Source organism: Vibrio sp. SCSIO 43132 (genome assembly GCF_019904195.1).
GTDB classification, from domain to species: domain Bacteria; phylum Pseudomonadota; class Gammaproteobacteria; order Enterobacterales; family Vibrionaceae; genus Vibrio; species Vibrio nigripulchritudo.
The window spans coordinates 1,153,429-1,268,771 of the sequence record NZ_CP063200.1; the positions used below are offsets into that span (position 1 = coordinate 1,153,429).

Here is a 115,343-nt window from a genome sequence, read left to right on the forward strand (position 1 = left end):
AGCCATTGAAGCAGAATGGCACACAGAGCCAGCACCAGCGGCATTCACCCTTGTCGGTATTCCTGATCAGGAAGCCATGCACAACGACTATGCGATCAAAATTCCTTACGTGATGGGAATCATTACAACCCGTTCTCTGACAGAGCAAGTCACGGGTCTGATAGATCTCAGGGAAGAGCATATCGATCGTATTCGAAACGGCATGAAAGCCTATGAAATTCTCGAACGCTTAAGAGAAGGCGAGAAGTCAGCAACAACGATAGAAGCGTTCGATGACGTGAAACATGACCTTGGCTATGGGTTGTTGCTTAAGCGCTACACAGACAACGTTACAGATGCCACCGAAGAGCAGATCCAGCTAGCGGCAGATGATTCGATTCCTACGGTATGGCCGTTGTTCTGGTCATTCAGGATCATGGTGGGTTGTGGCTTTATCATGCTGTTTGTTTTCGGCATGGCATTTTTGCAGACTTGTCGACACAAAATTACTCAAAAGACCTGGGTTCTTAAAGCGGCATTTTACAGCATTCCTCTGCCTTGGATTGCCATCGAAGCAGGGTGGTTTGTCGCGGAATATGGCAGGCAGCCTTGGGCGGTCGGTGAGATTTTACCTGTTGATATCGCCGCTTCCGCTTTACCAGTGCAAGAGCTCTGGTTATCTCTCGGCATAATTCTGGCTCTCTATACCGTGTTTATGGTGGTGGAAGCGTATCTGATGATCAAAGTTGCGCGTAAAGGTCCAAGCAGCCTGAAAACAGGGCGTTACCACTTTGAAAACCAACCTGCTGGCGTTGAAGCAACGCTAGGCAAACAAGTCATGGTGTAGGAGGCATCGGATGTTTGAATATGAGACTTTACGTTTGATCTGGTGGGTTCTGATTGGTGTTTTACTTATCGGCTTTATGGTCACCGACGGATTTGATATGGGGGTCGGTGCTCTGGTGCCATTTGTCGGAAAAGACGAGTACCAACGACGCCTGATGATAAACTCCATTGCTCCGCACTGGGATGGGAACCAAGTCTGGCTGATTACGGCTGGAGGGGCGCTGTTTGCGGCGTGGCCACTGGTTTATGCCACTTCTTTTTCGAGCTTTTATCTCGCTATGTACCTAACGCTGGCAGCGCTGTGGTTTCGACCGCTAGCACTGGAATATCGGGCGAAGATTGAATCGGCTAAATGGAAACAGTATTGCGACATTGCGATTTCGTTTTCAGGAGGCATACCACCCATCATGTTTGGTGTCGCCTTCGGAAACCTGATCCAAGGCATTCCTTTTGAGCTAAACAGCCTGCTCATGCCGAGCTATCACGGCAGCTTTATCGAGCTTCTTAATCCGTTTGCGTTGTTGTGCGGCGTTGTCGGTTTGTGTATGGCTCTGTTGCAGGGATCTACCTGGCTACTGATGAAATCGAGTGAAGAGGTATACCTCCGAGCGAGGAAAATTGCACAAGTTATTGCTTTGGTTTTGGTCGCTCTGTTTATGTTAGGTGGTTGGATGCTGTTTGATGTGAACGGCTATCAGATTACCAGCCCTATGGATCTGAACGCTGATTCAAACCCTGTGGTAAAAGAAGTGCTGTTGCAAAAAGGATTGTGGTTTGAAAACTATCGCCAGTACCCGCTAATGGCAATAGCTCCGATTGTTGGCTTTATTGCACTATTTAGCGCTTCTCTTGCGGCGCGGCTAAGCAAAAACGGTCTCGCTTTTGTTTCTAGCAGCTTAGCGAATGCATCTATTGTTGCGACCGCCGGATTCACCATGTTTCCTTTTATCATTCCATCCAGCCATTCACCTGATCATAGCCTGACGCTATGGGATGCAACCTCTAGCGAACTGACGCTCAACGCCATGACTTTAGTTGCCTTTGTTATGGTTCCCGTCATTCTGGGCTACACCTCATGGACTTACTACAAAATGTTCGGGCGACTGGACACTAAGTTTGTCAAAGAAAACTCGAACTCATTGTATTAAACGGAGGTTAGTGATGTGGTATTTCGTATGGATTTTGGGGTTACTGCTGGCAGCAGCATTTGGAATCATCAACGCGTTGTGGTTGGAATACAGCGATGCAATGGATGAGTAACCGACCTTAGTTAAAACAGAATCAAAGGGTTCGGGTCGTCTCGAGCCCTTTGTCTTATTTGCTGCACTGAAAGGGGGGATTTAATTAGATTGAGTTCAGACTACTTGTTTGAATTCAGCGTCATGAACATAGTCTTATCGCATTTTCATTTATTAAGTATGGTGCCTTCATATTTGTCTCCCGTTTAAAACAAAACTAAAAAGCGATCAGAAAATGCCACCTTTTGCATAGATGGGAAAGAACTGAAAAGCGTACGGTTATCAGTACTGGGTATAAGGTCTTTTATAAAATTGAAACGGAAAGGCAAGTCCCAAAAATGAGAGCTTTTAAGGTTCGCGGTACGTTAAATAGTGATGTGAATACAAGATTACGTACTGCATTGAGTCTGTCTTAGCTCTTTGGCTGCGTAAATCAGTTCACCTTCACTGTTGCAGCAAACATTGCCTTCTATGGATTTGGCACTGTACATAGCAACATCAGCAAGCTGAGTCAGCCTGTCCGCACTTTTTGTCTGATTTGGAAAATAGCTGACGCCAATACTGCAACCAACGAAAAGATCCTGACCGCAGTATGAGATGGGCTCAGTTACCGACTGAATGATTTGTTCGGCTTTGGTTTTCACCACGTCAAAGTTTTCCAGTAGGTCAAGGCAAACGACAAACTCGTCTCCCCCTTGTCGACCAGCAAAATCAGACTTACGAATACATTGTTGAAGCCTTCGTGATACCTCAACCAGAATGGCGTCTCCGGCATCATGCCCCTGTGAATCGTTCACAGCTTTAAAGTCGTCTAGGTCGATAAACAGCAGGGCAATCTTATAACCTGTGCGGTTTGCTTTGTTAATGGCATCAGAAAGAGAACGTTCTATGGCACGACGGTTCATTAAATCCGTCAGAGGGTCATGTTCAGACAGGAACTGAAGTTGCGCTTTCTGCTGTTGCAGTTTCATTGTCTGCCTTGCTATTTCTGCCTGAAGTTCGTCTTTGGTTACTGTCGATTCACGTAACGACATTGCCATCTTGTTGAAGAAATTCGCCATTACGAGGAATTCGCGATCAAATTTTTCGGGTTTGATTTGATAGTCAAGATTTCCGCGCTTTAACTGAGTGAGCGCTTTTTTCATGGAACGTTCACCCAAACGGAAGCGAACCAGAATCCTGTAGGCAAAACCACAAATCGAAATGGAGAAAATCACCAGCCCACAAGACAGGTAAAAAATGGCATTTGATAGGGTTTCTGCGTCTTTCGACAGTATTCTCTGTTGGGTGAGTGCCAGCTCTTCTGTCATGTTCTGAATGATCATGTTGTAGCGGGACTGGAGCAACACATCACTATTAAGCAGCCGTGTTGAAGCTGGCTCATTTTGGCTCGGTTTGAGTTGTTGTTCCTTCTGAATTAAAGAAGCTAGGCTTTGGTTCATCTTTTGAAGATTAGTGGTGTGACCGTATCGGAATTCAAAATCCGTTAAACGCTCATCCAGCTCTTTTTGTGCAAGCTCAACCTGATTAAGGCTTAGCGAGTCTTTGTATTGCATAAATAGCCAAAGCTGGCTTCGCAACAGATCCACACCTAACTGAATTCTAACCAGCTGATTGAGTTCATGCTCCGTACGAGTTTGCTCCTGAAATATACGATACATAGAAGCCGCAATAGTGACGGTAAGAAACAGCGTCGTGAAGAATAAAAGACACAGCTTTTTAAACAATGAACCTGTCATTGCAGCTCCTTTTGTCTTTTCAGTGCTTCTAACGGACGTCTGTCGATAATCTGCCGAAAGTCTGGGGTACGGTCATGAGTCAACCCACGCTCTATTGCCCACCTGGATTGCAGTTGAAGGTTGGTTAACAGTGAGTTTCCAATACTCAATCTGAATACGTAATCTTCCCAGGACCATCGTATTTGATGAACCTCTACGTTCAGAACCTCCGCCAGCAGACTCATGGCGTGTTCAGGGTTTTGATGAATCCAGTGATTGGCTTCATTTAAAACTTCGAGGATCTTTTTCGCTTCCATGTCTTGTTCTTCACTTGGGTTAGTGTGAGAAATCAGATTAAACGTTAACTGGTAGATGCCCTTAAAACCTAAGTTGACCACTTCCTGAGTCGATCTTAGGTTAGTCAGGTAACCATATGGCTCCCAGGTTGATATCGCATCGACCTGAAAAGACAACAGGGCAGGGACCAGTTCTGATGGATTTAAGTAAATACGCTCCACAGGCATATCGAGCAGATTCTCCGCAATCAGCAGAGAATCAAAATAGAACTCGCTGGCGCTGGCTTTTACTATGCCGACCCGGCGACCTTCTAAGTCTGAAATACGATTAATCTTTAGCGGTCTCAGGCTTAGGAGTTTTACGTCGTTATCCGATTCAACAAAACTGGCGAGCAGTCTGGTTCCCAGCTTTTCAAAGCTTTGAAACATCACCACGGTTTCTGATGCGGTTGCGTAATCGGTTTTGCTTTCTAGTAAATCTTCAGCACACGCAACGCCACTTGTACACGGGACAATCTCGACATTCAGCCCCTTCGTCTCAAACAAGTTGAGCTTGTCTGCCACGATAAAAGGGGCACTCAAAGGCGTCTGAGATACGCCAATCATGATGGGTGCCGTTTTGTCATCTTCAGGGAAAAGCAAAAGACCGAAGTACTTTGAGAACAAAAGTACTATCAGGAAAAGACCAGCCAACCCAAGCAGACGTTTATGCGTGTTTTTCATATGTCTAACAATATGAAATATAGTGATTATGCGGGTAAGCATAGACCTAAATTTGGTGCTGTGCTGAAGAACGGGATATTTTCGCTCCAATTTAGCTCAAAAACTTGCTATTAAGCACCGTTTGAAATTAAAAGCCTTACAATCGTTGCAAAGCGAAAAATTGTTAAATCAGTCAGTTGGCAGCCAATTGTTGTCTTTAATGTTAGTAAGTTGAAAGATTGGTATAGGGAGCATTTTAAACCTTGAAATGTGACGGTGGTCTCGTTAGAAACAAGAGTTTTTAGGCTCTTCTTTGAACCAAAACCAGCGCACTTGATTCGAGTTCGGCAGGGGGTGAATAGGCACAAATAGACAGATTAAATGCCTACTGACATCTGCTTTTTGAATACTCAGATAAACAAGAAAGACTTGGTGTTCATCACTTGCTCCAAATTGTTAATCTTTAGGATGAAATTGATTTACACTCGCATTCAATAAGACCACAAATCAAGCTTAATGAAATGGACAATCAACGTCAGGGATCGACAAAAAACGTATTCTATCTTGGCTTAGTCAGCTTTTTTACCGACGCCGCGAGCGCGATGGTTAACCCGGTTCTACCGCTGTTTTTAGTGATTGTGCTAAGCACAGACATGCAGCAGGTCGGCGTAGTGCTGGCAGTGACCACCGTGGTGTCTTATTTACTTCGATTTGTATCTGGTTCCCTAAGCGACAGATTTGATCGCAATAAGCCCATGCTCATACTCGGCTACAGCATCTCTGCTTTGGCAAAACCTTTGTTTTCAACAGTTGGAGCCTGGCAGGAAGTTGCGACACTTAAATCGGTTGAAAGGTTTGGTAAGGCGCTAAGAGCGGCTCCCAAGGACAAATTGATTGGTCTTTCCAGCAAAAAAGGGAAAGAGGGAAAAGGCTTTGGTTTGCACAAAGCCATGGATGTAGCCGGCGAATTCAGTGGTCTGGCTGTTCTGCTGCTTGTTATGGTTTACTTCGGAACCAGCGAGGAAACTTTCCGAACTCTCTTTCTGTTTACCATTATTCCGGGTTTGCTGGCCGTGTTGGTTTTAGCCTTTTGGGTACGTGATATTAAAGGTGGGGTAAGTAAAAAGAAATCAACGGCCATAAAGCTGGAACCAAGCCTCAGAACGCCTGTGATTACTTTCTGTTTTATGGCGATGTGCTCTTTTGGGGAAGCATTCTTCTTACTGCTTGGTAACGAACAGGGGATGTCTTTACCCACTCTGCTAACAATTCTTGTAGTGATTCGCGCAAGTCAGTTCGGTTTGAGTTTCCTCATCATAAACATCAACGACCGCTTAAAGCCTGTTCAAATGCTCTCTATAGGGTACACCGTAGGGTTAGCTTCCATGACGATCCTTTACCTGTCACCTCAATACCTCTTCATTCTGGCGTTTGCCGTCTCTGGCATCCACGACCTGATAATCATCAATGCGATCAGGACGCACATCAGTAAATTCGCTTCTAATAAAGGTGCAGCATTTGGCATGTTTTACTTGTTGTACGCGATCTTCTCCGCGGTCGGTCTGGCACTGATTGGCTGGTTATGGGAAAGCCACGGCAGTCAGTTTGCAATACTTGCGTGTCTGCTTGGTTCTGCCTGTGTATTTATCATCCATTTGATCAGCACAAAGCCTCTGCCGCTTAAAACGACGACATGATTAGGGATATAGAAAACAACCTGAGTCTGATAGGCTTAGGCATATCTTTAAAGCGAAACACAATGCGATGTTAGAAAAAGAAAACCTCCTCAAACTTGCGCGTATGCAAATGCCTTATGGAAAGTACGCGGGAAGAGTATTGATAGACTTACCCGAAGAGTATTTGCTCTGGTTTGATAAGAAAGGCTGGCCAAAAGGAGAGCTAGGTGACTTACTCAAACTATGCCTAGCGCTAAAAATTGAAGGGCTTGATAGCGTGGTTAAGCCTTTAAAGCGAATGTAACCCACCACAGCACGCCTCATTACAACTAAAAGACATACTATGAATTTTGATATCAATGCACTGAGACACCACCAACTGGTCGAAGATGGTCAACTAGAAGGGTGTTACATTCATCAGCCAGCCCAAGGCAGCCAGCAAGACGACAAAGCCGTTTTGGCAGAACGCCAAGCGCTAGAAAAAATGGGATACAAGGTAGTACAGGTTAAAGCCAAAGGCGGAACAACAACGTTTGCCGAGGCGATGCAAAAGTTTGCGAAGAAGACGGGTCATCAGCCTAAGTAATAAGTGGTTTTGAACTGCGACATTCTTCTTAAACTCTCTCAAAAGAAAAGCCCTACAAGCTTGGGGTATCTGTTGAATTTGCACAAGGTTCGAAATCGAAGAAAACATCACGAAGCTGGATAATATTCGCTATTTTGGCGTTGAAATAGAGGATGCGCTGAATATCTTGAAAGGAGGGCAGAACATAGCAAGGTCAGGGAGTAATATAGAATAAGGTCGTTGTCATTGTTTCTAATTAAATGTTTATAAATACAATATTTTATGTAGTTAATTGTCAGTTATCAAGACGTATTTATACTTCTGTGTATGCCGTATTTATTCCTATAATTACAACCTTGCGTTATACTTCGAAAACGTACGAAAGTTAGGGGGTTCAAATGACAGCAGTTGATCGTGTTTATCAAAAGATAAAGCGTTCCAGACGCTATGTTTTTGAGCGCAAAGACTTTGATGGTTTTGCCAGCTACGACCAAATTGGTCGAGCGCTAAGGCAGTTGGTCAAACAAGGTGAGTTAATAAAGCTTGGCTATGGTCTCTACACCAAGGCAAGGATTAACAGTTTAACAGGCAAGCCTATGCCCACTAACCCAGGTGGAAGCGATGCTCTGATGCGTGAGATATTAAAGATGAAAGGCATCGATTTTGAGATAGACAGCCTATCTTTGCAAAGCCTGTCCGGTGAAAGCACCCAAATTCCATCATCCGTTCAATACTCATGGAATCCCAAACAGTTTAATCGCAAATTGGTTGTCGGTAACCGAGTGTTAAATTCGCCAAGTTAATATGGAAAAACTAAAACAACAATTCCTTGAGGTTTCCGATGCGCTTGAGCTCGGAAACCCAGCCATCATTGAAAAAGATTATTGGGTTGTTGCGCTATTGTCTGAGCTAGCTAAAGTGAAGGCAGACTCTCATCAAATGGTCTTTTCTGGCGGTACAGCCCTTGCAAAATCAAACGTTAAAATTCTTAGAATGTCTGAAGATGTAGACATTAAATTAATCCCCAAACCAGCGTTTAATGAGCTAAGCCGCGCTAAAAAGAAAGCGGCTCGTAAAATATGCATTAACGAGATCGAACAGATCATCACTCAATCAAAGCTATTTACGATTGAAGAGCGTACTGTAAATGATGAATTTCGTTATGTTGAATTCGAATTCAGATACCCACAGCAATTTAGCCAGTCACCATGCCTTCGTCCCATCATTAAACTGGAGTTGATGGAAACAATCCCGTTACTCGATGTAGAACCCCGCAACATTCAATCACTGGTTGCAGAGCTGTATAAACAACCACAAGAAGTGAGCGCTTTCGATTGCATTTCTATCCACGCTACTTTAGTTGAAAAAGTGATTTCAATGTTACGCCGTACCATGTCGGTGAAGCGCGATGCACAGCGTAAGGATGATGCCACACTAGTACGCCATATCTATGATGTTTACTGCATTTTAAAGACAGAAGAGCAGACAGAAAGCCTAGACCTTGAGGCGCTAACACCGTTATTTAAAACAGTGTTAGAAGAGGATATTGAGCGTTTTGGCAGTCAACATGCAGAGTTTGTTGCCAACCCAAAACAAGAGCTACAACTCGGATTGCAAGAAATTGAAGAAAACCCAGCCTTCCACCAACGCTTCCAAGACTTTGTTACGCCAATGGTGTTTAGCGCCGAGCCTCATGATTTTGATACCTGTTTTGCGTCTTTTAAGCGCATTGCAGAGTCGTTAATTGAAGCAATTTAATCGTAAGCGTTCACCGGTAGGTACTTGACTCGGTAAGTTAGAGACTAAAGATATTTGGGTAAGGTTGGCGAAGGGTAACTGCCCGCACGATTTCTGTTAGCGCAGACAAGGTTGACATGCCTTGCTTATGGCAGGTTTCGACAGGTGAATGCACTCTACCCCTGAACTTGTCACCAGCATCAGATGTCGTGCCAAAGCTAATCTTACGCTGAATGACGCACCCACGTATTCGTCGCTCCGCTTCGTTGTTGGTCAGTGGTATCGAGGTATCGGTCAGGAACTGCCATAAGCTTTGTCGATGGGAGTGTAGTTTTTCACATCGACCTTTGTAACGCTGTACGATTATCCCACTGCCTTTTTGAAGCCAGTGGTTAAACGATTTCCGAAGCCTGTTCATACGCCGGATATATTGCTTGTACTGGATTTCTTCCCTATCAAGGCGGTGGCGAGTTCTAAAAACCATATTGGAGATAAGAGTTAGGCGTTGACCAACATGAGCGGTGTAACCCCCGCCACTATAATCAGCTAGTTGCTGTAGATTTCGCTTCACATGCGACCAGCACAGTTGGTGTTTTTCTGGCTTCAGCCAGTTATAGCTTGGGCATTGGTCGGTGACCACTAGACCCGTATAGTTCGGACCTAACATGGCCTTGGCAGAATGTGCTGAACGAGAGAACAAAATCTTTTCATAGACAAGGTTTTCATTGGCTACCAACCAGCACCAACGCTCTCTTCACCATTGCGAGGATGAGAAGTTTCGTCAACATGAACCAGCGGTGCAGTTTGAATACTGTCGCGGATTGCGTGATGTAAAGGGGTCAGCATGGAAGCAACTTTGGTCTGTGCTTCACTGATTGCACCAATAGAGAATGTTGTACCTAGTTGCTCTTTTAGCAGAGAACGGATCTTGCGGATACTTAAATGATATTGCCCTGCCAACACTGCGATATAGCTGAGTAGGTTAGGTCCCATAATGCCTTGTGGGACATTGTCGGGTTTCTTTGCTCTAACGACCTCACTACAGTGTCGGCACTGACCTGAAAATAGTCGGTACTCAGTAATATCAACCGTTGGCTTTGGTATTTCGTGTACTTGATGGCGATAAAACGGGTTATGGTGAACTGAGATTTGCGATTCATCACAGCACGGACAAGTTGAGTCAGGCAAGCAGTCAATGACAGTGTCAGTGTCCTTTAGTTTGGAGAGTTGTCGTTGACTCCCTGAGTGACCTTGTTTAGCTCCTCTCGAATTGCGGTCACCAGAGCTTTGAGCTTTTTTCGTTCAGCCCGCTCTTTTGGGTCATCAGAAGAAGGTGGTTTTGAAGAATTAGAGCAGCTAGTTTTCAGTTTATCTTCATAGTGGTGCAGTTGCTCCCACAGCTCTTCGATAAGCGCGTTTGCTTCATTGATATCAGAAGCAATAGGTGGTGCTTCTGCAAATTTGGACTTTTTCTTTTTCATATCTCCAGCATGAAGGCTGGAAATGATCACTCAAGAAGAAAAAGTAGATCAAGTGCGGTGGGTCACACTTGAATGTCAATAAGGGACTGGTGAACGCTTACATTTAATCTATTTCGAAAAAAGATGAGGACAGACAGTTGGAGAACAATTACTCATAATGGCTTGGGCGCATACATCGATACAAAGCACGTGTGCCAGTTTCAGCAATCGCTCTTCAATCAAGCCTCGACGATGTTCAACGCATTGGTTTTGCTGCGAATCGTAACCGCACAAGAATGAGCACCGAACACAGCGTGAAACACAGTGATAATAGGGTGTTGTTTCTAGATCAATTAAACGAGCAAGAGCTTTGGTCATGGTTAATGAAGCTCTCTTTAGACAGAAGAGGGTTCACAATACGCAAGACTTTAGAGTGGAAATGGGCGAGTGCAGCCTTAGTGGATTTAAGCGCAACTCAATGTAATAGATTGGTTTCGTATTTTCTTAGAGTGAGTGTCCCCGTTATTCCTTGCTTCTAGGCTCTATACATTTCGGATTTTGGAAAGTATTGATTAAGAACTGTAGTAAAAGTGCTACTGATAAACTGATACTAGAAGTTAAATAATTGAAATTTACTTGACGCCGACTCAAGTTCTAATGTTGACCTGAGTCGGTTAGGGTCTTACGCACACTTATATAAATTTGAGCCTATATAAGTAGTATTTCTGGTGCGAATACATCTTTCTCCGGCAATACATCGTTATCAAGCACAGGCATCTTAAAAGATGAACACACAGTATATGTATCCTTGAACTCATTGAGGTAGTTTAATCTATTTTGGTTTGGATCAAAAAGTACTACGAAACTATACACGTTTTTTCCATGAGTAATCCCCAGTTTTCTCTTTAAACTAACCAAAGTTTCCCCAGTCGCTACGACATCTGAGACAAAAATTATATGTTTTTTTCGACATATTATACTTTTCAACCGTTCGTTAATTGCTTCAACCTCATCATAAGAATCTCTATAACCTACACAGCAACTTCTGATATTAGTCCCTGCACCTAGCCTTGTTGCCAAAGCTCCCCCTAAGTTATTGAGACCAACAAATAAGTAGTCACAATTATTATTATGGGGGTTTTCTTTTTCAATCTCCTTAAACTTAAGTCTAAAACTTTCAATTACGTCAGAAAAAATAGTGGTGTGAGTTAAAATTCGACCTACAGAAACCCATACTAAGCTAGATGAATCCTTGTGAGTAGAAAATCTTCCAAATTTGTAGAGATTATTATCTTTAATAAAGTCGATAATATCTGAATCTAGCTCGGGCACAAAGTTAAGTTGAACAGAATTTTTATCGTATTTATTAACAGGTACATTGGCTGTCTCTTTGACGTCGTTAAGAACCTTGGTGCTGTCATTATTAATGATCAGTGTTTCAGTCTTTTCTACAGTTGGCATTGTACAACTATCTGATGTTCTGATCATTTTCAAGCTACGATGTTCCCATACCCCATCCATGTTACCGGAATTGTGGGTGAGTAAATTGTAGTAGTATAATTTTGCTGTTACGTTATTTAAGGTTGAGAAAACCGTAGCTTGCGAAGGAATGTCTGTATCCCACTCTTGTATATAGTTGAAACTTCCGGTTACAAGAGAGTAATACTGGTCCATGTCACATGAAAATTCCTCTAAATGAACATCACCAGAAAAACAATATATAGAACCAGAAATTGAGTGATTAGATTTCAATCTTTCTAGCAATAAATTCCCAAGGAGCCAAACATGTTTGTCGAACCAGCTTTTACCTTCCTTATTCTCATCTCGGCTACAGCGATGCATTAATTTTACTGCTGTTACAGGATGGTGACTTAGTACATATAAATTTTCAATTTTATGCGCTCCAACTCTTAAAATAGCACTATCTAGCCATTGAGCATCTGACTGTTTTTCTGAGGGGCAATGATTTGGATAACCTGTCTTATGATTTTTACCTATCGAGTTTAAACATAACACGGCATCAATTTTATTTACTCTGTAAAGCTTAAAGTAATCCGTTTCATCTAATAAATCGTCATCATGATTAAAGTTGCGCTCAAAATCTTTGTAATCGGACAAACAACCAGTATCCCGTATTACGTCATGGTTACCGTTGGTGATAAATACGTCACGATTAGATAGATTTGTATGTTCCAATAGGAATGAAATTATCTCATGTGCATGTTCAAACTTGCTTTTTATATTAGTATCGTTTTTTTCTGCTAGTATGAAATCTCCTGTAATAAATATTTTCTCTATTGATTCATTCTTGATCTGTTCTATAAATGACTTAAGGTAGGTGCCATAAAACGCTTTTCTTAAAGCTTCGTTATGATTAGTTGCAGACTTAATGTGCATATCTGTAATATGTAATATCTTCATTTTTAAGCTAACTCATATCTCAAATCATTAACGCAATCTTTTAGGTTGGTTAAGCTGTATAATTTTATACCAGAAGAAATATTTTCTTGCTTTGTGTATTTTCCAATAACAAATGCACTGTCTATTTTTCCTCCATAACTATGGCAATACATATCTGTAGTTTTAAGTTCACTACCTGCTATAAGAAAATCTCCTATATAAATTAAACTATGCTCTGAGTTAATATGTAAAGGTGTGGGCTCTGATAAGTCATAGTTTGGTCCAAGATGATCGATAATATATAAATCTACACCAAAATAATCTTGAAGAACTTCCCATACAGATAAAGCTATGGCAGAACCTCGCAAGCTTGAAGCAACTATGGTAATTATCTTGTTGATCTCTTTATCTATATTTATGACAATCAGGTCTACCATTAAAAGTATCATCCATTTAAAGCTTAATGGTTCAGAAATGATCTCTGATGCATTAAACTCTCCCGGTGCTAGTAATGGAGTCGAAGAGAGCTGTCTTTTGTTTTCGAACTCTATATAAGATGAAGAAACCAAATCTTTAACTAATTTTTCTTCAAAATACTTTATATTTTCAAAACGTTTACTTTGAGTTATAGCTACAATATCTTCCATAGTCATATTTATAGATATATAAGATATCTCGTCATTAACCATAGAGTTGATACATATAGGTGTTCCACCTTTTTTAAATTCTTTAGATGAATTATTAATTTGTTCAAAAGGCTTAGCAGGCTTAATATGGCTAGTAGTGACGAAGCAAAAGAGCTTTATTCCTTGTTCTAAAGCACATTGAATTAGATCTCGATAAATATGATCGTCGGTGTCTTCTATCTGATTGAAGTTAATTAATATGTATTCAAATGCGTCTAGATTAGGCACGTTTTGCAAATTCGATATAAAGAATTTTATATTGTCATGGTTGACTCTAGAAGGTGCTTCTTTACAATCCCAAGAGAATAAAGCCATTCGAGTATATAGAATATTATCTATCACATTAAAATATGATACATTCATTTTTTCACTAGCTCTCATTAATGATTCCCTGCCGCTCTTGTAGGAACTCTAAATGTAATTCTTGTTCCTCTTATAGAGTTATCCCACAACCTTGTGAATCCTCGCTCATAGTCATACTTAGTAAATCCCGAGGGAATAGGTAGTGAATTAAGTGCACTCTCGATATCGAATTCGTTTTTCGTATTATTGAAGTTGCGCCATAGATCGTTTGCCCAGACAATTTCTGCGCGTTCTGATGAGATAGAAATTGTTCCATTAAGACCTACTACAGTATTAATGGCTCTCTTGAGACCAAAGTCTTGATAATTTACAGTACTGGCAATAGCAATTGAAGATAAAAAAACGTTAGTCTTAATATCTGTAGAGTTTTGCAGCTTATTTTTCGACCGTAAACTTCTCCTCAAACCTACGCCTACATCTACTACTGTAATCTCAATAAAGTACCTATTTCTTTGTAATCCAACAAATGCTGTTGAATCTCCCCATAGTAAAGAGTTAGTTACCAGCTCTGAACAAGTCCTAGAGAGTATTGTTGCTATGTCATCATGTGAGTGTTCAAAATGATATTTTGAAAATAGTGATTCACAACTTCTAACAATTTTATGGCGATATGATTCACGATGTATCATCTTCCATTGGTCAAGTTCATCTTTGTCCGTAATATTGGGTTTATCCCGAATTGCAGGGTAACTTAATATTTTGGTATATGGGCTAATATTAGAGGCTCTTCCTCCACCAATGGTGAAAGGCCAATCAAACAACTCATATTTATCGGCTACTAAAAAAAATTCAATGTCTTCAAGGAAACCGATAATTTTAGGGTTCCAATCAAGTAGAACTTCTTGTTTGCTGGAGCTATATTTATCCACTCGTTTAGCAATGGCTAGAAAGAATGCACATGCAGAGACATCTATTTTTCCGATTTTTAGGCTAGTTAGATCCCATGTTACATGGGGAATATCACCCGTTTTCCAGTCGCTGTTGAAGTCGACCAACTTGTTGCTGACATGAGAATAAACAGAAGCCACACTTTCTAATGCGCCAACTGAAATTACCAAATTTTTCATCTCCCGAGATCCCTATTTCTATACAACTGTATCGTTGTAATAAACTAAGCAAATGTTAGCATATGCACATCTACATTTCAGTCATTTACTCAGTCTCTTTTTGAATACTTGGAGCTACAAGCGCACTTTTTAAGTGTATAAGGCCACCTCACCGTTTACGTACTAATTAAAGCTATAGCATTTAAGATTTTGTTGAGAGGATTTCTTTGCTTTGACAAAAACGACTGCCACAATGCGACTTGGATTAGCTTCGGTCGTTCATAAAAAATGGGACTTTAAAGTCCCATTTTTCGTTACACATTCAGCTTGTTTACTGGTGTTTAGTGTTTGTGCTGGTACAGGTTGGCGTCTACTTCTTTGCCTTTCGCTGGACGAGGGACAATTTCAAAGCTGGTATCGAAGTCTACAAGCGAGTCCTGTAGTTTAGTCAAAACCTCTGTTATCCCTTTAATGCCTGCCTGCTTGAGTCTTAAAAGCGCCGTTAAGTCGGTGTTACCCAGTAGCATTTGAGTAATGTCCGCTTTATTTAGGTAAAGCGTAGCATCGGCTTCTTTTTCGCTGTCTACCTTACCGTTGCTTAGGTTGCCATTCGACATCTCTACAAAATAAATCTCACCAGTGTCGGGCACAACCACGTTCATCGAGAATGGTGTAAATTACGCTTTCTTAGAATCCACTCGCACAGCGATGTAGTCCAACAAGTTCTCTACCGTCATTTCAGACAATACATCTGGCGATGCCGTTTTCGGTGTGTGAGGTAAGGTGTCGCTGATTTCCGTTTTAAGGACACCAAGCAATTTGGCTTCCTTTTAGCCGACAAACAGGCAGGTAAGTTCCACTTAGAGGTTTCTCACTTTTCATTTCAATGAACGCACGTACCCAAACAATTAAAATTTCTGGTTTCCGCGGATTGAACCATCCTGTCAGTAAATAGACTGATATTGTAACATGGTTTGACATAAAACAATATTTGACTTGTTTACCCTCTTATAATGGTGCTTAATGAGTTTCATAATTAAGACCAAAATTGGGGAAGATCATGAAAAATAGCAGTTTAGTTACCGCGATACTTATGTCATTTATGTTTAGTGCCAATGCCGCGACCTTTCATCAGGAAGATGTGGAATTTATTAAACAGGCTGAATCACTTGGTCTCGAACGTTCTGCGTGGGATCAGGGGGAGTTTGCGGCAATGACTTTCCCAAACGCTTATAAACTGACTCGTCACTACAGCATTTCTGCTGGTGAAGGAGCTGTACCTCCTCAACGCTTAGTTGAAGAAAACTTGCTGGACTTGAACAAGCTGGAAGGGCTTGACGCGGATGGCAAGCACAGCCTGTATACGATATTACGCGACCGCCTGAAAAATCATGCCATGGTGGTGATTAAGGGTGACAAGATCATTCATCAGCACTATTTCAACGGTATGACAAAAGACTCCACGCATCTTGATATGTCGGTCACCAAGTCTCTCACTGCCACGCTTGCGGGTATTGCTGTTAGCGAAGGTAAGCTTGATATGTCGAAGAACGTCGAGTTTTACCTTCCTCAATTCAAAGGAACCGCTTTTGAAGGCTCTACTGTTCAGGAAGTCTCTGATATGCGAAGTGGTTTAGCCATTAAAACGCCACCACATAAGTCATGGGATCCAAGGTTAACCGAGTCACAGGAATGGCATGGTAAGAATGATTCTGGGCTTCACGGAATTAAAGATTACCTTGTTTTGATCGACGAGCGTAAGTATCCAACTGGTGAGGTTTACCAGTACCAAGACCCAAATACTGAGGTACTGGGTATGGTGGTTGAGAAAGTCACGGGAAAAATGCTGGCTGACTACCTAGAAGAAAAAGTCTGGAAAAAGCTGGGTGCTGAAAACAACGCGTACTGGATGGCCGACCCAGCGGAGTATGTTGTTGCTTCTGGTGGTTTGAATATGACGACACGAGATCTGGCTCGTGTTGGTAAGATGATTGTGAATGACGGTAAAAACTACTTAGGTGAGCAAGTCATTCCAAAAGGCTTTATTGATGCGTTGTGGCAGGGCAATGATGAAGTCCGTTCGGCTTGGAAGAAAGGCAAAGAATCCGCACTGATCAGCGATGCCTGGTATAAAGACCAGTATCGAGTTTTGAATCTGGGTGATCACAAGGTTCTTGTGATGATTGGTATTCATGGTCAGGTGTTGGCGATGGAGAAAGAAACAGGAACGGTCATCGCGATGAATGGTGGTTACCCGCAAACTGAAACTCCACGTATGGCGAATTTAATCTTCGGTCAGGTTATTCCAGCTGTTTTGGCCGAAGCAAAGAACATCAAGTAATTATTTTTGTTTCTTGCCTTCTGTGAGTTATTAAAAAACCGGCTGTCTAGCCGGTTTTTCTGTTTATGCCTGCTTTGTTAATGCTTACGGCTTGGACCGTTGCGTACCATGTCTTTCCCGTTTTCGTACACATGGCTAGACACCCAACGGCCAAGCAACAGCTGGTGGTTGTCATCCAGCACGGCAACAAACGGACGACCATCGGCATTGGAAGTCGCCAGTGCAATACCCGCAACTCCATTCAACCCCAGGCTGCCAGACTCGACAGAGATAAGAAATTGCTCAAGCTCATCTAAGGTTTCAATTATCGGGAGATCGTTATTCATTTTGTTTTCCTGTACTTCGTATTTCTATGGCGCGCTGTGGAGGCACCCTATGTTTCAATGAGCGTACTGTACCTACAAATCGTAATGAATGGAATCTTGAGGGTAAGCGCTGCTAACCAAAAAGCCAGACCCATTTCTGACTTTTCTATTTCCAATCAACGGATTTTATCTTTTTTGTTTCAACAGGTTGTGCAACGTTTACGGAGAGAGGTAATCACCATATTGAGCAGTTTGTTTGTAAATTAGAGTATATATTCTATTTCCTGAACTGAGCTCATAAATTTTATGCAACTTAATTCACCTTGTTGAGAATAAGGAATATAACAGCGCCCTCAAACATATAACTAATTAATGAGTGTTGTTATGTCTCATACCCGTATATTTCCACGTCATCGCTTGGCGCTAGCTTGTGTACTTGCCAGTGTTTCCAGTTTCTCCTTTGCTCAAGAGCAGTGTGATATTCCCGAACTTCAACATGCACCTGATCTTGCTTTAGCCGTCTCTGAGGCGAACCATAATTGCTATGGTGCTTGGTTCTCTGCACCTGCTGATTCACTGAACGACATTTACAGTGAAGCGAGCCTAAGCCGTATTCAAATTGCGTTGAACCAAGCCATTGCTGGTTACAAAGGTGAGGCAGAGCAAGCCCGCAAACTAGAAAACCTTGGTGAGTTTGTACGTGCTGCTTACTACGTTCGCTATAACGCGCAACAGCCAGACTTTTCACAGGCATTAGGTCAACGTTTTGCTCAGTCGATTAATGCGTTTTTAGCCAACCCACACGCTTTAGAACAAGGTCGCGAACAAGTGGGGGCGATGAAAAGCCTGACTTTGATGGTCGATAACGTAAAACAGCTTCCCTTGACGATGGGCGCACAACTTACGGCACTGCGCCAGTTCAATCGTGAAACGGCGAAAGATACGCAGTGGGTGGATGGGCTGAACAATCTCTTTCGTGCAATGGCTGGTCACGCTGCGCGAGATGAATTCTACAACTATATGGCGAGCAACACGCAACACATCGACACGTTGGCGGTGTTTGCTCGTGATAACGCTTGGGCATTGGATACAGACGCGAGCTTCTTGGTTTATAACGCTATACGCGAAACCGGCCGTTTGCTAGCAAGCCCAGACCAAAAAACCAAAGAGAAGGCACTGCGTGTGATGCAACAAGTGATGGAACAAAACCCACTTGGTAGTGAACACGATAAGCTTTGGTTAGCGGCGGTTGAGATGATGAACTACTTCGCGCCAGAGTATTTGAACGGTCTGGATTTAGATCAGGCGAAACGTGATTTGGCGGCTCGCGTGCTGCCTAACCGTCATGAGTGTGATGGTCCGGCAATCATTCGCTCTCAAGATTTAACGCAAGCGCAGGCTGTTGAAGCTTGTGAGGTTTTAGCGGCAAAAGAGGCAGACTTCCACCAAGTGGCGAACACGGGTCATCAGCCTGTGGCGGACGACAACAACGAGCGAGTCGAAGTCGCGGTGTTTGCGAACAATGGCAGTTACGTGGATTACTCGTCTTTCTTGTTTGGTAACACGACGGATAATGGCGGTCAGTATCTTGAAGGGGATCCGGCTCAGGCAGGTAACGTAGCACGTTTTGTCGCCTACCGTTTCGCTGATGGTGACGAGCTTTCAATTCTCAATCTAGAGCATGAATATGTTCACTATCTAGATGCACGCTTCAATCAATATGGCTCATTCAGCGATAACTTGGCTCATGGTTACATTGTGTGGTGGTTAGAGGGTTTTGCTGAGTACATGCATTATAAGCAAGGCTACGACGCGGCGATTGGTGTGATTGCTGATGGAAAGATGAGCCTGTCGGATGTGTTTGCGACGACTTATTCCCATGATACGAATCGCGTTTATCGTTGGAGTTACTTAGCGGTACGCTTTATGTTGGAAGAGCATTCGCAAGAGGTAGACCGTTTACTGGCGCTTTCTCGTTCTGGTCAATTTGCAGAGTGGGCAACGCAGGTTCAATTATTGGGAGAGCAATACAACGGTGAGTTTGATCGTTGGTTAGATTCTGTCTCTGGTGAACCAGAGCAGCCTAATCCAAATCCAAACCCAGACCCAAATCCAGGTGAGCCGACAGAGCCTTCGGATCAAGTAACCCCGTTAACAGCAAATCAAAGCGTGGTATTGAGTGGTGGGGCATACAGCGAGCAGTTGTTCTACGTTGATGTGCCAGAAAACGCCACTCACTTTGAAGTCGAGATCCAAGAGGGTAGTCAAGGCGATGCGGATTTGTACATGAGCTTTGAAAAAGAAGCCCATTACTACGACTTTGAGTTCAGCCAATATGGTACGGGCAGTAATGAGATCGTGACGTTTGAACCAGAGCCATCGGGTTACATCAAACCGGGTCGTTACTACATGAGCATAACAGGTCGAACTGCGTTTGATGCGGTCACACTAACGGCTTCATTGGAAACCAAAGCTCCAACACCACTCACACCTGAGCAAGATGACTTAGCGCCAGTGGTATTGGAATCGGGTGAAGCACAGACCTTAACGGTACACCAACAACGCTATGCTGCGGTTTATGTCCCGCAAGGTGTTCAAGAGGTGCGTGTGTGGCTAACGGGTAAAAATAGCAATACCGAAAATGCTAGCAAGCCAAACAATGGCAACGTGGATCTGTACGCGAGCCGAGCTTACTGGCCAACAGCAGAGCAGCACGAATACATATCTAATTATTCGGGCAGTAATGAATACCTGCAAATTCCAGTGACAGAAGCGGGCTATTTGCACTTCTTGTTGAACGCGCCGCAACAAGGGGATGAAGTTGAGATGTTGGTACATTTTCACTAACTAACGCTTGGTAAACAAACTTAAAGCCGAACCTCTGTGTTCGGCTTTATTTGTTTGTGTTTTATACCTACCGAATACTCATGGATGCTAAAAGCTAGTCTATGCCAAAGGGCTTACAACTCTCTGAGCATTTTTTGAAATGAAGGACACTGCAAATGATCTTTAGCCGGACAATTGGCGACGTGAAGCAAACTGTCTTTAATGCAAATCAACTGGCGGATGGAACGTTCAATGTCATCGACCTTATTGAGTAAGGCTTGCCGGTCGATATTCAGGTCGCCAGACTCATCAAACATACCGCGAATTTCATCCAGCGATAGACCCGCTTTTCTGCCCAAATTAATCAAAGCCAGTTTTTGAAGCACCTCTTTTGGGTACTGCCTACGCAATCCTTTTCTTCCTGCAGAGTGGATGAGCCCAATGGATTCGTAATATCTCAGTGCTGATAAGTTCAAACCGCTTTGTTTAGCAACCGTGCCTATATCCAACATAGTTATTGACTTGAAGTTAGCTTTAAGTAGTAGCATCTAATCACTTTGTTGCACAAAAAGAAAGGACAGAAAAGGAAATGAGAGAAATTGTGTTGCAGGCACTGGTGATTGGAGTAGGTGCAACGGCATTTATGGATGTTTTTGCCTGGCTGCAAAAAAAACTATTGAACCTGCCATCGTTGGATTATTCGTGGGTCGGACGTTGGATGCTGTGCATGCGAAAAGGGCAGTTTATGCATTCACCCATTATGGCAACACCACAACAACGAGGTGAAACAGTATTAGGGTGGGTTGCACACTATGCCATTGGAATCGCATTTGTCTGGATTATGTTGTGTGCTTACCCGCAGTGGCCCGAATCACCAAGTTTGGTTGTCGCACTATTCACTGGGTTTGTGAGTGTGGCGGCACCATTTCTGATTATGCAGCCTGCGTTTGGGCTTGGAGTAGCGGCACAAAACACGCCAAAACCTAACATGGCAAGAATCAGAAGCGTCGTGGCTCATTTATCATTTGGGTTCGGAATTTATCTGACAACAGTCTCAATAAAACTGCTCATTTATCCTTATTCTTTATAGGGTTAGCGTTTATCATCTTTTGGCATAATTGATAAGAACTTCGCCTTGTTATTTCTGAATATTGGTTGCATATTTAATATTCAGTCCTTTGTATAGCCTGACTAATAAATCAATAACTGGCATTACATTGAAAAAGGAAGATTCGATACGAAACTAAAAAAACAAGAAAGGATAGGTTATGAGTAACAACAGTTGGAATAATTTTGGTGTTTTGAAGAGTGTCTCTAAAGATGACCGCTTTGTTTGGGTTTCCAATGAAGAGGGACGCCAGCTTAAAATGAGTATCGCCACTTATCAGGAAAGCGCAGAACAAGTGTATTCGAAGGCGCAGGCTTTGGTCGGAAAAAACGTAAAAATCCGGTCGAGCCAGAATTCGACCGATCTAAAGCATCTCGTTTGGTTCAACAGTATTGATAACGGTCCTTATTTGTCGTCAACTCACTAATTCCAATTCGCATTAAAAACTATTTAACCGGTCACCAGACCGGTTTTTCTTTTTAGGCGTTCAACTAGAATCACTGCGTACAAATCTAATGCACATATACTTGTAGAACCTAGCATCTTTAGGTGACTTGGGTATACTATGCCGCTAATTGAAATTTATGTACCAGTCTTGGCTGGCTATCGTCGAGAGACGACGGCTTGTCATCAAAGGTTGTCTGATCTAAGGACCTTGCTTCAATGTCATTTTCTTCTCAAGGTTTCGCTCCTGAAGTAGCGAAAGCACTTACTGAAATCGGTTACGAAAAACTCACCCCTATTCAGCAAAAAGCCATTCCTATGGCGCGAAAAGGGCACGATATTTTTGCAACTGCTCAAACAGGAACAGGTAAAACGGCTGCATTCTCTTTGCCTGTGATTCAGCACCTTCTGGATTCTGGCAAGTCGCCATCAAAAGGCACTGCACGTGGGCTTATTCTGGCTCCGACTCGTGAACTGGCTGCTCAAATTGCCGATAACATCAAGGCATACACCAAATACACAGATCTCAATGTTGCCGCGGTGTACGGTGGCAACAAAATGTCTTCTCAGATTCGTCAGCTTGAAAAGGGTGTCGATATTCTGGTTGCAACACCGGGTCGTTTGAGCGAGCACATGAACGAAGGTAATGTGTCGGTTGCCAACCTTGAGTTTCTTGTGTTTGATGAAGCTGACCGAATTCTTGATATGGGCTTCATTAACGCGGTACGTGAAATCATGATGGAAGTGGAAACTGCACCACAAATCATGATGTTCTCTGCGACAACGTCTAGCCAGCTTAATCAGCTTGCAAGCGATATTCTTCGTAAGCCAAAGCGCATTAGCGTAGACAGCGAGAATTCAACAGCAGCGACCGTTGCACACGTTGTATACCCAGTGGATCAGGAACGTAAAACAGAACTGCTTTCTGAACTGATTGGTCGCAAAAACTGGCAACAGGTGCTGGTGTTTGTGAACTACAAAGAAACCGCAAACGAGATCGTTAAAGAACTGAAACTCGATGGCATAAAAGCGGTACTTTGCCATGGCGATAAAGCGCAAAGTGCTCGTCGCCGTGCGTTAGATGAGTTTAAAGAAGGCAAAGCGCGAGTGATGGTTGCAACAGATGTTGCTGCTCGTGGTCTCGACATTGAAAGCCTGCCTCATGTAATCAACTACGACATGCCATTTCTTGCTGAAGACTATGTGCACCGTATTGGTCGTACAGGTCGCGCTGGCAAACAAGGGCATGCGGTTTCTTTTGTAAGTCGTGAAGAAGAACTGACTCTGGTTCAGGTAGAAAACCTAATCAAACAACGTATCCGCCGCGTTGAACAACCGGGATACGAGCCGAAACGTCGCGATGCTTACGTTCAGAAGCTTAACAGCAAAGATGCGTTCAAACATCGTCGCGGACGCACCAATAACCCAGACGAACCAAAAGATCAGGCGTCTGCGGAGCGTCGCTTGTCTATGATGAATCGAATCAAAGCGCGTCGCGGTAAGAATTAAGCTGAACAGATACAGAAAGTAAAGAGCCTCCAGATGGAGGCTCTTTTGTTATAACCAGAGTATTGTAGAAACTCTGGGCTATAGGAGACGTTATTGAGTCAGGCGGAATTTAAAGAACTCACTGGTGCCATCGTCATTATCACTGGCTAATACACCTTTAACAGCAAGCTGGTCGCTGGTTGTAAGAGAAACCGACTCAACTTTAGTAATCACCTGCTTACCTCTGATGGATACCGGTTTTGCCACTTTGGTTAGGTCGAGTGTGGTTCCTGACTCCAGTTGATTGATCGGAAATGATCCGACAAAGCTGCCAAGAATTTCACCATCGTTGTAAGCATCACCAGTTGCTTCTACCGAAGCAGTAAAGACCAGTCTGTCGGTTTGTTCCCAATAGGTTGCACCAGACAAGCCCGCTTCAAATCCACCCACTTCCGGTAACTGAATTTTGTTGACTCCGAGGTTAGCGATCTTGTCTGTTTTGCCTGTCAGGTAATCTTCAAACTGTTGTGTGGGGACGGTAAAAATAACGTTGGAACCCCCGTTACCGCGGTTGAGAATAAAAATCGTCCCATTTGAAGCGGCAAGCCCTTCAATATTAAGTTCCTCTACGCCAAAATCGCGGCTTGCTCGGTAAAGCTGGGCGTATAGAGGCTCTAATGATCTTTCGATTCTCAACGCTTTATCCTGGCTGACGACAAATGCCCACTCGCGAACGCCAGCTTTGCTACCAGATCCCAACATGACAAAAGAAGGCTTGCCGTTGATGTCGAGCAATTCCATCGCCTCAAAATCGGGCTTCACCTTCTTCACGATTCGACCATTGTCTTGAACGGGGTAGTGCTTGATCAGATCCTTATCGGCAATTCGGAAATTGAGTCCAATCTTGTAAAGCCATGGGGAGTCGTCGCCAACGGCATAAACCATATCTTCGGTATAAACGATGCCGGATGCGGAAGGAAACTCTGTATTTTGTTTTGGTACTGTGACGGTAAGTTCAGCGGAAGAAGCCGCGAAAGGAATAGCCAGACTGAGAGCTGTGAGTAGAAGTCCTTTTTTCACATTAAATCCTTGATGTGTTTGAATGCATATCGCTGAAATTTAGCACTGCGTTCCAAAACTCACCAGTCGATGAAGTAAAAGGTATTGTTAAATAAATAGAAATATGAATTTAATCACAATCGGCAATGACAGATTTCGAATTGATACATTCGGCATGAAGGGCAATTCGCCTTGTGGTTGAAAGAAGAGTGTTGAGCTATATATGAAATTAATTGAGCTGATTGGGTTTCTGGATTGTCAATAAAACCGTTGACGAAATAAAACGTCAACGGCTTTAATCAAAGAAGGCTATTTAGTCAGTGAGAAGGAGAAGAATTCACTGGTGCCATCGTCATTGTCGCTTGCCAATACACCACGAATAGATTCTGGTGTGCTCACCGTAATTGAAACAGATTCAACCTTTGTGATGACAGGCTTGTCATTTTTGTCGATGGATTTTGCGTAGCTGCTTAAGTCTGTAGATTTACTTTCGCTAAGTTTACCTACAGGCACGTAACCAACGAAGCTACCAAGAATTTCGCCATCGTTGTAAGCGTCACCCGTTGCCTCGACCGATGCGGTAAACACAAGGCTATCGGTTTCATTCCAATAAGTAGCGCCAGACAGACCCGCTTCAAAGCCTTGAACATTAGGCAGGGTAACGTGGTAAGTACTCAACTCTTCGATCGCGTCTTGCTTACCCAGTAGGTACTCTTCAAACTCAACTAACGGCATACCGAAGATAATGTTGGAACCACCGTTTCCACGGTTGAAGATGTATGCCGTATCTTCAGATACCGCCAAGCCTTCAATGTTAAGCTCCTGGTTACCACTAAAGCCACTCGCGCGATAAAGCTGCTTGTAAAGTGGTGCCAGATAACGTTCGATTTTCACGCCTTTATCCTGGCTGATAATGTAAGCCCACTCACGAACGTCTGCCTTACTGCCAGAGCCAAGTACAACAAGGGAAGGGCGCTCGTTAATGTCCATTGCCTCCATCGCTTCGTAGTCTGGTTTCACTTTTTTCAGGATTCGCCCGTTATCACCAATCGGGTAATGCTTGATCAAATCCTGACTCAGAATATTGAAATCCAAATCCATGTTGTAAAGCCAAGGCGAGTCGTCTCCTACGGCAAAGAGTTTGTCGCCTTCTACAACCACACCTGAAGCAGATGGGAAAGAGGTATTCAGAAGCGGGTCAGAAACCTCGATAGTGGAAGCGAAAGCAGGTGCAGCAACTGTTGCACTGATCATCATGGCGAGGAGGTTGTTTTTGATTTTCATAAAAAAATACTCGTTTCTTATATAGTTATGGTGGTCAGAATGTATCACTGAGTATTCATATCAACTAGTTGAACATTAAGGTTAGCGAATGCAATTTCGTAATTTAGGATTCACTTCACGGGAAATAAGCAATCTGTGTATGGAGTGTAAAATTCTCGTAGCCATTTGGTTCCGAAAATGGCTAGTTTAAGTTGATAAATGGCGTACACTGGCTTCACGCAGTTAAAGGAAATCAGGTAAATGGACATTCAGCCCTTAACCATCGAAGAGTGTAAGAAAGCCAGAATGGCACGAGACCATCGATTTGATGGTCGATTTTTTGTGGCCGTGAAAACCACTGGCATATTCTGCCGCCCAATTTGTCCTGCGAATCTGCCACAGGAAAAAAATGTGACTTATTACTTCGATCAGGCACAGGCGCTACAGGCAGGCTACCGACCTTGCTTGCGTTGCCGACCGGATAGCGCACCCAGTTCTTGGGCATGGAAAGGCGCAGAAACGTCGTTCCAGAGAGCAATCAAACTGATCGAGCAAGGCGCGTTGCAAACTCATGGGATAACGGGGCTCTCAGATCGGTTAGGTATATCAGACCGGTATCTGCGGAAGCTTTTTGATAAGTATCTGGGCATGTCACCAAAACAATATGCCCAGTATCATCAGTTGATGTTCGCTAAGCAATTGCTGCACGAAAGCTCTGTGAGTGTCAGTGACATCGCTTTTGCCAGTGGCTTTAACAGTGTTCGACGTTTTAATGATGCATTTAAAACGCTGCTAAAACTTACCCCGTCACAAGTGAGAAAATCAGAAGACATGGAAGCACAAACCAATCAGGTTCGGCTGGGCTTTAAAGTCCCGCTGCATTGGGAGCATATGCTCAATTTTTATCGCATGCGGGTAATTCACGGAGTTGAAGACGTCGGTGATAATTTCTATGCCCGTCATTTTGAACTTAATGGTCACAAGGGCTGGTTTAAGGCTACGGTAGAATCAAAACAGCTCATGCAGGTTGAGTTTGAATTGGAAGAGATTACAGACTTAAAACCACTGGTGCTTAAGTTGAGAAGAATGTTCGATCTGGATGTCAACATATCGGAAGTTGAGCAACACCTTAGCAAAGCAGCCCCAACCTTGGTGCAGGAATCGGGTATTCGAATTCCTGGAGTCTGGAGCCCCTGGGAAGCGGGTGTTCGCGCCATTTTAGGACAACAGGTTTCAGTGAAAGCGGCAATTGGTCAGCTAAACCTTCTGGTTTCAACGTTGAATAGCAGTTCTGACAAGTTGTATTTTCCCACGCCAGAGCAAGTTGCTGAGGCGGATCTTAGTTTTCTGAAAATGCCGAATAGCCGAAAAGAAACTCTACATCGATTTGCCCACTACATTGTTGAACACCCCGATGCAGATCCTAAAGAATGGATCGAGATAAAAGGGGTAGGACCTTGGACAATTAACTATGCCCAGTTAAGAGGGCAATCACTGACCGACTGTTTTTTATCCGGAGATCTGGTGGTTAAAAAAGCGATGGAACACCATCCGGATATGACGCAAGAAAATGTTGCCCCTTGGGGAAGTTACGCTACCTTACATTGCTGGAATACACCATTATGAAAAACGCTAACGTATACACCATTATGCCAAGCAAACTTGGCGACGTGACTCTACAAGCCAATGACGAGGGTTTATTAGGCATTTGGTTTGAAACCTGCACCACCAAACCGGATGAACTCGGAACTGAGCAGGCTAGTCATCCCGTCTTGAAACAAGCCAGCGTCGAGCTTAGTGAATATTTCGACGGCAACAGGCAGTCATTTGATGTGCCATTGGCTGCGAAGGGTACAGACTTTCAGAAACAAGTCTGGAAAGCGCTGACCACCATTCCTTTTGGTGAAACCTGGAGTTATCAGGAGCTTGCCAATGCCATAGGTAACCCCAAAGCCGTAAGAGCAGTAGGGCTGGCGAATGGCAAAAACCCGATATCAGTGATCGTGCCTTGCCATCGGGTGATTGGAAAAAGCGGTAAGCTGACGGGCTACGCGGGTGGTTTGGAGCGCAAGCAAGCTCTGCTTAAATTAGAGGGAATCGATGTGTAATTTAAGTCGGTTAATTTCACCGTCGATAGCTGATACCCACTCGTCATAAGTGGGTTCGACTAAGCCTATTTTTCCTATAAATCCGCTGCTCATTACCACATTGGGTTTTACGGAGCGAAGTTTCTTTAAGCTTTGAATTGCTGAATCTTCGCTTCCGCCAAAGCTGTGGATAATGAATGTCGTCCAACGTCCATCCCATTGGAAAAACGTATCACCTGTAAACAAATAGGTAAGTCCATGTGGAGAGTGATAGATATAACATACGCTGCCATCGGTATGACCCGGAGTGAACAGCACTTCAATATCTTCAAACCTTGTGTCTTTTAATTCTAAAAGCTGGTCTGCCTTTGCATACTGGCTGATAGCATCGGATTCAGCTTCAGAATAGAGGAGTTGAGAGTCAAATCGCTTTCGAATTCTCTCTAGAGAAGGTCCTGCTTCATCTCGGTGTGTAAGCAGTTGATAGCGGATACCGCCAAGTTCTTCAATATGCTGTAGCTCGTCGTTATCGCCAGTATTGTAAAAAAGAATATTGCCGTTCGGGCGTGTCAAAAGATAAGCGTAGCTGTTAACCATTCCACCGTCATAAAGGGCGGTTTGCCATAAATCGGGATATAACTTTTTCATCGTCTCAGTCCTTGAGTTGTATACAGCAAGTCTTCATAGTTGGAAGGCTTGCTGTACATAATATACCCTTGTGGAACGATGAAGTTTGAGGCAATGCCTCACATTTCCGTTTTTAATATGGCGTAAAAATACTCGTCCCACCATTCTCCGTTCGAGCGCTGAATACACTGCTTAAAGTGTCCTTCACGGCGCATGCCTAGCTTTTCCATTAGCTGATAAGAGGCAGTATTTTCTGGCTGGCACGTCGCGACGATACGTTGAATATTCATTTTGGCAAAGCCATGTTCCATCAGCGCTTTCGCCGCTTCGAACGCATATCCTTTCTTTTGCGAGTCTGGATGAATCACCCAGCCAATTTCATAGGTGTAGTCGTTAAAAGTGGGGTGGAAATGAATATGCCCGATTGCGGTATCGCTCTTGTTTTCAATTAAAGAGTAGGCGACAGGAGATGTTTCCAGTTGCTCCTCCAGCCAGGCGTCAACTTTGGCTTCGTCATAAATGCCATCTGGTAGATATTGAGCAACATTCGGGTTGGAAAGGTAACCGAGTAAGTCTTCTTTATCTTCGGGTGCGACAGGGCGAATCATGAGCCTTTCCGTTTTAACCACTAAGTCCGGTTGGTTGAATTCCAGTGCTTTGTTTTTGTCTCGAGTCAGGCAGTGCTCTGACAGCTCTGTAAAGGACTCGATAATGGTATCCAGAAACGTATCCGCACTGTCAGATCTAGGAAGAGGCTCTCCGATGATGCAGTCACAGTTAAAGGGTACGGGAATCTTGCTGCCTTTTGGCATCGCTTTGCCCAAACCGTGCATCATTACAGGGATGATAGACGTCTCGGGGTGCTGATCCACCAGATAGAATATCCCCTTTTTCAACTCGCTGAATTCTTCTGGGTTGCCTCTGCTTCCCTCAGGAAAAAGAATGAGAATGTCGCCGTTATGAATGGCTTTGTGGCACTCGTCGAACAGAGCGTTTCTGTCGGACTTTCCTTGCCTGTCCAGAGCCAGAATGCCAATACAAACGTTAGCAAACCAAGCTTTGAATCCACCTTGTTCGAGAAAATAATCGGCAGCGGCAACAGGTCGAATTTTGTGAATTTGTGAAAGAGGGAACAGGCTCATGAGCACTAAGGTATCTAAGTGACTATTGTGATTCGCAATCACCACATATCCTCCCTGACCCGGCAGGTTTTCCCTTCCTCTGGTGTTCAAGCCGATCACCACCAGCACAAACGGCTTCACTACCAGAGCAAAGAACAATACTTTTATTAGTCGGTTCATCTTCTTTGTTCCTTGTTAGTAATGAAGGTAGTAGAGCAGATGGAAAAACAGCGGGGAGGTGAAGGTGAGGCTATCAAGACGATCCAGAACACCGCCATGACCCGGAATCAGAGTACCGCTGTCTTTGATTTGCAAATCACGCTTCACAGAAGAAATCACCAGATCCCCAACAAAGCCAGAGAAGGCAATCAAGGCACCTGCCAGCAACCCCTGAGCATGAGAAAACGGCGTCAAAAACGGGGCGATCAATGCGCTCATCAATGAGATGGTAACAACGCCTCCAATGAATCCTTCCCATGTTTTATTGGGGCTAACTTTGGGAACAATTTTGTGCTTACCCAGAGATTTCCCCCAGACATATTGCGAAACGTCATTCAATTGGGTCATAAACAGCAGAAAGAGGATAGGACCAATGTGACCCGCTTCTGGGTTCTTCACCGGAAGCACTAACAGATAAGCAATGTGGCTGATACACAAAACCGTAAGCATCATTGCCCAGTGGATGACACCAGCAGAGTGGATAAACCCTTTAGTGTCTCCCAGCAAAACCATTCGCATAGGCAGAAACAGGAAGACGTACACCGGAATGAAGATCAGGAACATTCCGTACCATTCATATCCTACCCAGAGGTACTGAAGTGGGATGGCAATGTAAGCCCATAAAATCACTCGGCGATCGGCCAATCGGGTGGGAATGATCGACAGGAATTCTTTTAGTGCCAGAAAACTTACAAACCCAAAAAAGGCGATGGCAGCATTTTTACTTAGGATAAGAACAAAGAACACCAATCCAATTATCCACCACCAAGAGGTGATGCGTTGGCTCAGCTCCGTATAGTCTTTGTCGGGGTGTTTAACCTGTTTAAACCAGCAAACCAAGGTGCCTATGCAGAGTAGCGCCAGCACCAACGCCATGACGTAGAAGGAGTGTTGAGGAATTCCAAACATTATTGTTCCTCTGCGCTATTTTCTTTTGATGGCGTACTTTGTGGCCGATTCTCCAGATACAGATAGGCGGCGCGTGCTCTTCTTACTAAGGTGATCACACAACCCAAATTGACCACCACCAAAACGGTGAGGAAAACAGCTCCTTGTGGCAGCCAGATTTGCTCCCAAATGGTGGCAATCGTCCCAAATGTAACCAGCGCCATTCTGTGCTGTTTTGCCATTGGTCCACGAAAATCGGTTTTGCTGCCGATTGCGGTGGCAAGGGTACGAACATAAGCCGTTCCAACTGCCAGCAATGCCGCGAGCCAACCCAAGTGAATCGCGTATGGGTAAAGCTGGATAAGGGAATACCCCAGTGCAATGAAAATAAGGGAGTCAGCGATGCGATCGGGAATGTCGTTAAACAGTTCGCCAGAAGGTGTACTTTTACCGCCTTCTACTGCCACCATGCCGTCAAAAAGATTGCAAAGCAGGCGACACTGAATAAACAGAGCAACACAAACTAATAGCGTATTAACCAGCCATGTTTGAGGCGCAAAAGATTGAGCTATTAAAGCGGCTGAAGCCAATGCTGAAAACACAACACTGGCGATGGATATTTGATTAGGAGTGACGGAACGGCGGGCAAGCCAGGCAGCGATTTTCCTGCTGATCCCAACCTGGCGAACTTTTAACGGGCGACGCCCTTCGATTTCTTCTGATGACACAGTATCTTCCATGCAACTTGTTTGGTTGGATTATAAACATTGAACATACTGTATAGGCTTTAAATCCCTAATAATCAGAGGTTTTTCACAAACTTAGGAAGCCTGTTCCGAAAGAAACGATTAAATAAAGGTTTAAAAGTCAGCATCAACCTGAAACTCCATGGGTTCTTTGGAGTAGGGGTGATCAAAAGCAAGCCATTCGGCGTGTAAGTGAAGGCGGTTCTCTTTAATGCCATACAGATCGTCACCGACGATTGGCATATGCAGTCCTTGTTGGTGAGCACAATGAACTCTGAGCTGGTGGGTTCGCCCGGTTTTTGGGTACAAACGGACTTTAGTACGCGACCCGAATCGCTCCAGTACTTCCCATTTAGTTTCGGCGGGTTTTCCGTGTTCATAGCAGACGAGCTGGCGAGGGCGATCGTCAGGATCACCGCGCATCGGCAGATGAATTTCTCCATTGTCGCTTTCGGGAGAGCCTTCTATCAGTGCCACATATCGCTTTTGAACATGTCGGGTAATGAACTGTTTTTGCAGGCTTTTGTTTGCTCGCTTAGTCAAAGCAAAAACCAGAATGCCCGAGGTAGACATGTCGAGCCGATGAATCACAAACGGACCTTCTACATCTGGGAAACGTTCTTGCAAGCGGTGGTAAACCGAATCCTGAATAAAACGACCGGGTACAGAGAGAAACTCCGAAGGCTTGCTGACGACAACGATGGCTTCGTCCTGATAGAGGATGTCGATTTCTTTCCCTTCTGCCGGGTTTTTTAGCAGTGGGTTTTCATCCATTTCCATGCCTTCCAGCATGTGACCTAAAATCGGATGGCACTTGCTTTGGCAGGCAGGGTAATATTTTTTATGCTGGCGAACTTCCGATTTTGGTGAAACGCCCCACCAAAACTCCGCAATAGCGACCGGCTTTAACTGGTTAGCAAACGCGTAGTGCAAAAGTTTAGGTGCAGCGCATTCGCCAGAACCAGCGGGTGGAATTGGGTTGGTCGTCTGAGAGAATATATCGAGCAGTGACTTTTCGTCACCCGCCTGATTTAAGAAGCGGTACTGATCAAACAGCTTGTTTTGCAGTGCGGCAGACAGCGCTTTGCGTTTTTCTTTCAATGCTTCCAGTTCGGCAGTTAGGGCGTCTAAATTCTGCTGCACTTCATCAATTCGTTGTTGCCACTTGAGTTTCAAGTGCTTCTGTTGGTTCTTTTCCGCAACACTCTGTTTGCCAAGTTCTTCCTTAAGCGCATCCAGTTCGTCACCTTTCAGAGTGTTTTCTGCTTCGGCTCTCAGTGCTTTTCTGTTGGCTCGTCCGGCAATCATTTTCTGGCGCTGCTTTTCAAGCTCGATTTCTGATTGTTTTTTGAGTTCTGACAGGCTTTCGGCAAACACGCCAAAATCGGGATTCACCTTAAGTGCATCCACCTGGGTGTTTACCTTGGTCACTTCATCCATTTCAGCCTGAACGAAACTGTCGTCTGCCAGCCAGTCGTACACCGGTGGAACAAAACCCGGAAGATGGTTGCTATCCGCTACTTTGCCGGAGAATGCTGATAAATAGCCCAGTTCGCCAAGTTCATTCTGAACCAGCAGAATACCGAACATTTTGCCTTTGCCAGTAGATGGATCGTCGCCCAAACCAAAGTCGTGTACCCAGTCGGTCTGAGTTTGAATATGTGCCTGAAGCTCTTGCGAAGCCAGTTCACAAAGCGGATGAGGTTGGTAATAAAACGGAAACGTAAACCGTTCGGGTAGGGAATAGCCTTCAATGGATGACTGGAATCGGGTGAAGTAAGAAACAGCAGAAGACATATTCGCTTATATACTCATAGTAACAATGAGCGGTGGATTTTACGGAATTGCAGGCAAAAGTACAGATGAGCGCAATAGCCTATTTATTCAAGAAGCTGAAAATTAAGAAAAAATGAAAAAATCGAAATTTTTTTAGAAAAAGTGTCCTCGAGCGGAAGTGTGGTTCGTCTAGTAAGTAGCTAACTGATTCAGGTTAGTTCTAACAATAAAAGTGTATTTAACAAGGAGAAAACAATGAGTAATTACATGTTGATTTATGTTGGTGGCGATCCCGAATGGGCAACAAACACTACACCTGCGGATATGGAAGCCGCGATGCAAGCCTGGACTGACTGGATGGAAAAACTAAGAGCGAAAGATCAACTGGTCGATGGTGGAGATCCGCTAAATTACGGTGGCAAACGTGTAAATGCCGATGGTGTAGTAACGGATATTGCCGCGATTGAGTTTAAAGAGCTGGTGTCTGGCTACTCGATTGTGAAAGCAGAAAGCTATGATGAAGCGGTAGAAATCACTAAAACTTGCCCGATCTTTAATCATCCCGGCTGTTCTGTGGAAATCCGTGAAATTATGCAAATGGGCTAACCTGTCATTCCTGCCTTATTTAACGCCCAGACACGCAGAGTGTCTGGGCTTTTTTGTCGTTTTAGATAGTGACTTGCCTCTAATCCTTACTCATTATGCGTGCCCAATTGTTGCTTCTTACGCAAACATAAGTGGCGATCGAGTACTCGATTTGGACAATGCCTAAATGAGCAGCGTTGCCATTTATTTTGTCACTGCCTTTTCCGTAAACTTTAATGGGTTTATCACTCTCATTAGCTATGGTCTGTTGTCTGCCCGTAACACATTTGGTGAGTTTGACCGAAGCATTATTTGCGCCCGCAGTACTTACTGTATTGACCGTAGAGGTTAAAAGTTTGGCGTTTGATCGACCGCCACCCGAATATGCCGTTATGCCAGTTACTGTCGGTTGGGTATCGGGAATGTCGTTCACGCCGACCACACTGTATCCTTCGGTAGGCTCCTGTCCTTTTGTTGGTGCTACCGTATAGGATCCATCAGGATTTGAGCTACTGAACTTTCCAGATGTTGCCATTCCGGCTATCGAAATGTTTTTGTTCGTGCCCCCATAAGCAATGATGTATTTAGGTGTAAACACACCGATGCCTCCATCATCTTGTCCAACTGTGCTGGTACTGCCCGTGATGCTAATATTGCTGGAATTGTACATATCAATCTGAGCATCATTACCTGCATTGTTTATCGAGCCATTCCGGTTGAACGAACTGTTTGATATTGTCATGCTTTCCACGCCAATCAGTACAATCCCCGGACCGTGGTTGCGATCGAAAAAGCTGTTTGAAATTGAATTTTGCGCTGTTCCACCGTAGCTGGATATCCCTGGTCCTTCATTCCATTCGAAGCGCGTGTTAACTATTGTGTTGGCGTTGGCTCCAGCCCCTAAGTACAGCCCAATATTACTGTTATTGGCAAAATCGCCGTTTACCACAAACGAGTCAACAAGGTTTGCGACGCCAATTTCATTGCCGCCAAAAGTACTGTTGGTTATGTGTGCACTGCTGGTGTATGAATCGATGCTCTGGTTTTGACCTGAGCCGCCAATTCCGTTTTTGCATCCCACGATGGTCACATCCTGGACGGTTAACTGATTACTTCCTCCGGATATACCATTCATGGTTTGTCCACCACAATCAATGGTAATACCCTCAATGCCTGCACCAACACTGACGTAGCTGGCATCAATTATTGAAGGTTCCGTTCTGTTTCCACTTCCCCCGATCAAAACAGGTTTTAACGCTTCGTCATAGGGGGAGCTACCCTGGTACTTCACCATGCCATACTGAACGCTTCCAAAGCCGATAAGTCGGTTCCCTTCGTTCATTTTTACGTCGGCAACCTTAAAAGCTTTTCCCGGTTCGACCCAGCATACCTGGTTATTACTGAGGCAATCGTTAAATGCACTAGTATCATCAGTAATACCATTTCCTACCGCACCATAATCCATAACATTGGCGCTAGCCGGACCAGAGGCGTGTGTGGGAGTGGTTAATAAAAATGAAACTAACGCAATTGGGATAAATTTATTATTCATGCGTGGCTCCTAAATAAAAGTATCAGCCGTTTAAATTAAATAATCGGCGACTTTAATGAGATAAATTTGAGCTCAAGGAAAAGCTATTTTTCAGGTAAGGTTTGTCTAATAAAGGTGACGACCTGAAATATATAGATACCCTAACTTCTGATAACAGTTGGGCACGTATATAGCCAGTCAAATTGAGCTTAGTGTATACTCAAGTGACCTCAATGTGCAGGATTCAGAGCCTCATATTCTGTTCCAATTCAAGGAAAGAAACGCAGCGGAATGACTCGTCCTTTCCAAGTTTTTTGACGAAGAAGTGGGACAGAATATGGGCTCCCAAGGGCGAGTTTAACTGGCTTTCATACTGCGTTACCGATTCTTGATTTAGAACCACTAGATCTTCAAATCGGTGTCTTGTCTGAAAACCATTTAATTCTCGCTGAACCTAGCATCTTGAGGTTACTTGAGTATATGAACCGCATATGAAATTTATTTGAATTCTTTAATGGGAATTAAATAAATCCACGATTTGATAATATCAACGCCAAGGTCGTTTATCTGTTTTAAAAATGAAAATAGATGGGCTTTTATTGAATTTTTAGCGAGGATTTATTTCTTTTAAGTATCTTATTTAAGAAAGGAGGAAGACGTTTATTTCTGCGACGTGTTTTTAGGTTCCACTTTTAATAAATGGTCCAGTTGTTGCCTCATCAATTGTTGCTCATGTGGTGTTCCGCCTTTTTTTCCAGACGATTTAGCGTAAGCCAGTGCCTTGTCTTTATCGCCTGCCATGGCGTACAAATGAGCAAGTGTCGCATCCAGCATATGCGTTTTGGACAGAACAGGCGATTTCCCCAAATTGCCTACAACGCCGATAGCCTGTTCGGAGAACCCCGCATAGCCCAGCGCAACCGCAAGGTTAAGTCGTGCAACATCGGAATCTGTTTGCTCCACCAAGTCCTTGTACAGCTCAACAATGTCAAACCAACAGGTATCTTCAAAATGCGCACTGACGCAGTGTTTCTCGGCAATGCTGGCTTCGAGAAAAAATCGACCTTTTCGTGGGTCGCGGTAAGCTTTGGCAACAGCCAGCATCTGGCAACCTGCGGCGATGTAATGTTGATTCCACAACCTGCGATTCTGCAGATTGAGCGGGATAAGAGAATCGTGTTCATCCAAACGAGTGTCAATGCGCGCAAGGTGAAAATGCATCAGTGCAAAGAGGGATAAGGTTTCTTTATTCGGCAGAGTAGGGTGCTCAATGACCAGCTTGAGTAAAGCAATGGCATCGATACAGAGCTCTTTTCGAATGGCGGATTTGTGGTCGGTAGAATGAAATCCTTCATTGAAAAGTAAATAAACCACCGTATGTACGCGTTCGATCACCTGTTGGTAATCCGCTTCATTAGGCAGCTGATCGGGCAGTTCTTTTAGTTGCTGTTTAGTGCGAAGCAGACGTTTCTTCACTGTTTCTTCAGGCAGCAACAAAGCACTGGCAACAGCCCTGTTATTAAAACCGCACAGCGCTTTGAGAATAAAAGGAATCTGATTCTGAGGCTTAATGTCTGTCGTGCAGCTTAGAAAAATTAACCGGAGTTGTTCATCCCGAATAAAGGGTTCGTGAAAGGATTCTTCTACCGAATGGCTCATTGTCCATTCACTTTCCAGAAAATCGGAAAGCTGTTCAGAAAGCTTAATTTTATTCTTTTGAGAACGGATAAGGTCGATGGCGCGGTTTTTCGCCGTCTGAATCAACCACGCTTTCGGATTATCGGGCAAACCATCATTTTGCCAGCGAAGCAGCGCCGTGTTGAACGCTTCATGCATCATATCTTCCGCAAGATCGATATTATGATTACCGAAAATCCGAATAAGAGAAGCCAGTATTTTTGGCGACTCAGCTCGGTAAAGTGAAGATAGGGTGCTTTCAACATTCATTTATTCAGGCTCTCGGTGACTAACCACTAAATGATAGTTTATCAGAGCCTTAGTGACATAGATGAGAATGGCACTTATGCAGCTGCGGCAATCTTGGACACAGATGCCACATGCTTAGGCCAATAGATCAGTTCCATACTGGCGTCGTGGTGTTCGACAAAAACAGTGCAGTTCTCTATCCAGTCACCGTCGTTGACATAAACCATCTCACCTCTGTGTACCACTTCCGGGTAATGAATGTGCCCACAAACGATGCCGTCGTAACCGTTTTTCTCGGCATAGTTCAGCCCTGCTTCCTGATAGCGAGTAATGGCCTGACTGGCTTTGGGAATACGCTCTTTGATGTAGTTGGAAAGAGAAAAGTACTCCATTCCCAACATGGTTCGAAACTTATTTGACCAACGGTTGATGAACAGCAAAAGGTCGTAAAGAACATCTCCTAATGTTGCCTGCCATTTTCCCAGACACACTTCAGAATCGAACTGATCGCCATGACACACCAGAAAGCGTTTTCCCGAGAGCGATGTAAAATCGGCGAAAGGCAGAATTTCTACTCCCGCAAAGAACTGCTTAATGTAACGCCGCATGGCAGCGTCGTGGTTACCCGGAATATAGATAACCCGCGTTCCGCTTTGCTGCAACTTAATAATTCGGTGGACAACTTTGTGGTGGCTGGATGGCCAGAACATGCGTTTTCGAAGGGACTGGAGGTCGATAATGTCACCGACCAGATAGAGGGTATCGGCTTGGCAATTTTTCAGAAGGTCGAGGAGGTAATCCGCTTTGCAATCTTTAAACCCTAAGTGAAGGTCTGAGATAAACATACTTCTGACATCAAGTTTGTGCTTCATATTAACCTGCTTGAAGTCGTAACAATGTTTCTAGGTAATAACTTAGGAAGCTCAAATGACAGTCCAGTTAATGATTGATGATGCTTTGTTGAAATGTTCGCGTTTCGCTTTCATTGTCACCAACCTCTCCCCAATGAATTGAACTAACCTAGGTTGTGACTATTGAACTGTCCAACGGGTTTCTCTGAACAAGCTTCTTGAAACCACAACAAGACAGTATCCCAGCGTGAGAACACGAGTGGTGAGGAACGTTAACAATGGTGTCTAAAATATGCGGTTGGAATTCATCACGTGGAAAGCGATTGTTCAGCTTAGCGATTTGATCTTTAGGGAATAAAAAGTGGTAGGCACCAATGACGTCAAGTGTTGCCCCTTTTTGTAAGCAAATGGATTCAATGCTATTTCCTCTTGAAGAAAGGTACGGATTGAGGTGCTTTGAAATAGCCTCATAGAGTTCGATGCGCCAAGATTCTCTGTACTCGAATTGCTCAGCCAGATCATAGGCTGCTCTCGCTCCCGAAACAGCAAAGCTGGTATGACGGGCTTGCTCTTTGTAGTTTTCGGTTAAACCTATGTCGTGCATCAATGATGCGACATACAACAGTTCCAAATCCGGTTTCTGGTTTTTGAACTGCGCAAACATGGCTCCAAAATAATAGGTACGCAAGCAATGCAGGTAGAGTTCTGGTTCACAACTTTGTACAGAAAGCTGCATCGCCTTTTTAGCCAGTAGGGTGTCTGGTTCTGGAATACTCGACAGATTTATTCTTGATATAGCTTTTCGGTGACCCCCACAGAAACGTATGAGGCGCTGAATGGTTTCGTGACACTGCCCCTTGATAAGCAAACCATAAAACTGCCATTTGTCTTTACCCAGTAGGATCCCGTTTGTCGATTCACTCCATTTGTAATCACTGATCATTATTTCTCCCTAAAACAAGTCACTTGCATTTTGAAAGTGACAATCTTATATGGCAGACTTGCAAAATGCAAGTGACTAATTTGAGGTACTAATGCACAAACGTTCTATCTGTCCTCTTGCCAACTGTTTGGATTTGGTTGGTGATAAATGGACACTGATTATTCTGAGAGATATGTATCTGGGCAAGCGACGTTATGCAGAGTTCTTAGAATCAGATGAATCCATCACCACTAATATCTTGGCTAGCCGGCTAAAAGAAATGCTGGAAAGTGGGTTGATCGATAAAAGGGCATACCAGGAAAAACCAGTGAGATATGAATACTTTTTATGTCAACCTGGAAAAAAATTATTGCCCGTGGTTCAGGCTATGTCTCTTTGGGCTGAAGAGCACGTTCAGGGCTGCAGGATTCCGCCGAACTCGTTTTACAAACTCAAACCAGACGACCTCAAATAAGGTGCAGCAAATCTTCAGTATGAATAGAATTTTCTGAGCCAATTACGCGGGAGATCATATGGAAACTAATACTGCCACGATTGTGATTCAGACACTGGTTATGAGGGAATAGGCGTCAGATGATTAGAAGTATCATGTGTCTTTCGTTGGTTGCTTGTAGTAGTTCGAGCGCAGAAGTTCTTAAATGGGGTGAGGTATGTTTACCAAAAAGCCACCTGACACCTAGTAGTGTGAGCAGTGCGAATAGTAGCGATCAGAGCTTCGACTCCAGCGACGGTTACGGTCCTTCGTTGTTTTTTGAAGGTGATGAAGTAGCGAAGCATGTCACTAAGTTTCAACACAAAGTTACCTTACCAACTGGCAGTGAGATTTTCGAGAACCTAATGGTGAACCTCACCAAAAGTGATTTTGAAATTCCCGCTCTTGGTAACAAAAAGCTCAAACAATCTAAAGAGTTGAAGTCGCTTTATTTCCATGAAGGGACAAGCCAATACGACTGGTTGGCATTTCAAAAGAATGCAGACGGTTATGAATACTGGGGTTCGTGTGACTCGGACTCGGACTCGGGTTCAGATTACACCTGTTTGAGAAGTGCAAAAATCAATGACGTCTATGCCAGTTACTATGTGAGCAACTATAACATTCGTCACTACCAGCAAATTGAAGCGTTTCTTGGCGACTGGCTAAATTCGCAGAGATGTAAGTAGGTTTTCTGATCGCTTACTGGTACAGATACAGAGACAAAAGATAATTGAGTTGCTCGTTTATTTGTCTCTCTGGGTAGCTTTCATCTTCAATGTTCCATGGAATGAACTTGTCATGCAAAGGGAGGGCTTTGGTGTTCGCCAAAGCACTTGGGGTGAGTGCGATAAGGTAGTCGTAATTCAGATGGTTACAGGAACTCAACTGCATAGCCTCGACACAACTGATGCTCTCCATATCCAGCTTTTTAAGTAGCTTTTTTGTTGTATGATCGGAATGATTGCAGGTAGCGGCATAGATATCGAAAAAGCTGCCTGCCTTTTCTTTTAAAATGGATGCAGCGAGTCCAGACCAGGCGCTTTTACCGTCACACAGAAATAGCACCCGCGGCTTTCGCCCCCCTTTATTAGGTACTTTTGCAGTTTGATTTGAGGTACTTCTTCCCTTAAATGTTAACGGGCGGCTCGGCTTTTCCATAGCGACTCTCCATATCACCAGTCACTCAACCCTAGACGTAAAATATCGAGCTCCCAAAAAAAGAATGAGCGATCTTTGATCGATCTTTCACTTCTTTTTTCTGTCAAATCATATTAATTAAAGTGTCAATTAAATGTCATTTAGCCCTCCTACTGTCTAAAACATAACCGCGATTTTCCTGGGTGAAGGATGTACTGCCAGCGAGATAAGCGGGGATATGTTGAGAATGCTCGACAGAGCAAAAACACTTCAAATCCAGATTTTTGGATCACTACGTTTAAATCGACTTGGAGGTTGATTGTGAAATTGAAAGCTTTGATCGCGGCGAGCTGTGCCGCAGCAGCAGTGTTCGGTGCAAGCCATGCCGCCGCTGCTTCCCGCGACTACATCAGCATCGTTGGTTCGTCTACGGTTTACCCTTTTGCAACTGTGGTTGCAGAACGCTTTGGACGTACCAGTAACTTTTCTGTACCAAAGATTGAGTCTACTGGTTCAGGTGGTGGTTTGAAGTTGTTCTGTGCAGGCGTTGGTGAAAACACACCAGACATTACTAACGCTTCTCGCAAAATTAAAAGCTCGGAAATCGAGTTGTGTGCGAAGAACGGCGTCAAAGACATCGTGGAAATCAAGATAGGCTACGACGGTATTGCCTTCGCAAACTCTAAGAAGTCTAAGCAACTGGATTTAACGCTGAAAGACATCTTCCTGGCTCTGGCGAAAGTCGTACCAGACGGCAAAGGCAGCTATATCGACAACCCATACAAAACCTGGAGTCAGGTTAACCCAGCGCTTCCTAACAAGAAGATCGAAGTGCTTGGTCCTCCACCCACATCCGGTACGCGTGACGCGTTTGTAGAGTTGGCAATGGAAGGCGGTTGTAAGACGTTCTCAGAAATTAAAGCTCTGAAAAAGTCAGACAAGAAAAAGTATAAGGCGATTTGTCACGGTATTCGTGAAGATGGTGCGTTCATCGAAGCGGGTGAAAATGACAACTTGATCGTTCAGAAACTGGAAGCGAACCCAGCGGCATTCGGTATCTTTGGATTCAGCTTCCTGGATCAAAACTCAGACAAGGTTCAGGGCTCAAAAATCGCAGGCGTAACGCCAACGTTTAATGCCATTGGCGACGGTTCTTACCCTGTTTCACGCTCATTGTACTTCTACGTGAAGAAAGCGCATGAAAAAGTCATTCCTGGACTTAAGGAATACGTTCGTGCTTTCACTTCAGAAGACGCAATTGGCGATGAAGGTTATCTGGCAGACCGCGGATTAATCCCGTTGTCTGCAAGAGACTGGAAAGTGGTACGTAACGGAGCCATGGATCTGACTCCGAACCTGTAGTCACTCCAAACGAGGAAGGAGATGTTCTCCTTCCTCTAATTTCAGGAGTTGTAGTATGGATACTTCGACACTGGTTGTCGTTTTGCTCGCGCTCACTGCCGTAGCATTTTATCTGGCCCGTCAACGCTCGTTGGCCGTTGCATCTCAGTCCGGCGGTCTGAACAGCCTTCATTCTCGTCCGGCTTATTACGGTTCTTATGCTGCTGCACTTGCCGCAGTACCTGCTCTTATATTACTGGTCATCTGGCAAAGTCTGGAGCCAACTCTGGTTTCCTCTTTGGTCATGGCGCAAGTCCCGAGCGAAATCATTAAACAGATAGGGTCCGAGAGCCTGGCATTTAGCCAGGTGGTGAACATCGCCCGAGGCATTACGCCTTCGGAAGATGCAGCGATGCTGAGTGCTGCTGAGCATTACCAAAGCCTGAACGCCACAGGGAACACATTGCGAGTTGTTGCAATCCTGTCTGTGACCTTACTGGGTTTAGCCTATGGCTGGCGTGCAGTCAGACCCAAACTCAAGGCAAGAAATCACGTAGAGAAGATGCTGCAAATCTTCCTGCTGTTCTGTTCGACTTTAGCCATTCTGACCACCGCAGGGATCGTGTTGTCGGTGCTGTTTGAAGCAGTGAGATTCTTCCAGATTATTCCGGCGACAGATTTTATTTTCGGTCTGGAATGGTCGCCGCAAATCGCTTTGCGTGCGGATCAGGAAGGAGCGAGTGGGGCATTTGGCGCTATTCCGCTGTTTACCGGAACATTGATGATTTCCTTTATCGCCATGTGTATTGCCGCACCCGTTGGATTGATGAGTGCAATCTATCTGGCGGAATATGCAGATGCGCGAGTAAGAAACATTGTAAAACCCGTTCTGGAAATATTGGCCGGTATTCCCACTGTTGTTTATGGTTTTTTCGCGGCTTTAACTGCTGCTCCTTTCATTCGAGACATTGCTCATGGAATTGGCATCTCCAGTGCTTCATCAGAAAGTGCTTTAGCAGCGGGGGTAGTGATGGGAGTGATGATCATACCTTTTGTCTCTTCTTTGTCTGACGACGTGATCACCGCAGTGCCCCAGTCTCTCAGAGACGGATCTTTAGGCTTAGGGGCAACCAAATCGGAAACGATTCGTCACGTGGTAGTACCCGCAGCATTGCCGGGTGTGGTAGGTGGATTATTGCTTGCTGTATCACGTGCCATTGGCGAAACCATGATAGTGGTGATGGCAGCAGGATTGTCTGCCAATCTGACTGCAAACCCTCTCGATTCGGTTACGACAGTAACGGTGCAGATAGTGACTCTGCTGGTGGGGGACCAGGAGTTCGACAGCCCCAAAACACTGGCTGCATTTGCTCTGGGTTTAACCTTATTTGTTGTCACCTTAGCGCTGAACTTTGTCGCCCTGAGAATTGTGAAGAAGTATAGGGAACAATATGACTGATCAATTACAACGTATCTCAAGTATCAAAAAAGAGCGAATCCAGTCGGGTTTAGCCGGACGCCTTGGGCGTGAAAGCCGCTTTAAGGCTTATGGTATTACTTCGATATCACTGGCATTCAGCTTTCTTTTCGTGCTGATTTTTTCCATTGTGAGTGAAGGCTATACCGCTTTTTATACCACAGAAATAAAACTTGAAGTGACGCTGTCACATGAAAGGCTGAGAATTGAAGACGGTGATCTCTCTGAAGAGGTACTCTTTAGTGCCAGTTACCGAAACGTTCTGCGTGATGCGATAAAAGCAGCACTGCCAGACGTTGAATCAAGACGAGAACGCCGCGAACTCTATCGCTTTATATCAAATGGAGCGGAATACGATCTGCGTGACCGAGTGCTCGCCGATTCCTCCTTAGTAGGTCAAACCATCACGTATTACGCCTTGGCGGGTGACAACGTTAATCAGTTTAACAAGGGGAATATTGATGCGAGATTGCCGGAAGACGAGCGCCAGTTCAAAAACAAAGACATTGAATGGTTTAGCGAGTTAAAGGCTCAAGGGCGTATCAATACCACGTTTAATACCAACTTTTTCACCAATGGCGACAGCCGGGATCCAGAGCTTGCTGGGATTTGGGGGGCGACAGTGGGTTCATTCTTCACCCTGCTGATAACTCTGGCTCTGAGTTTCCCAATCGGTGTGTCGGCTGCCATTTATCTGGAGGAGTTTGCTCCTAAAAATCGGGTGACCGAACTGATTGAAGTCAATATCAATAATCTGGCCGCCGTGCCCTCCATCGTATTTGGTTTACTGGGTTTAGCGATTTTTCTGAATTTTGCTGACCTGCCACGTTCTGCCCCTCTGGTTGGTGGCTTGGTACTTACTCTTATGACGTTGCCGACCATCATTATTTCCAGTCGTGCGGCTATTAAAGCAGTGCCTCCGTCTATTCGGGATGCGGCACTTGGGGTAGGGGCATCCAAAATGCAAATGGTCATGCACCATGTTCTGCCTCTGGCTATGCCGGGCATGCTGACCGGGACCATTATTGGGATGGCGCAGGCGCTTGGTGAAACTGCACCGCTACTTATGATAGGCATGGTGGCGTTTATTGTGGACATTCCGTCAGGGCCGATGGATGCCGCAACTGCACTTCCTGTGCAGATATATTTATGGGCTGAAAACCCCGAAAAAGGATTTGTCGAAAACACCTCTGGCGCAATCATGGTGCTGCTGGCGTTTCTGGCATTCATGAATGCATGCGCGGTTGTTATGCGCAAACGCTTAGAGCGTCGTTGGTAGGAGATAGAATTATGGTTACGACAACAGTAGACGCAATGGATGGTTCTGGCATGGAAAAAGCCCATCCACCAGAACATGCGGCAGCGCCAGACAGAACCATTGGCATTCCACTGGTTGATAACCCGAGAATGTCAGCACGCGACGTTCATGTGGACTACGAATTTGGCGCAAAGCCAGCGATTCGTGAAGTTAGCCTGGATATTGCTGAGAGAGAAGTGTTGGCGATGATTGGCCCTTCTGGATGTGGTAAATCTACATTCCTGCGCTGCCTGAACCGCATGAACGACACAGTACCCGGATGCATGGTCAAAGGCTCAATCACATTAGACGGCAACAATATCTACGATAAAAGTGTTGAAACGGTGGAGCTGCGCTCTCAGGTGGGCATGGTATTCCAGCGCCCGAATCCGTTTCCGAAATCCATATACGATAATGTTGCTTACGGTCCTAAAATCCACGGTTTGGTAGACGATAAAGATCAACTGGACGAACTGGTTCAGCAATCTTTAGAGCGCGCCGGCTTGTGGGCAGAAATAAAAGATCGCCTAGACCAGCCTGCAACTGGATTATCTGGTGGGCAGCAGCAACGTTTATGTATTGCGCGAACCATTGCAATTGCGCCAGAAGTTATCCTGATGGACGAACCCTGTTCAGCGTTGGATCCTATTGCGACAGGCATTATTGAAGAACTGATTGAAGAGCTGAAAAACAACTTCAGTATTGTGATTGTTACCCACTCGATGCAGCAGGCCTCGCGGGTTTCGGATCGCACCGCCTATTTCCACCTTGGGAATTTGGTAGAAGTAAACTCCACAAAACGCGTTTTCGAGCAGCCAGAACATGTGTTAACCCAAGACTACATCGGCGGTCGGTTCGGTTAATCCCGACTGTCAGTAAAAAATGAAAAAGGAGCCTCTGCTCCTTTTTTAATGATTAGGTGGCATGGGAGAGGGTTAGAGGCTTTCACCCATGTTGATTTGATAGCTTAGATCGATGACAGGTTCTGAGATAGGTTCCCCGGCAAGTCGTTTGAGTAGGTGAGTAGCAGCCTGAATGCCGATCTCTTCACGTGGCGTTATTACAGTGGCCAGTTTTGGAGTCATCGCCTGGCTAATATCATGACCATGAAATCCTGCAATTCCTATCTGATCTGGCACGCTGATGCCTTGTCGAATGCACTCGTAAAATGCTCCAATTGCCAAGTCATCGTTGGTGCAGAATATACCATCGGTATCTGAATTACTTTTTAACGTTTGCTTTAACAGCTCTGCGCCCAGTGTGAAGGAAGAGGCAGACTCGGTTTGCAATTCCAAAGGTTCTAAACCAGCCTCTTGCATCGCTTCTCTGTAACCAGCCATTTTTAATTGGGTTCTTCGATCCATTCGAGCTGCAAAATACGCAATATTCTTACGACCAGAATCGATCATAGCTTTCGTCATAGATTTAGCGGCTTGATGATTGTTGAAACCTACAGCTTGCTGGAGCCGTTCAGACACACTATCCATAATTTCAATAACTGGAATCGAGGCGACTTCCAGCATCTTTTTGGCTTTGGGGGTATGTTCGTTTTCTGAGAGAATCATCGCGTCCACGTTGTAAGAGAGTAGCGATGCAATATTCTGTTCTTCTACTTCGGCGCTATAGCCGTAGTGAGCAATCATAGTCTGATAGCCAGCAGGCGCAGTAATTTGCTCAATTCCGCGAATAACTTCGGCAAAAACCTGATTGGTCAAAGATGGAACAAGTACGCCAATGGCTTTGCTTTTGGCATTAGAAAGAATATCTGGTGCACGATTAGGAATATATCCTAACTCTTCAACGGCTTGCTGAATTTTGACACTGAGTTTTTCAGAAACCTGAGAAGGGTCGCGTAAGCAGCGGCTGACAGTCATTTTAGTGACCCCAACTAAATCCGCGACATCCTGTAGTGTTGGCCGTTTTTTCTTCACTGGTTATCACTTAACGAATATTTCATGTTACTGGTAACAGTCTATCCGCATACCTAGGCGACCTCAAGATTTAGAATTCAAAGCGTTATAGGCTTTCTATTCTGAGATGACCATTGATACATCCAAGTGATTTTTAGATTCGAAAGATTAGGGTATCTCTACTTCTTGCCGATTTTCTAACTCCCAAGTCAAATGAAAGGTTTTGGATTCAGTTTCATCCACTCTCTGGTATCCATGAGCACCAAAATAATCTCGCTGAGCCTGCAATAGATTTGCGGGCAGAGCGCTACAACACATACTGTCGAAATAATTCAGAGAAGAAGTTAAAACAGGGGTGGGAATTGCGCTTTCGATAGCAAACCCGATGGTTTTTCTCCATCTGACTTCCCTTGCTTCGATAAGCTTCTTAATATCCGAGGCTAGCATAAGGTTTTCAAGGACTGGGTCTTGGTTATAGGCATTTGAGATTAACCTTAGGATCTCTGCTCTGATAATACAGCCTGCTCGCCAGATATTGGCAATACCAGCGAAATTTAAATCCCAGTTTTGTTCTAATGCGGCAGTTCTAATCAGGTCAAACCCCTGAGCGTAAATAGCAATTTTGGCACACAACAGAGCATCACCTAGAGTTTGAGCAGTAAGAGATCGCTCGGGACTTTTCAGTTTCTGTTTAAGGTAGTTTTTTTGGAATGAAGCCCTAAGAGGTTTTCTTGCACTGATTGCTCGAGCGAACACGGCTTCCGATAGACTAGGTGCAGGGCACCCGAGCTCTAAACTGTTGACTGCTGTCCATAACCCGGTGCCTTTTTGTTGAGCGGTGTCCAGTACCATATCAACAAATGGCTGGCCACTTTTGGGGTCATTCTGACGAAGGATGTCTGCGCTGATTTCAAGCAAATAGCTCGATAGGGTGGTGTGTGACCACTGTTCAAATGTGTCAGCGATTTCGTTTGTTGTGAGCCCCATACCGTCCTTCATCAACTGGTAGGCTTCACAGATAAGTTGCATGTCGGCGTATTCAATTCCGTTGTGAACCATCTTTACATAATGACCCGACCCAACAGGTCCAATGTGTTCACAGCAAGGAGAAACGTTGGAGTTGACATTAAGTGTGACGCTGTCACTATATTTTGCTGAAATTAACTGCAAAATTGGACGCACAAACTCCCAAACTTGTTTGTCACCGCTTGGCATTAACGAAGGTCCAAATCTCGCACCTTGCTCGCCTCCGGAAACAGCAGTAGTAAAAAACTTAACTTTTCCGCTATAACGAACTTCACGAGAGCAGGAGTCAGTCCACAGGCTGTTGCCCGTATCAATGACAATATCTTCATTCGTTAATCCAGCCTGAATAAGAGCTTGGACAACATCATCTACGATGTGACCAGCTGGAACTGATAGAAAGACGATTCTCGGGCTTTTGCTTTGAGCAACCAGTGCTTCAAAGCTATGAGCGGGGACGAAGCCCGTTAGGTTATCTAAAGTGCGAGCCTCACGGTGCGTTTTAGCGATATTCTCTGCATTTCGATCAAATCCTACTACGGAGTATCCATTATCTATCAGGTTAAGCGTCAGGCTTTTACCCATTACGCCCAATCCAACCATACAGATACTTGAATCTTGTTGGGTCATTGCATCTCTCCACGGATTTTTTTTATTTGTGCCAGCGCCGATTCCAGAACCTCATCAGCGCTCACAGATACATCAATAACAATGGCTTCGCCTGGCTTGGGTTCAACTAAAGTAGAAAATTGACTTTCCAACATCTGCCTGCCATTGAAATAATGGTTTGATCTGCTCTTGTGACGTGACCAGATAGTGTTAAAACTGCCTTGTAAGTAAACAATGGTGACATCTTCGTTGTTGGTCCGAAGAATGTCTCTGTAATCTGGCTTTAAAGCCGAGCAGGCAATGACGGCGTTGTCGTGAGAAACAAATAATTTGTTCAACGAATGCAGCCAGCCGAATCGATCTTCATCGGATAGTGGAATGCCTTGCTGCATTTTTTCAATGTTGGCTGCGCTGTGGTAGTCGTCACCGTCGAAAAATTTGAGGTTAAGCGTTTCTGCAAGCCTTTTTCCAATTAGGCTTTTACCACATCCCGATACACCCATAACCAGTATTTTTTTGGTATTCATTCAACATGTTTCCTTAACGCCAGATCGACATCTGGCGTTGATATTATTCTTAAATCTATTGCCACCAAAGGGCCAGTTGTGGAAAGGCGATAACCAGAATTAGAGCCAGAATCTGTAGTCCAATGAATGGGAGAAGAGAAGTGAAAATTTCTCCGAGACTGATGTCCTTTGGTGCTACTGACTTCAAGTAAAATGCTGCGGGTCCGAATGGTGGGGACAAGAATGAAACCTGCATATTAAGGCAGAAAACTACACCAAACCAAATTGGATCGTAACCCAAGCTGTTAATGATTGGTACGAAGATTGGCATGGTGAGCAAAGCAACGCCTACCCAATCTAAGAACATGCCCAATACTAGGAGGATGACCATCATAATCAGCAAAGTTACAGTTGGGTTACCCCCACTGAGTGACAGAATGGTTTCCTCGACGAAGTCGATTCCCCCCATTAGGTTGTACACTCCAACCAAAGCAGATGCGCCTATTCCGATCCACATTATCATACCGCAGGTGCGCATTGTCGCGATCGCACTTTCCTTTAACATGGTTATGGACATCTCTTTTCGGACAATGGCGCTGATCATAATACCGACGACACCAAGGGCCGAAGCTTCAGTAACGGAAGCTACGCCGGTATAGATGCTTCCAAGAACGGTAGCAACTGAAAGAAGAGGGAAGAATAGAGCTTTAAAATAATTTGGCGTATCGGCATGATCTTGCTCTAATTCTTCAGCACTTGGCAACGGTGCAAGACTAGGGTTGAGCTTACATCGCACCAATACATAAATAATGTAGAAAGAAGCCAGCATGAAAGCGGGTGCGAATGATGCTTTGAACAGGTCACCAATAGACACGCTTGCCGTCAAACCATAGATGATCAAAACGATGCTTGGAGGAAGCATTGTGCCTAATGCCCCACCAGCACAAGTAGTGCCGATAGCGAGTTTTCTGTCATAACCCAAGCGAAGCATTTGCGGCAAAGCCAAAATACCCAAGAGTACGGTTTCACCGCCAATTACACCTGACATTGAAGCAAGCAGTACCGCAACAAAAAGAGTTTGAACTGCAACACCTCCTCGCACTTTTCGCCCCACTGACTTCATGGCATCGAAGAGATCTTTAGCTATACCTGAACGGTCTAGCAGCGCTGCCATCAAAACAAACATTGGTACAGCTAAGAAAATATAACCGTCGACAAACCCATACATTCGGCTAGTTACTAAGGGGAGGGCATCTATACCAAACCATCCCAAGGTAAAAAATAGGGCGACAAAACCAGTAACAAACGCAAGCTGCATACCAGTTAGAAGCAGGGCAATCATGATGGCGAGCATCAACAGACTGCCCCAGCCAATTCCAATCGAAGACAATTCAAACATGATCACGCTTCCTTAAACCGATGATTTCAGCGATCAAGTGCAAAACAAACTGCAGCGTTAGTACGCACAGAGCGACAAAAATAATACCTTTCAGTAACGCGGGGTAAGGAGGATTCAGAGAGGATCCAGAAGTTTCGAGCCTAAACTCTCCCCAAGGTGCAAACCAGGCTTCAGAAGCCATAATATAAGCGGCGTAAGCCATCATTCCTGCGAAACATAACCCCACAATGTGGTGAACAATATTGAGGTATTGGCGAGTTCTAGGTGAAACGTGGTCGTAGATCAAAACCACACGGACATGTCGGTTCATCGCGAATGCATATAATCCACCAATAACAAAGAGTGAACCACCTAAAAAGGAAGCGGTTTCATGAACCCATGTGGTTGGTGAATTGAAAACGTAGCGCATCAATACTTCATAGAAAGAAATGGCTACGGTAAAAATAAACAAAAGGCTTAGCAGGTTACCGATTTTTATAATCCAGCGATCAAGTGCATTTTTGGGTGCATCGTCGGTGGTGTATTCGTTTTCGGGCGATTTCATACAGCAAAAATTCCACGTTTAAAAACGTTTCAAAAAAGCAAGCAGCACCAAGGTCTGCTTGCCCAATGTGATTACAGCAGACCGTTGTTTTCCAAGAACGTGGTGACTGAGTCATATACTTTTTGTGCGTTAGGAGATCGTTTGGCAAATACCTCCCACTGGCTCTTCGCTATCTCACGGAATTTCTTACGCTCTTCTGCTGACCAATCGTGAATGGTGATTTTTGGGTTGGCAGATGCTTCTTTGACCGCTGCCTGATCAGCAATCTTCAATTGAGTCGTCATATCATAAGAAAAATCTCGAACCGATGTTTTCAAAATAGTTTGCAGATCTTCTGGCATCTTCTTCCAAACTTTCTGGCTAACGGAAATATCGATAAGTGGCAAAGAGTGGAAGCCTGGCTGCACAGGATGAGTAGCTACATCATTCATCCCTGCTTTCTGGTTAGTGGAAAATACGGTGTAATCTGCTGCATCAATAACGCCTTTACTCAAACCAGTAAAGACTTCAGACCCCGGTAAATTAACAGGTGTTGCCCCGGCAGCTGCGAATACTTGTTGCACCAATCCTTCAGGTGCACGAAGTTTAAGGCCTTTCAGATCCGCCACTCCATTTAGCGGCACTTTTGATACAAACGACTCTACGCCTGTAGTAGATGCACCCACAAATTGAACACCATAAGGGGCGTACAACTCAGTCATAAGCTCATTGCCACCACCATAGTTCATGTATTGCAAAAGCTGAGTAGTATCGGACCAGGCTCCTACCATGTTTCCAATGAGACCAAATGCAGGGTCCTTACCCGAAAAATAGCCAGTTGCCGTTACATGTCCATCCAGAATACCAATCTTAATGGCGTTAAGGGTTTCCGTATGTTTCACAACAGCGCCAACGGGCAAAAGATCAATATCAATTCTGCCATTGGACATTTTTTCTACTCTTTCAACCCATTCCTGCTGAACTTGAAAGTTCTTGTCGCCGGATGGGTCTGAAGACTGAATCTTGAGATTGAAATCAGCAGCAAATACGGTTGAAGACATAGCTGCTACAACAAAGGTGGAGATGAGCGTTTTAGGTAGTGTTTTCATTAAGGACGTCCCTTTTTAGTTTCACATATGTCCCGGCTATTGTTGTAATGTTACCGGTAACGTTGTGATAAAAATGTTACCGGTAACGTAATGTAATTGTCTTTGAAGTAGATCACATTGGTTAAAATTTAGCTCAATCTCTTAACTACCGATAATTTTATCTATACTCAAAACAGTGCGTAATTCTGAGCTGATTAGAAAAAATGAGCATTTTAAATAACAGAAAAGACAAAATGCTAAGAGTGTCGATGATTGTTTTAGCGCTTCTTGTGGTGCTAGTGATTTGGGCAACGAGTTCCCTGATTCGGCTGAACATCAAAGCGGAAGAAACGATTTCACTTTCTGAGAAGCGAACTGAGGCCATTTTAATGGCGACGTCTTCTTTAAATCAGTTGGAAACAGAGCTGATACAGCTAGTCGCCGTTAATGATGAGGAACGGATACGCGAAAGTGCTGATGCCTCAATACTCGCCAGTGAAGCGCTGGAAGAGTCGATCAATAACCTGAATCAGCAAATGCCTGACCACCAGGAAGTGAAATGGTTATTGATTCTGGTGAAAGAGATGATCCCGGAACGGATGGAAATCATCGCTCTGGCTAAGAGAAATTCGGATGCTATTGCTTTAGAACTGATTAACTACATGTCACCGAAGACAACGGAAGTTACCGACATTCTGACAAGTCTGGTTCAGGACGACCAGAAGTACATCAATGCATTACTGCGAGACATTCGGCAACGGGAATATACAACGTTGGTGATCATTCTTTTCATGATGGTGGCTGGTGTTGTTGTTTTGGTTTCGGTGATCAATCGTCTCGGTAAAACGTCTAAAGAGCTCGATGAGCTGAATCTCCACCTTGAAGAGCAGGTACAGAAAAGAACCAAGCAACTTGAAGATTCGTTTGAGGATTTAACAGACAACATTTTTGCTCTGGAAGAGACTCAGGCAAAACTGGTGGAATCAGAAAAAATGGCGTCTCTCGGTGTGCTGGTAAAAGGCGTTGCGCACGAACTAAATACACCCATTGGTATTTGTATTACATCTTCATCCCACTTACGTGAAAAGGTGAAGAGCTTTAATGATCAGTTGTCTGAAGGAAAGCTCACCAAAAAGAGTTGTGAGCTGTTAGTTGAGAATGCGGCGTCTTGCCTTGAGATGGTGGAGGAGAACCTAGAGAAATCGTCTCAACTCATCCAGTGTTTTAAAAAGATTGCCATAGAGCAGGAAGAAGCCCGTGAAGACGCGGTAATGGTGAAGGAGCTGGTTGAAGATATTGTCACCAGTAACGGATTCTCGTCATCCGATAACGTTGAAATTGCGATAGAAGGGCAGGCGGGGATTTCGGCATTTGTTTCCAGAGAGGCGCTGTGCGATGTACTCAACAATCTGATAGAAAATGCTATCTGTCACTCTCAGGAACAATGCGATAAACACCGGATAGAAGTTGATACTCAGATCATCGGGACGGATATTCGAATAGCAATTTCAGATAAGGGCAAAGGAATTGAGCAGGAAGATTTGCCTAAGATATTTGACCCGTTTTTTACGACCCAAAGAGGCAAGGGGAGAAATGGTCTAGGGCTAGCGGTGGTATATAATCTGGTCACTCATTTGCTTGAAGGGAAAATCAACTGCCAAAGTGAACCAGGCCAAGGCACAACTTTCGAGGTGATTTTCCCTTACAAACCGGCAATTTAGCGTGAGATTGCATCCTTATCAACATAGAGCTTGTCCCCAAGCCGAGTTTCCACCAACAAATACCCTTTATTTGGGAACGCCTTCACTATTTCTACCCTACGTTTACGTTCTAGAACGCGGCAATCATCAGGAAGGTTGGTTGTTTTCTTAACGGCTTTTCTTTTCATGAACTTTTGCATGGCAGCGTTGTTTTCACATACAACCCGATTTTTTGGAATCGAGATGTCAGCCAGAGCATTAGCAGATACAAAAAGAGTTAGAGCAAACACACAGATTTTCTTCATGACTTTAATCCTGAATCTTAGAATGGCTCTAATGGTATAGCGTTCCATAAAAAAGTAAAGCGAATCGTGATTGAGAAACGAGAGAAAATGTTTCATATGCGGGAATCACATTCGTGTAAGTAAGTGAAATATAGATAAATGTACCAAACTTATGGGTAAGGGTTCTGTAACTACTTGTTATTTAACAATAGATCGGCAATGAGTTATGCCAAAAATAGATATTTAGAAATGTAACAAAGTGTTATAATCTGTATCTCGAGGTTTCAATATGCCTCATAAACAATTTGTAATTGCTGCCCAATTTGGGCGGCGCACGTTTTATACCCAAGTAGCCTCAAGATACTAGGTTCAGCGAGACTTAACTGGTTTTCAGGCAAGGCATCGATTTGATGATCTAGTGGGTCTAAATCAAGAATCGATAACGCAGTATGAAAGCCAGTTAAACTCGCCCTTGGGAGCCCATATTCTGTCCCATTTCATCGTCAAAGAACTTGGAAAGGACTCGTCATTCCGCGGCGTTCTTTTTCTTGAACTGAAACAGAATATGAGGCTCTGAATCCTGCATCTTGAGGTCACTTGGGTATATGAGATGTCGTTTCTTATCTGAAGGAATTTATGGCTGGTTTAAGTCTTTTAACGTTGTTGGATGATATCGCTACTGTTTTGGATGACGTGGCAGTAATGTCAAAAGTAGCAGCAAAGAAAACTGCAGGGGTACTGGGAGATGACCTTGCTTTAAACGCTCAACAGGTATCTGGTGTAAGAGCTGAGCGTGAGATCCCTGTTGTCTGGTCGGTCGCAAAAGGGTCTTTTAAGAATAAGCTGATCTTGGTGCCTGCTGCATTAGCAATCAGCTCTGTAGCACCTTGGCTTATTACACCACTGTTGCTCATTGGTGGTCTGTTTCTGTGTTATGAAGGGGCAGAAAAGGTAATAGAGAAGCTCTTTCAACATAATGATGAGGAAGAACCTACCTCCATATCCGAGCATGTAGAAAATCTGGAAGAGTACGAGCGAAAGAAGATTTCTGGTGCGATTCGAACGGATTTTATTCTATCAGCAGAAATTATCGTGATAGCACTTGGTACGGTTCAGGAAAGCCCGTTTATGACTCAGGTTCTGGTCGTCAGTGTGATAGCACTGCTGATGACGATTGGCGTGTATGGCTTAGTTGCAGGGATCGTCAAGCTGGATGACCTTGGTTTCTATCTGCAAAGAAAAGGGGAATTCCTCTCTGCCATTGGAGATGGGCTTGTCGCATTTGCGCCCAAGCTTATGCATACATTGACGGTAGTCGGTACTTTGGCGATGTTCTTGGTCGGCGGTGGTATTGTGGTACATGGAGTGCCTGTTGTTCATCACTTGATCGAATCGCTGATTATGTCGATCCCGTCGATTCCATTTATTAACGGGTTCCTGCCTACACTGCTCAATGGAATGGCAGGCTTCATCGCAGGTCTGTTTGTGGTGTTCATTATGACCATAGTAAGCAAAATGCGGGCTTCCTAGAGAAACACTAGGAACCATTTATTCAGTAATTCCAAAGCGCAGCTATCCGGCTGCGCTTTTTCTTTTCTTATCCTGCCTCCGAGACGTAATTCAAGATCCATAAGTGATCTCTCCCTTATAAAAAGCGCTCCAATAATGAGACGTGTGTTTCAGCAATAAGAGTTGGTTGTTTAGTGAACAAAAAGTTCTCGATCAATTTATTAACAAAATGCATTAATACCATTAACGCAAACATCAGATGTTTAAGGTCATCTTATGAATGAGCTTTCTTACTACAACTTAAAACAAATTGCAGGCTTAACGCCAAGTTTGGCAAGTCAGGTGGCAAGGGAAATAGGTCGTCGCATTGTGTCGGGCTTATACAAACCGGGGGAACTTCTGGAAGAAGAAGGGGCACTGGCAGAACGCTATCAGGTGAGTCGGTCTAGTGTTCGGGACGCCATTAAGATCCTTGTCGGCAAAGGTCTGCTGGAAGTACGGCGCGGAATTGGCACAAAAGTTCGTGCTCGTAATGACTGGGGATTGCTGGACGACGACGTATTGGCTTGGTATCAGGCAACGCCTCCAACCGATGAGTTCTTGTCTCAACTGATGGAAGTCAGGGTGATCTTTGAACCTCAGGCGGCTTACTGGGCGGCACAACGTGCCACGGAAGAAGACTTAAACAATATCAAGCACGCCATTGAAGCGATGGAAAAAGAAACGAGCTCGACAGAAGATTTTGTGTTCGCCGATGCTCAATTTCACCGCTCCATTTTGCGTGCCACTCACAACGAGTTTTTAGGTGCTCTTGAAGGCATCATTTTTTCAGCGCTGCTAAGCAGTATTCGGCTGACCAATACCGACCCAAGAGAAAACGAATCGTCCATCCCGTTCCATCGAGAAGTTTACGAACTGATCGCTAAAGGAGATGGGGAAGAAGCGAAGAATCGCATGCTGAATTTGCTGGTGGATGCCAGCGACAGGCTTAAGGACAGATTAGAAGCAAACACTAAGTGATGTTCTAAAACGGTTCGCTCACAAGAGCGATTGGGCTGTAACAAAGGGAAATGAACAGCAGGAGTAAAACATGATTAGGAACGTGAAAACCAAAGCGATGATTTCGATGGCAACTCTGGCGTCTGCTTTCGCCATGAGCAGCACACCTGTGCTGGCAGAAGATTTTGTCGCCATGCTGCTACCAGAGAACGTGAACCCTCGTTGGGAAAGTCAGGATGCGCACTTTTTTGTGCAGGCAATGAAGCAGATTTCTCCAGACACCAAAGTGGAAGTGTTCAATGCCAACAATGATACCGCGACACAGCAGCGTCAGGCTGAACAGGCATTAACCCGTGGCGCAAAAGTGCTTGTGGTGATTCCAATTGATGGTGAGTCCGCAGCAATCATTGCCGATTCGGCAGCGGAATCGAGCGTACCCACTATTGCTTATGACCGAATGATTCATTCTGAAAACACCAGTTTCTGGATTCAGGCGTCGATGGAAAAAACCGGTGAGTCGCAAGCACAGCACATCGTTGATAACACAAAAAAAGGGGACACATTGGTGATGCTAAAAGGGTCTCCAACTGACCCGAATGCTGCGGTGATCTTCCAAGGGCAAATGAACGTGTTGCAACCACTATTCGATTCTGGCGAGCGCAAACTCGGGTACGAAAACTGGACTCAGGGTTGGGACCCGGCTATTGCTCGTCGTTCAATGGATCAGGCGCTCACCAAACTGGATAACAACGTGCAGGGCGTGGTGTCGTCAAACGACGGTAACGCAGCCGCTGCTATCGCATCTATGGAAGAGCAGGGAATGGCTGGCAAGGTTCCTGTGAGTGGATTAGATGCAACCGTTCAGGCGCTACAACTGATTCTGCTTGGTCAACAGACACAATCTGTGTGGCGACCATTCGACAAAATGGCCGGCGTAACAGCGCAGGTGGTCGACAAGCTATTAGCGGGTGAAAGCGTTGATTCGCTGACATCTGGCACCGTGAAAAATGGTGTGGATGCGGACGTCTCTTTCGTTCCGGTCGAGCACTACTCGGTGGTCGGTGAAAATGGCGTGGCATACGTTATCGATAATGATCCTTCGATCAGCAAATCCGATGTATGTCAGGGCGAAGCGGCGAAAACACGTTTCTGTCAGTAGCACTCAGTTTGAGTGATTAGGGTTTGTGCCAGATTTTCTTTTCTGGCGCAGCCCACCCATTCAAGGACGCAAATAAGGCGAGGAATGCCAATGGAACAACATGCAGCAGTCCCTCATTTAAAGGTCGAAGGCATCCGAAAATCATTCGGTAGTGTCGAGGCGCTTAAAAACGTGCATTTTGAAGTGCAGCGAGGGGAAGTCATGGCGCTGGTTGGAGACAACGGCGCAGGGAAATCTACACTGATGAAGACACTCGCGGGCGCCTACATCGCCGATCAAGGTCAGTTTTTTGTAGATGGTGAGATGGTGACAGTGGACTCGCCCCAGAGTGCGAATCAGCTTGGCATTCAGATCGTCTATCAAGATTTGGCACTGTGTGAAAACCTCGATGTTGCGGCGAATTTGTCTCTGGGTAGTGAACCTGTTGTAAACAGTGGCTGGCTGAACTGGCTTCCAAGATCGCTTCGCCCGCTTGATCACCTTGAAATGGAAAAGAAAGCGTTACATGCAGTCGGGCAGCTTCAGGTTAAAACGCTTAAGTCAGTGCGCTCCAAAGTTGAGGTTTTGTCTGGCGGTCAGCGTCAGGCTATTGCCATTGCTCGCGCTGTAGGTGCAGATTCCAGCGTGGTATTGCTGGATGAACCAACAGCCGCTCTCGGTGTGGCTCAGACCAGACAAGTTTTGGATGTGGTCAAACGCCTGCGTGAAACGAATCATGCGGTGGTGTACATCTCCCACAACCTTGCCGACATCTTTGAAGTGTGTGACCGGATAACTGTGATGCGTCATGGTGAGAACATTGGTGTCTACAACACCGAAGAAACCACCCCAGATGAAATCGTCGTAGCGATGACTCGCGGTCATGAAGAAGAGGTGAAGCATGTCAGTTAATTCCACATCATCCACCAACCCTTCAAACACCAGAGCTTCAGCCAAAGTTAGCCAGCCAAAAAGTGGGAGCAACCCGCCAGCAAAACGTGTGAATTGGTTTGAGAGGATTAGAAACTCAAGGTTTGGCAATTTCGTCCCCGTTCTATTTGCGTTGTTTGCGATATGGACCTATTTCGGCATAACAGAACCTGCATTTCTCAGTGCGCGAAACTTCTACTTCCTATTTATGCAGAGTTCCGTGGTCGGGATATTAGCCGTCGGCATTACGGTGTTGCTGCTCCTTGGGGATATTGATTTGTCCGTAGCGGCTACCGCTGGGGTATGCGCAGCAATATTGGCTGTGCTTACCATCAACATGGGTGTACCAGCGCCGTTGGCATGCCTTGTCGCGATTGGAGCGGGCGTATTGCTGAGTATGTTTCAGGGCAGTCTGGTTGCCTACATCGGAATCCCCTCATTTGTCGTGACACTTGCTGGTCTGCTCGGTTTTCAGGGGCTGATGCTTAAGATTCTGGGCATTCACGGCGCTATTAATGTGCGCGATCCGTTCATTCGAGGCATCACCACCACAAGTTTACCTGACTGGCTGGGTTGGGTGTTGGTTGCAGTGGGCATTCTTCTCATGGTGCTTATGGCAACAAGGGAATATCGACTAAGGCAGCAAATGGGGCTTGAACAGGATTCGGTGTCTGGTATCGCGGGCAAAGTGCTCTTCTTTGCTGTACTTGCTGGCGCAGCGGTGATGACTTTGAACAGCTACAAAGGTGTGCCTTTAGTGGTGTTGATTCTATTCGGTGTGACGCTGCTTTTTGCCTGGATTACCACTTCCACCCCTTTTGGTCGCGCTCTGTTTGCAGTCGGGGGCAACCCTGAATCTGCTCGAAGAGTAGGGATCTCGCTCAACCAAATCAAAATTGCAGCATTTGCGATTACAGGTTTGATGGCTGCACTGGGTGGAATTATAGGGGCGTCTCGCTATGCGTCGGTTTCTTTCAATGCTTTTGCCGGAGGTCCACTTCTGCTTGACGCCATTGGTGCAGCCGTTATTGGCGGAACTTCGCTATTCGGTGGACGCGGCAGTGTATGGAATGCCATTTTAGGTGCGTTGGTGATTGGATCACTAGGTAACGGGCTGGATCTTTCTGGTGCCAGTGCCGCCGACAAATTGATGTTCTCCGGTGCGATTCTGTTGATTGCGGTTTCGATTGATGCGCTTTCAAGGAAAACGGGTAAAGCGTGAGTACTAAATGAACATGGACAAAGAGCATAAGGAACAATGACGATGAAAACTTACTCTTTAAAGTCAATCAGTAAGCCCGTCTCGGCGATTGGTCTGGGGACGATGATTTTCCATCCAGACACCAAAAAGCGAGATTTCAGTTTGCTCAATGCTTTCGTCGATAACGGTGGCACCTACATCGATACTGCCGAAGTGTATGGCGCGGTGGAAGAGCACGGTTACTCTGAAATGGTGATTGGCGACTGGTTAGAAGCCAGCCCCGAAATACGAGAAAATATTGTGCTGGCGACCAAAGGGCTGATCACAGGCTATTGTGCGCCGCTTCACCCGGGTGGGGCAAAGGTCAACCCAGAATCCGTTCATCGTGCGATTGATGGATCACTTAAACGGTTGAAAACCGACTATCTGGATATCTGGATGTTCCATCGTGATGATTTAAGTCAGCCCGTTGGTCCACTGGTTGATGCGCTGGACGAAGAGGTGAAGAAAGGGCGAATTCGTGCTTATGGTGCATCTAACTGGAGCACTGAACGTATTCAGGAAGCAATAGATTACGCTCGTGCCAACGGCAAAGCGGAAATGATGAGCTCGAGCCCGCACTTTTCGCTGGCTAAAGCTAACGAACCCTTCTGGCCAGAAACGGTTGTCACTTCAGAAAAGGACAAACAGTGGTTTACTCAAAATGACTTTCCACTGGTGGCGTGGTCAGCATTAGGGCGCGGTTTTTTTGCCAAAGGCGATCGTCAGGACACCAGCGATGAAGATTTGGTTCGGGTGTTTTATTCCGATGACAACTTCGAACGCAAAGAAAGAGCCACCGAGCTTGCCCTACATAAGAATCTCAACATGTTCGAGATGGCGTTGGCGTATGTATTGAACCAGCCATTCCCGGTGATTGCCCTCAATGGGGCAGAAACGCCCGAGCAGGTAAAAAACTCGCTTCATGCGGCGTCGTTAACCCTGACACAAGCGGAAGTGGACTGGTTGGATCTCACTTCAGACAACAAACCGTTTTAGGAGACCGCAATGAGTACTTTACCTATGTACATTGGTGGCGAGATGGTCAATTCAGGCAGCACGTTTGATGTGATCAACCCCGCGACTGAACAGGTTTCCGGGGTGATAGCCAAAGCTTCGGCAAGTGATGCGAATCGTGCGTTAGAGGCGGCGCAGGCGGCTTTCCCAAGCTGGTCAAACACCACGATTGCAGAGCGTGCAGCTTGGATGAACATATTGCGTGATGCAGTGATAGAGAATGAAACAGAGCTTCGCGAAGCGATTCAGATCGAAATGGGAAAAAACTGGGCGGGCACACAAGAAGACTATGAATCTCTGGTCAATAGCCTACAGTTTTATGCCGAAGAGATATCGCGCTTCAGAACCGATTCCTTGGTCGATAAAGAAGGCACGCATACCCATCGACTCGTTCACGAACCTGTCGGGGTAGTCGCAGCGTTTCTGGCGTGGAATTTTCCTCTGCTGAATCTGGCGTTCAAAATCGGTCCGGCTATGGCGTCTGGCTGCCCAATTGTGATTAAGCCTTCGCTCAAGTCGCCCATTTCAGCCTATCTGGTCGGCAAACTGTGCCATGACATTGGCTTACCAAAAGGTGTCGTGAATATCGTATGTGGCGATGATGCCGAAGTGGGAGACGCTTTGTCGTCGTCCACCATTCCATCCATGCTGACCTTGATTGGCTCCATTGCCACCGGGCAGCACATCATGAAAACTGGTGCCACATCCATCAAGCGTTATTCCATGGAATTAGGCGGCAATGCTCCTGTGTTAGTGTTTGCCGATTCTGATCTGGATTTGGCAGCAGACATTGTCTGTGCGGTGAAATTTGGCAACTGCGGGCAGATCTGTGTTACGCCCAACCGTGTGTTTGTTCAGAAAAGTGTGGCGAAGGAATTTGCTCACAAAGTGGTAGAGCGAGCAAAGGCGGTAAAAGTGGGTTTTGGCATTCAAAGTGATTTGGAAATGGGACCCCTTATTGACGAAATTGCATGGAATCGTGTTGATAGTCTGGTGAAGGATTCTGTGCAAAACGGCGCTGCACTTTTATATGGCGGTCAGAAGCCTGAAGGCGTCGAGCAAGGGCATTTCTATATGCCAACGGTGCTTTCAAACCTCGATACCAGTATGCGAATTTATCAGGAAGAGATCTTTGGACCGGTTGTCTCACTCTATGAGTTTGAAAATGAAGCGGAAGTACTGGATCATGCTAATGACACCGAAGCAGGCTTAACGGCGTATGTGTTCACACAGGACCAAGCGAAAGCCGAACGGTGCGCAAACCAGCTGCGATTTGGCGAAATCCAAATCAATGGTGTGAAGTATGGTATCGACTTGCCCCATGGAGGGATCAAACAGTCGGGTATCGGATGCGATTGCTCGCACTTAGCACTGCACGATTACTTAGCAGTGAAACGAATTACGCGGGCATTGAATTAAGGAAGATTCAGAATGACCAAAGAAACCGCCAGTGTGATTGCTATGGATTGGGGATCCACCATGCTACGTGCTTACTTACTCAGTGAGCAGGGCAATGTGATGGCTGAAAAAAGCTTCCCTTGGGGTGTACTTCAGCGCCCTAAGAATGAAGGCAAAACGCTGTCTTTTGAGCAAGTTTTTTATGCGGCGGTAGACGACTGGATCATGGCGTATCCGGCATTGCATGTGTATTTGACGGGCATGGTTACCAGCAAAATTGGCTGGGTGGAAGTGCCTTATGTCGATGCCCCTTGCGGTATCGAAGACATCCATGCGGGTGGTCATTCTCTTCTTACTAAAGACTGTCAGTTAGTCCATCTAATTCCCGGAGTCTGTTTCCACGGCAGGCAAATAGACCTGATGCGTGGAGAAGAGACTCAACTTCTGCCTTTTCTTAACAGCTGGGAGCGCACTTACGACGGTTGGGTCATCCTACCCGGTACCCATTCCAAATGGGTGCTGATCCAAAACCTTCAGATCAGTGAGTTCCAAACGTACATGACAGGTGAGCTGTATTCCCTTTTGAAAAAACATTCAATCTTGAACGCAGGTGGTACAGATATTCAAAATGACATGGATATCGATACCTTTTTACAAGGTGTGGATGCTGCTCTAAATGGTTCAGGCATCATGTCTGAGCTGTTTTCCTGTCGTAGTGCGGTGCTGTTTGGTGAAGTCAAAGGGGAGCTGCGATTTTCTTATCTCTCCGGTTTATTGATTGGTTCAGAAGTGAAAGAAGCCAAGCAGGCATTAGGTGGTCTTCCAACAGAAATTTCTTTGATTGGTGAGGAGTCGTTGTGCGATTTGTATCGAATCGCTCTGCGTTACTTCAAGCCAGAAGCCTTAGTAACGCAGTACAACAATACGGCGGCTCAGGGCATTTGGGAGATGCATTCATGGATTCAAGCCAACAAATAGAGGCATTAAACGACACACTGAGCGTTTGTGGTTTGGTTGCGATTCTTCGGGGGGTAAAACCAGAAGAAGTGGAGCGTTATGCCGAGGTGTTAGCTGAAGGTGGTATTCATTTGATCGAAGTGCCGATGAATTCGCCACAGCCACTAAACAGCATACAAAAACTGGCGATGCGTTTTGGCAAGCAAAGTCTGGTTGGCGCTGGAACGGTGATGTCGAAACAACAAATCGATGAGGTGAGCGAGGTTGGCGGGAAACTGATTGTCATGCCTCACACCGATGAAACCTTAATTCGATACGCCATCAGCAAAGATCTGATACCGATTCCCGGTGTGGCAACGCCTTCGGAAGCGTTCAAAGCCATTAACGCGGGCGCTTATGTACTCAAAATGTTTCCGGCAGAACAGGTCTTAGCTACGGGGTTAAAGGCATGGAAAGCCGTGATCCCTCCCAATATCAAAATACTGCCAGTAGGCGGAATCACACCTGAAACGATGGCGCCATTTATGAAAGCCGGGGCAGAGGGGTTTGGCTTAGGAAGTCGGTTATATCGACCGGGAATTTCACTCAGCGAGTTTTCTCAAAACGTAGAAGCGTTTGTTTCGCAATGGCAAAAGCTGAGTGCACAAGGAAGTTAATGAGGTCGCCATGAAAATTACACAGGTGAAGAGTTACGTACTGCAATATGACCTTGAAGAAGAACTGGGTTACTCGCAACAGTATTACACCAAACGCACTGCCCATATCATTGAGATAAAAACCGACAATGGACTGGTGGGATACGGAGAGGCATTTGGCGGTGGTGGAGTTGCACTGGCTAATAAGACTATCGTTGAAAAGGTGATCGCTCCGATGATCGTCGGTATGAATCCGCTGGATAACGAAGTGATATGGCACAAGGTATACAACTTACTTCGAGATCATGGGCAGAAAGGTATGCCTTTACAGTCGTTATCGGGCGTAGATATTGCACTTTGGGACATCAAAGGTAAATTTTACCAACAACCCATTTATCAGTTACTTGGTGGCGCATTCCGTGAAACCATCCCTGTTTACGGATATGGGATGATGTTGCAACGCGTTCCTGATTTGAAAGAGCGATTTGCCAAAGAAAGTGCGGACATTGCGTCAAAAGGCTTCAAATCCATGAAGATGAAAATCGGTTTAGGCGTGTCTCAAGATGTTGAGCTGGTTGAAGTGGTAAGAGATTCCGTTGGCGATGACATAGAAATTATGGTCGATGCCAATCACGCGTACACAACCCGAGAAGCGTTGCCATTGGGCAGAGAGCTTGAACGGCTAGGTGTGAGTTGGTTTGAAGAACCCGTTGCTCCAGAAGACAAACAGGGGTATCGGGATTTGTGTACTCATCTGGATATGTGCATTGCCGGTGGGGAAGCGGAATTTTCACGCTGGGGATTTCGCGATTTGGTTGAGCACAAATGCGTGGATCTGCTTCAGCCGGAAACCTGTGCACTGGGTGGGATCACGGAATACCAGAAAGTACTGTCTATGGCGCATAGTCATTTCGTGCCTGTCGTGAACCATGTTTGGGGATCCGCGATTGCGGTTGCCACCAATATTCACCTGCTGGCTTCAATGCCACATTTACCGGGTGGTGCTCATCCCGTTCAGCCAATGCTGGAATACGATACAACACCAAATTTATTCCGGGAAAATTTGCTGGTTGAGTCTCTAGATGTGCAAAATCAGGTCGCTCAAAACGGTGGATTTATCACCTTACCAACCGGGCATGGGCTGGGAGTAGAACCAGATATGTCGTTTGTGCAGCAATATCAAGTCAACTAACGACAAAAGCCTTGAAAGATTGACTTAATTGGAATGATAATGGTTATCAATAAGATTTAGTCCAATTGAGTCGATCATGAAAGAGTCTACCTTTTTATACCAAGCCTTCTATCAGGCGGAAGATCGCTTTTTGTTTCATACTGAAGAAAATGGTTTTGAACATGAAGTGGTGTTTGGCTATATACAGGCAAGCCTGAATTTAGCGTCTTGGTATGGGGAAGGTTCAGAATTTGCCAACCCTCTGCTGGAAGAGTTGTTTCTTCGTAGAGTGTATTACAACCTACTGCAAGCCATTAACGACGCCACCAACTGTCGGGTTCTTCGACAAATCTGTTTAGATCAAATTCACGGACCACTCATTGCCCTAAAACGGCATTACTGCCACTCATCAGCAGGCTACGAACGTTTCTTAACGCTACAACAAGACCTGCGAGACATCCAATACATCAATGATCTATAAAGGAAATAGAATGACTACGTACCGTATAGAAAAAGACAGCATGGGCGAAGTGCAAGTACCGGAAGCAGCACTATATCAAGCACAGACCCAACGAGCGGTAGACAATTTTCCAATCAGCGGCATTACAATGCCAGCAAAATTTATTCAGGCTTTGGCTTTCGTAAAGCAAGCCGCAGCCAAGGCGAACGCTGAACTGAACTTGCTAGAGCAGGACATTGCAGACGCAATCTCCGAGTCTTGCCAGGAAATCATTGATGGTCAGCACATCGAACAATTCCCAGTTGATGTATTCCAGACAGGTTCTGGTACCAGTTCTAATATGAACGCCAACGAAGTGATCGCAACTCTGGCTTCCCAAAAAGCAGGTAAAGCAGTCAATCCAAACGATCATGTAAACATGGGGCAGAGCAGTAACGATGTGGTTCCAACGGCAATTGCTGTAAGCGCAGCATTGGCGGCGGAAAACCAACTAGTGCCTGCACTGAAGTACCTGAGCGACAAAACAGAAGAGAAAGCCAAAACCCTAGAGCACGTCGTGAAAACAGGTCGTACTCATCTGATGGATGCAATGCCAGTTACTTTGGCACAAGAACTTCGTGGTTGGAAATTCCAAATCGATTCTGCCATCAACGGCATTCAAGAAACGTTACCGCGAGTGAAGGCACTAGCGCAAGGTGGTACAGCAGTAGGCACTGGCATCAATGCTGTGCCAGAATTCTCTGGTTTATTTGCCAAACACATTTCGGCTTCAACGGGCGTGTCTTTCCAGCCGAGTGAAAATTTCTTCTACAACATGTCTAGCCAAGACGCGATCGTCAGCCTGTCTGGTCAGCTTAAGACAGGTGCGGTTGCTATCATGAAAATCGCCAACGATCTTCGCTGGATGAACTCAGGGCCTCTAGCAGGTCTTGGCGAAATCGAGCTGCAAGCGCTTCAGCCAGGTTCTTCCATTATGCCGGGTAAAGTGAACCCTGTGATTCCAGAAGCGGCAGCGATGGTAGCGGCGCAAGTGATCGGTAACGACACGACAATCACCATCGGCGGTCAGTCTGGTAACTTCCAGTTGAACGTAATGCTGCCTGTGATTGGTTTGAACATCATTCAAAGCATCGAGCTATTGGCTAACGCTTCTACGCAATTGGCAGATAAAGCGGTGTCCACATTTTCAGTTCGCGAAGACAACCTGCAAGTCGCGTTGGCTAAGAACCCAATCCTAGTGACGGCACTAAACCCAGTGATTGGTTACCTGAAAGCGGCAGAAGTTGCTAAGAAAGCGTACAAAGAACAGCGCGCCATTATCGACGTAGCAGAAGAAGAAACGGATCTAAGCCGCGAGGAACTAGAAAAACTGCTTGATCCAGCGAAACTGACGCAAGGTGGTATCGCGCAGTAATTACATAACGTATCTGATATAAAAATGGACGCTTCGGCGTCTATTTTTTTATAAAGAAAATAAGTGACGATCCAGCATCATAGAAAATCGACAAAGAATATTGAATTTATGTTATTTATGAACTGTTTTATATAAATTGAATCAAGATCTCGATAGTTAATAAGGAATAATTCCTGTGGCAGAAATCACCTAATTATAATTTTATTAGATACCACTTCAAATATCGAAACCTACTGAAAAGTACACCTTAACGTTTTAAAAGTACATTTATCTAATAACCAATTAGCCATTTTTCTATACTTAATATATTGTTCGTTTTTACTGAACACACAGTTCCTGAAAGTAAAGTTGATTGATGGTGGTGATAAGGCATTTAATTAAAGGTGGTTGATTTTAACCGCTTAAAATCATAATTTTAGGTGCGAGTTTGGTTTGGTTTTTACCAGGTTGGCTAATAAAGTTGAGTAACTTAAGCTACTAATATTTATAGTTAATAACTTATTTTAATTTGCGATTTAAGTGCGTTTTATTTATTTCGGTAATTTATAAAATGTGATCTTTACTCTGATAATATAATTATCAATTTATCTTTCAATATTTCCTGTGTTACTAATGATGCAGCTCTACACTTCAACTGTTTCGTCGACGGTAGAGTTGCTTTTAATCCAATAAGTATTATTTAGGAAATTTTATGATAGTTAATCAACATAACAATTCAGCTAGGCTTGGGGCGTTATCGAGTGCGATTTTGGCTTCGTTTTTATCGTTCGGTGTTAACGCAAATATAAGTACGGTCTCGATAAGTCCTATCGTAGTCAATCCTTTTGGTGAATCAAAACAAGGGATTTGCGAGACGTATAATGCGCGAGTCAAAGTTGCGAACGCTCAGTTGAGAAATTTAGGGTTGGGAGAAATAGAATCTCAAAATACGTGTACACATGTTCCTTTGAGCCGAGGGCAAATCGAAGTTTCACTGCACCCATTTAAGTACAATATTTATCCAACGAGCTATAACACTTGGGCACAGATGGAAGAGAAAGTCGACATTACCCACGAGTTGGAGCTGATCATGCTATCAGGAGGTGGTGAAACTCACTATGTAGTGTACACCACTGGTGGCGCTCAACTTAGGGAGCAACATTTTTATTGTATAGGCACGATAACGCCGCGAATTTGTAGCAATGCACCTCAATATAAGACGAGTGATCTTAAAGGGAACTTAGTCGCTAGCTGGAATGCGTGGGGGGCGAATCAACTTAATAACGTGTTTAATAACGTCAAAACGCAGATACAAACGGTTGACGCCAAGAACAATCCTTCGGTGCCCGGTGGGAATGGAAATTCACGTTATTGGCGCTTAGATGACTATTTCCCTAAGACAAGTACCCAAAATAAAACACTGGATATCGCAAAATCGACAAGTATCTCGTTTGGTGTAGAAGGCAGCACTGGGAAAGAAGCGTCGGTGAACTTTGCAGTCGGTTATGAAAGTGGGTTTTCAACGGAAGAAACTGTCATGACGGTGCACGGTACGGAGTTGACATCAGATACGGGTTCAAGTTCCGAATTTAAACTGAATGCACATGCAATTTGGCCGCTATCTAGTTTTAATTCTGAAGTTTCGAGTGGGTCGAGTAGCCTCGTTGACAATCGAATTGGTCAATCAGCTTGGCGTGACATTGATTTTAGTTCATTTACCATTTGGCGCGAGACAGTCAATCAGGGCAACTGTAATCCTGATGAAGGTGTACGAAACCAGATATTCCGACACACGTTGAGCATGGACCGTGGTCAATATGATGCCGATCACAACAGCGATGTACTGACGGTCGTTGAGGGCGCTTCGTATGAACGCAGCTACGCGAGCTACTCCGCAGCGAAAAACTTTTCTGTCGGAACGAAGTGTGTGGCTGGTAAATCAGGAAAGTGGTACCGAGTACATGAAACTGGAACGCTAAATAGATAAATTATAACAGGACAAAAATTATGAAAATGAAATCAATATTGGCTTTAACCGTTTCAACGTTTCTTTCTGTCTCTGCATTGGCGAAGCCCGTTCATGTTTTAGTGGAGAATGTCACGAACTCACCGCTGGATTTGATAACGGAAATGGTCAACATGGAAGGACCTGTTGAGGCAACATCGGGTGAGCGAGCACTCTATGCTTCGGAAAACCATCAGGTTGCAGTACTTGATTCAAGTATCGTTCTTCAACAGGGTTCTTCTTTAGAAAAAGAACGTTTCAACGGAGTGAAAGCCATCGTGATAGTTGGATCGCCAAAAGATAATATGCAGGTATCTCAAGCACTGCTTGGTTATGGTATTGAGGATGACTATATTGTTATCACGGGTGTTGATGAACCTAAAAATATAGCGCTGACCTATTTTACCAAGGTCGACACCGCGAGCGATGCAGAAACAGCAAAAGCGTTAATCAAAGCCGCAATTAAATAGCGTCGATATTAACGTAACTTAATGATAAAAGCAGAAAGGGGGAGAGCCTTTCTGCTTTTCATTTTTTCAAACTGCTTTTTATAAGAGCAATGATTTTATGTCTTGATATGTTTGCCATCAAAATAGGCGCTCATAACTCACCTAGCGTTTCCCTTCGCTTTTACACATCAGGATTTTTTCTTTAACCAATTTAGCCATGGCTGCTTTCGGCGCTTCATTATAAATTCTTGGGTCATTGATGTTGGGGTCTTCGTTGAACGCATTTTTTAAAGAATCGGCAAACGCGATTTTTAACTCAGTTGCGACGTTGACTTTAGCAACACCGAGAGAAATGCAGCGCTGTACATCAGCAACACTGATACCGGAAGCACCATGTAATACCAATGGAATATCAATAAGTTTAGCTATTCTTGCAAGGCGTTCAAAATCTAATCGTGGTTCATCTTTGTAAAGCCCATGTGCCGTACCTATAGCAATAGCTAGGGAATCTATGTTGGTCTGTTCCACCAGTTTAACGGCGTCTTCTGGGTTGGTGTACGGATCGGCAACGGATTCAACTATCAAATCGTCTTCCTGCCCGACAAGCTGACCAATTTCAGCTTCAACACAGCAACCATAGGTATGGCAGATTTTGACGGTTTCTTTGGTAAGGGCAATGTTCTCTTCCAGTGGTAATGCACTTCCGTCTATCATGGCGGAGCGAATGCCAAGCTGAACCTTACGCTCGATGTCCGCAATGTCGTGGTGATGATCTAAATGAACCACAACCTGCATGTTGCGTTCAAATGCAGCAGCGTTGACCATATGTACGAGCTCGCGTGCACCGCCGTACTGATACGTTCCGGGTGTGCCCGCCAAAATGACTGGGGAATCCAGCTCTTTCGCTGCGTCTAAAATGACCTGAACCGTTTCCAGGTTATGAAAGTTAAACGCAGGAACGGCAAATCCCTCCTTTCTGGCTTTTGTTAACCAATAATTGCTGTTTATGATGTTGTTCATTAACCTAAATTCTCCTCAGACGCCGCTTAAGTAACGGGCTTGTACTTCATTAAAACAACTACTTCTGATAGCAAGCAGCGCTGTATATTTCGGTTATTTCCATGACTTTATCGATCACGATTTCCTTTGGATGGTTGGTTAACTTCCCCGCAGAAATTTTTTGGCTTTGATTGGGCAGATATTGGCTGAGCAAAGTTGGGGGAGGTGGGTTACTTTCCAGATTACGGAATAGTTTTCCCACCGCTTTCTTTACCTTTTCATTTGGCCAGTAGTAACGGATCCGATCGCTCAAGCTGTAGTGCTTGTCTATTTGCTGAAATTTGCCGGATTTTTCGTAATAGCGAGCCCAGTAGCTTGGGTCTTCATCCATAGCCTGCTCAATGGCATGTTTCAGGTCAGAGGTTACTTCGGAATCGACCCATTCACGTTCAATACAATCGAGTGCAAATAAGGCTTCTCTCAAAGCAAACGTTAGTGCTGGTCCTACTTTTAGAATCGCAAAATGGTCTTGCACCAGCTGTGAATACGCACCATTGCATTGGTAATCCGTTGAATGCGCTTCGTAAACCAGAGTCTGATATTTCTCAATCATGTTACTCAGCGGCTTGGCTTTGGACGGCTGATAATGCACGACTTTATGATGATCGAATTCGACTCCAGGCTGCACAACCAGCCCAATGACCCGTTCCCAGACGTCGGCTAACCCCCATTGCTCAAAACGCGTTTTGTGAATCTGAATGGTTCTTTCCGCCGCTTTTTCATTGGTGACTTCCAATGCATCGTCTAAGTCTTCTTTTGCACCGCCGGGCTCAGGGACTTCGGTTCCTATGATGTAAACAGGAGCGGGACCTCCGCATGATCGCCAGGTTTTTTCTGCAACTTCACAAAGCTGAGCGGCTCGTGATGCAATGGTCTCATCACTCAATGGAACAGGGTCACCTGAGCAGGGCATCGAACAGTCGAGATGAATTTTTCGAAAACCTGCTTCTACATAGCTTTCTATCAAATCTTCGGATTTTTGCATTGCAGAATCGGCGGTTTCGTTTTGCCAGCAGTTTGGTCCTAAATGATCACCACCAAGCAAAACCTGAGACTCTGGAACCGACAATGACTTGGCTAGAGAAAACACCAGCTCTTTGAAGTCTTGAGGTGTCATACCAGTGTAGCCACCAAACTGATTCACCTGGTTAGATGTGGCTTCTATTAGTACCGGTCTGGCATCAGCTAGGCTTTGACGGAGCGCGGCTTCCAGCACCAATGGGTGTGCTGAACAAACCGAATAAATTCCGACTTTTGTACCTGCCTTATGTTGAGCCACCATATCCAGTAAAATTTGCACTTACTTTCCTTTCGAAATCTTTCTTTATTGTGTTTTATGAAAATAAAGGAAAGAAATGTGAAAAAATTTCGCCTCGATCACATTGATCGAAATGTGAGCGTAAAATCCATGCAAAGGTGACTTTGATCACATTTTATAGATGTTTTTGTGAGGTTGATGGGTGTTTTTACTTTTCATATTGACAAATGAATAGATAAAGTTGATCGAAATCTAACTTACGTAAACTTTCTTTTGCTTTTTAAATGTTGTTGTGATGTTTTGATAAACGATAAGTTTAACAAGAGGCGTTATGCACATATTCAATTCTGTGCGTAATATCAAAGTAGGGCTGATTCATTGTTTCGGACCTCTCTGCTTTTTGTTCAAACAAATAGCCGATGACTCATGTCAGCAGAGCTTGGCGTCAGGTCATCACAAGCGATACAAGGAAAGTAAAATGAAAAGTATAAAATTTTTAATTGCTTCAATGGCTGCCATGTCTGCATTTTCAATGAATGCCCATGCGGCTAATGAATCAACAGTTTGTGCCTCTCTTCTAACGCAATCACACCCATTTTATATTGCGTTGGCAAAAGGTCTGAAAGCTGGTGCGACTGAAAATAACGTGGATTTAAAAGTTTCTATTGCTAACCAGGACTTAGCAAAACAAATTAACGACATCGAAGATTGTATTATCAAAAATGTCGACGCAATCATCATTTCTCCAGTGGATTCCAAAGGTGTCCGCGGTCCTTTGAAGAAAGCCGAGCGTGCAAACATTCCGGTTATTACCGTCGATATCGGTGCAGAAAACAGCAAAGTGGTCTCGCATGTTGCAACAGATAACTACGGTGGTGGGGTAGAGGCAGGAAAACTTGCTGTCAAACACCTGAACAGTAAAGGCACCGTTGTTATGCTGTCTTACCCTGGAATCTCCTCAGTTGAAGACCGATTGCGCGGTTTCCGTGATGCTGTTGCCGACACTGACATCAAGATTGTCGCGGTTCAGCCAGGTAAAACACGCGAAGAGTCCCTGACTTCAACTATTAACATGCTTCAGGCAAACCCTGAAACAGACCTTATCTTTGCCTTTGGTGACGACATGATGATCGGTGCCGGGCTTGCCGTTACCAAGCAAAAATCTGATGCGGTGGTGATTGGGTTTGATGGCATGCCTGAAGGCATTAAAGCGGTGGATGATAATGCTCACCTGATTGGTGTAGTGAAACAAGACGCTGATACCATGGGCAGAAAGGCCATCAAAGCAACGGTTGATCATCTGGCTGGTAAATCGGTTGATGCCGAATATCCGATCGTACCTGTTCTATATACGGGTAAATAACACGCGGTAACTGAACGACTTGAGTGCTCTGTGCTCAAGTTGTTCAGGTGAGATTTTATGTCGGATAGTGATATGCAGAATGTTGTTTTAGAAACCCACGACTTAAGCAAGCATTTTGGCGCGGTTAAAGCGGTAGATGGGCTTTCTATTAAGTTGTCTCCAGGTCGTGTTCATACCATTTTGGGTGAAAACGGATGTGGAAAATCCACCACATTGAAAATGCTGGCGGGTGTCCATTCGCCAACGCGTGGTCACATTATCAAAAAAGGTGAGACGGTGACGTTTAAGTCGCCACTGGATTCACGTGAGCATGGCATTGCCATCATTTTTCAGGAGCTTTCCCTGTGCAACAACCTGAGCGTTGCAGAAAACATATACGCCAACAATGAGCCTTCCAAATATGGTGTGATCAACGATACAGAGATGATCAGTTCAACCAAGGCGCTACTCGACAAGTACAAGATTCCTATTTCGCCAGTTATCAGGGTGAGTTCTTTATCTATGGCACAACGGCAATTGGTCGAAATTGCAAAAGGGCTAAGTTACTCGTCTGAAGTGGTGATTTTCGATGAACCTTCTTCCTCACTTTCCGATTCCGAGGTGGAAATCCTTTTCAACATCATTGAAGAGCTTAAATCGGAAGGCAAAGCCATTGTGTATGTAAGCCACAAGATGGCGGAAATCATGCGTATTTCTGACGATATCACTGTTATGCGAGATGGCTTGTACATCGATACCGTAAAGAAAGACGAAACCAATATAGATTCCCTGATCACCATGATGGTCGGGCGAGAAATGAACGACATTTACCCTCCTAAAGTTCCAGATGCACAAATAGGCGAGGCTCCCATTTTGAGGGTTCGCTCGCTAACTAACCCCACGTATTTTCAGGAAGTGAGCTTCGATGTTAAGCCGGGAGAAGTGGTTGGCTTCTTTGGGCTGGTCGGGGCAGGTCGTTCCGATGTCATGAATGCCTTATTTGGCATGTTGCCCTATGAGGGAAACATTGAAGTTAATGACGTATCCATTGATATCGATAGCCCCAGCAAAGCGATACAAAACGGCATTGCTTTCGTTACTGAAAACAGAAAAGAAGAGGGCTTGGTGCTTGACCACAGTGTTCATATCAACTGTAACCTGACGAGCTTTGAAAAAGTGGCAGTAGCAGGCATTCGGAACGAAAGTGAAGAGCAACGCATCACCGATACCAGCATTCGTAAAATGCGGGTAAAAGTCCACGATTCTGAGCAGGAAGTGGGCTCTTTAAGTGGTGGAAACCAGCAAAAAGTTGTGCTGGCAAAATGGTTAGAGCAACAGCCCAAAATCCTGATTCTGGATGAGCCAACCCGGGGTGTAGACGTTGGTGCCAAATACGAAATTTACAATATTATCCGTGACCTTACCGCTCTCGGAACGGCAGTGATTTTGGTGTCTTCTGAATTGCCGGAAGCGCTCAACATGAGTGACAGGTTACTGGTGATGAGGAATAAAAGAATCGTGAAAGAGCTCGATACAAAAGGGCTTTCCCAAGACAAAGTAATGGTATACGCAACAGGAGTGGATTCCGATGATTAAAGCGTTTTTCAAGGAGTATGGCGGTATTCTTGGTGGGCTTGTTTTATTGATGATCGTGTCTTCTTTCTTGTCTGAGTACTTTCTCACAGTCAATAACTTAACCAACATTGTTTTGCAGACTTCCATTGTTGCGATTGTTGCCTTTGGAATGACGTACGCTATTTTGCTTGCTGGTATCGATTTGTCTGTGGGTTCGATTGTCGCATTGACCGGGCTGGTGCTGGTGGTGGGCTTAACTTATGGTTTGCCTTTCTCTTTGATGCTGCCTGTAGCGCTTGGTGTCTCCGTATTGTGTGGGTTTGCGAATGGATTTATTACCACATGGCTTGGTGTGCATCCTTTCATCGTCACCATGAGTTTTATGGGAATCTGGCGTGGTGCCGCGATGCTAACCAGTGACGGTCAGGCGATCTCTCTGTACGACAATGCCCCTTTTGAGTACGTGTTTAACGGATATTTTCTTGGCATTCCGTTTCCCATTGTCATTCTTATCGCCATGATTGCGTTGAACCATTTCCTACTATCGAAAACCACGTTTGGACGCAAAGTTTACATCGTTGGGGGCAACCCGGAAGCGGCGGCGTATTCAGGCATTAACGTGTCCAAAACCACCATTTATTCCTACATGATCACCGGCTTAATGGCTGGGATTGGCGGAGTGATGCTCGCATCCCGAATGTTTTCCGCTCAGCCAACCTCTGCCAATGGAATGGAGCTGGATGCCATTGCAGCCTGTGTTCTTGGCGGCACTTCATTAACTGGTGGTCGCGGCACCATTATCGGCACACTCATTGGTGCGCTCATCATTGCTGTTCTCAGCAATGTTATGAGCCTGATGAATGTCGACTTTTTTGTGTCTCTGATCGTTAAGGGCATCGTGATTCTAATTGCTGTCGGTATCGACGTGTATAAAAACAAGAAAGGGTGAACATGAAGATTGTAACCATAGGCGAAATCGTGGTTGAGATAATGGCCACGGAAGTCGACCAGGCTTTATCTGAAACAGGAACGTTTACTGGACCATACCCCAGCGGTGCGCCTGCAATTTTTATTGATCAGGTGGCGAAGCTGGGTGTGGACTGCGCAATCATTTCAGCCGTCGGCAATGATGGCTTCGGTCGCATTAATCTCGACAGACTGAAGCAAGACGGTGTAGATATTTCGGGTATTTCAGTACTGGACCAAGAAACGACCGGATCGGCGTTTGTTACTTATCATGCGGATGGCAGCCGTGATTTTATCTTCAACATTAAGAATGCGGCGTGTGGAAAGCTTAATCTGGATAACGCCAATTTAACCGTGCTCGAACAATGTACTCATCTCCACATTATGGGCTCCTCTTTGTTTAACAAGGATATTGCGTCTTTGACCACCAAAGCGATAGAAATTGTGAAAGGCAATCAGGGTTCTGTGTCTTTTGATCCTAATATTAGAAAGGAGCTGCTGGATGACTCGATGAAACGCTCACTGATCGAAATTTTAAAAGTGACCGATATTTTTATGCCAAGTGAAGCGGAAATTACGTCTTTATCCGAAAGCAATAATCTCGAAAATGCGATAAATGAGTATTTTAATGTCTATGGTGTCAGTGAAGTTGTGCTCAAGCAGGGCGAAAAAGGTGCAAAAGTATTCACACGGACACACACGTTCGAGCAGAAAGCTTTTCCCGTTGAAGAAGTGGACCCGACAGGCGCAGGTGATTGTTTTGGCGGCGCTTATGTTGCATTTCGATTACAGAGTAAGCCAATTGAGGAGTCTTTAAGGTTAGCTACAGAATGTGGTTCTCGTTCAGTAACGGTGTCTGGCCCGATGGAGGGAACATCGCGGTTAGATGAATTGTCAGGCAAATAACGTTGAGTGATCGATATACCCCTTAAGAGTAAGGCCTCTAGGCAAGGCTCGAAATTTGTTATAAAAATATAGCCTCCTTACGAAGTAGATAGAGGGTAGCTTCAAAATATGAGTCAAACCAGTAAAAGACGAGAAAGTATACTGAACAGACTGAATCTGAATGGCAGTGTGTCGGTGGGAGAGCTTTCAGAATTACACGATGTCAGCTTGGTCACCATAAGGAACGATCTCGACTATCTGGATGAAAAAGGCTTATTAATTCGCTCTCATGGTGGAGCGATTCGCAACCAATCTTCTCTTGCTGAGTCATCGAACAAAATCAAACTCACGCATCATGCACCAGAAAAAATGATAATCGCCAAGGAAGCGGTCAAACAGATCGAACCTAAAGATGCCATTATTCTGGGCGCTGGCACCACCACTGAATACATCGCGAAGTTGATCGCGGAGGAAAGCGATCTGACGGTTATGACCAACGGGCTGAATATTGTCACGGCACTTTCTGCATCCTCAGGTTTAGATGTGATGATTACAGGCGGAACTTTACGTTGTGACAGCCAGTCTTTTTATGGGCCTCAAGCCGAAGCGAGCTTAAAAGACTACCATTTCGATAAAATTTTCGTTGGTGTCGATGGAATACACATGGACCATGGCATTACGACACATAGTGAACACGAAGCGCGCCTTTATCGGTTTATGTGTGAGTCGATAAAGAAAACCATTGTTGTGACGGACTCAAGTAAATTCGGCAAGGTCAGTGTTTATAAAGTGATCCCTTGTAGCACTGTCGATGTTCTGATCACAGACAGTGGCATTTCAGAAGAACACAAACAGTCTCTTATCGATCAAAACGTTGAAGTTATAATCGTTTAGGATCGCTTCAACCAAAATACCTCGCCACCTCTTGAACCCTGAGCACAGTGCTGAACGAACAGTTTGGCTCTATACCCAAGTGACCTCATGTTGCAGGATTCAGAGCTTAATATACTGATTTAGTTCAAGGAAAAGAATGCTGTGGAATGACGAGTCCTTTCCAAATTCTTTGACGACGAAATGAAGCAGTATATTAGCTCCCAAGGGCGAGTTTAACTGGCTTTCATACTGCGTTACCGATTCTTGATTTAGAGCCACTAGATCTTCAAATCGGTGTCTTGTCTGAAAAGCCAGTTAATTCTCGCTGAACCTAGCAACCTGAGGTTACTTGGGTATAACAACCCTTCAGGGTTCAAACATTCATTTTCTTTTCTGGCTCAAAATTGATACTTACTGAAAGTATTGCGTATGAAGGGTCGAATTCGCCGAATAAAAGTCGGACACTGATTGTGCTGCTCAGAAAACTTATTGCGCCTTAGGTGAAATAATTCGCGTTCCTAGTTTAGTAGGAAAATTGGGTAGTTCTGTAGCAAACAGGGAAAGTTTGAATACGGAGACAGTAGTTCCGATAGAGCGAGGTTAGGTACGGTATGAAGTACCTCTCAAAGTACCACCGAAATAATTTTTTGCTTCTCAGCGTGATCATCGCGTTGATAGATATCCTCTTTGTGCTTGTCAGCATTAACTCAGCCAGACAATCTCTGAATAACTCAATCGAAGAGCAAGCCATTCAAATCAAACAGAGCTATCAAACTGTTCTGGAGCAAGCTGCGACGGACATGAGTTTGATGGGTACGTTTATCGCCGGTGATGAACGTGTGAATCACATTCTGAAAGAGCGCTGGAAAGCCGAACAACGTGGGGAAATTGATCACACTATCGATGAGTTTTTACGGCAAAGGCTCATGAATCACATGATGCCTGCGTGGCAGATGATTCAGGATGAGTTTTACATTAAGTCGCTGCAAATATTCCTTCCTCCTGATTCCAATTCTTTTCTGCGTTTACAACAACCCTCTCGGTTCGATGATTCTGTCGTCGGTATCCGAAATACTGTTAGTCAGGTGCTAGCAACGGGGGACTCTATTTCAGGCTACGAAATCGGGCGTACCAGTGCCGCTCTTCGTTCTGTCGTTCCTGTGACCAGTGAAGAAGACAATGCCGTCGTGGCAGCTTTAGATCTGGGCACCCCATTAAGCAATCTGCTTCAAAAGCTTGAAAGCAATATCGGTATTGGCAGTGGAGTGACGTTGAGAACATCCGCTCTGGCTCAGTCCATGTGGATCGAGTTTCAAGAGGATTACCATCGCTTACCTTATGTTGAAAAGTGCCTGTGTGTTATCGAGTACCAGTCTGAGCCCATTTTCAGTGGCATGATTCGTCAAATAACCGAATCAGGGATGATTAAACCCGATTATCGATTTGATGTGATTCAGTACGAAGGCAGACCCTACAATGTGGTTCAGTTACCCATTGTCGACTATCAGAATGAGATGAGTGGTCTCAACGAAGAAGTGGGGAAAGTGTTCTTCTGGAAAGATGCGACACCTTTGCACCAGCAGTATCAGGCATCGGTTCACAAAACCATCGGGTGGGGCATTCTGGGATATATCTTTGCCGAAATCATTATTCTTTGGGCATTCGTGGCGAGCATCAAAAACCTTGAGCTGGAGATCACGGGTCATACAGAAAACCTTGAAGAAAGCCAGAACAACCTGATTGAAGCCCAGCGTATTGCCAATATTGGCAGTTGGTCTCTGAATATGGAAACTGAGTCCCTTTATTGGTCGGAACAGATTTACCATATATTCGAGCTGGATCCTGAAGAGTACGAACCTTCCTATCAGCTGTTTCTCGACATGATACACCCAGAAGATCGAGTCAAAGTGGACCGCGCATTCAGAGAATCTTTAGAGAACAATACACCATTTTACGTTAGCCACCGCCTTCAGATGGCGGATGGTCGAATTAAACATGTCATCGAGGAAGGTAAAACGTTATTTGATTCAGACGGCAAAGCCGACGTCACTGTGGGCGCGGTACGAGATATTACCGATACCTATCTGGCACAGGAGAAGGAAAAGCTGGCGGCAAGTGTTTTTCAACATGCCAACGAAGGCATATTCATCTGTAACGAAAAGCTGGATGTGATCGAAGTGAATGAAGCCTGCTACATGATTACAGGAGTGAGCTCAGACGACTCCCGTGAATTCAATCTGCTGGAATATCAGAATCGCTTTATGAATCAGGAGCAGTTCTCAGATATGCGCTCGTCTTTAGTCCGAACCGGTGAATGGAATGGGGAAGTGTGGTTGAAGCGAACTAGTGGGGAAGAAGTCGCCCTGGATCTTAACATCAGTTCAATTCGCAACGAACATGGGAAAGTCACGCATTACGTCGGATTGTTTTCCGATATCACGATCAAGAAGAAACACGAAGAGCGCCTCAATTACATTGCGCATTTCGATTCCTTAACGGGTTTGCCTAACCGTATTCTGCTTACCGACCGTCTGACTCAGGCAATGTTGCAGACAGAACGAAGTAAGCAATACATCGCCATTCTGTTTCTGGATTTGGATGGGTTTAAGAAGATCAACGACAACTACGGACATCAGGTCGGCGATTTGATGCTTGAACACGTTTCAGAACAATTTACCAATACCATTCGTGCTGGTGACACAGTCGCTCGATTTGGTGGCGATGAGTTTGTATTCGTTATCCAGAACGTTGCCCGACCTTGTGCTTATGACATTCCCATCAGCAGAGTCCTTGAGGCGGTCGCCGTCCCCATGGTTCACGAAGGGCACACACTGCATGTTTCTGCCAGTATCGGTATCACTTTTTATCCGCAGCCAGGTAAAGAACTGGGGGCTGATGAACTGTTCATTCAGGCGGATACTGCCATGTATAAAGCCAAAGCTGCCGGCAAAAACGGATTTAGGATATTCGATGAAAATTGTGTCCAGGAATCGTGATCCTAGGCATTCCGCGCTGGTGGTGTGTCCGAAATGATCGGGTATTCGTCGTTGTGGACAGGATAGGTTCATAGCATACTCCTAATAGAGAGAAAACTACGGTTTTCCTATCAAGGAGATGTATGAAGAAAATAGGGATATTCGCCTATCCGGGATGCCAAAGTCTGGATGTTATTGGACCGGCAGAAGTCTTCGCTTCAGCCAATAAATTTAATGAAGAGCCTGAATATGAAGTGATCATCTTTTCTTTTGAAAAGGGAAAAGTGAAAACAGACGGAGGGCTTACGCTTTTCGCAGAGGAAAGCTGGCAGGCTATCCAACAACTGGATACGCTAGTAGTTCCGGGTGGTAACCTTTCCAGAAGCTACCTAGAGCGGGAAGACATTTTCGACTGGCTTAGAAACACTTCAAATACTTGCCGCCGAGTGACGTCTGTCTGTACTGGTGCTTTCTGGCTGGCAGAGGCAGGCATTCTGAACAATCGAGTTGCCACAACACACTGGCGGCACTGCGACACACTTCAGCAGCGCTATCCGGAAATTAAGGTCGATTCAGACGCCATTTACATTCATCAGGGTAACATCTCCACCTCTGCGGGTATCACAGCAGGAATCGATCTCTGTCTTTCACTGGTTGAACAGGATCTGGGTTACGCGGTTTCTGTTTCCGTTGCTCAGGAACTTCTGGTGTTCTATCGCAGACCCGGAGGGCAATCTCAGTTTGTATCTTTTCAACAGGCTCAGAGTGCAGGTGACAAGCGGGTAGCGAGTGCTATTCGATATATCCACCAGAAACTAAGTGCTGAAATTAAAGTAGAACAGATCGCCGAGCACATTGGGCTGAGCACTCGCCAGCTAGGTCGAATTTTCAGAAACGAGCTTAATGTCAGCCCTAACCAGTATTTGCTAAAAGAGCGCCTGAATCTGGCTTGTGACCTGCTAAAAAACAGCGACCTGACACTTGAAAGGATCGCCAGCCGCTCAGGGTTAATGAGCGGAGATAATTTAAGAAATTTATTTCAACGTCAGTTTGGAGTGAGCCCATTGGCTTACCGACAGCGTTTTAAAAGGAACGATGTAAATGAATAGAAACGTGTGGCTTCTTTCCCTTTGTCAGGCTTTATTGATGACGGGAAACATTGTCTTAATTTCCGTTGTTGGATTGATTGGAAAAGAGATAGCCCCGTCTCAAAGCCTGATTACACTGCCTGTCGGGTTACAGTTTTTAGGTCTAATGGCTGCGACCATTCCTGCTTCTCTAATCATGGGCAAACTTGGAAGAAGGAAAGGCTTTAGCTTGGGTAACCTGTTCGGGATCATTGGGGCATCGCTTGCAACTTACTCGCTCAGCCATGGTTTATTCTGGTTGTTTTGTTTCTCGACATTGCTGCTCGGTATTGGTATTGGTTTCGGGACACTCTATCGGTTTGCAGCTATTGAAGTGAGTGCTGAAAGCGCAAGACACAGGGCGATATCCATTTCTATGGCAGGCGGGGTTCTGGCTGCAGTATTGGGACCGAATCTTGCTGTTATGTCTCAAAACCTTTTACCCGACGGGCTGTATATAGGTGCGTTTGCTGCGGTGCTTGGTCTCAACATCATCGCGTTGATCGTTTTGCAAACCATTGACTTCCCACCAGCACAAAAGCTGAGTGAACAAGCTCCGAGTGAACCGTTAAAAAGTATCATATCTCAACCCGACTTTATGATCTCAGTATTTGCTGCCATGGTTGCCTACGCAGTTATGAACCTTTTAATGACAGCGACACCCCTAGCCATGCTTGGTTGCGGTTTTGATTTTACCAAAGCCGCCGGGGTTATAGAGTGGCATGTTTTGGGCATGTTCGTACCGGCGTTTTTCACTGGGCGGCTAATAGAACAGTTTGGCGCGCGCAACATGATAGTGGCGGGGGCGATTTTGTTTATAGGTTGCATTGCCATTAATGTTCACGGTCAGTCCCTGTGGCATTTCACCCTTGCCCTCATATTGCTGGGAGTCGGCTGGAACTTTATGTTTATTTCCGCAACCAGCATGTTTAGCCAGTCTTACAAACCTGAAAATCGCGCTAAAGCACAGGCATTTAATGAGTTCTTTGTGTTTGGCTGTGTCGCAATAACAGCGATGCTTTCTGGTTGGCTTGAAGCAACAATAGGCTGGCAGAAACTGAACCTCTACACCGCACCTTTTGTTGTCATCGTCATGTTGATGTTTCTGTTTAACGCCAGAAAAGCGTCGATGAAACAAGCGGTAAAGTAACGCACGTTGAAATTTGAGGGAAAAATCAGAGAAATTTTTCAGGAATTGCTTGGGTGAGATAACACCCAAGCAATCGATATCTGACTACGTTACCTGGTAACAAGCGGGTGTTAATTCGAGGAATTTTTCGAGTATGGCATCTTCATTTGAAATTGAATCGGCTAAACTGAGCCCGATTGCTTTTCCAAGCTTAAGGTAGCCCATACTCCAGTCTGGGAAATGCCGAGTCTCTACGTCTTTAGAGGATAGAATTTCGATATTTGTGTGCCTTGGGTCGCGCCCAAGCTTTGTGACCAGTTCTTCGATGTTTCTGTCTGGACCTTCAATCATTTGATAGAACCCATCTAAATGAAAAATCAGAAATCCTGTGATGTCATTTGCTTTATTATTTTTTCGAGACACTTCCAGAATATTGGTCACGTCAATTTCGTCCACTTTCGAGATACTTCTGTATAGAATTTGTTTCATAGTCTTCTCTTATCCATGTACATTTCTCTGTCCGCAGATCGTAAGGTCTGTGAAAAATCCCAACAGGAATTGACGGCCTTCCCGATACTGAAACGAATAGAAAAACCTCTCTTATTCTGAGAGTTAAGATTTTTAGCCAACCGGTTTCTGACGGTATCTACGTCGAGGTCATCTCTAAAAACAATGACTATGAATTCATCTCCTCCATATCGAAGAATAATGTCACTCAGTCTAAAACTGCGTTTTAAAGCTTTCGCAAAATCGCGGAGCGCTAAATTACCCATTTCATGACCATGAGTGTCATTAATTTTTTTAAAGCCGTTTAAGTCGAAGAAGAATAACGTGAATTCTTTGTCATTTAGCGAGTTTTCTAAGTGTCTCAAATAACCGCAGTTAAATAAGCCAGTGAGTTTATCTGTGTAGCTAGACTTGCGTTCGCTCACTATCGCGTTGTGGATAATGTTACTAATTAGAGGCAGTAAGTAATGGTGTTTTGCGGGGTCAGACAAAAGGGCAAGCAAATCTCTAATGTCTTTCGCTGTGTTTATACAGTTAACAGACTGCAGTCTACTGATAATGATGTTATCTTCATCTCCAGTAAGTTCTTGTAATTCAAACAACAACATTTGCTTTATGATCTTGTCTGACATGCTCTGCACCTAGGTCAACCGAACGCACATCAATTATTAGATTACTTGCATATGGTGTCAAACTTGAATTGAAATAATTCGAACTTCGAGTCAGGTAAACTGTAAAGCCGGCAATATTTTGGCTACTTAGGCGTGATCGAATCATATATAATGCGGCGCTTATTTGTTGTCTAATCAAGGAAAGCCAGCCATGGAGCTAAAGGAACTACTGACCGCTTTGTCTCAATCCCCTGAAACGGTTCAATTTCAAGATGTCATTTCTGTCATTGACGCGAATTACGAATTCACTCCAACAGAGTTCAAGAACGGAGATACGGTAAACGAAGCCGGACAAAATAATGGTTCATGCAAAATCTTTGCTTTTGCAAAACTCAACCAGCTAGGCGCTCAGAGTGCGTTGGCATGTTTCGGTGACTTCTACCGTAAAGATGTGCTTGAAAACCCAGAAGGGGAAGACCACCAGAATATTCGCAACTTTATGCGTTTTGGTTGGGATGGCATCGAGTTTAAAGGCGAAGCGCTGGTTGCTAGATAACCTCAACAGACCCTAACATTAGTAAGAAAAAAAACCGGATAGACAATGATTTCTATCCGGTTAGAAGGCAGTGGATTAATTGCTCTTCAAAATGAAATTTAGAAGTTTTAAACCATGGATTGGTTTAGGTTAACTTAGATTAGAAGTTAACAACGATGCCTGCGGTTGCTCCAGATTCGAAATCACCTTTCGCCTCAGTATCTACCTGAGAGTACTCAACAAATACCGTTGTTTTTGAACCTAGGGCGTAGCCAACACCCGCATAGAAACCCGAATCTGTTGGCGCTTTATCTTCGTCTACCTGACCGTAACCACCATAAATGCGTGCCGCGTTCAGGTTGTACTCACCACCGATACGCCATGCATTTACGTCTGTTCCATCCTGATCTTCCATCGAGAAATCAGCACCAAACTTCAATGCGTTGATCTTGTAGCTTGCACCTAGGTTGAAACCAGAGTAGTTCGCTTCAGTAGCACGACCAGCGTAAACCTCGTCAGCGTAGTCGTAGAAACCAGCCGATAGCCCAAGACCCATAGGAAGATCGTATGCACCAGCAATAGTGAAGCCGCTGCGGTGTTTGTTGTCGTCTTGAGCAAACTGATAAGTCACGCCCGCTGTCAGGTTTTCAACCAGCTTGTTGGCTGAGAACTTAACGATACCGTTGTCACGACCACGATCTTCAAGTTTTTGAGAGTAGCCGTACCACTCATCGAATCCACCGCGGAATGCCACGTCATCAAAAATCGTTGTCTGGCGACCAAAAGTCAGAGTACCGATGTTTGTAAATTCAACACCCGCATAGAAATCGCGAGATTTGAAAGAGGTAGACGCATCGCCATATTCAACTTCAAAGCGGCCGATAGCAGCTACACCTTCAGTTGCTTGATGCTTTGCAGTAAAGCCAAGACGTGAACCACCATCGCTGATAGAAGATTCAGAGCCTGCGCCGCTGTCTTCAACTTGCATAATCGCAAAAGCACGACCGTTGATGTCCAGAGTTGAACCTTCGTTGTTATAAACTTCTGCTGCGTTTACAGATCCTGCTGCTGCCATCACAGCCACTGCTAATAGAGTTTTTTTCATAATTAATCCATTTATGTACAAAAGAATTCAGAGCAAAATCAGAGCAATAGCTCCAAAGCTTGAGAGTTTGTTGCTTCCCAATCTGCTCAATTCGTACGACATACTGAATTCAAAATATTTAATGGTCAAGCGTTCTGTATGTGGAATTATTGAGTAAATGAATGGATATTTAAGTAGGTAAGAGGTAAGATTATACAGATTGTTGTTCTGTATTATCTTGATGAAAAATAAAAAGAAATAATGTTAAGAATTAAAAGTATGGAGAGCTGTATAGTTGCATGTATTTTAAGGTTTAACGTTCGGTATGCTTGTTTTAAGAAGTGAGATCTACTTCACGTATTGATATGGAATGGTGTTGGGTAAAATGCCTGGTTGATGGAATCAATCAGGCATATATACCCAAGTGACCTCAAGATGCAGGATTCAGAGCCTCATATTCTGTCTCAGTTCAAGAAAAAGAACGCAGTGGAATGACGAGTCCTTTCCAAGTTCTTTGACGATGAAATGGGACAGAATATGGGCTCCCAAGGGCGAGTTTAACTGGTTTTCATACTGCGTTACCGATTCTTGATTTAGAACCACTAGATCTTCAAATCGGCGTCTTGTCTGAAAGCCAGTTAATTCTCGCTGAACCGAGCAGCTTGAGGTTACTTGGGTATAAGTGGATAAACTACCAGCTCTCGACTTTTCGGCTATCAAGGACATGATTCGCCCATTCAGCAAAACCATAACCTCCGGGCAGTGACATGATCTGTTTAGGTTTATGCTTAAGCATCGGCAGGAAAGGTTGAATGTTGGAAACCCCCACTGTGTGCTTAAAACGCTCAAACATAGCGGCATCGTTGGCGGAATCTCCAATAAATGCACAACGGAGCTGAAGTTCTTCCTCGCACCAATTCTTATGGGTGTTAATCCAGTCCATGGCGCCGCTGGCTTTACTGTAATCTCCAACCCAAAGATTTATATGAACCGAACTTACAGCGGCACTCACACCAAAAGAGCGAATAATAGTCATCGCTCTATCCAAATCTTCTTTCGAAACCCCGCTGTTGTCTTGCCCGTGATCAATCGCGACATCGTATCGTCGATACATATTGTCCTTTGCTGGCAGTAGTGAAGGGACTTCGGTGGTGACTCGGTCAACTATCTTCAGAAGACATTCTCTGTTTATTCTTCGATCTTCGTCTGAAACCGTATCGAAGAAATCAATGCTGCCGTTGTTCTTTGTAATGGAGAACGCCCCGTTTTCCCCAATGACCCCCTGAACTGGCCATAATCTGGCGATCTGATCGCACCAGCCAGCACATGCACCAGTAACGGGCACCACTTCAATTCCGGCTTCTCTTAATCGATACAAAGCATGGAGCGTTTCGACAGGCAGCTCACCATTGTGAGTCAACGTGTCGTCTACATCTGTAAAAATAAGACTTGGTGTGGTCATTTCGTAATAAGTATTGGTTTCTTTTGCATTCATTATTTAAGACCCGAATTCATAAAAGACTGCATGAATTGTTTTTGGAAGATAAGAAAGATTGCCAGCAAAGGCGATATAGAAATCAGTGTTCCCGCACTCAGAACGCCCCAATCGACCCCGATTTCCGGTGAGCCGAACAGCGCGATTCCAACCGTAATAGGGCGGCTTTGCTCTGTGTTGGTCACTACGACAGGCCAGAGAAAATTGTTCCAGTGGTAGGAAATCGAGACAAGACCGTAGGCAAGGTAAGTCGGCTTTGCCAGCGGTACGTAAACTTTTAAGATGGTGGCGAATCTACTCAATCCTTCTACTCTCGCTGCGTCTTCAAGCTCCTGAGGAACCTGCATAAAAGTCTGACGTAACAAGAATATCCCAAACGCACTGGCGATATAGGGAAGGGCGATCGCCCAATAGGTATCGATCGCATTAAGATTTGCAATTCGTTGATAATTCTCACTGATGAGCGCTTCAGGCATGATCATCAGTTGCAGTAATATGGCACCGAATATGATGCTCTTACCTTTAAAATCCAGTCTTGCAAGCGCGTAGGCCGCTAGGGTGCAAACCACAATTTGTAGAGCGAGCAGCAAAGTGACGAAGCAGAAGGTATTCCACATGTAGGTGACAAATGGTGCCATCGTCCAAGCTTCAAAAAAGTTATCGAGTCGCCAGGGGGAACTCAGATCAAATGAAATGGCATCAGAGCCACTATGGAATGCCGCCCAAACCATATAAAGCAAAGGCAACACCCAGAGTAATCCGAGCAGCCAACTGGCAATGCCATTGATGATCTTTGACCAAGGAGTTATATGAATCTGATTCATCGATAGTGCACCCGGTTACGACTGAGTAAAAACTGAACACCTGAGCAGACTGCAAGTAACAGCAATAACACCAACGTCAGGCTGGAAGCGTATTCATGATCTAGGTAAGAAAACGCAGTCTCGTAGATGTAATAGAGCAGCAAGGTGCTGGAATTGTTTGGACCACCCTTAGTGAGAATGAACAGGTGATCGACCAGCTTAAATGCATTGATTAGCGCGTTAATGAGAACAAACAAGGTTGTGGGTCCAAGCAGGGGCAAGGTGACTCTTCTGAATCGATACCAGTAACTTGGTGACTCAACTTTTGCCGCATCGTTCAGTTCTCCAGGAATCGCTTGTAAAGCAGCTAAGTAGAAGATCATGAAAAAGCCAGCTTCTTTCCATATGGTGAGTAACATCAAAGAACCCAGTGCCGTATCTGGGTCTCCCAGCCAGTTTCTTGGTTCTATTCCTACATATCCAAGAACGGTATTGAATAGCCCGATGTTTGGCGAATAGAAGAACAACCAGATATTCGCGGCAGCGACCATAGGCAGCATAGTCGGGATGAAATAGGCAAGACGGAGAAATCCACGTCCGAAGATGTTTTCATTCACCCAGACTGCCATTGCAAGCGCTAAGACAATCGACACGGGAACAGTGACCAGCGCATACCAGCCGTTGTTAACCAAAGCCTGAAGAAAAATAGGATCATCCAGCAAATACTCTAAATTTTCTGCACCGACAAACGTTGTACCTTCACTTCCTTGATAGAAAAAGCTGGTAAAGAAGCTGTTAAACGCAGGTATAAAGGTAAAGTTGCTCAGCAAAACCAATGCAGGTAACAGCAGCAACCAGGCGAGCAGTGAATTGGGTATTTGGCTAAAGCGTAAATACATAAGTTATCCGAAATAGAGCGGAGTCGGAAAACACCTCGTCCGCTCAGGTTCAAGTGATTAAGATCGCGTAGCGCGTTTTAACAAGCGTTCAGCCTGTTTCTGCGCTTTATCGAGTGCCTGTTGGGCAGAGCTCTGTCCGGTAAGCGTTGCCTGAATGGCGTCATCCAGTGCCTTTCTGACCCGCCCGGCTTCGTAAGTTGCCAGCTCTGCTGTGGCGTGCTTAAGTTGGTCGCGAGCCACCACTGCCTGAGGCACCTTTTGCGCGTGGGTTTTTAGCGCTTCGGTCTGGTAAGCCGCTTCACTGACACCAACGTAACCCGTGGCAATACTCCACTGCGCACTTCGCTCAGGTGAAGACATAAACTTCACCAGCTTGTATGCAGCTTTTTGCTCGGAATCTGTGCCAGAATTAAGCAGGTAGAAGTTACCGCCACCTGTTGGCGAACCAAGTTCTGCATTTGCAGGCAGTTGTGCAACACCAACGTCAAACTTGGCATTTTTAAGTACTGCAGTAAGGTTACCTGTCGAGTGCCACATCATTGCGGTATTGCCTTCAAGAAACTCCTGACGAAGCGTTCCCCATTCAATGGTGCCTTTTGGCATTACCTGATCTTTAGTTCCCAAGTCTTTCCAGAACTCTAGAGCCTCAACCACTTTGGGGCTGTTGAAGTTGACGGTTTTCCCATCAGAAGACATCAGTGTCTGACCCTGTTGCTTCGTCAGAGCACCAAACATCCAATATGGGTAACCTGTAGAAGGAATCATCATTCCCCACTGGGTTACTTTTCCTGAACTGTCTTTTTTCACCAGTTTTACAGCGGTTTCTCTTAATGCTTCCCATGTCGTTGGTGGTGATTCTGGATCCAACCCAGCAGCTCGGTATGCGTCTTTGTTGTAGTACATGACGATTGTGGAACGCTGGAAGGGTATGCCGTAGGTTTTGCCTTCGTGCTGTCCGTTTTCCATCAAAGCAGGGTAGAAGCTATTCAGCCATGCTTTGTCTTCAGAAGTTTTGGCAAAGTCATCGAACGGGCGAATAACACCCATGCGTTTCAGTTCGAGTAGATCGATAGAGAAAAGCACAGAAGTTTGTACAGGCTCGCCTGCCTTCAGAGCGGCGAGCGCTTTTACGCGAGTGTCGTCGTAGTTACCGGCATAAATAGCAGTAACTGAGATGTCTGGATTTTGTTTCTCGAAATCGTCGACCATCCCGTCGACAACCTGAGTCAGTGCGCCTCCAACGGCTACGGGGTAGTACATAGTGAGTTCAGTTTTATCTGCGGCATACGCCAAAGAAGAACTGGCTAAAATACTGAGTCCAAGAGCACGCTTTATCGCTTTCATGGTTTTATCCTTAACTAAACAGTAGCGAATTTTTGAGTTTGGGGTGTGAGTAAAAGTCGCTGAGTGTCAGCATCAAAATAACAGCAGTCGTTGTCATCCCAACTGACACTGAGCAAGTCACCTTTTTGAAGTGTCTGGTGACCATTCAGCTTGATACAAAGCTGCTGGTTACCTTCGATTTCGGCAGTGACTAAGGTACTGTCTCCGTGATAATCGGCTTTTAATACGGTGCAGCTTTCTCCCGATTGCTCCACACGCATATGTTCGGGTCTGATGCCTGTCAGAAAAGGCTTGTTTTTCAGTTGAAGCAGGTTCATCGGAGGGCTTCCGATAAAACGGGCAGAAAACGTTGTCGCAGGGTGTTGATACAATTCTTGGGGCTTGCCAATTTGTTCAATTACACCCTGGTTGAGTAAGACGATCTTGTCTGCCATCGACATGGCTTCTACCTGATCATGAGTAACGTAAATAACCGTTAGCCCAAGATCTTGCTGAAGCTGACGAAGCTCGCTTCGCATATCGGCTCTGAGCTGCGCATCGAGATTAGAAAGTGGTTCGTCCATCAAACAGATAGGGTGGTGCGATACGATAGATCTCGCCAGAGCAACACGCTGCCGCTGGCCACCTGAAAGTTGAGAAGACAATTTGTTCAGATAGTCGGCTAACCCAACCTGATTAACGGCTTCTTCTAGCCTTTGTTTCTGCGTATTGGCAGGGACTTTTCTCGCCTTCAAACCAAATAAGATGTTTTCTTTTACCGAAAGGTGAGGGAACAACGCATAGGACTGAAAGACCATGCTGATATGCCTGTCGCTGGGCGAACGGGTCGTCACGTCTTCGTTATCGATAAAGAATTGCCCCTCAGTCGCGGTTTCCAAGCCTGCAAGAATTCTTAGTAAGGTGGTTTTCCCACATCCGGAAGGACCAAGCAGCGCAACAAACTCGCCTTTGTTCACTTGAAAATCAATGTTCTTTAGCGCTTCCTTGTCAGCAAATCGCTTTTTGATGTTGTTTATCTGGAGGTAGCTCATGAGTGTTCATCCGTAAGAATCAAATGGGTATCCGACTGCTTACATAAATCGGCTAACGTTGAGTCTTCACAGTCAGTGAAGAGCGTATCGATATCTTTTATGTGGGCAAAACTTACGGTCGCACTGCGAAGGTACTTGCTGCTGTCTGCGAGTAAAAACGTCTTTTTGCTGTTCTTGAGTATCAGGCGAGTGATTTCTGCTTCTTCATACTGGAATTCATACAGTTCACCTGTTTCAGAAATGCCGGCAATACTGCAAACAGCAAGGTCTGCTCTAAACGAACGCAACAGTTCAGTCGCGGTAAAACCTGTCATGTCCTTGTGTTGGTTTCTAATTTTTCCACCGGTGAGCCAGGTTTCTATGTTTGGATAATCGCTGAGGATCAAGGCAGCGTTCAGGTTGTTGGTGACGACCGTTAGCGCGATTTGTCTTGGTAATGACTGTGCCAGCCCGATAACGGTAGAGCCATACCCAAGGAATAAAGTGCTTTCAGGCTCAATGTACTGAGCAGCAATTTCGCCTATCTTTTTCTTTACTGACTCATTAAAGCTGGCACGTGCAGAAAAGTTTTGATTTTGCATTGCAGGGGGAAGGGCTACACCACCATGCTTGCGTTTGGCTAGCCCCATCTCACATAAGATATTGATGTCTCTTCTCATGGTCTGAGTTGTGAGATTAAAGTGCTTAGCGAGATCTTCTGTCGTGACAAATCCGTGCTCGTTGAGCATTTTTAGTATGTCTTGTTGTCGTGGATCGGGTTTCATATTTAGGTTTTCAAATGAACATTTATATTTTCAAAACTAGATCCTAGAAACGATTTGTTACAGCTTAAATGGTGTTTGTTGACAGAAATATTAAATAAATGTGAACACTATCGGATTAACTCTTGATGTGAGCGTAAGAGCAATATGAAACATGGAATCGTAAAGAAAAGTGAGATTGAAGCGCTGGAAGGAACAGCTAAAACGCATTTCTTGAATGAAAATGCTAAAAGAATCAATAAGTCACTAGGTGATTTAGTCGGCATAACCGGATTTGGATTTCATATTATCGAAATAGAGCCGGGATATGACTCCACAGAGCACCACGTCCATTACTTCGAAGATGAATGTGTTTACGTGCTAGAAGGTAAGGCTACTGCTTATATCGGTGAAAGTTCATATGAAATTTCGGAAGGTGACTTTATTGGGTATCCGGCTGGTGGAGAAGCGCACTCAATGACCAATACGGGAACACAAACGTTACGTTGTATCGTTGTAGGTCAAAGGTTGGATCATGATGTTGCCGATTACACGCGTTTGAAGAAGCGCATTTATCGCAATCAGGGGCTACAGTGGAACTTGGTGGATATCGAAAATATTGACGAGCCAGGTGGGTCAGTGGGCAAAAAGTAGGTGACCAACCTTCGATGACATAGTTTCAGATAGTAAAAAGCCCCACTCCAAAAGAGCAGGGCTTTGGATAAAAAACTGTCGATTAAGCCAGCAGTTCGTTTGCCGTCTCAACCACGTTTTCTGCGGTGAAACCAAACATCTTGAACAGTTCGCCTGCTGGTGCAGATTCACCGAATGTTGTCATACCGATGATACGACCGTCGAAACCTACGTATTTGTACCAGAAGTCAGCGATGCCCGCTTCAACAGCGATACGTGCCGTCACGTCTGATGGCAGTACCGATTCACGGTAAGCCGCATCTTGCTTGTCGAATGCGTCCGTAGAAGGCATAGACACGACGCGTACTTTCTTACCTGCTTCTGTCAGTTTCGCGGCTGCTTCTACAGTCAGCTCCACTTCTGAGCCAGTTGCAATCAGGATAAGCTCAGGCTTGCCATCGCTGTCTTTCAGGATGTACCCGCCTTTCGCGATATCAGCAACCTGTGCCGCGTCACGCTCTTGCTGGGCAAGGTTCTGACGAGAGAAAATCAGAGACGTAGGACCGTCTTTGCGCTCAATCGCCAGTTTCCATGCTACCGCAGATTCTACCTGGTCACATGGACGCCATGTGCTCATGTTTGGCGTCAGGCGAAGAGAAGCGATTTGCTCAACCGGCTGGTGAGTCGGACCATCTTCACCCAGACCGATAGAGTCGTGCGTGTACACCTGAATGTTCTGCACTTTCATCAGTGCCGCCATACGCATCGCGTTACGCGCGTATTCCATGAACATCAGGAAGGTCGCGCCGTAAGGGACAAAACCACCGTGAAGCGCGATACCGTTCATGATGGCTGTCATTCCGAACTCACGCACACCGTAGTGGATGTAGTTACCGGACGCGTCTTCTGCCGTCAGTGATTGAGAGCCAGACCACATGGTCAGGTTTGAAGGCGCAAGGTCAGCCGAGCCACCCATGAAGTCAGGCAGGATAGCACCAAAGGCTTCCAGTGCGTTTTGAGACGCTTTACGTGACGCGATGTTGGCTGGGTTTGCCTGAAGGTCAGCAATGATTTGGTTCGCTTTCGCTTCCCATTCAGCTGGCAGGTCGCCGTTTACTCGACGCTTGAATTCAGCGGCAAGCTCTGGATACGCTGCTTCATAAGCTGCAAATTTCTCGTTCCACGCTGCTTCCTTAGCTGCGCCTGCTTCTTTCGCAGACCACTCTGCATAGACTTCCTGCGGAATTTCAAAAGGACCGTGCTCCCAACCTAAAAACTCACGTGCTGCTGCAATTTCTTCATGACCTAACGGCGCACCGTGACAATCGTGCGAACCGGATTTGTTTGGTGAACCGAAACCGATGATGGTCTTAGTACAAATCAACGTCGGGCGAGGGTCGGCTTTCGCCGCTTCAATCGCTGCATTAATGGCTTCAGCGTCGTGACCGTCGACCGCTGGAATTACATGCCAGCCGTACGCTTCAAAACGCTTAGGCGTGTCGTCAGAGAACCAGCCTTCCACTTCACCGTCGATAGAGATGCCGTTGTCATCCCAGAACGCAATCAGCTTGCCAAGACCCAGAGTGCCTGCAAGAGAACACGCTTCGTGCGAGATGCCTTCCATCAGACAGCCGTCGCCCATGAAAGCGTAAGTGAAGTGGTCAACAATGTCGTGACCGTCTTTGTTGAACTGCGCCGCCAGAGATTTCTCTGCCAGTGCCATGCCCACTGCGTTGGTGATGCCCTGACCCAGAGGACCTGTCGTCGTCTCAACACCTGGTGCGTAACCGTATTCTGGGTGACCTGGGGTTTTAGAGTGCAGTTGACGGAAGTTCTTCAACTCTTCGATTGGCAAATCGTAACCCGCCAGATGAAGCAGAGAGTAAATCAGCATCGAGCCGTGACCGTTAGACAGCACAAAGCGGTCGCGGTCTGCCCACTCAGGGTTCGATGGGTTGTGGTTTAGGTGAGAGCGCCAAAGAACTTCAGCGATGTCTGCCATACCCATAGGTGCGCCTGGGTGACCGGAGTTCGCTGCTTGAACGCCATCCATGCTCAGAGCACGAATTGCATTAGCTAAATGTTTGCGATCCATAATTACTTCCAAATAGAATTATAAAAAAAGAAAGTGAAAACTAAGAGGGGAACACAGCGGCTCCCCTTTATTTGATTAGGTATAAGTATTAAAGCTTCGCTTCAATCATTGTTTCTAGCTTGCCTTGGTCAACTGCGAAGTTACGGATACCTTCAGCCAGTTTTTCAACAGCCATTGCGTCCTGGTTGTGATCCCATAGGAACTCAGCGTGCGTCATAGCCGCTGGGCGGTCAGCAGAACCGTTAGAATCAACCAGTTTCTCAACCACTTCACCTTCAGATGCTTCAAGCTCTGCCAGTAGAGCAGGAGCAATAGTCAGACGGTCACAGCCAGCGAGCTCTAGGATTTCACCAATGTTACGGAAGCTCGCGCCCATAACCACAGTGTTGTAGCCGTACTCTTTGTAGTAGTTGTAGATCTTAGTTACAGAAAGCACACCTGGATCTTCAGACGCTTCAAAGTCGCGACCTTCTTTCGCTTTGTACCAGTCCATGATGCGACCAACGAAAGGAGAGATTAGGAATACGCCAGCTTCTGCACAAGCACGAGCCTGAGCAAATGAGAACAGAAGCGTCAGGTTACAGTTAATACCTTCTTTCTCTAGGATTTCTGCAGCGCGAATACCTTCCCAGGTAGAAGCAAGTTTGATCAGGATACGGTCGTTAGAGATGCCTGCATCGTTGTACATTTTGATAAGCTGACGAGCTTTAGCAACGCTGCCTTCTGTATCGTAAGAAAGACGTGCATCAACTTCAGTAGAGATACGACCAGGAATAGTCGTTAGGATTTCTTTACCGATGTTAACAGCAAGCATGTCACAAGCGTCTTGAACTTGCTGAGCTTTGTCTGCGCTTTGAGATTTTGCGTAATCAATCGCTTGGTCAATCAGAGGTGCGTACTCTGCGATTTGAGCAGCTTTAAGAATAAGAGAAGGGTTAGTTGTTGCGTCTTCTGGCTGGTACTTTTTGATAGCATCGATTTCGCCAGTATCTGCCACGACAGTGGTCAGTTTACGAAGTTGCTCTAACTTATTGCTCATTACGATCATCCTATTTCTTGGGCGCGATTAAAAATGAAAACGCGCACTAAATTGCAAGCAAGTCAGACGAAAATGGTTAAGGAATTTCGCCAACTATAAACGTTCTTTGCTCGGTGAACATTTGTATCGAACATATGTTCACTAAGTGAGTAAATGATGTAGCCATATTTAATCGATCAGCGATTAATGTCAATCATTGATTGATGTCACAATACAGAATTTTCAATGAAACGTAATTTACCTCACAACCAGTAGTTAATTAATCGTTTGCTTGTTTCACGGCTCGTGAAAACTGACGAAATTGTGAAAAATCTAACGAGTGAGTAAATGTAATGATGGTGAGCGAATGTTGCGTTTTTTCTTACTTAGATTTAGGATTTATCACCTAAATCGACTCACTACTAAAGCATCATGACCACAAAAAATGACATCAATGCGGAAAACAGCGACCTGCTGACCGAGATTTCCGTAGCGTACTATCAGGATGGCGCGACTCAGGAAGAGATTTCCAAAAAGTTTTCCATTTCCCGAGCAAAAGTCGGGCGCATGCTCAAACAAGCACGTGATGAAGGCATTGTTGAAATTACGGTTAAGTACCACCCGGTATTCAGTGCCAAGATAGAGCAGCGATTAATTGAACGGTTTGGTGTTAAGCGCGCGCTTGTTGCTTTGGACCAACCGACGGAAGAGCAGCAGCGTCAGCAAGTGGCGAGCCTGGTGTCTAATCACCTGAACAGTACCTTGAAAAACGGCACTGTGGTAACGGTAGGACAGGGAAGAAACGTATCTGCCGTAGCTCACCATATGGGTGTGATTTCTCCCCGAGACTGCAAATTTGTTTGTGGAATCGGCGGTATTCACCCAAGAGGCGGTAAGTTTAATGCTGACCACATTTGCCGACAGTTAGCCAAAAAATACGGTGGCACATCTGAAACGCTTTATGCGCCAGCGTACGCGGAAAACAAAGCGCAAAAGATTGCGTTCATGGAGAACGGAACCGTGAAACAGACACTGGATCTGGCGCGTAAAGCCGATGTTGCTTTGGTGGGCATTGGCGATATGAGCGAAAACAGTTACATGGTGGATCTAGGCTGGTTTACCGCTGAAGAAGTGGTTCAGGCACGTCTACATCAGGGAGTGGTTGGAGACTTTGCGGGTTATGACTTTTTCGACGTACAGGGCAACTCGGCAAATACGGTGATGAGTGACAGGGTTATCGGCTTGAATCTGGAAGAGTTCCGTCCGATTGCGGAAGTCATTGCGATAGCAGCCGAAAACAGTAAGCCACTGGCGCTTCTCGGCGCGCTTAGAACTGGGGTGGTCGATGTGATTGCGACAACGGTAAGTAACGCATTAACTGTGCTCAACCTAGATGAGCAGATGGGCGTTATTGACAAATAATCGAAAACGGCAAAACTTCTAATTGAAAACAGCGAGGTTGTCCTCGCTGTTTTGCTTTCTATATCTGTTATGCGATGGCGGCAGTACTTTGAGTATGCCCCGTTGATTCCGCAAACTGAAACAGCTCTTCCATCGCCATTGGTCTTGCGTAGTAGTAGCCCTGGAACAGGTCACACCCACATCGTTTCAGAACGGCTTCGTGCTTTTCGGTCTCAACACCTTCAGCCAGAACCTGCATGTCAAAATTCTTACCGATCGCAATAATATTCTGCGCCATTTTTAGTGACTTGGTGCAAGTAAGAATATTGTCGATAAAGCCCTTGTCGATCTTGATTTCCTGAAAGGGTAGTTCACCGAGCATACTCAGCGACGAATAGCCTGTTCCGAAGTCATCCAATGAAATCCGAACACCTAAGCGATTGAGGTTTTCGCAGACAGGACGCACAATGTCGATGTCTTCAATGAACAGATTCTCAGTGATTTCCAAAGTGATATTGTGCTGATTAAAACGTTGGGTCTGAATGGACAGAATCAGCTTATCCAGGAAATCTTCTTGAGTGATCTGACGAACAGAAATATTGATGGAAACCTGAAAGTCATAGCCGAGTTGTCTTTGTAACTGAGACATCTCTGCCAGCGTGGTATCAATGATCAGCTGACCAAGAGTTGGCATCAAGCCACAGGACTCTGCAATTGGAATGAATTTGTCCGGTGGCACAAAACCAAGTTCGTCATCATTCCAGCGAACCAGTGCTTCAACACCATGAAGGTTACCTTCCGCGTTAAACTGAGGTTGGTAAACCATGTACAGTTTGCTCTGCTGAATAGCCTGTCGAAGCCTCTGTTCGAGCTTCACGGTGTGTAGGTAGCTGCTTTGCATCGATTCTGTAAAGAAGCTGACTGAATTGCGACGGGTCTTAGCATCGTACATGGCAATGTCGGCGCAACGGAGCAGGGAATCCAGGCTGGTGCCGTGTTCAGGATATTGTGCAATACCGATACTGCAACCAAGAATGAAGCTGAACTGATCTATCTCATAGGGTTTCGAGAGATTGTGAATAATGTTGTTCGCAAAGCGATTCAATTCATAATGGTCGCTTAATGACGTCACAATAATAAACTCGTCGCCGCTTTCACGAATCAGAAGTGTTTGATCGTCCGAAATAGAACGTAGCCTTGCTGCAATTTCTTCCAGAACTTTATCACCATGATCGTGACCGGAGCTGTCATTCACATTTTTAAAGTGGTCCATATCCATGAAAAGAATTGAAAACGGTGGAGCAGTGGGGCGCAGCCAACGATGAATGTGCGAGCGTAAATAATGACGATTAGGTAACTGTGTTAGTGGGTCATGATTTGCTTGAAACAGAAGCTCGTCGTGACGGTCTTTTTCATGTTTATCGATGGAACGAACAAACAGGAAGAACACGACCTGAATAGCTAAGAAAATGGCAATGTAAACCGCCATAACCCCGAGATACTCAAATACTACGTGGCGCAGATCAATTTCAGAAACGGTCCATATATCAAATCGGGGGATATATTGAATCGCGTATAACCCCGGCTTCTGCTGATCAAGCACATAACCTACCGTTGGAGACTCAACTCTTTTCAAATCCTTTAGTGTATAACCGTTGGATTTGGCAACACTGTTCAACATGTTGTCGAAGTATCGCTCTGAAATTGGCGTGTTGTAGTCAATGCCGTTTCTTTCTGGCGTTGTCATAAACTGAACAAAATAGTCGTCTCGAATCACGCCTATTTTATGTTCGTAATTGTCGTGCAGCCGTATGTTGAAGAGAGTAGTCTGATCAAGTTGCAAGCCTGCCGTCATGACCGCCAGAACATTTCCGGATTCGTCTCTGATGGCTTTGCGAATAGGCAGGATGAATTCGTCGATGTCTTCCTTGTAATAAGTTCGGCCAAGAACCATTGAATAACTGGTGAGTGTTTTGGCAAATGACTCGCGAGTGCTTTCTTTATGAAGCAGGTTGGGTTGGGTGAATTTGCTTAAATTAGAGCTGACTAGATGTATTTCGCCATAAGGGTCGGCGAGCCCAAATGCGGCAATGCTATTGTTGATACTTAACAGGCGATCCAGCCATTCCTGACTGGCATCATCACTTTCGTAATTGTTTTCTGACAACAAACGATCGCCGAGCACGTCCAGAACCATTTCCTGGTTGTTCAGCAAAGAAGTAATGCCGTTTGTGAAGATTTGAACGGCATTAAACTGCTCTTGCGAATGTGAACGCTCTACTTTTAACCACTGTTGCCATGCGATGAACAAAAATATCGTACTGCTTATAAGCAAAAGCAGTTTATACAATGTCCAGATGTTCCGTTTTAGGTCTGCCATTACTACCTTTGACTTCCTTGATACCGTACAGTGACTTTTGTAGGGAGACGTGAATTATCCAAAAACTAACTGAGTTGTCACTCAATTGTTATGTTTTGTTACTATTTTTGAGAGATTAACCAACTTCTATAGGAAGCTCAATTCTCTGACCCCATTCAGTCCATGACCCGTCGTAGACAGAAAACTTTTCAAACCCAACTTCATAAGCAGCAAGCGCTAAAATTGCGGCGGTTACACCAGATCCACAACTGAAAATCAGCTGACTTTCTGAATTAATATCCCAATTATTAAATAGATGAGTTAGCTCACTAACTGATTTGAACCTGTCACCATTCATGAGTTCACCAAATGGAAGACTATGCGAACCTGGGATCCTTCCGGATCTCACTCCCGGGCGTGGTTCAGTTACATTTCCTTCGTATCGGGCTCGTGGTCTTGCGTCAAAGGTGTAGGTGTTCTCTCTGGAGATCGAATTTAGTATGTCACGTGAGCTATATACTAAATCTTTATTCAGCTTGGCTATGAAATTGCCGGAACGTATAGGCGTACTCAGAGCACATTGGGTTTTGTAACCTGCGTTAATCCAGGCTCTCAGGCCGCCTTCAAGCAGATACACGGAGTCAAACCCCATAGTTTTAAACATCCACCATGCTCTAGGAGAAGCGTATGTGCCTGCCTGATCATAGACAACGACCACACTGTCTGTATCGATTCCCATTGCTCTGGCATGAGCCTGAAATTCGTGTTCTGGTGGGAGCATATGAGGCAGTGGAGACGACTTATCGTAGACTACTTTGTCATAATCGAATCGCAGAGAACTGGGAATGTAGCCTGCGTTCGCGGGTTCTGGCGCACCGGGAATCATCAAGTCCAGACTGGCATCAAGAATGACAACTTTCTGATCATTTATTCGTTGAGAAACCCATTCTGGGGTGACTAAAGCTTTTGCCATGCTACGTTCTCCTTACGTTACGATGGAATTTGTTTCTTTGCACTATTGCAGAATGTCAGGCGTCTATCATTGGTAATCCCCTTAGTCGTTCCGCGATGGTATCGACCAGAATCCGGGATTTAAATGGAATAGGGTGAGCAGGGAAGATGGCATAAAATTCGACAGAACGTAACTCATAGTCATCCAAAACTCGAATCATTCGACCCTGCTTGATATCGTCGTAAACATAGAACGCCGGAAACAAACTCAGACCAAGGTTTTCCAGAACCATTAACCGTGTAGCTTGTGCCGTATTGCATGTGATTGTAGCGGCGGGTTCGCAGAAAACTTTACTTTTATCCGGCGCGTTCATCTGAATTCGTCGAGAGAGCTGGCTGTTCTGAATCCAGGGCAGAGAAACAAGTGTCTGATGATTAAGGCTCTGTACCTGATTTCCAAAGCTTTCGGATGCGCATATCCAGTGTTCGGTCGAACCGAGTTTTCTTACTGGGTAGTTTTCTTCTTTCAGCCAGCCGACTCGAATCGCCACATCTACGTTTTCTTCCAGAAGATTGACTGCTCGGTTATCAAACATGATCTCCATATGAAGTTCTGGATGCTGGCGTTTTATGTCTGCCAGAATCGGCATAAGCGTTGTTGCACCGAAATCGATGGGCATACTGATTCGCACATTACCGCTGATTATCGAGTGCTCACTGCTTGAACGTGAGGCGATCTCGCTGTATTCACTCATGATATTTTCGGCGTGCTGATAAATCATGGAACCCACATCAGTCATGGTCACTGTGCGTGTCGTGCGGTTCAGCAACCTGACGGACAGGCTCTCTTCCAGATCATCTATATGCTTGCTAACCACCGAACGGCTAATGTCGAGCGCGTCTGCAGCACGGGTAAAAGATCCTGTTCGGACTACGTGGGCATACACCACCAACTTAAACAGATCTCTGCCAATACTTTTCATGGGAATCTCCATTGTTCTGTTTTATGTAACACAGATGTTTTATTTGGTCTATTTATTCGTTTATTTGGACTTATAAAATGAGCGAACGTTTTGAGAGAGAGAACAAACTATGAAAAATACCCTTATTGCTTCGTCCATCTTGATGGGCATGATGTCTTTCGGTGCTCAGGCAGAACTGGAAAAAATTGGTGATACTAAACCGCTTCAGCTGCATGTATTTAACGCTGGTGAAGACAGCTTCAACGTTAAGTCTGTGCTGGTTACTGGAGAGAAAGAAGCGGTACTGATTGATGGTCTGTTTAAAAAGTCGGACGCCCATCGTTTAGTGGCGGACATACTCGATTTAGGTAAAGATCTGAAAACCGTTTACGTCAGCCATAGCGACCCAGATTACTACTTCGGTCTTGAGGTGATTAAGAAAGCTTTTCCTAACGCGAATATCGTATCTACACAATCGACGGCCGATGCTATTGCGAAGAAGCTGAATACTAAGCTATCGGTATGGGGACCTGAGTTAGGAATGAATGCACCAACACACCCCGTTATTCCTGCGGTATTGAAAGGCGATGAGATCACCCTAGAAGGGCATACGTTGAGTATTGAAGGTCTGGACAAAGACTACAAAGCACGCAGCTATGTCTGGATCCCTGAAATCAAAGCCGTAGTGGGCGGTATCAATGTGGTTGGTGGCGAACACGTTTGGATGGCAGATACACCAACACCGGAATCTCGTCAGGTATGGCAACAGGCGCTGTCTTCAATTAAAGCGCTTAAACCAAGCGTTGTAGTTCCGGGGCATGCCACTGAAGGTGTTGAATTCTCGTTATCTTCTGTCGACTTTACTCAGGAATATTTAAAGCATTTTGAGAAAGCGGTGAAAAACAGTAAAGACAGCAAACAGGTTATTGAGAAGATGGCAAAGCAATATCCGGAATTTGGAAAAGGCTTTACTTTGGAATTGGGCTCCCAGGTCGCTATGGGTGAACGAACCTGGTAACCCTGACGGAGATGTATTGAAAGGTTGAAATGACGCAAAGCGGTCCCTCTTATGCTTTGCGCCATTTCATGGGGAGCTTACCAACTCCAACTGCTTTGCGATGCGTAGAATTTCTGTTGTAGCGGCTGGCTACCATCGTAGAACCAGATTTCTCCCAGAAGGTCGTTTGAACTGTCTGAGACAATCAACGTTATATCCGCTTTTCCATCTTTCAGTGGCATGGCAACGATTCGGCTACCGTAGTCTGGTAGCAAAGTACCGTCGTCCAGCGTGTGGTAGTTGCGATAAACCGAAAGATAAGCCCTTGCCACTGACGTGGCTGAAATATCCACAGACATTGAGCGGTTCTCAATCGGGCTGTAATCAAACCCGTCTGGTGCGACTAAGTCACTGGTCTTAATTGCCGGGCTTGCAGCAGGCAATTCGCTCGGTGCAGGTGAAGACGCATTTCCGCTGCTTGCGTCTCCGCCACCGCCGCCGCCTCCACCACATGCTGTAAGGGACGACATTACAATAATTGCTAGGCTAAGATTTTTCATGATGCTTCTCCCTTAGTAACATTTCGCGGCAACGGCATTTGATGCTTCAAACCAGTCTGTAAATGTTTCACCACCAGACTCTGTATATTCCTGGAATTTTGGATAGGCTTCGAGCAAATCCGTCCCTTCGGTTGGCCAAATCCACTGAGTATCCACTTCGGCATTCTCAAACAACATGATTGCCCACGGTAGGTTGTTCGTCGTTTTGAAATACTTGCCGCTGCCTGAGTTGGAGTCGTCATCCCCCGGTAGGCTGAAGAAGCTGCTGTCGAACTTGCTGGTTGGCGCATTATCCGGTAAGTGGATTTCTAAACTGCGACCAGGAGGCGTGTTGAACATAGATCCATGTGCAAAGCCAGGTGTTCCAAAGATGAATGGTTTGTATGGCATGGCGCCAATTGAACCGTTCAGTGTTGGGTCGATGAAGCTGACATGCAACTCAAACTCTAATGCGACATCTTCGCGACAGGCTTTTTGGGTTCTGAAGTACGAACAGTTTGAAGACTGAGCATCTTTCGCGTTTTCAATGATGATGAAAGTGGTTTCGTTGTTGTCCGACTCTTCAAGTGTTTCAAAGCTGACCAAAGAACCGTTGTGATACAGGCGGGTTTTGGTTGTGTCGACGTTAGTTGGGTCCACTCCCGGAATGTTTACTGCGAACCCACTGCGGTAACTTGCACCGACCGCATCCAGTGTTCCTTTGATGACCGATTTAGCGACGTATTCTGTGCCACTGACAGTCTTAAGAACCTGCTTAATCTGGTAACGGACGACAAGGTCGTTCATGTCGTAGTCTGCTGTTTCCGGCCAGTTATCTTCATAAGCCAGAGTGACGTAACCTTCGTTGGTAGGGAAGTACTCTTCTCTTGTATCTACGTCAGCAATGGTCATTTGATGGTCTTCAACCTCACCAGATGTTGAGCCGCCGTAGTAGTTCAGCCCTGACTGTTGGCTGAAGCGGAATCGAGACCAAGTTTCACCAGCGACCGCAGTGATAGGAGCAGTGAGAACAATCGTGTTCAGACCCGCAGAAAGAGAGTAGTCGGTCAGAATCTGATCATCTGAATCGGTGAACTGGTTGTTTCCTTCCCAGTCCATCCATGCATTAAGGTAACCGGATGTTGATGCGTAAACGGTTATCACGCTGTCCAGACCAGCTTCAATGGAAGTGACTAAACCAACCCCGTCTTCATCGGCAGTGCCAATCGTGTTGTCGGAATCTGGAGACTGTGCAGCATCCACATCACCGTCTGGTGTCGATACACCCATCCAGGTTAACCCGTCTAATTCATGACGAGGACCGTTTGACAGAAGTAGGGTAGAGTAGGCATCCGGCGCGTCACCAAAATCAATAGTTGAGTCTTCGTCGATGACAGGTGCGTTAGCGCATCGTGCACCGTCGTTTTGATTGGACGTTGGACCGGTGGCGAATTCAATGGCAGTGATGTTGTCTGGGTTGATGTTACCGCTCTCATCCAAAGAAAGGTCGATTCGGTAAATTTTCCCTCCTTCTCTGATTACGACACCACCGGAAGTCACATCTGAGTTTCTTGACACATAGTAGTAGCCGTTAACATCAAAATAGCCAGCGCCGAATGTACCTAGCTGACCGACATCTCCAATTTCAGTAATGGTTCCGCTGCCGTCTGTTGCAAATTCGTGAAGCTTACCCGTGTTGTTATCCACGCCGTAAAGTTTTCCGTTTCCGGGGTGAAAAGCGAAATCGGTCAGGTTTACACTGGAGTTGGATGAAATGAGTTCCAGTGTTAGCGCTGCATTGGGATCGGAATCGAGTGGAGTCAGGTCGATTTTGTACAGACCGGTGTTTTTACGGTAAAGGTAGTAAGTACGGTTGTATACGTCACCAACAAAGAAAGTGCTGGAAGGGAGCCCTGACACGTTCAGAACTTGCACGCTGTAATCGTTACCGACTCTTACTACTTTCTTGTTCGTCGTGTCGTAACCATAAATGAAGCGCTTATCGGTTCCTGCTGACTCGTCTTCGCCATTTGCGTAGCCAAAGTCAAATCCCACACCGTTAATGTTACCGTTGTAAGGGCTGGCACTGTTCAACAGTTCTGTGGTACCAGTGACCAAGTTAACACCCCAGATTTCAACCGGGCTGCTCTGAAATAAGAATGCCTTGCTTGGGCATGTCTCGAAAGCTGTAACTGTACTTGCAGAAGAGATAGCAGGAGTCATTCCAGCCATAGCAAGTGTTAATGCACCCATAAGTTTTTTATTCATATCTATCACCTTTAATCTCCGTCGGCTTAAACTCCTTTATACAAGTTGCGTGCCATCTGTAAGGTGTTGATATTTAATAGTTTATTAAAATGAGAAATTTGGAGTTCTCAATTGAAATGTCAGATTGAATCGGGATTGATTCAAATTGAGAATATGAGATGAGAATTTAGGATGGTAGCCCTCGCCTGGAGGGCTTTAGAAGTTGATAAAGCTACTTACAAACGGTGCAATTCGGGTTCTTTGGCAGCTTCATTTCACGCCAGGAAAGAGACAACGCATCAAACATTAATATCTTTCCGGTACATGGCTGACCATAGTTTGCTAACACTTTTATCGCTTCAAGAGCCTGAGTTGCGCCAATGATTCCAACAACGGGTGCCATGATCCCAGCTTCAACACAAGACAGTGCCTGGTCACCAAATAGGGCACTCAGACACTGATAACAGGCATCTTCATGATGGTAAGTGAAGACAGAGATTTGCCCTTCCATGCGAATTGCGGCACCTGAAACCAATGGCTTCTTCAATTCAAAACAGATTCGATTGAGCTGGTTTCTTGTTGTGACATTGTCACTTGCATCAAGCACCAAATCGTGATGCTTGATAAGAGAAGCAAGCTCGGAGTCGTCCAAACGTTTGTTGTACGTCTCTATGGTTATGTGAGGGTTCAGTTTTTCTAAAGAAGCTTTGGCAGATTCAACTTTGTCTATGCCGACGGTGCTGTCTGAATGCAGAACCTGACGTTGCAGGTTAGATAGCTCGACTTTATCGTCGTCAACCAATGTGATTTTGCCAACCCCTGCGGTCGCAAGATACTGAGAAGAAGCACAGCCCAAACCGCCTGCGCCTAAAATCAGAATCGAAGACTCTTTGAGTGCTTCCTGACCATCGAAATCAAAATTTTTCAGGATGATCTGTCGGTTGTACCTCAGCATTTCTTCATCAGAAAGAATATCCATATCGGCACCAATCAATATAGGGTGTGATTGAACAATTGGATTTGGACGGTTTCGCCTTGTTCTATGTTGCCGCGTTCACGCTCTAACACAGCGAAACAGTTAGAAAGGCTCATAGAGCGAAATGCGCCAGAGCTTTGGTTACCCGTAGACTCAACAAAGAACTGACCGTTTTCAATGCTGTATATCGCTCGTTGAAAATCAGTACGACCCGGAGACTTTTTAAAACTTGAGCGGGTGGTAGCAGGGATGGATTCGGGAGCTTTCCATTGAGAGTGACCGCCTAATTTAGCGAGCAGAGGCTGTACCAATACATACATGGTCAACATGGCAGAAACCGGATTTCCAGGAAGCCCGCAGAACAGAGCATTGTCCAGCTTACCGTACGCGAATGGTTTCCCCGGTTTGATGGCCAGTTTCCAGAAGCCGATTTCTCCGAGTTCTTCCAGAATGTCCTTGGTGTAATCCGCTTCACCAACGCTCACACCACCAGAAGTTACAACCACATCGGCTAAGTCCTGAGCCTTGATAAAGGTTTGTTTGAGCGTTTCCGGATCGTCAGGGATGATGCCCAAATCGATCGCTTCACAATCAAAATTCAGAATCAGTTCTTTGATTCCATAGCGATTGCTGTCGTAGATTTGACCGGCTTCAAGTGTTTCACCAACAGGTTTAAGTTCGTCGCCAGTCGAGAAAAATGCGACTTTTGGTTTGTTATAAACCTGAACTTGCGCAATACCCAGCGACGCAATCATAGGTATGTCTCGTGGGGTGAGTCGGTGACCTTGGTCGAGAACTAAATCGCCTTTGCTAATGTCTTCACCGATGGGTCGGATATTGTTATTTAGGGCGACATCCGTTTGAAGAAATTCAACAGAACCGTCTTCGTGTGTTTTTGTGTTTTCCTGCATGATTACAGCATCGCATCCCTCTGGGATTTGTGCGCCTGTCATAATACGAATGCAGGTGTTAGGCGACCAGTTGCCCTCAAAAGGCTGACCAGCAAAGGATTTCCCGCCAAGAGGCATCGTTGGAGTGTTGGCTAATTCGTCCCGACGGATGGCATAACCATCCATGGCAGAATTATGAAAAGGCGGAACATGAATTGGGGAGCGTAAAGGCTCGGCAAGAACAAAACCGCAAGCTTCTGAAATTGGTAATGTGTGAATATTGCTTAAAGCGTTAACAGAATCGAGCATTTTGCTCATGGCTTCTTCTATCGGCATTAATCCCGGCGCGTCACAACAACCCATATTATTTCCCATTTATCATTATGTTATTTACCGCTGAACAATAGCATAAGTATACCCAAACTACCTCAAGATACCGAGTTCAGAGCTACATATTCTGTTTCAGTTCAAGCCTCTCTATTTCAAAACCAAGAACGCAGCGTAATGACAAGTCCTTTCCAAGTTCTTTGACGATGAAATGAAACAGAAGATGAGCTCCCAAGGGCGAGTTTACTTGCCTTTCATGTTGTGTTATCGATTTTTGACTTAGACCCACTAAATCTTCAAATCGATGCCTGACCTGAAAGGCGAGAAAATCTCGCTGAATCTGGTATCTAGAGATGGTTTGGGTATAAGATCTTAGCCCCAAAACCTCTCTTAAAATATGGGTGTAATTATTCCAAAATGCGAGTATGCTTGTCAGCCATCCAAAAGGGGTAAAAGATTGCATGGGAGAAGTACACATGCCTGGTTTGAGTGAATCAGCGCTGTTAGTTCAGCAAGCACTGGTAGAAAAGGGCATCGAGACTCCAATGGCGCCAAACAGCGTGAGTCGAGAAGAGAAGAAAGAGCGTATCGAACATCACATGCGCGAAATTCTTCAGCTTTTGGAACTGGACTTGTCGGATGATAGCCTTGAAGAGACTCCACATCGTATCGCTAAAATGTACGTTGACGAGATATTTTCAGGTCTGGATTATAAGAACTTCCCAAAAATCACAGTAATCGACAACAAGATGGCGTGTAGCGAGATGGTTCGTGTAAAAGACATTACCGTAACCAGCACTTGTGAACACCACCTTGTAACCATAGATGGCAAAGCTGCTGTTGCTTATATTCCGCGCAAAAAGATCATTGGTCTTTCGAAGATCAATCGCATTGTTCGCTTTTTCGCGCAGCGCCCTCAGGTGCAGGAAAGAATGACTCAGCAGATTTTGGTTGCATTGCAAACGTTATTGGAAACAGACGATGTTGCAATAACAATGGATGCCGTGCACTACTGTGTGAAATCACGCGGTGTTATGGACGCGACCAGCGAAACCACAACCACTGCGTTAGGTGGGATATTCAAATCTAACCCGGCGACTCGTCACGAATTCCTACACGGTTTGCGATAAGAATTCAGTGATGAACTGACAATAAAAAACCCAGCATTTATGCTGGGTTTTTTTACATCTTCATGCCAGTTAACTTGTTTTAAACTGAGCAACGGCTTCATCCATGTCATGAGCCTGACTGGATACGCCATCCACTTCTTCCATACACTGCTTAGCTGAGTGTATGTTGTTGTCAGAAATTGATTGAAGCTCGGTAATTGACTCACTCACCTGATTCATCACAATCCCTTGTTCTTCAATCGCAGAGGCAATTCTTTCTGAGTTGCTCTGGATAGAGTCCATGTCTGAGATGATTTGAGTAAAGCTGTCATCAAGAGTCTGAGAGTATTGCTTAGTCTGATCGCCCTGGGAGTTACAGGTTTCGATGTCACTTACTACTGTAGACATTTGCGCCTGAATCGCACTCACAACCGAGGTGATTTCTTCAGTTGACTGATGCGTTCGACTGGCGAGAGCTCGGACTTCGTCTGCTACTACAGCAAATCCACGACCCTGTTCACCTGCACGTGCCGCCTCAATTGCTGCGTTAAGCGCCAGCAAGTTAGTCTGCTCCGCGATTTCCTGAATCATCACAACCGCACCACCGATTTGATCAACGTGCTGGTTGAGTGAGCTGATGGATGCCTGGCTGTTAGCCAACGTACCAGAAAGGCTGTTGATGTTGTCTACCGTGCTGCTTACAACATCTCGACCCGCTTTCGCGTTGTTAGCTGCCTGATTCACACCTTCAGCAGCAACCGCTGTGCTTTCAGAAATTTCGCTGATGGTTGATACCATCTCCTGAACCGCAGTCGCCATAGAGCCTGTATGTTGAGCCTGTGTATCGAACTGCTCAATAACGCCTTGCAGCTGTGTATGCATGCTTTCCGTGCTACCAAACAAGGCTTTGGACTTCACTTGAGAACCGGAAACCAGTTTTTCAATGCTATCAAGCAACTGATTAAAATATTTACCCAGCTCTGAAAGTTCGCTCTTACCATTAATGTCGACTCTCATACCAATATTATTGGTTTCAGAGATCTCCTGAATGGTCGTAAGCAGCTTATTCATCATTGAATTGATTGAAACCGAAATTTGAGCAACAACCGCAATAATGATGATGATTACTACGAGAGTAATTCCCCATTTTATTGTGACGATTTGCTCTTCATATTTGGATACGCCAGTCTGCAGGATTTCGGCGGAGGCTTTAAACTGTTTCTCTATCTTATGAGAAGCACCTCGTACGCCACCTAACATACCCACATTGTATTTAAGACCAATGACTTCCAACTGCTTAACGACATTTTGTGCAGTTGACTTGAGCTCTGCATTACCCAAGTTGCCAAGAAGGGTAGGGTCGTAGTTACCTTGTAAAACGGATTCATGAAAAGTGTCTAAGGTAATTTTGTCGGTATTATTAGCGCCATCGAAAACGGATTGATATGCCGCAAGGTATGCACCCATCAAACCTTCGCCTTCTTTCAGACCGAGCGCTTTATAAGCATTAACCATCTTAGTAAAACTGTTTTTATAAAAGTCTAAGTCGGCAACAAGCTGGTCTGGGTAGGGAATGTCATATTTAGCAAGAGTACTGGCAATGCTGGCATTAATTGAAAGAAAATTATCTGCGTTTTTACCAAATTTATCCAAATACTTAAGGTCTTTTCTAAGCAAGAAATCCTTTTCATTTCTTCTCAGCATCAAAAGACTAACTTGCAAATCGGAAAGCTGTGTTCGAGCCTGACCTAATTCACTTATATTTTTTGTGGAAAATGTGGAAACGCCCAAAATAGTGGCGACACCTAAGATTGAAACTAATCCTAAAAGAATTAAACGAGTCTTAATATTCATAAGCATACTTCTTTTATTAATATTTGCATCATTAATGATAAATACAATTATCATCAATATTCATAAACTTAATTTAGAAATGAGACTCACGCTACAAATAAATGTGACATTTACATTACATTTATATGTCAGTGTGCAGGTTGTTAATTTCCTTAAAGTTTATCAATAGCATTGCATCCGTGTTCTTATTAAAAATAATGACATTAGAGATTCATCATGCAACAAAGTCTCAAAAATGATTCATATTTCTTATTATTGAGACTTTGGTTGTTGCAAATGATTTTCTATTACTATGATTCACTGGTTTCATAGAAATCGAAATTATATGTCGGCAACCTTTTAGGTAAGGTTTGTCATTATATCGGAGGGAGAAGAAAAAACTTTAGTAGTTTAAAAAATAGTTTTTTGCAAATTATTGAAAATATCGAGCTAGGTGTTTAAGAAGTATAAAAAAACCGCCTGTGTGGCGGTCTTTGTCTTGTGTTAGTTCAATTCAAGTAACTCTACTTCAAAGATTAAAGTTGCACCCGGTGGGATAGGACCGGTACCATTTTTTCCATAAGCCAAATTACTCGGAATAAAGAATCGGAACTTGTCTCCAACAACCATCAGCTGAAGGCCTTCCTGCCAACCCTGAATCACTTTATTAAGAGGGAATGAAATTGGCTCGTCTCTGTCTACAGAGCTATCAAACACAGAACCATCTAGCAACGTACCGTGATAGTGGACTTTTACGTTGCTCGTCGCGCCTGGATGAGTTGTACCATCGCCTTTAGTCAGGACTTCATACTGGAGACCAGATTGAGTGGTTACAACACCTTCTTTCTGACTATTCTGCATCAGGAAGTTCTGACCCTGAGTAAAGTTAGCTTCTGACGCTTTGTGATTCGTCCAAGTACGATAGATGAAAAAAGCGGCAAGAATAAAAATGACGATAGGGAAAACAAACTTAGACACGGTGATTCCTTATGTTTCTGGTCTATGGTTACGTCCAAGCTCCGTATGGCTGCTTGGGGGTAAAGTTTAAAGTGAAAGAAGATAATTTATCGTTTTAGCGATGTCTTTGATATCTTTGTGTCCAGACGTTACAACCTGGTATTTACCGTTAACGATAAAGGTGGGTACAGCGTTGATCTGCGCCTGCTGCGTGACCGTTTCTCCAACTTCAATTTCTTTGAATAGCTTCTGTTGCATGCTTTCATCAAAGTCATATGGGCTGACTAAATCACGAGAATGGAACACACGCTCCATTGCCGCTTTGATTTCAGCTTGAGTATGTCCACTTCCCATCTGTGCTGCGGCAAACAGTTCGTCCATCATAATATGGTCGGGAACACCTTCCACCTGCATGGCTGCGGCGTAATAAATCAAAGCAGAAATCTGGGCGCTTTCGTTAAACGTGACGTGCACTTTTCCAATCTGCTTTTGCAGTTCGTCTTCAAGTTCCGGGACGAATTTTTCCATGTTTCGACAGTGACCACAGTTCAAAGAAAAGACTTCGGTAACCGGGCTAACTAATGTTTGGTCCAGTTCTGTAGGAAGCATTTGAAAATGAGTCCCTTGCTTTGGCAATCCGTCGTCGCTACAGGCGGTAAGAAAGAGGGCGGAAAACAAAATCAGAAGACTTGAAAATTTACGTTTAATCATAGTGAATACACGGATACGAATGAGGAGGGTATAGTAGAAGAATTTTGGTCGCTGACATACTAATATTTTACAGTAGACTCAAAATTTTTAGTCACATGGTAAGCGTTATTCGGTACTTCTGAGAATTTCCTAAAGTTTTGAGATGTATGCCGATAAAGTTATTGTGACCTTATGAACCACCGATTTGCATTTGGATATTCGCGACAGGCGAATGGCTCTGAATCTGGTTGCTTCATTTGCCCTGTGTTTAATTAGAGCATCAGTAGTGTTATGACAAGACTTCTCAAACTGGCTTGTATCTTTCTCAGCGTAACGACGGTAGGTTGTGCTGCGATCAAGCCGCCAAACATGCTGGAAACGGCACCGCGCTCCGACGCCGAACTCATCTATCCAGATTGGGGAGGAGAGGACGTTGAAGAAATGGCGGTTGCCCAGACGCAGACCCGCTACATTCAGCGAGAAGTCAAGACCATGGCGACGATGGCATCGCCTGTCAGAAGCCCTTCTGGTCAAAAGAACGTGACCGATATTCAAAGCCTGATGAATTACATGGATCAGAATGGTATTGGCTACAACGTTGTACCTGGCCAACATCCAGTTATTAAGTTGAGCAAGCGCATTCACTTCAGAACAGGCTCAGCTTACGTTACTGACGCGTCGCAATATTGGCTAACCGGGCTAGGGCAGTTTCTCGCAAGTAAGCCCAACATTAAAACCGTAATCGACGGTCACACCGACAGCACTGGCAGCAACACGATAAATGATTCCCTGTCTGATAAACGCGCAATGCAAGTGAAAATGCTTTTGACTCGTGAACGTGTGCCACCATCCAACGTTTACACACGAGGTTACGGTAAACACATGCCTTCTTGTTCAAACCTTTCTAAACAGGGTATGGCGTGTAACAGACGAGTAGAGTTGATGTTTATTACGGCTTACTAAGATTATTCAGCGGATATAAAAAAGGGCGACTCTAAGGTCGCCCTTTTTGCTAGTTCGGTTCGAAACGCTTATCAAACCAACATTAACTTAAACCAATAATGTTGCCTTCATCGTCGATATCCAGATTCATAAACGCAGGCTTTTCCGGAAGCCCCGGCATGGTCATGACATTCCCGCATAACGCGTAGATAAACCCAGCACCAGCACAAAGCTTGAATTCACGAATATCGACATCAAATCCGTTCGGAGCACCTTTCACTGACGCGTCTGTTGATATGGACAATGGAGTCTTCGCCATACAAAGAGCAAGTCCGTCAAACCCCTGTGCTTTAAACTGAGCGAGCTGCACTTTTGCCTGTTCAGAAAGTTTGATAGCGCCTGCGCCGTATCCTAGCTCAGTTACTGCCATGATTTTCTCTTCCAAGGGCTGCTCTAGCTTATAGAGTGGGGCAAAGCGTATTTCTTCTTTACACGATTCCACGACAGCCTTGGCCAGTTGCACTGTACCATTACCGCCTTGACCAAACGCATCGCTGATCGCCACTTTTACTTCCGGCATGTGCGCCTGAACGAGCAGAGCCAGCTTATTGAGCTCTTCTTCAGAATCTTGGGGGAAACGGTTGATCGCAACAACAGCAGGAACACCGTATTTCGCAACGTTGTTTAAATGCCATTTGAGGTTTTCAAAACCTGCTTCCAGAGCCTGAGCGTCTTCTTGGAATATCGAGTCAGGAAGTGGTTGTCCGGGTCTTAAATCATAAAGACCTGAATTCGCCTTTAACCCACGTAACGTCGCAACCACAACGGCGCAGTCTGGGGTTTTTCCGGACATGTTTGCTTTGATATTGCAGGCTTTCTCGAAGCCCATGTCGGAACCAAAACCACCTTCGGTTACTGTGTAGTCGGCAAGCTTAGTGGCGATACTGTCGGCTATAATCGATGAGTTTCCGTGGGCAATATTTGCAAAAGGACCGGCGTGGATCAGAGTCGGTACGCCTTCGAGAGTCTGCATCATTGTCGGTTCAATGGCTTCTCTCATTGTCACTGTCATTGCACCTGCAACTTGCAAGTCTTCTGTCGTTACTGGGTTGCCATCCAAATCATAAGCAACAACAATTTTTCCGATTCGCTTGCGAAGATCTTTCAAATCCGAAGCAAGAGCCAGAATAGCCATCAGCTCTGATGCTGCTGAAATGTCAAAGCCATCCTGTCTTTCATATCCGTTCACGGTTTTTTCTGGCTGATTCTGACCCACGGTGACCATTCTGAGTGCCCGGTCGTTATGGTCGATAACACGACGCCAGACAACACGATTCGGATCAATACGAAGCGCCTTCATACCGTTTCGCTCACTGAAAGTGTCGTAGCCCAGGCGTTGTTCATGATAGATACGTGCGTCGATAGCAGCAGAGGCTAAGTTATGAGCGGCGGTTACGGCGTGGATATCACCGGTTAGGTGGAGATTTAACTCTTCCATTGGACCAACCTGACTGTATCCTCCGCCTGCCGCTCCGCCTTTGACACCAAAGACTGGTCCCATAGAAGGCTGACGAATACACGCCATGACCGATTCGCCAATTTTGGCTAGCCCCTGAGACAACCCAATAGTGGTGACTGTTTTACCTTCACCCAGCGGTGTAGGAGTGATGGCGGTAACGACGATCAGTTTCCCTTCGGGATTTTCTTTTAGCCTTTCTAATGTATTCAGGGAGACCTTTGCTTTATGGCGACCATGAGGCGTGTATTCGGTTTTCTCTAACCCAGCGTTGTAGGCTACGGTATCGATAGATGAGAGTGGAGTAGTTCGACAAATCTCAATGTCGCTTAGCATTTAAATCCCCTTTAAAGACAAAAAATAGGCACGTAAACGTTTGCGTGGGCAATATACCTTGCAAATTGTCTTTGTAAAGCCTTTTTACTAGTGAGGATTATATCGGGCTGGATTCATGTGGGCGAGAGAAACATGAAAGTTAAAGTGACGGCGTCACTATGAGTAACGCCGTACTACAATCAACCCTGTTGTGGAGGGGAAGATAAGCCTGCTAAACCTTCGGGGTGGTCGAGCTTAAGTGTCTGAGTTGGGTACGCCACGTCGGCATTATGCTCGTGGATGATGGCCATTATTTTAAGCAGGACATCCTGTTTAACTTCATGGAAACGAACCCAGTTTACGGTTTTGGTAAAGGTATAAACGAAGAAGTCCAGAGACGAAGCACCAAATGCATTAAAGTTGACGATCAACGTCTGATTTGTGTCGATGTCAGGGTGGTTCTGAAGCATGGTTTTTACGTCGGCAATAATGGCGTCCACTTTTTTGTTGTCGTCATACCTTAAACCGATAGTCTCGTAGATTCTTCGATTGAGCATTCGGCTCGGGTTCTCAACAACAATGTTACTGAATACCGAATTAGGCACATAAAGCGGACGTTTGTCGAACGTGCGGATGATGGTCATTCTCCAGCCGATACGTTCAACCGTGCCTTCAATTTGTCGGTCAGGTGAGCGTACCCAGTCGCCGACTTTGAAAGGGCGGTCAAAGTAAATCATCATTCCGCCAAAGAAGTTTGATAGCAGATCTTTTGCTGCCAGACCGACAATCAAACCACCGACACCACCAAAGGTTAACAATCCAGATAGGCTCAGCCCAAGGCTTTGCATCACGGACAGAACCCCCATGATGATGAACACAAGACGAGCGACTTTTGCTATCGCCTGAACCGTGGTTTCGTCTCTTTTCTTCTGAGACAGAATTTCATCTTCAACATTGGTAATTAAGCGCAGCACTATCCAGACAGCGACAGCAATGCCAAGAAGGAGCTTCAGGGTTTCGAGCCAGTTAAGAGAACTTTCCAGGTAGGTTTGCAAAATCAAACCTATCGAAACCATGGCTGGCCAGCCCCAAATCAGAGCACTTATGGGTGTCTTAAGTGAATGAACAATCGCGTCGTCCCATCGATTGGTTGTTTTTGAAGCGAGCGTTTCAATTCGACCGTAAAGGATTCGCCAGGCGATCCAGGCGACGAAGCTGATACTGGTCATGATGACGACATCACCGAACCAGGACTGTTCGAGTAAGTGGAACTGTTGGGTTATTGAGCTTGCAAGATTGTCCATCGACTTTCCCGTGTGTATCTGAGTCTGTTGACCGAATAAGTTGACGAGCGAAAGGTGAAACTGAAAAGTAAACCGCCCGAACTACAGGTGATTGATTGTATTTGTAATTTAAAGTCGGCTCAACAGCT

Annotated in this window: 105 protein-coding genes and 3 pseudogenes (1 of these 108 running past the window's edge); 51 read left to right on the top strand and 57 right to left on the bottom strand. The window is 45.0% G+C overall.

Annotated elements, in window-relative coordinates:
* The 3 genes in view from INR79_RS23360 to cydX are tightly spaced (at most 13 nt apart) and all read left to right on the top strand, a layout consistent with a single transcriptional unit that may run on beyond the window.
* Nucleotides 1–826: the 3' portion of a cytochrome ubiquinol oxidase subunit I gene (locus INR79_RS23360; protein ID WP_022602705.1), read on the top strand. The gene continues 761 nt to the left of window position 1, outside the view; only the last 826 of its 1,587 coding nucleotides appear in the window; its start codon lies beyond the left edge, outside the window; the stop codon is at nucleotides 824–826.
* A gap of 10 nt (nucleotides 827–836) precedes the next feature.
* On the top strand, nucleotides 837–1,973 hold the full coding sequence (gene cydB, locus INR79_RS23365; RefSeq protein WP_223097140.1) for a cytochrome d ubiquinol oxidase subunit II: 1,137 nt from the start codon (nucleotides 837–839) through the stop codon (nucleotides 1,971–1,973).
* 13 nt (nucleotides 1,974–1,986) lie between these two features.
* Nucleotides 1,987–2,085 (top strand): cytochrome bd-I oxidase subunit CydX, encoded by a 99-nt coding sequence (gene cydX / locus INR79_RS23370; RefSeq protein WP_004405717.1) that lies wholly within the window; start codon nucleotides 1,987–1,989, stop codon nucleotides 2,083–2,085.
* 367 nt (nucleotides 2,086–2,452) lie between these two features.
* Here the strand turns inward: cydX and INR79_RS23375 are convergent, their stop codons facing one another.
* Both INR79_RS23375 and INR79_RS23380 read right to left on the bottom strand, forming a co-directional pair.
* Complete coding sequence (locus INR79_RS23375; protein WP_022613282.1) at nucleotides 2,453–3,802, bottom strand: GGDEF domain-containing protein; 1,350 nt, start codon at nucleotides 3,800–3,802, stop codon at nucleotides 2,453–2,455.
* Nucleotides 3,799–4,800, bottom strand: a complete 1,002-nt coding sequence (locus INR79_RS23380) for an ABC transporter substrate-binding protein (protein WP_223097141.1) — start codon at nucleotides 4,798–4,800, stop codon at nucleotides 3,799–3,801. The genes INR79_RS23375 and INR79_RS23380 overlap by 4 nt, the downstream gene beginning before the upstream one ends.
* Nucleotides 4,801–5,300: 500 nt before the next feature.
* On the opposite strand from INR79_RS23380, the gene INR79_RS23385 reads away from it, so the two are divergent.
* From INR79_RS23385 to INR79_RS23405, 5 genes are all read left to right on the top strand, one after another.
* Nucleotides 5,301–6,476: an MFS transporter gene (locus tag INR79_RS23385; RefSeq protein WP_223097142.1), complete on the top strand. Its 1,176-nt coding sequence runs from the start codon at nucleotides 5,301–5,303 to the stop codon at nucleotides 6,474–6,476.
* Nucleotides 6,477–6,543: 67 nt separating this feature from the next.
* The gene (locus tag INR79_RS23390; protein WP_004405721.1) at nucleotides 6,544–6,759 is read left to right on the top strand and encodes a DUF3820 family protein; all 216 of its coding nucleotides are present in this window, start codon (nucleotides 6,544–6,546) and stop codon (nucleotides 6,757–6,759) included.
* 39 nt (nucleotides 6,760–6,798) lie between these two features.
* Nucleotides 6,799–7,041, top strand: coding sequence for a hypothetical protein (locus tag INR79_RS23395; RefSeq protein ID WP_223097144.1), 243 nt, complete (start codon nucleotides 6,799–6,801; stop codon nucleotides 7,039–7,041).
* Between the two features lie 377 nt (nucleotides 7,042–7,418).
* Nucleotides 7,419–7,823: a DUF6088 family protein gene (locus tag INR79_RS23400; RefSeq protein WP_022602507.1), complete on the top strand. Its 405-nt coding sequence runs from the start codon at nucleotides 7,419–7,421 to the stop codon at nucleotides 7,821–7,823.
* 1 nt (nucleotide 7,824) lies between these two features.
* On the top strand, nucleotides 7,825–8,778 hold the full coding sequence (locus INR79_RS23405) for a nucleotidyl transferase AbiEii/AbiGii toxin family protein (RefSeq protein WP_223097146.1): 954 nt from the start codon (nucleotides 7,825–7,827) through the stop codon (nucleotides 8,776–8,778).
* 37 nt (nucleotides 8,779–8,815) lie between these two features.
* Here the strand turns inward: INR79_RS23405 and INR79_RS28180 are convergent, their stop codons facing one another.
* From INR79_RS28180 to INR79_RS23430, 8 genes and pseudogenes are all read right to left on the bottom strand, one after another.
* Nucleotides 8,816–9,457, bottom strand: a complete 642-nt coding sequence (locus INR79_RS28180) for an IS66 family transposase (RefSeq protein ID WP_262415414.1) — start codon at nucleotides 9,455–9,457, stop codon at nucleotides 8,816–8,818.
* A 29-nt stretch (nucleotides 9,458–9,486) separates the two neighbouring features.
* Nucleotides 9,487–9,945 carry an IS66 family transposase gene (locus INR79_RS28185; protein ID WP_262415415.1) on the bottom strand — a complete coding sequence of 153 codons (459 nt, stop codon included), beginning with the start codon at nucleotides 9,943–9,945 and terminating at the stop codon, nucleotides 9,487–9,489.
* Between the two features lie 26 nt (nucleotides 9,946–9,971).
* The gene (locus INR79_RS28190) at nucleotides 9,972–10,238 is read right to left on the bottom strand and encodes a DUF6444 domain-containing protein (protein WP_262415416.1); all 267 of its coding nucleotides are present in this window, start codon (nucleotides 10,236–10,238) and stop codon (nucleotides 9,972–9,974) included.
* A gap of 147 nt (nucleotides 10,239–10,385) precedes the next feature.
* A pseudogene (locus INR79_RS28275) lies at nucleotides 10,386–10,595 on the bottom strand (alpha-amylase family glycosyl hydrolase); the annotation flags it as partial.
* Nucleotides 10,596–10,925: 330 nt separating this feature from the next.
* Nucleotides 10,926–12,638 (bottom strand): metallophosphoesterase family protein, encoded by a 1,713-nt coding sequence (locus INR79_RS23415; RefSeq protein WP_223097148.1) that lies wholly within the window; start codon nucleotides 12,636–12,638, stop codon nucleotides 10,926–10,928.
* A 2-nt stretch (nucleotides 12,639–12,640) separates the two neighbouring features.
* Complete coding sequence (locus INR79_RS23420) at nucleotides 12,641–13,684, bottom strand: hypothetical protein (protein ID WP_223097149.1); 1,044 nt, start codon at nucleotides 13,682–13,684, stop codon at nucleotides 12,641–12,643.
* Nucleotides 13,684–14,733, bottom strand: a complete 1,050-nt coding sequence (locus tag INR79_RS23425; RefSeq protein ID WP_223097150.1) for a hypothetical protein — start codon at nucleotides 14,731–14,733, stop codon at nucleotides 13,684–13,686. The genes INR79_RS23420 and INR79_RS23425 overlap by 1 nt, the downstream gene beginning before the upstream one ends.
* A gap of 320 nt (nucleotides 14,734–15,053) precedes the next feature.
* Nucleotides 15,054–15,530: pseudogene (locus tag INR79_RS23430) on the bottom strand (alkyl sulfatase C-terminal domain-containing protein).
* Nucleotides 15,531–15,772: 242 nt separating this feature from the next.
* Here INR79_RS23430 and INR79_RS23435 point away from each other — a divergent pair.
* Nucleotides 15,773–17,053 carry a serine hydrolase domain-containing protein gene (locus tag INR79_RS23435; RefSeq protein ID WP_223097151.1) on the top strand — a complete coding sequence of 427 codons (1,281 nt, stop codon included), beginning with the start codon at nucleotides 15,773–15,775 and terminating at the stop codon, nucleotides 17,051–17,053.
* A gap of 77 nt (nucleotides 17,054–17,130) precedes the next feature.
* Here the strand turns inward: INR79_RS23435 and INR79_RS23440 are convergent, their stop codons facing one another.
* Entirely contained in the window at nucleotides 17,131–17,379 is a 249-nt protein-coding gene (locus INR79_RS23440) for a hypothetical protein (RefSeq protein ID WP_004405752.1), read from the bottom strand.
* 363 nt (nucleotides 17,380–17,742) lie between these two features.
* On the opposite strand from INR79_RS23440, the gene INR79_RS23445 reads away from it, so the two are divergent.
* Nucleotides 17,743–20,205: a M9 family metallopeptidase gene (locus INR79_RS23445; protein ID WP_223097152.1), complete on the top strand. Its 2,463-nt coding sequence runs from the start codon at nucleotides 17,743–17,745 to the stop codon at nucleotides 20,203–20,205.
* A 113-nt stretch (nucleotides 20,206–20,318) separates the two neighbouring features.
* Here the strand turns inward: INR79_RS23445 and INR79_RS23450 are convergent, their stop codons facing one another.
* A complete protein-coding gene (locus tag INR79_RS23450; RefSeq protein WP_262415417.1) occupies nucleotides 20,319–20,732 on the bottom strand; it encodes a helix-turn-helix domain-containing protein in 414 nt (137 codons plus the stop codon).
* A gap of 41 nt (nucleotides 20,733–20,773) precedes the next feature.
* Here INR79_RS23450 and INR79_RS23455 point away from each other — a divergent pair, with 41 nt between their 5' ends.
* The 3 genes from INR79_RS23455 (at nucleotide 20,774) to INR79_RS23465 (ending at nucleotide 23,245) form a co-directional block, all read left to right on the top strand.
* The gene (locus INR79_RS23455; protein ID WP_223097153.1) at nucleotides 20,774–21,274 is read left to right on the top strand and encodes a DUF2938 family protein; all 501 of its coding nucleotides are present in this window, start codon (nucleotides 20,774–20,776) and stop codon (nucleotides 21,272–21,274) included.
* A 178-nt stretch (nucleotides 21,275–21,452) separates the two neighbouring features.
* On the top strand, nucleotides 21,453–21,719 hold the full coding sequence (locus INR79_RS23460; RefSeq protein WP_004405757.1) for a hypothetical protein: 267 nt from the start codon (nucleotides 21,453–21,455) through the stop codon (nucleotides 21,717–21,719).
* 236 nt (nucleotides 21,720–21,955) lie between these two features.
* Entirely contained in the window at nucleotides 21,956–23,245 is a 1,290-nt protein-coding gene (locus INR79_RS23465; RefSeq protein ID WP_223097154.1) for a DEAD/DEAH box helicase, read from the top strand.
* Nucleotides 23,246–23,335: 90 nt separating this feature from the next.
* Here the strand turns inward: INR79_RS23465 and INR79_RS23470 are convergent, their stop codons facing one another.
* Both INR79_RS23470 and INR79_RS23475 read right to left on the bottom strand, forming a co-directional pair.
* Complete coding sequence (locus INR79_RS23470) at nucleotides 23,336–24,304, bottom strand: DUF6929 family protein (protein ID WP_223097155.1); 969 nt, start codon at nucleotides 24,302–24,304, stop codon at nucleotides 23,336–23,338.
* 288 nt (nucleotides 24,305–24,592) lie between these two features.
* Nucleotides 24,593–25,567, bottom strand: a complete 975-nt coding sequence (locus INR79_RS23475; protein WP_223097156.1) for a DUF6929 family protein — start codon at nucleotides 25,565–25,567, stop codon at nucleotides 24,593–24,595.
* Nucleotides 25,568–25,807: 240 nt separating this feature from the next.
* Here INR79_RS23475 and INR79_RS23480 point away from each other — a divergent pair, with 240 nt between their 5' ends.
* Nucleotides 25,808–27,172 (top strand): DNA-3-methyladenine glycosylase 2 family protein, encoded by a 1,365-nt coding sequence (locus tag INR79_RS23480; RefSeq protein ID WP_223097157.1) that lies wholly within the window; start codon nucleotides 25,808–25,810, stop codon nucleotides 27,170–27,172.
* Nucleotides 27,169–27,654: a methylated-DNA--[protein]-cysteine S-methyltransferase gene (locus INR79_RS23485; RefSeq protein ID WP_022590618.1), complete on the top strand. Its 486-nt coding sequence runs from the start codon at nucleotides 27,169–27,171 to the stop codon at nucleotides 27,652–27,654. Before INR79_RS23480 ends, INR79_RS23485 begins: the two co-directional genes overlap by 4 nt.
* Here the strand turns inward: INR79_RS23485 and INR79_RS23490 are convergent.
* The 6 genes and pseudogenes from INR79_RS23490 to INR79_RS23510 form a co-directional block, all read right to left on the bottom strand.
* Nucleotides 27,634–28,281 carry an MBL fold metallo-hydrolase gene (locus tag INR79_RS23490; RefSeq protein ID WP_223097158.1) on the bottom strand — a complete coding sequence of 216 codons (648 nt, stop codon included), beginning with the start codon at nucleotides 28,279–28,281 and terminating at the stop codon, nucleotides 27,634–27,636. The genes INR79_RS23485 and INR79_RS23490 overlap by 21 nt on opposite strands.
* A 98-nt stretch (nucleotides 28,282–28,379) precedes the next feature.
* A complete protein-coding gene (locus INR79_RS28200; RefSeq protein ID WP_080564047.1) occupies nucleotides 28,380–28,868 on the bottom strand; it encodes a GNAT family N-acetyltransferase in 489 nt (162 codons plus the stop codon).
* Nucleotides 28,869–28,928: 60 nt separating this feature from the next.
* Nucleotides 28,929–29,561, bottom strand: a pseudogene (locus INR79_RS28205) (lysophospholipid acyltransferase family protein); the annotation flags it as partial.
* A gap of 15 nt (nucleotides 29,562–29,576) precedes the next feature.
* Entirely contained in the window at nucleotides 29,577–30,509 is a 933-nt protein-coding gene (locus INR79_RS23500; protein ID WP_004405767.1) for a phosphatidate cytidylyltransferase, read from the bottom strand.
* Nucleotides 30,509–31,216: a CDP-alcohol phosphatidyltransferase family protein gene (locus INR79_RS23505; RefSeq protein ID WP_223097159.1), complete on the bottom strand. Its 708-nt coding sequence runs from the start codon at nucleotides 31,214–31,216 to the stop codon at nucleotides 30,509–30,511. Before INR79_RS23505 ends, INR79_RS23500 begins: the two co-directional genes overlap by 1 nt.
* Nucleotides 31,217–31,348: 132 nt before the next feature.
* Entirely contained in the window at nucleotides 31,349–33,031 is a 1,683-nt protein-coding gene (locus tag INR79_RS23510) for an RluA family pseudouridine synthase (RefSeq protein WP_223097161.1), read from the bottom strand.
* 234 nt (nucleotides 33,032–33,265) lie between these two features.
* On the opposite strand from INR79_RS23510, the gene INR79_RS23515 reads away from it, so the two are divergent.
* Nucleotides 33,266–33,616 (top strand): YciI family protein, encoded by a 351-nt coding sequence (locus tag INR79_RS23515; RefSeq protein WP_223097163.1) that lies wholly within the window; start codon nucleotides 33,266–33,268, stop codon nucleotides 33,614–33,616.
* Between the two features lie 79 nt (nucleotides 33,617–33,695).
* Here INR79_RS23515 and INR79_RS23520 read toward each other — a convergent pair whose 3' ends face one another.
* The 4 genes from INR79_RS23520 to INR79_RS23535 all read right to left on the bottom strand — a co-directional run bounded on the left by INR79_RS23520 (nucleotide 33,696) and on the right by INR79_RS23535 (nucleotide 38,846).
* Nucleotides 33,696–35,147: a right-handed parallel beta-helix repeat-containing protein gene (locus INR79_RS23520; RefSeq protein WP_223097164.1), complete on the bottom strand. Its 1,452-nt coding sequence runs from the start codon at nucleotides 35,145–35,147 to the stop codon at nucleotides 33,696–33,698.
* 639 nt (nucleotides 35,148–35,786) lie between these two features.
* Entirely contained in the window at nucleotides 35,787–37,073 is a 1,287-nt protein-coding gene (locus INR79_RS23525; RefSeq protein WP_223097165.1) for an RNA polymerase sigma factor, read from the bottom strand.
* 74 nt (nucleotides 37,074–37,147) lie between these two features.
* A complete protein-coding gene (locus tag INR79_RS23530) occupies nucleotides 37,148–37,924 on the bottom strand; it encodes a UDP-2,3-diacylglucosamine diphosphatase (protein ID WP_223097166.1) in 777 nt (258 codons plus the stop codon).
* 148 nt (nucleotides 37,925–38,072) lie between these two features.
* On the bottom strand, nucleotides 38,073–38,846 hold the full coding sequence (locus INR79_RS23535; protein WP_223097167.1) for an HD domain-containing protein: 774 nt from the start codon (nucleotides 38,844–38,846) through the stop codon (nucleotides 38,073–38,075).
* 91 nt (nucleotides 38,847–38,937) lie between these two features.
* On the opposite strand from INR79_RS23535, the gene INR79_RS23540 reads away from it, so the two are divergent.
* The gene (locus tag INR79_RS23540; RefSeq protein WP_223097168.1) at nucleotides 38,938–39,300 is read left to right on the top strand and encodes a winged helix-turn-helix transcriptional regulator; all 363 of its coding nucleotides are present in this window, start codon (nucleotides 38,938–38,940) and stop codon (nucleotides 39,298–39,300) included.
* 119 nt (nucleotides 39,301–39,419) lie between these two features.
* Complete coding sequence (locus INR79_RS23545; RefSeq protein ID WP_223097169.1) at nucleotides 39,420–40,007, top strand: hypothetical protein; 588 nt, start codon at nucleotides 39,420–39,422, stop codon at nucleotides 40,005–40,007.
* 13 nt (nucleotides 40,008–40,020) lie between these two features.
* Here the strand turns inward: INR79_RS23545 and INR79_RS23550 are convergent, their stop codons facing one another.
* Nucleotides 40,021–40,479, bottom strand: coding sequence for a hypothetical protein (locus INR79_RS23550; RefSeq protein ID WP_004400361.1), 459 nt, complete (start codon nucleotides 40,477–40,479; stop codon nucleotides 40,021–40,023).
* Nucleotides 40,480–40,779: 300 nt separating this feature from the next.
* Here INR79_RS23550 and INR79_RS23555 point away from each other — a divergent pair, with 300 nt between their 5' ends.
* From INR79_RS23555 to pstB, 4 genes are all read left to right on the top strand, one after another.
* Nucleotides 40,780–41,820, top strand: a complete 1,041-nt coding sequence (locus INR79_RS23555) for a PstS family phosphate ABC transporter substrate-binding protein (protein ID WP_223097170.1) — start codon at nucleotides 40,780–40,782, stop codon at nucleotides 41,818–41,820.
* Between the two features lie 55 nt (nucleotides 41,821–41,875).
* Nucleotides 41,876–43,258, top strand: a complete 1,383-nt coding sequence (gene pstC / locus INR79_RS23560; RefSeq protein ID WP_022607680.1) for a phosphate ABC transporter permease subunit PstC — start codon at nucleotides 41,876–41,878, stop codon at nucleotides 43,256–43,258.
* A complete protein-coding gene (pstA, locus tag INR79_RS23565; RefSeq protein ID WP_223097171.1) occupies nucleotides 43,251–44,555 on the top strand; it encodes a phosphate ABC transporter permease PstA in 1,305 nt (434 codons plus the stop codon). Before pstC ends, pstA begins: the two co-directional genes overlap by 8 nt.
* A 128-nt stretch (nucleotides 44,556–44,683) precedes the next feature.
* Entirely contained in the window at nucleotides 44,684–45,436 is a 753-nt protein-coding gene (pstB, locus tag INR79_RS23570; RefSeq protein ID WP_198763758.1) for a phosphate ABC transporter ATP-binding protein PstB, read from the top strand.
* 72 nt (nucleotides 45,437–45,508) lie between these two features.
* Here the strand turns inward: pstB and gntR are convergent, their stop codons facing one another.
* From gntR to INR79_RS23600, 6 genes are all read right to left on the bottom strand, one after another.
* Nucleotides 45,509–46,504, bottom strand: coding sequence for a gluconate operon transcriptional repressor GntR (gene gntR, locus INR79_RS23575; RefSeq protein ID WP_022599270.1), 996 nt, complete (start codon nucleotides 46,502–46,504; stop codon nucleotides 45,509–45,511).
* Nucleotides 46,505–46,651: 147 nt separating this feature from the next.
* A complete protein-coding gene (gndA, locus tag INR79_RS23580; RefSeq protein WP_223097172.1) occupies nucleotides 46,652–48,136 on the bottom strand; it encodes an NADP-dependent phosphogluconate dehydrogenase in 1,485 nt (494 codons plus the stop codon).
* On the bottom strand, nucleotides 48,133–48,642 hold the full coding sequence (locus INR79_RS23585) for a gluconokinase (RefSeq protein WP_022599268.1): 510 nt from the start codon (nucleotides 48,640–48,642) through the stop codon (nucleotides 48,133–48,135). The genes gndA and INR79_RS23585 overlap by 4 nt, the downstream gene beginning before the upstream one ends.
* A 55-nt stretch (nucleotides 48,643–48,697) precedes the next feature.
* Nucleotides 48,698–50,020, bottom strand: coding sequence for a TRAP transporter large permease subunit (locus INR79_RS23590; protein ID WP_223097174.1), 1,323 nt, complete (start codon nucleotides 50,018–50,020; stop codon nucleotides 48,698–48,700).
* The gene (locus tag INR79_RS23595; RefSeq protein WP_223097175.1) at nucleotides 50,013–50,564 is read right to left on the bottom strand and encodes a TRAP transporter small permease subunit; all 552 of its coding nucleotides are present in this window, start codon (nucleotides 50,562–50,564) and stop codon (nucleotides 50,013–50,015) included. The genes INR79_RS23590 and INR79_RS23595 overlap by 8 nt, the downstream gene beginning before the upstream one ends.
* Before the next feature lie 71 nt (nucleotides 50,565–50,635).
* Nucleotides 50,636–51,652: a TRAP transporter substrate-binding protein gene (locus INR79_RS23600; protein WP_022561315.1), complete on the bottom strand. Its 1,017-nt coding sequence runs from the start codon at nucleotides 51,650–51,652 to the stop codon at nucleotides 50,636–50,638.
* A 203-nt stretch (nucleotides 51,653–51,855) separates the two neighbouring features.
* Here INR79_RS23600 and INR79_RS23605 point away from each other — a divergent pair, with 203 nt between their 5' ends.
* Nucleotides 51,856–53,352 carry a sensor histidine kinase gene (locus tag INR79_RS23605; RefSeq protein WP_223097177.1) on the top strand — a complete coding sequence of 499 codons (1,497 nt, stop codon included), beginning with the start codon at nucleotides 51,856–51,858 and terminating at the stop codon, nucleotides 53,350–53,352.
* On the opposite strand, the gene INR79_RS23610 is transcribed toward INR79_RS23605, so the two are convergent.
* Nucleotides 53,349–53,636 (bottom strand): hypothetical protein, encoded by a 288-nt coding sequence (locus INR79_RS23610; RefSeq protein WP_223097179.1) that lies wholly within the window; start codon nucleotides 53,634–53,636, stop codon nucleotides 53,349–53,351. The two genes, INR79_RS23605 and INR79_RS23610, sit on opposite strands and share 4 nt — an antisense overlap.
* 615 nt (nucleotides 53,637–54,251) lie before the next feature.
* Between INR79_RS23610 and INR79_RS23615 the strand changes: the two genes are divergently transcribed.
* The 14 genes from INR79_RS23615 (at nucleotide 54,252) to INR79_RS23680 (ending at nucleotide 68,937) form a co-directional block, all read left to right on the top strand.
* Nucleotides 54,252–55,145: a DUF808 domain-containing protein gene (locus tag INR79_RS23615; RefSeq protein ID WP_004401396.1), complete on the top strand. Its 894-nt coding sequence runs from the start codon at nucleotides 54,252–54,254 to the stop codon at nucleotides 55,143–55,145.
* A 255-nt stretch (nucleotides 55,146–55,400) separates the two neighbouring features.
* Nucleotides 55,401–56,144, top strand: coding sequence for a FadR/GntR family transcriptional regulator (locus INR79_RS23620; protein ID WP_004401398.1), 744 nt, complete (start codon nucleotides 55,401–55,403; stop codon nucleotides 56,142–56,144).
* Between the two features lie 70 nt (nucleotides 56,145–56,214).
* On the top strand, nucleotides 56,215–57,282 hold the full coding sequence (locus INR79_RS23625) for a sugar ABC transporter substrate-binding protein (protein ID WP_004401400.1): 1,068 nt from the start codon (nucleotides 56,215–56,217) through the stop codon (nucleotides 57,280–57,282).
* 90 nt (nucleotides 57,283–57,372) lie between these two features.
* Nucleotides 57,373–58,173 (top strand): ATP-binding cassette domain-containing protein, encoded by an 801-nt coding sequence (locus INR79_RS23630; RefSeq protein ID WP_223097183.1) that lies wholly within the window; start codon nucleotides 57,373–57,375, stop codon nucleotides 58,171–58,173.
* Nucleotides 58,163–59,413: a sugar ABC transporter permease gene (locus tag INR79_RS23635; RefSeq protein WP_223097185.1), complete on the top strand. Its 1,251-nt coding sequence runs from the start codon at nucleotides 58,163–58,165 to the stop codon at nucleotides 59,411–59,413. Before INR79_RS23630 ends, INR79_RS23635 begins: the two co-directional genes overlap by 11 nt.
* Before the next feature lie 42 nt (nucleotides 59,414–59,455).
* A complete protein-coding gene (locus tag INR79_RS23640; RefSeq protein WP_223097187.1) occupies nucleotides 59,456–60,430 on the top strand; it encodes an aldo/keto reductase in 975 nt (324 codons plus the stop codon).
* Nucleotides 60,431–60,439: 9 nt separating this feature from the next.
* Entirely contained in the window at nucleotides 60,440–61,867 is a 1,428-nt protein-coding gene (locus tag INR79_RS23645) for an NAD-dependent succinate-semialdehyde dehydrogenase (protein WP_223097189.1), read from the top strand.
* Between the two features lie 12 nt (nucleotides 61,868–61,879).
* Entirely contained in the window at nucleotides 61,880–62,824 is a 945-nt protein-coding gene (locus tag INR79_RS23650) for a 2-dehydro-3-deoxygalactonokinase (RefSeq protein WP_223097191.1), read from the top strand.
* On the top strand, nucleotides 62,803–63,459 hold the full coding sequence (locus INR79_RS23655; protein ID WP_223097193.1) for a 2-dehydro-3-deoxy-6-phosphogalactonate aldolase: 657 nt from the start codon (nucleotides 62,803–62,805) through the stop codon (nucleotides 63,457–63,459). Before INR79_RS23650 ends, INR79_RS23655 begins: the two co-directional genes overlap by 22 nt.
* Before the next feature lie 10 nt (nucleotides 63,460–63,469).
* Complete coding sequence (locus INR79_RS23660; protein WP_223097195.1) at nucleotides 63,470–64,630, top strand: mandelate racemase/muconate lactonizing enzyme family protein; 1,161 nt, start codon at nucleotides 63,470–63,472, stop codon at nucleotides 64,628–64,630.
* 76 nt (nucleotides 64,631–64,706) lie between these two features.
* On the top strand, nucleotides 64,707–65,090 hold the full coding sequence (locus tag INR79_RS23665) for a hypothetical protein (protein WP_004401213.1): 384 nt from the start codon (nucleotides 64,707–64,709) through the stop codon (nucleotides 65,088–65,090).
* Nucleotides 65,091–65,100: 10 nt separating this feature from the next.
* Entirely contained in the window at nucleotides 65,101–66,483 is a 1,383-nt protein-coding gene (locus INR79_RS23670) for a class II fumarate hydratase (protein WP_223097197.1), read from the top strand.
* A gap of 691 nt (nucleotides 66,484–67,174) precedes the next feature.
* Nucleotides 67,175–68,449: a hypothetical protein gene (locus tag INR79_RS23675; protein ID WP_223097199.1), complete on the top strand. Its 1,275-nt coding sequence runs from the start codon at nucleotides 67,175–67,177 to the stop codon at nucleotides 68,447–68,449.
* Nucleotides 68,450–68,469: 20 nt separating this feature from the next.
* Nucleotides 68,470–68,937, top strand: a complete 468-nt coding sequence (locus INR79_RS23680) for a hypothetical protein (protein WP_223097201.1) — start codon at nucleotides 68,470–68,472, stop codon at nucleotides 68,935–68,937.
* A gap of 141 nt (nucleotides 68,938–69,078) precedes the next feature.
* Here the strand turns inward: INR79_RS23680 and gatY are convergent, their stop codons facing one another.
* Nucleotides 69,079–69,936 carry a tagatose-bisphosphate aldolase subunit GatY gene (gene gatY, locus INR79_RS23685; protein ID WP_223097203.1) on the bottom strand — a complete coding sequence of 286 codons (858 nt, stop codon included), beginning with the start codon at nucleotides 69,934–69,936 and terminating at the stop codon, nucleotides 69,079–69,081.
* 58 nt (nucleotides 69,937–69,994) lie between these two features.
* Nucleotides 69,995–71,275, bottom strand: a complete 1,281-nt coding sequence (locus INR79_RS23690; RefSeq protein ID WP_045966806.1) for a D-tagatose-bisphosphate aldolase, class II, non-catalytic subunit — start codon at nucleotides 71,273–71,275, stop codon at nucleotides 69,995–69,997.
* Nucleotides 71,276–71,711: 436 nt separating this feature from the next.
* Here INR79_RS23690 and INR79_RS23695 point away from each other — a divergent pair, with 436 nt between their 5' ends.
* The 8 genes from INR79_RS23695 (at nucleotide 71,712) to INR79_RS23730 (ending at nucleotide 82,126) form a co-directional block, all read left to right on the top strand.
* Nucleotides 71,712–72,596, top strand: a complete 885-nt coding sequence (locus INR79_RS23695; RefSeq protein WP_022601391.1) for a substrate-binding domain-containing protein — start codon at nucleotides 71,712–71,714, stop codon at nucleotides 72,594–72,596.
* A 57-nt stretch (nucleotides 72,597–72,653) separates the two neighbouring features.
* Complete coding sequence (locus INR79_RS23700) at nucleotides 72,654–74,171, top strand: sugar ABC transporter ATP-binding protein (RefSeq protein ID WP_262415418.1); 1,518 nt, start codon at nucleotides 72,654–72,656, stop codon at nucleotides 74,169–74,171.
* Complete coding sequence (locus INR79_RS23705) at nucleotides 74,164–75,099, top strand: ABC transporter permease (protein WP_022561336.1); 936 nt, start codon at nucleotides 74,164–74,166, stop codon at nucleotides 75,097–75,099. The genes INR79_RS23700 and INR79_RS23705 overlap by 8 nt, the downstream gene beginning before the upstream one ends.
* Before the next feature lie 2 nt (nucleotides 75,100–75,101).
* Complete coding sequence (locus tag INR79_RS23710) at nucleotides 75,102–76,022, top strand: sugar kinase (RefSeq protein ID WP_223097205.1); 921 nt, start codon at nucleotides 75,102–75,104, stop codon at nucleotides 76,020–76,022.
* Between the two features lie 108 nt (nucleotides 76,023–76,130).
* Nucleotides 76,131–76,895, top strand: a complete 765-nt coding sequence (gene agaR / locus INR79_RS23715) for a transcriptional repressor AgaR (RefSeq protein ID WP_004399613.1) — start codon at nucleotides 76,131–76,133, stop codon at nucleotides 76,893–76,895.
* A gap of 590 nt (nucleotides 76,896–77,485) precedes the next feature.
* Nucleotides 77,486–79,870, top strand: a complete 2,385-nt coding sequence (locus tag INR79_RS23720) for a diguanylate cyclase domain-containing protein (RefSeq protein WP_223097207.1) — start codon at nucleotides 77,486–77,488, stop codon at nucleotides 79,868–79,870.
* Between the two features lie 122 nt (nucleotides 79,871–79,992).
* Entirely contained in the window at nucleotides 79,993–80,958 is a 966-nt protein-coding gene (locus INR79_RS23725) for a GlxA family transcriptional regulator (protein WP_223097209.1), read from the top strand.
* Nucleotides 80,951–82,126, top strand: a complete 1,176-nt coding sequence (locus tag INR79_RS23730; RefSeq protein ID WP_223097211.1) for an MFS transporter — start codon at nucleotides 80,951–80,953, stop codon at nucleotides 82,124–82,126. Before INR79_RS23725 ends, INR79_RS23730 begins: the two co-directional genes overlap by 8 nt.
* Nucleotides 82,127–82,210: 84 nt before the next feature.
* On the opposite strand, the gene INR79_RS23735 is transcribed toward INR79_RS23730, so the two are convergent.
* The gene (locus tag INR79_RS23735) at nucleotides 82,211–82,594 is read right to left on the bottom strand and encodes a BLUF domain-containing protein (RefSeq protein ID WP_022561341.1); all 384 of its coding nucleotides are present in this window, start codon (nucleotides 82,592–82,594) and stop codon (nucleotides 82,211–82,213) included.
* Nucleotides 82,591–83,244, bottom strand: coding sequence for a GGDEF domain-containing protein (locus INR79_RS23740; protein WP_022600547.1), 654 nt, complete (start codon nucleotides 83,242–83,244; stop codon nucleotides 82,591–82,593). Before INR79_RS23740 ends, INR79_RS23735 begins: the two co-directional genes overlap by 4 nt.
* Before the next feature lie 190 nt (nucleotides 83,245–83,434).
* On the opposite strand from INR79_RS23740, the gene INR79_RS23745 reads away from it, so the two are divergent.
* Nucleotides 83,435–83,779, top strand: a complete 345-nt coding sequence (locus tag INR79_RS23745; protein WP_223097213.1) for a HopJ type III effector protein — start codon at nucleotides 83,435–83,437, stop codon at nucleotides 83,777–83,779.
* Between the two features lie 139 nt (nucleotides 83,780–83,918).
* Here the strand turns inward: INR79_RS23745 and INR79_RS23750 are convergent, their stop codons facing one another.
* From INR79_RS23750 to INR79_RS23780, 7 genes are all read right to left on the bottom strand, one after another.
* The gene (locus INR79_RS23750) at nucleotides 83,919–84,863 is read right to left on the bottom strand and encodes a porin (RefSeq protein ID WP_223097215.1); all 945 of its coding nucleotides are present in this window, start codon (nucleotides 84,861–84,863) and stop codon (nucleotides 83,919–83,921) included.
* Between the two features lie 670 nt (nucleotides 84,864–85,533).
* Nucleotides 85,534–86,337: an HAD-IIB family hydrolase gene (locus INR79_RS23755; protein WP_022589534.1), complete on the bottom strand. Its 804-nt coding sequence runs from the start codon at nucleotides 86,335–86,337 to the stop codon at nucleotides 85,534–85,536.
* On the bottom strand, nucleotides 86,337–87,161 hold the full coding sequence (locus INR79_RS23760) for a carbohydrate ABC transporter permease (RefSeq protein ID WP_022600552.1): 825 nt from the start codon (nucleotides 87,159–87,161) through the stop codon (nucleotides 86,337–86,339). The genes INR79_RS23755 and INR79_RS23760 overlap by 1 nt, the downstream gene beginning before the upstream one ends.
* Nucleotides 87,158–88,039 carry a carbohydrate ABC transporter permease gene (locus INR79_RS23765; protein WP_004402215.1) on the bottom strand — a complete coding sequence of 294 codons (882 nt, stop codon included), beginning with the start codon at nucleotides 88,037–88,039 and terminating at the stop codon, nucleotides 87,158–87,160. The genes INR79_RS23760 and INR79_RS23765 overlap by 4 nt, the downstream gene beginning before the upstream one ends.
* A gap of 57 nt (nucleotides 88,040–88,096) precedes the next feature.
* A complete protein-coding gene (locus INR79_RS23770; RefSeq protein WP_022589532.1) occupies nucleotides 88,097–89,383 on the bottom strand; it encodes an ABC transporter substrate-binding protein in 1,287 nt (428 codons plus the stop codon).
* 14 nt (nucleotides 89,384–89,397) lie between these two features.
* Nucleotides 89,398–90,414, bottom strand: coding sequence for an ABC transporter ATP-binding protein (locus INR79_RS23775; protein ID WP_223097217.1), 1,017 nt, complete (start codon nucleotides 90,412–90,414; stop codon nucleotides 89,398–89,400).
* Nucleotides 90,411–91,178 carry a DeoR/GlpR family DNA-binding transcription regulator gene (locus INR79_RS23780; protein ID WP_223097219.1) on the bottom strand — a complete coding sequence of 256 codons (768 nt, stop codon included), beginning with the start codon at nucleotides 91,176–91,178 and terminating at the stop codon, nucleotides 90,411–90,413. The genes INR79_RS23775 and INR79_RS23780 overlap by 4 nt, the downstream gene beginning before the upstream one ends.
* A gap of 144 nt (nucleotides 91,179–91,322) precedes the next feature.
* On the opposite strand from INR79_RS23780, the gene INR79_RS23785 reads away from it, so the two are divergent.
* Nucleotides 91,323–91,808, top strand: a complete 486-nt coding sequence (locus INR79_RS23785; protein WP_223097221.1) for a cupin domain-containing protein — start codon at nucleotides 91,323–91,325, stop codon at nucleotides 91,806–91,808.
* An 82-nt stretch (nucleotides 91,809–91,890) separates the two neighbouring features.
* Here the strand turns inward: INR79_RS23785 and tkt are convergent, their stop codons facing one another.
* Both tkt and tal read right to left on the bottom strand, forming a co-directional pair.
* Nucleotides 91,891–93,882: a transketolase gene (gene tkt, locus INR79_RS23790; protein WP_223097223.1), complete on the bottom strand. Its 1,992-nt coding sequence runs from the start codon at nucleotides 93,880–93,882 to the stop codon at nucleotides 91,891–91,893.
* An 88-nt stretch (nucleotides 93,883–93,970) separates the two neighbouring features.
* Nucleotides 93,971–94,921, bottom strand: coding sequence for a transaldolase (gene tal, locus INR79_RS23795; RefSeq protein ID WP_022599015.1), 951 nt, complete (start codon nucleotides 94,919–94,921; stop codon nucleotides 93,971–93,973).
* A gap of 411 nt (nucleotides 94,922–95,332) precedes the next feature.
* Here tal and INR79_RS23800 point away from each other — a divergent pair, with 411 nt between their 5' ends.
* On the top strand, nucleotides 95,333–96,322 hold the full coding sequence (locus INR79_RS23800; protein WP_004407819.1) for a sugar-binding transcriptional regulator: 990 nt from the start codon (nucleotides 95,333–95,335) through the stop codon (nucleotides 96,320–96,322).
* A 67-nt stretch (nucleotides 96,323–96,389) separates the two neighbouring features.
* Here INR79_RS23800 and INR79_RS23805 read toward each other — a convergent pair whose 3' ends face one another.
* The 3 genes from INR79_RS23805 to INR79_RS23815 form a co-directional block, all read right to left on the bottom strand.
* On the bottom strand, nucleotides 96,390–98,681 hold the full coding sequence (locus INR79_RS23805; RefSeq protein WP_223097225.1) for an EAL domain-containing protein: 2,292 nt from the start codon (nucleotides 98,679–98,681) through the stop codon (nucleotides 96,390–96,392).
* Between the two features lie 115 nt (nucleotides 98,682–98,796).
* Nucleotides 98,797–99,633, bottom strand: coding sequence for a sulfurtransferase (locus tag INR79_RS23810; RefSeq protein ID WP_223097227.1), 837 nt, complete (start codon nucleotides 99,631–99,633; stop codon nucleotides 98,797–98,799).
* A 55-nt stretch (nucleotides 99,634–99,688) separates the two neighbouring features.
* Entirely contained in the window at nucleotides 99,689–100,594 is a 906-nt protein-coding gene (locus INR79_RS23815) for a LysR family transcriptional regulator (RefSeq protein WP_022602350.1), read from the bottom strand.
* 109 nt (nucleotides 100,595–100,703) lie between these two features.
* Here INR79_RS23815 and INR79_RS23820 point away from each other — a divergent pair, with 109 nt between their 5' ends.
* On the top strand, nucleotides 100,704–101,591 hold the full coding sequence (locus tag INR79_RS23820) for an MBL fold metallo-hydrolase (RefSeq protein WP_004407814.1): 888 nt from the start codon (nucleotides 100,704–100,706) through the stop codon (nucleotides 101,589–101,591).
* Between the two features lie 77 nt (nucleotides 101,592–101,668).
* Here the strand turns inward: INR79_RS23820 and INR79_RS23825 are convergent, their stop codons facing one another.
* From INR79_RS23825 to moeA, 4 genes are all read right to left on the bottom strand, one after another.
* Nucleotides 101,669–102,130, bottom strand: a complete 462-nt coding sequence (locus INR79_RS23825; protein ID WP_223097229.1) for a hypothetical protein — start codon at nucleotides 102,128–102,130, stop codon at nucleotides 101,669–101,671.
* A gap of 12 nt (nucleotides 102,131–102,142) precedes the next feature.
* Entirely contained in the window at nucleotides 102,143–104,377 is a 2,235-nt protein-coding gene (locus INR79_RS23830) for an LruC domain-containing protein (protein WP_223097231.1), read from the bottom strand.
* A gap of 211 nt (nucleotides 104,378–104,588) precedes the next feature.
* On the bottom strand, nucleotides 104,589–105,335 hold the full coding sequence (moeB, locus tag INR79_RS23835) for a molybdopterin-synthase adenylyltransferase MoeB (protein WP_223097233.1): 747 nt from the start codon (nucleotides 105,333–105,335) through the stop codon (nucleotides 104,589–104,591).
* An 11-nt stretch (nucleotides 105,336–105,346) separates the two neighbouring features.
* Nucleotides 105,347–106,585 (bottom strand): molybdopterin molybdotransferase MoeA, encoded by a 1,239-nt coding sequence (moeA, locus tag INR79_RS23840; RefSeq protein ID WP_223097235.1) that lies wholly within the window; start codon nucleotides 106,583–106,585, stop codon nucleotides 105,347–105,349.
* 440 nt (nucleotides 106,586–107,025) lie between these two features.
* Between moeA and folE the strand changes: the two genes are divergently transcribed.
* Complete coding sequence (folE, locus tag INR79_RS23845) at nucleotides 107,026–107,679, top strand: GTP cyclohydrolase I FolE (RefSeq protein ID WP_004407808.1); 654 nt, start codon at nucleotides 107,026–107,028, stop codon at nucleotides 107,677–107,679.
* Between the two features lie 69 nt (nucleotides 107,680–107,748).
* On the opposite strand, the gene INR79_RS23850 is transcribed toward folE, so the two are convergent.
* The 3 genes from INR79_RS23850 to INR79_RS23860 all read right to left on the bottom strand — a co-directional run bounded on the left by INR79_RS23850 (nucleotide 107,749) and on the right by INR79_RS23860 (nucleotide 111,159).
* Entirely contained in the window at nucleotides 107,749–109,512 is a 1,764-nt protein-coding gene (locus INR79_RS23850; protein ID WP_223097237.1) for a methyl-accepting chemotaxis protein, read from the bottom strand.
* A 483-nt stretch (nucleotides 109,513–109,995) separates the two neighbouring features.
* A complete protein-coding gene (locus tag INR79_RS23855) occupies nucleotides 109,996–110,469 on the bottom strand; it encodes an FKBP-type peptidyl-prolyl cis-trans isomerase (protein WP_223097239.1) in 474 nt (157 codons plus the stop codon).
* 66 nt (nucleotides 110,470–110,535) lie between these two features.
* Nucleotides 110,536–111,159: a thiol:disulfide interchange protein DsbA/DsbL gene (locus tag INR79_RS23860; protein WP_004407805.1), complete on the bottom strand. Its 624-nt coding sequence runs from the start codon at nucleotides 111,157–111,159 to the stop codon at nucleotides 110,536–110,538.
* 270 nt (nucleotides 111,160–111,429) lie between these two features.
* Between INR79_RS23860 and INR79_RS23865 the strand changes: the two genes are divergently transcribed.
* Nucleotides 111,430–112,101 carry an OmpA family protein gene (locus tag INR79_RS23865; RefSeq protein ID WP_004407804.1) on the top strand — a complete coding sequence of 224 codons (672 nt, stop codon included), beginning with the start codon at nucleotides 111,430–111,432 and terminating at the stop codon, nucleotides 112,099–112,101.
* Nucleotides 112,102–112,183: 82 nt separating this feature from the next.
* Here INR79_RS23865 and INR79_RS23870 read toward each other — a convergent pair whose 3' ends face one another.
* A complete protein-coding gene (locus INR79_RS23870) occupies nucleotides 112,184–113,932 on the bottom strand; it encodes a formate--tetrahydrofolate ligase (protein WP_223097241.1) in 1,749 nt (582 codons plus the stop codon).
* A gap of 179 nt (nucleotides 113,933–114,111) precedes the next feature.
* Entirely contained in the window at nucleotides 114,112–115,215 is a 1,104-nt protein-coding gene (locus INR79_RS23875) for a mechanosensitive ion channel family protein (RefSeq protein WP_223097243.1), read from the bottom strand.
* Nucleotides 115,216–115,343 lie beyond the last annotated feature (128 nt).

Bases quoted from the DNA above. Each gene is read 5' to 3' on its own strand.
- moeB (WP_223097233.1), bottom strand. From the start codon at position 105,335: ATGGATATTCTTTCTGATGAAGAAATGCTGAGGTACAACCGACAGATC.
- INR79_RS23730 (WP_223097211.1), top strand. From the start codon at position 80,951: ATGAATAGAAACGTGTGGCTTCTTTCCCTTTGTCAGGCTTTATTGATG.
- INR79_RS23750 (WP_223097215.1), bottom strand. From the start codon at position 84,863: ATGAAAAAAACTCTATTAGCAGTGGCTGTGATGGCAGCAGCAGGATCT.
- INR79_RS23455 (WP_223097153.1), top strand. From the start codon at position 20,774: ATGAGAGAAATTGTGTTGCAGGCACTGGTGATTGGAGTAGGTGCAACG.
- INR79_RS23375 (WP_022613282.1), bottom strand. From the start codon at position 3,802: ATGACAGGTTCATTGTTTAAAAAGCTGTGTCTTTTATTCTTCACGACG.
- tal (WP_022599015.1), bottom strand. From the start codon at position 94,921: ATGAGCAATAAGTTAGAGCAACTTCGTAAACTGACCACTGTCGTGGCA.
- INR79_RS23485 (WP_022590618.1), top strand. From the start codon at position 27,169: ATGAAAAACGCTAACGTATACACCATTATGCCAAGCAAACTTGGCGAC.
- INR79_RS23640 (WP_223097187.1), top strand. From the start codon at position 59,456: ATGAAAACTTACTCTTTAAAGTCAATCAGTAAGCCCGTCTCGGCGATT.
- INR79_RS23775 (WP_223097217.1), bottom strand. From the start codon at position 90,414: ATGAGCTACCTCCAGATAAACAACATCAAAAAGCGATTTGCTGACAAG.
- pstC (WP_022607680.1), top strand. From the start codon at position 41,876: ATGGATACTTCGACACTGGTTGTCGTTTTGCTCGCGCTCACTGCCGTA.
- INR79_RS23385 (WP_223097142.1), top strand. From the start codon at position 5,301: ATGGACAATCAACGTCAGGGATCGACAAAAAACGTATTCTATCTTGGC.
- INR79_RS23675 (WP_223097199.1), top strand. From the start codon at position 67,175: ATGATAGTTAATCAACATAACAATTCAGCTAGGCTTGGGGCGTTATCG.
- INR79_RS23500 (WP_004405767.1), bottom strand. From the start codon at position 30,509: ATGTTTGGAATTCCTCAACACTCCTTCTACGTCATGGCGTTGGTGCTG.
- INR79_RS23870 (WP_223097241.1), bottom strand. From the start codon at position 113,932: ATGCTAAGCGACATTGAGATTTGTCGAACTACTCCACTCTCATCTATC.
- gndA (WP_223097172.1), bottom strand. From the start codon at position 48,136: ATGACCCAACAAGATTCAAGTATCTGTATGGTTGGATTGGGCGTAATG.
- INR79_RS23490 (WP_223097158.1), bottom strand. From the start codon at position 28,281: ATGAAAAAGTTATATCCCGATTTATGGCAAACCGCCCTTTATGACGGT.
- INR79_RS23740 (WP_022600547.1), bottom strand. From the start codon at position 83,244: ATGTCAGACAAGATCATAAAGCAAATGTTGTTGTTTGAATTACAAGAA.
- gatY (WP_223097203.1), bottom strand. From the start codon at position 69,936: ATGAACAACATCATAAACAGCAATTATTGGTTAACAAAAGCCAGAAAG.
- INR79_RS23525 (WP_223097165.1), bottom strand. From the start codon at position 37,073: ATGAATGTTGAAAGCACCCTATCTTCACTTTACCGAGCTGAGTCGCCA.
- INR79_RS23420 (WP_223097149.1), bottom strand. From the start codon at position 13,684: ATGAGAGCTAGTGAAAAAATGAATGTATCATATTTTAATGTGATAGAT.
- pstA (WP_223097171.1), top strand. From the start codon at position 43,251: ATGACTGATCAATTACAACGTATCTCAAGTATCAAAAAAGAGCGAATC.
- cydB (WP_223097140.1), top strand. From the start codon at position 837: ATGTTTGAATATGAGACTTTACGTTTGATCTGGTGGGTTCTGATTGGT.
- INR79_RS23865 (WP_004407804.1), top strand. From the start codon at position 111,430: ATGACAAGACTTCTCAAACTGGCTTGTATCTTTCTCAGCGTAACGACG.
- INR79_RS23680 (WP_223097201.1), top strand. From the start codon at position 68,470: ATGAAAATGAAATCAATATTGGCTTTAACCGTTTCAACGTTTCTTTCT.
- INR79_RS23735 (WP_022561341.1), bottom strand. From the start codon at position 82,594: ATGAAACAAATTCTATACAGAAGTATCTCGAAAGTGGACGAAATTGAC.
- INR79_RS23655 (WP_223097193.1), top strand. From the start codon at position 62,803: ATGGATTCAAGCCAACAAATAGAGGCATTAAACGACACACTGAGCGTT.
- pstB (WP_198763758.1), top strand. From the start codon at position 44,684: ATGTCAGCACGCGACGTTCATGTGGACTACGAATTTGGCGCAAAGCCA.
- INR79_RS23515 (WP_223097163.1), top strand. From the start codon at position 33,266: ATGAGTAATTACATGTTGATTTATGTTGGTGGCGATCCCGAATGGGCA.
- INR79_RS23630 (WP_223097183.1), top strand. From the start codon at position 57,373: ATGGAACAACATGCAGCAGTCCCTCATTTAAAGGTCGAAGGCATCCGA.
- INR79_RS23520 (WP_223097164.1), bottom strand. From the start codon at position 35,147: ATGAATAATAAATTTATCCCAATTGCGTTAGTTTCATTTTTATTAACC.
- INR79_RS23595 (WP_223097175.1), bottom strand. From the start codon at position 50,564: ATGAAATCGCCCGAAAACGAATACACCACCGACGATGCACCCAAAAAT.
- INR79_RS23850 (WP_223097237.1), bottom strand. From the start codon at position 109,512: ATGAATATTAAGACTCGTTTAATTCTTTTAGGATTAGTTTCAATCTTA.
- INR79_RS23605 (WP_223097177.1), top strand. From the start codon at position 51,856: ATGAGCATTTTAAATAACAGAAAAGACAAAATGCTAAGAGTGTCGATG.
- INR79_RS23785 (WP_223097221.1), top strand. From the start codon at position 91,323: ATGAAACATGGAATCGTAAAGAAAAGTGAGATTGAAGCGCTGGAAGGA.
- INR79_RS28200 (WP_080564047.1), bottom strand. From the start codon at position 28,868: ATGATTCGCCCTGTCGCACCCGAAGATAAAGAAGACTTACTCGGTTAC.
- INR79_RS23415 (WP_223097148.1), bottom strand. From the start codon at position 12,638: ATGAAGATATTACATATTACAGATATGCACATTAAGTCTGCAACTAAT.
- INR79_RS23725 (WP_223097209.1), top strand. From the start codon at position 79,993: ATGAAGAAAATAGGGATATTCGCCTATCCGGGATGCCAAAGTCTGGAT.
- agaR (WP_004399613.1), top strand. From the start codon at position 76,131: ATGAGTCAAACCAGTAAAAGACGAGAAAGTATACTGAACAGACTGAAT.
- folE (WP_004407808.1), top strand. From the start codon at position 107,026: ATGCCTGGTTTGAGTGAATCAGCGCTGTTAGTTCAGCAAGCACTGGTA.
- INR79_RS23635 (WP_223097185.1), top strand. From the start codon at position 58,163: ATGTCAGTTAATTCCACATCATCCACCAACCCTTCAAACACCAGAGCT.
- INR79_RS23695 (WP_022601391.1), top strand. From the start codon at position 71,712: ATGAAAAGTATAAAATTTTTAATTGCTTCAATGGCTGCCATGTCTGCA.
- INR79_RS23380 (WP_223097141.1), bottom strand. From the start codon at position 4,800: ATGAAAAACACGCATAAACGTCTGCTTGGGTTGGCTGGTCTTTTCCTG.
- INR79_RS23820 (WP_004407814.1), top strand. From the start codon at position 100,704: ATGAAAAATACCCTTATTGCTTCGTCCATCTTGATGGGCATGATGTCT.
- INR79_RS23405 (WP_223097146.1), top strand. From the start codon at position 7,825: ATGGAAAAACTAAAACAACAATTCCTTGAGGTTTCCGATGCGCTTGAG.
- INR79_RS23780 (WP_223097219.1), bottom strand. From the start codon at position 91,178: ATGAAACCCGATCCACGACAACAAGACATACTAAAAATGCTCAACGAG.
- INR79_RS23460 (WP_004405757.1), top strand. From the start codon at position 21,453: ATGAGTAACAACAGTTGGAATAATTTTGGTGTTTTGAAGAGTGTCTCT.
- INR79_RS23600 (WP_022561315.1), bottom strand. From the start codon at position 51,652: ATGAAAACACTACCTAAAACGCTCATCTCCACCTTTGTTGTAGCAGCT.
- INR79_RS23745 (WP_223097213.1), top strand. From the start codon at position 83,435: ATGGAGCTAAAGGAACTACTGACCGCTTTGTCTCAATCCCCTGAAACG.
- INR79_RS23645 (WP_223097189.1), top strand. From the start codon at position 60,440: ATGAGTACTTTACCTATGTACATTGGTGGCGAGATGGTCAATTCAGGC.
- INR79_RS28190 (WP_262415416.1), bottom strand. From the start codon at position 10,238: ATGAAAAAGAAAAAGTCCAAATTTGCAGAAGCACCACCTATTGCTTCT.
- INR79_RS23665 (WP_004401213.1), top strand. From the start codon at position 64,707: ATGAAAGAGTCTACCTTTTTATACCAAGCCTTCTATCAGGCGGAAGAT.
- INR79_RS23435 (WP_223097151.1), top strand. From the start codon at position 15,773: ATGAAAAATAGCAGTTTAGTTACCGCGATACTTATGTCATTTATGTTT.
- INR79_RS23760 (WP_022600552.1), bottom strand. From the start codon at position 87,161: ATGAATCAGATTCATATAACTCCTTGGTCAAAGATCATCAATGGCATT.
- INR79_RS23755 (WP_022589534.1), bottom strand. From the start codon at position 86,337: ATGAATGCAAAAGAAACCAATACTTATTACGAAATGACCACACCAAGT.
- INR79_RS23590 (WP_223097174.1), bottom strand. From the start codon at position 50,020: ATGTTTGAATTGTCTTCGATTGGAATTGGCTGGGGCAGTCTGTTGATG.
- INR79_RS23440 (WP_004405752.1), bottom strand. From the start codon at position 17,379: ATGAATAACGATCTCCCGATAATTGAAACCTTAGATGAGCTTGAGCAA.
- INR79_RS23810 (WP_223097227.1), bottom strand. From the start codon at position 99,633: ATGGCAAAAGCTTTAGTCACCCCAGAATGGGTTTCTCAACGAATAAAT.
- INR79_RS23530 (WP_223097166.1), bottom strand. From the start codon at position 37,924: ATGAAGCACAAACTTGATGTCAGAAGTATGTTTATCTCAGACCTTCAC.
- INR79_RS23650 (WP_223097191.1), top strand. From the start codon at position 61,880: ATGACCAAAGAAACCGCCAGTGTGATTGCTATGGATTGGGGATCCACC.
- INR79_RS23400 (WP_022602507.1), top strand. From the start codon at position 7,419: ATGACAGCAGTTGATCGTGTTTATCAAAAGATAAAGCGTTCCAGACGC.
- INR79_RS23550 (WP_004400361.1), bottom strand. From the start codon at position 40,479: ATGGAAAAGCCGAGCCGCCCGTTAACATTTAAGGGAAGAAGTACCTCA.
- INR79_RS23875 (WP_223097243.1), bottom strand. From the start codon at position 115,215: ATGGACAATCTTGCAAGCTCAATAACCCAACAGTTCCACTTACTCGAA.
- INR79_RS23620 (WP_004401398.1), top strand. From the start codon at position 55,401: ATGAATGAGCTTTCTTACTACAACTTAAAACAAATTGCAGGCTTAACG.
- INR79_RS23540 (WP_223097168.1), top strand. From the start codon at position 38,938: ATGCACAAACGTTCTATCTGTCCTCTTGCCAACTGTTTGGATTTGGTT.
- INR79_RS23830 (WP_223097231.1), bottom strand. From the start codon at position 104,377: ATGAATAAAAAACTTATGGGTGCATTAACACTTGCTATGGCTGGAATG.
- INR79_RS23815 (WP_022602350.1), bottom strand. From the start codon at position 100,594: ATGAAAAGTATTGGCAGAGATCTGTTTAAGTTGGTGGTGTATGCCCAC.
- INR79_RS23615 (WP_004401396.1), top strand. From the start codon at position 54,252: ATGGCTGGTTTAAGTCTTTTAACGTTGTTGGATGATATCGCTACTGTT.
- INR79_RS23535 (WP_223097167.1), bottom strand. From the start codon at position 38,846: ATGATCAGTGATTACAAATGGAGTGAATCGACAAACGGGATCCTACTG.
- INR79_RS23860 (WP_004407805.1), bottom strand. From the start codon at position 111,159: ATGATTAAACGTAAATTTTCAAGTCTTCTGATTTTGTTTTCCGCCCTC.
- INR79_RS23700 (WP_262415418.1), top strand. From the start codon at position 72,654: ATGTCGGATAGTGATATGCAGAATGTTGTTTTAGAAACCCACGACTTA.
- INR79_RS23510 (WP_223097161.1), bottom strand. From the start codon at position 33,031: ATGTCTTCTGCTGTTTCTTACTTCACCCGATTCCAGTCATCCATTGAA.
- moeA (WP_223097235.1), bottom strand. From the start codon at position 106,585: ATGGGTTGTTGTGACGCGCCGGGATTAATGCCGATAGAAGAAGCCATG.
- INR79_RS23545 (WP_223097169.1), top strand. From the start codon at position 39,420: ATGATTAGAAGTATCATGTGTCTTTCGTTGGTTGCTTGTAGTAGTTCG.
- tkt (WP_223097223.1), bottom strand. From the start codon at position 93,882: ATGGATCGCAAACATTTAGCTAATGCAATTCGTGCTCTGAGCATGGAT.
- INR79_RS23450 (WP_262415417.1), bottom strand. From the start codon at position 20,732: ATGCTACTACTTAAAGCTAACTTCAAGTCAATAACTATGTTGGATATA.
- INR79_RS23585 (WP_022599268.1), bottom strand. From the start codon at position 48,642: ATGAATACCAAAAAAATACTGGTTATGGGTGTATCGGGATGTGGTAAA.
- INR79_RS23800 (WP_004407819.1), top strand. From the start codon at position 95,333: ATGACCACAAAAAATGACATCAATGCGGAAAACAGCGACCTGCTGACC.
- cydX (WP_004405717.1), top strand. From the start codon at position 1,987: ATGTGGTATTTCGTATGGATTTTGGGGTTACTGCTGGCAGCAGCATTT.
- INR79_RS23445 (WP_223097152.1), top strand. From the start codon at position 17,743: ATGTCTCATACCCGTATATTTCCACGTCATCGCTTGGCGCTAGCTTGT.
- INR79_RS23710 (WP_223097205.1), top strand. From the start codon at position 75,102: ATGAAGATTGTAACCATAGGCGAAATCGTGGTTGAGATAATGGCCACG.
- INR79_RS23765 (WP_004402215.1), bottom strand. From the start codon at position 88,039: ATGTATTTACGCTTTAGCCAAATACCCAATTCACTGCTCGCCTGGTTG.
- INR79_RS23475 (WP_223097156.1), bottom strand. From the start codon at position 25,567: ATGAAAATCAAAAACAACCTCCTCGCCATGATGATCAGTGCAACAGTT.
- INR79_RS23425 (WP_223097150.1), bottom strand. From the start codon at position 14,733: ATGAAAAATTTGGTAATTTCAGTTGGCGCATTAGAAAGTGTGGCTTCT.
- INR79_RS23670 (WP_223097197.1), top strand. From the start codon at position 65,101: ATGACTACGTACCGTATAGAAAAAGACAGCATGGGCGAAGTGCAAGTA.
- INR79_RS23805 (WP_223097225.1), bottom strand. From the start codon at position 98,681: ATGGCAGACCTAAAACGGAACATCTGGACATTGTATAAACTGCTTTTG.
- INR79_RS23720 (WP_223097207.1), top strand. From the start codon at position 77,486: ATGAAGTACCTCTCAAAGTACCACCGAAATAATTTTTTGCTTCTCAGC.
- INR79_RS23610 (WP_223097179.1), bottom strand. From the start codon at position 53,636: ATGAAGAAAATCTGTGTGTTTGCTCTAACTCTTTTTGTATCTGCTAAT.
- INR79_RS23660 (WP_223097195.1), top strand. From the start codon at position 63,470: ATGAAAATTACACAGGTGAAGAGTTACGTACTGCAATATGACCTTGAA.
- INR79_RS23825 (WP_223097229.1), bottom strand. From the start codon at position 102,130: ATGAAAAATCTTAGCCTAGCAATTATTGTAATGTCGTCCCTTACAGCA.
- INR79_RS23480 (WP_223097157.1), top strand. From the start codon at position 25,808: ATGGACATTCAGCCCTTAACCATCGAAGAGTGTAAGAAAGCCAGAATG.
- INR79_RS23395 (WP_223097144.1), top strand. From the start codon at position 6,799: ATGAATTTTGATATCAATGCACTGAGACACCACCAACTGGTCGAAGAT.
- INR79_RS23770 (WP_022589532.1), bottom strand. From the start codon at position 89,383: ATGAAAGCGATAAAGCGTGCTCTTGGACTCAGTATTTTAGCCAGTTCT.
- INR79_RS23465 (WP_223097154.1), top strand. From the start codon at position 21,956: ATGTCATTTTCTTCTCAAGGTTTCGCTCCTGAAGTAGCGAAAGCACTT.
- INR79_RS23625 (WP_004401400.1), top strand. From the start codon at position 56,215: ATGATTAGGAACGTGAAAACCAAAGCGATGATTTCGATGGCAACTCTG.
- INR79_RS23705 (WP_022561336.1), top strand. From the start codon at position 74,164: ATGATTAAAGCGTTTTTCAAGGAGTATGGCGGTATTCTTGGTGGGCTT.
- INR79_RS23390 (WP_004405721.1), top strand. From the start codon at position 6,544: ATGTTAGAAAAAGAAAACCTCCTCAAACTTGCGCGTATGCAAATGCCT.